Here is a 112498-nt window from a genome sequence, read left to right on the forward strand (position 1 = left end):
ACTCTCCGTAAAAAAATACAGACCCAACACCCGAAGGCATCAGACCGAGTTGATTCTGACTGTTGACTGTCTACTGACAATCTTCAATCCAAAAGGAATTGCTTCATGACCCAGTCAGCAAGCCGACCAGGCACGAGGTCAATCAATAAATTGGCATTGACAATGTGCACGCTGTTGAGTTCTCAAGGACCAGACGCACTTGCTCCTCGGCTCGAGTTCGAGCTTCAGCCACAAGGCTTGTGTTCTTGGCTTGCCACCGGTTGTTCGTCGGACCCGGAGGTCCAGTGGCTCATCCCGAGGGGAGAGAACCGGTGGGCTTGTCATCCTAGGCGTCGAAGCGATCCGGCGCAAGGCCCGATCTGAACTTCAGTGGAGGATGGTCCCGCTTGAGGGCCGACGTGCTCTGGGCTTTCGCTCCAGCCGCTCCGCCGCACCTTTGGGGTGACGAGTAAGAACTATACGCAGCCCTGAGCGAGTGCGCCAAGCCAGCTCCCATCCCGGGCGTGTCGCGTTGTGCAACACACGTCGCCCGGACGCAGCGATGCCCGGTTCCACAGGGGAACCGGGCATCGCAGGGGGTCGAGCAACCGGGATCAGGCGAGCGTCACTCCGGCGAGGGTCTTCTTGCCACGACGGAGGACGAGCACTCCCCCGGGCAGGGCGAGTCCGGACAGCGGTGCAGCGGCGTCCTCGGCTCGGACGTTGTTCACGGAGACGCCGCCCTGGTCGATCGCGCGGCGGGCCTCGCCGAGAGATTTCACGAGTCCGGTCTCCACGAGTGCCCGTGCGACGTCCGCTCCGGAGTCGAGCGTGACCGACCCCGGCAGCGCGGCGATCGCCGACCGCAGGGTCTCCGGGTCGAGCGCACCGAGGTCACCGTTGCCGAACAGTGCGGCCGCGGCATCGATCGCCGCCTGGGTCGCCGCGACTCCGTGCACGATCGAGGTGACCTCGAAGGCCAGGGTCCGCTGGGCCTCTCGTCGGAAGGGCTCGTCGGCGACGGCCTGCTCGAGTCGTTCGATCTCGGCGCGCGTCAGGAACGTGAACTGCCGCAGCCGGGCGATCACGTCGGCGTCCGTCGTGTTGAGCCAGAACTGGTACATGGCGTAGGGCGAGGTCATCTCGGCGTCGAGCCAGATCGCGTTGCCCTCGCTCTTGCCGAACTTCGTACCGTCGGAGTTCGTGATGAGCGGGGTCCCGAGGGCGTGCACCGTGGCACCTTCGGCACGACGGACGAGCTCCGTGCCCGAGGTCAGGTTGCCCCACTGGTCCGAGCCACCGGTCTGCAGCGTGCACCCGTACTGCCGGAAGAGTTCGCGGTAGTCGAGCCCCTGCAGGATCTGGTAGCTGAACTCGGTGTAGCTGATCCCCGCATCGGAGTTCAGGCGCGCGGCCACCGCGTCCTTCTTGAGCATCGAGTTGACGCGGAAGTACTTGCCGACGTCGCGCAGGAAGTCGATCGCGGACAACGGGGCGGTCCAGTCGAGGTTGTTCACCAGCCGGACGCCGTTGTCGCCGTCCGGACTGAGGAACCGGGACACCTGGGTCTGCAGCCGGGACACCCACTCGGCCACGGTCTCCGGCGTGTTCAGCGTGCGCTCGGCCGTGGGACGCGGATCGCCGATGAGACCGGTCGAACCACCCACCAACGCGAGCGGCTTGTGCCCCGCGAGCTGCAGCCGCCGCATGGTCAGGAGCTGCAGGAGGTTGCCGCAGTGCAGTGACGGCGCGGTCGGGTCGAACCCGCAGTAGTACGTGATCGGCTCACCGTCGAGGGCCTCTTGCAGCGCGGTCTCGTCGGTCGAGACCTGCACCAGACCGCGCCACTGCAGTTCGTCCCACACCGAGTCGAAGGCGGGGTCGTTCTGCTGGCGCGTCAGGACGTCTTGAGCGGTATCACTGGACACCCCGCCATCGTAGCGGCGACGGACGTCCGGCAGGCGCGGCGGCCGGGAGGCCCGTGGCCGGGTTCACGAGTCGAGGGCGCCCTTGTGCCGCCGGTACGTCGAGACCGTGGGGTCACCCGTCAGCCAGAAGCGCCAGGGGTACCCCAACCCGCCGGCGATGCCGCCGACGCCGGTGCGCGGCCCGCGGGAGATCCGTGGGACCGCAGCGCCCGCGGGCGGACCGGCAAGGGTCTCGGACAGGAGCTCGTCGATCACGTGGGCCGGTCCGGCGGAGGCGAGCCGGGCCTCCAGGCCGGGTGCCAGGGTGAGCACGAACGGACCGGACCCGTCGAGGAGCGACGTGCCGTCGTCCTGTCCGAGGACCGCTCCGAGCGCACCACCGAGGTTGCCGGGCCCGCGTGCCAGGGCGACGTCCGCGACCTTCGACCCGCGACGCGCTCGCGCGACGTCGAGTCCCTCGACGACCTGCGCACCGCGCAGCAGGGAGCCCGACGAGGTGCCGGCAGGCCCGCTCACGACGTTGACGCAGGTGTGGATGCCGTACGAGCGGTAGGCGTACAGCGTGCCGGGCGGCCCGAAGAGGTGGCGGTTGCGCTCCGTCATCCCCCGGTGACCGTGTGATCCGGGATCGGTGGGGCCGGAGTAGGCCTCGACCTCGGTGATGCGGAGCGCCACGCCGCGCCCAGCGATCGTCGCACCGAGCAGGGCCGGCGCGGCGATCGGGGCGGGCTCGGCGAGCAGCGCGGCGATCCCCTCGGTCATCGCGAGAAGGGCGCGCCCTCGGCCAGGTCGCGGACGCGACGGGTGACGGACGCGAGCTGCTCGGCGACCCGGTCGGGTGCAGTGCCCCCGACGCCGGAGCGCGATGCGACGCTGCCCTCGATGGTCAGGACGGCACGGACGTCGGGCGTGAGGTGCTCGGACACGGACCGGTACTCGTCGTCGGTCGGCTCGTCGAGCTCGATGCCGCGCTCCTCGCAGTACCGGACGAGCGCGCCGGAGACCTCGTGCGCGTCGCGGAACGGGACGCCCTGCCGGACCAGCCACTCGGCGACGTCCGTCGCGAGCGAGAAGCCCTGCGGCGCGAGCTCGGCCATCCGGTCGGTGTCGAAGGTCAGGGTCGCGATCATGCCGGTGAACGCGGGCAGCAGGACCTCGAGCGTGGCGACGGAGTCGAAGACCGGCTCCTTGTCCTCCTGCAGGTCGCGGTTGTACGCCAGCGGTAGTCCCTTGAGCGTCGCGAGCAGCCCGGTCAGGTTGCCGATCAGGCGCCCCGACTTGCCCCGGGCGAGCTCGGCGATGTCCGGGTTCTTCTTCTGCGGCATGATGCTCGAGCCGGTCGAGAAGGCGTCGTGGAGCCGGACGAAGCCGAACTCCTTCGTGTTCCAGAGGATGACCTCTTCCGACAGGCGCGAGACGTCGATGCCGATCTGCGCGAGGACGAACGCGAACTCGGCGACGACGTCCCGGGCGGCCGTGGCGTCGATCGAGTTGTCCGCCGGGCGGTCGAAGCCGAGCTCCGCGGCGATCGCGGCGGGGTCGAGGCCGAGCGAACTCCCTGCCAGCGCACCGGCACCGTACGGGCTGACGCTCGCGCGATTGGCCCAGTCGCGGAGGCGCTCGAGGTCGCGGACGAGCGGCCAGGCGTGCGCGAGCAGGTGGTGGGCCAGGAGCACGGGCTGCGCGTGCTGCAGGTGCGTGCGCCCCGGCATGATCGCGGCCGGGTGCTCGGTCGCCTGCTGGGTGATCGCGTCGACGAGGTCGATCACGAGCCGGCCGATGCGCCGCCCGTGGTCGAGCATGTGCATGCGGCCGAGGGTGGCGATCTGGTCGTTGCGGCTGCGACCCGCGCGGAGCTTGCCGCCGAGTTCGGGACCGAGGTCGGCGATGAGCAGGCGTTCGAGGGCGCCGTGGACGTCCTCGTCGGAGTCGTCGGGCTGCAGTGTGCCGTCGGCGTGCGCCGCTTCGAGCCGGTCGAGGCCGGCGAGCATCCGTTCGAGCTCATCGGCGGTCAGGTAGCCCGCGGTGTGCAGCGCTCGGGCGTGGGCACGGGACCCCGCGATGTCGTAGGGCGCGAGCTGCCAGTCGAAGTGCGTCGACTTCGAGAGCGCGGCGAGTGCCGCACTCGGGCCGTCGGCGAAGCGGCCGCCCCAGAGGGCACCGGTGTTGGTGGCGTCGGTCTTCTCGTCGGTCATGTCGTCCTGCGTCGTTTCGTCGGTGCTGGGTCGGGCCGGGGGCTGTTGGTCGGTGCGGGGTTGCTGTCGGTCAGTTCGCCGCGTCGCGGCGGGCGGAGATCTTGCTGGGCAGTGACCAGAGCTCGATGAACCCCCTGGACACGGACTGGTCGAACGCGTCGCCGGTGTCCGACGTCGCCAGGTCGAAGTCGTAGAGGCTCTGCTCCGACCGACGGCCCGTCACGGTGGCACGCCCGCCCTGCAGCCGCAACCGGACGTCGCCGGAGACGTGCTGCTGGGTGTGCTCCACGAACGCGTCGAGACTGCGCTTGAGTCCGCCGAACCACAGGCCGTCGTAGACCAGGTCGGCCCACTCGGACTCGACGCCGCGTTTGAACCGGGCGACGTCGCGCTCGAGGGTGAGGCTCTCGAGCTCCTCGTGCGCGGCGATGAGCGCGATCGCGGCCGGCGCCTCGTAGACCTCGCGCGACTTGATGCCGACCACCCGGTCCTCGACGACGTCGATCCGCCCGACGCCGTGCTTGCCGGCGACCGCGTTGAGCTCCTGCACCATGCGCAGCACGCTGAACCGCTGCCCGTCGAGGGCGACCGGGACACCGCGGTCGAAGGTGATCGTGACCTCGTCGGCCTGCTGCGGGAGCGCCGGGTCCTGCGTGGTCGCGTAGAGGTCGTCTGCGGGGGCGGTCCACGGGTCCTCGAGGAGCCCGGTCTCGACCGCTCGGCCCCACACGTTCTGGTCGACCGACCACGGCTCCCGCTCCGAATGCTGGATCGGCAGCCGGTGCTCCTGCGCGTAGGCGATGGCGCGGTCGCGGGTGAGGGCGAGGTCCCGCACCGGTGCGACGGTCCGCAGGTCCGGTGCGATCGCCGCGACGGCTGCCTCGAAGCGGACCTGGTCGTTGCCCTTGCCGGTGGAGCCGTGCGCGACGCTGTCGGCACCGAGTTGCTTCGCCGTCAGTGCGAGGTGCTTCGCGATGAGCGGGCGGCTCAGTGCCGAGACGAGCGGGTACCGCTTCTGGTAGAGCGCGTTGGCCCGGAGCGCCGGCACGATGTACTCGTCGGCGAACTCGTCCTTGGCGTCGACGACGAGCGACTCGACGGCGCCGCAGTCGAGCGCACGCTGCCGGACCGCCTCGAGGTCCTCGCCGCCCTGGCCGACGTCCACCACGAGTGCGACGACGTCCTTGCCGGTGGCGTCGCGCAGCCAACCGATCCCGACGGAGGTGTCGAGACCGCCGGAGTACGCGAGGACGACGCGGTCAGCCACTGGTGTTCGGTCCGTCGGCTAGTCGTTGGCGAGCAGCCAGGCCAGCAGCGCCTTCTGGGCGTGCAGACGGTTCTCCGCCTCGTCCCAGATGATGCTGCGCGGGCCGTCGATGACGTCGGCGGTCACTTCGAACCCCCGGTCGGCCGGCAGGCAGTGCATGAAGACGGCGTCGTCGGCGGCGTGCGCCATGAGCGCGTCGTCGACGCGGTACCCCGCGAAGGTGTCGAGGCGCGACTGCTTCTCGGACTCCTTGCCCATCGACACCCAGGTGTCGGTCACGACCACGTCGGCACCCGCGACCGCGGCAACCGGGTCGGTCACCACGAGGACGGAGCCGCCCGTCACGGCGGCGCGTTCCTCGGCGTCGGTGACGACCTGCGCCGACGGGGAGAACTCGGCGGGGGCGGCGACGCGGACGTGCATGCCCGCTGTCGCCCCGGCGAGCAGGTACGACTGCGCCATGTTGCTCGCACCGTCACCGATGAACGCCACGGTCTGCCCGGCGAGGGCGCCGCGGTGCTCACGGATGGTGAGCAGGTCGGCGAGGAGCTGGCAGGGGTGGAAGTCGTCGGACAGCGCGTTGACGACGGGGACCGTCGTGCCGGCGGCCATCTCCTCGAGCCCGGCCTGACCGTAGGTGCGCCACACGATCGCCGACACCATGCGCTCGAGCACGCGGGCCGTGTCCGACGGGGTCTCCTTGCCGCCGAGCTGGCTGTTCGCCGTCGAGATGATCAGCGGGCTGCCGCCGAGGTCGGAGATGCCGACGTGGAAGGACACCCGGGTGCGGGTCGACGACTTGTCGAAGATCACCGCGACGCTCTGCGGACCGGCCAGCGGCTTCTCCGCCCAGCGGTCGGCCTTCATGCGGTCGGCGATGTCGAGGATCGCGGACTGCTCGGCCTGGCTCAGGTCGTCGTCACGGAGGAAGTGGCGGGTCATGCGGTGGGCTCCTGCGCTGCGGCGACGGCCGCGAGGCTCTGGGCGAGGATCGACAGGAACTCGTCGATCTCGGCGTCGGACACGATGAGCGGCGGCGCGATGCGCAGGCTCGACTCGTTGGGTGCGTTGATGATGAGGCCGCGCTCGAGGGCGGCTGCGTTGACGGCCGGACCGATCGGACCGGTCAGACCGACGCCGATGAGCAGGCCGGTGCCACGGACCTCTTCCACCAGCGGGGAACCGATGGCGCGGATGCCGTCACGGATCCGCTCGCCCTTGACCACTGCGCCGGCGACGAGTTCCGCACGCTCGATCTCCTCGAGCACCGCGTTGGCGACGCGGGTGCCGAGCGGGTTGCCGCCGAAGGTCGACCCGTGCTGGCCGGCCGAGAACAGGTCGGACGCCCAGCCGAACGTGACGAGGGCGCCGATGGGGAAGCCACCGGCGATGCCCTTCGCGACGGTGATCGCGTCCGGCGTCACGCCGTGGCCCTGGAACGCGAACCAGTTGCCGGTCCGGCCGACACCCGTCTGGATCTCGTCGAGGATCAGCAGTGCGCCGTGCTCCGCGGTCAGTCGGCGTGCCGCCAGCAGGAAGCCCTCTGGCAGGTCGACCACGCCGGCCTCGCCCTTGATGGGTTCGAGGATCAGGGCGGCGACGGAGTCGTCGATCGACGCTTCGAGCGCCTCGATCGAGGTGTCGATGTGCTCGACACCCGGGATCATCGGCAGGAAGTCCTGCTGCAGCGCAGGCTTGCCGGTGAGCGCGAGGGCACCCATCGTGCGCCCGTGGAAGCCCTGCTTGAGCGCGAGGATCCGGGTCTTGGTGCCGTCCGCACCCTTGTTGAGGCGGGCCAGCTTGAACGCGGCCTCGTTCGCCTCGGCGCCGGAGTTGCCGAAGTACACGCGGCCCGGGTCACCCGCACCGGTGATGCGCTTCAGGCGCTCGGCGAGTTCGAGCTGCGGCGGGGTGGCGAAGTAGTTCGACACGTGCACGAGCTTCGCGGCCTGGTCGGCGATCGCCTCCACCAGGGCGGGGTGCGCGTGGCCGAGCGAGTTCACCGCGATGCCGGCGAGGAAGTCGAGGTACTCGTTGCCGTCGACGTCCCAGACGCGGCAGCCCTGGCCACGCTCGAGCATGATCTTGGGCGGGGTCAGGGATCGCATGAGCGACGCCCCGAACCGGTCGTTCCAGGTCTCGGTCTGCGTCTCGGTGCTCACTGCTGGTGTCCCTTCTCGTCCGTACCCGCCACGTGCTGGCCGGTACTGCTGTCGATCGACGGCGACGCCACGCGACGGCCGATCTCGGCGTGGGTCATCTGGTTCTCGGTTCGTCGGCTCGGGTCCGGGATCACCTCGGTGCCCGCACCCCGCAGGGTGAAGACCTCGAGCAGGATCGAGTGCGGGATCCGGCCGTCGATGATCGTCGCACCGCCGACCCCGCCGACCACGGCGTCGAGGCACGCGGTCATCTTCGGGATCATCCCCGACTCGAGGCTCGGCAGGAGTTCGCGGAGCTCGTCGACGGCGATGAGGTCGACGATCGAGTCACGGTCGGGCCAGTTGCGGTACAAGCCGGGGACGTCGGTGAGCATCATGAGCTTCGAGGCCCGCAGCGCGATCGCCAGGGCACCCGCCGCAGCGTCCGCGTTCACGTTGAGTGCCTGGTCGGGGTGCGCGTCGTCGATCGCGATGCTCGAGACGACCGGGATCCGGCCGGCCTCGATCGCGGCGAGCACACCGGACGGGTCGACGTGGGTGATGTCCCCGACGTGGCCGAGGTCGTACTCCTGTCCGTCGACGACGACGCCCTTCTTCTCGCCGGTGAACAGCGAGCCGCCGTCGCCGAACACGCCGACGGCCAGGCCCTCGCCGTGTTCGTTCACCAAGTCGACGATCTCGCGGTTGACCTCGCCGGCCAGGACGTCGCGGACGACGGTGATCGCCTCGGTCGTCGTGACGCGGTAGCCGCCGCGGAACTCGGACTCGATGCCCTGCTCCTTGAGGGCCGCGGAGATCTGCGGGCCGCCGCCGTGCACGACGACGGGGTGCAGACCGGCGTAGCGCAGGTAGACCATGTCCTCGGCGAAGGCGCGCTTCAGGTCCTCGTTCACCATGGCGTTGCCGCCGAACTTGACCACGACGACCTTGCCCGAGAAGCGCTTCAGCCAGGGCAGCGACTCGATGAGCGTCGCGGCCTTGACCGCGGCGAACTCGTGTTCTTCTTCCTTCGTGAGGGGCGTGCCGGCCCCGTTCGTGTCCGCCGCCATCAGCTGGAGTACGCGCTGTTCTCGTGCACGTAGTCGTGCGTGAGGTCGTTGGTCAGGATCGTGGCCGAGTGCCTGCCGACACCGAGGTCGATGCGCACGTGGGTGTCACGAGGGGTCAGGTCGACGGAGTCGCTCGGCTCGTCGGGTGCGCCCGCGTGGCAGACCCGGACGCCGTTCATGCTGACGTCCACCGCGTACGGGTCGAACTCGGCGTCGGTGGTGCCGATCGCTGCGAGCACCCGGCCCCAGTTCGGGTCGTTGCCGAAGACCGCAGCCTTGAACAGGTTGTTCCGGGCGACGCTCCGACCGACGGTCACGGCGTCGTCCTCGGTCGCGGCGTGCACGACCTCGATCGCGATGTCGTGGCTCGCGCCCTCGGCGTCCTGCTGCAGCTGGCGGGCCAGGTCGGCGCAGACCGCGGTCAGGGCCTCCTGGAAGTCACCGACCTCGGGCGTCACGCCGCTCGCACCCGACGACAGCAGGACGACGGTGTCGTTCGTGGACATGCAGCCGTCGGAGTCGACCCGGTCGAACGTGATGCGGGTGGCGGCGCGGAGCGCCTGGTCGAGCTGGTCCGGCGTCTGCACGGCGTCGGTCGTGATGACGACGAGCATCGTCGCGAGGCCCGGGGCGAGCATCCCGGCGCCCTTGGCCATGCCGCCGACGGTCCAGCCGTCCTCGGTCACGACGGACTGCTTGGCCTTCGTGTCCGTCGTCATGATCGCGGTCGCCGCGTCCGGGCCGCCGTCGCTGCTGAGTGCAGTGCTCGCCAGGTCGACGCCACGGAGCACGTTGTCGCGGAAGGTCTGGTCGCCGACACCGATGAGCCCGGTGGAGCAGACGACGACGTCGCCGGCTCCGATCCCGAGGGCGTCGCCCACGGCCTCGGCCGTCAGGTGCGTGGTCTGGAAGCCGAACGGGCCGGTGAAGCAGTTCGCGCCGCCGGAGTTCAGGACGACGGCACGGGCGACGCCGTCCCCGACGACCTGGCGGGACCAGATCACGGGGTGCGCCTGGGCTCGGTTGCTGGTGAAGACGGCGGCCACGGCTGCGTCGGGACCGTCGTTGACGACGAGGGCCACGTCCGGCTTGCCGCTCGTCTTGAGGCCTGCGGTGGCACCGGCGGCGCGGAAGCCCGCTGCCGCGGTGACGCCCTGGAGGCCCGGCTCGGTCTGGGTGGTCGTGCCTGCGTCGGTCACGGTGCGACTCCGTCCACGCTGAGGCCCGTGGTCTCGGGGAGACCGAGGGCGATGTTCGCCGACTGGACCGCGGCGCCGGCCGTGCCCTTGGCGAGGTTGTCGAGCGCGGTCACCGCGACGACGCGGCCTGCGGCCTCGTCGACGGCGATGCCGACGAGCGCGGTGTTCGCACCGATCGTGTCCGCGACCCGGGGGAACTCGCCCTCGGGCAGCAGGTGGACGAAGGGCTCGTCGGCGTACGCCTGCTCCCAGGCGAGCCGGACGTCGCGTGCGCTGACGCCGGGCGAGAGCTTCGCGGTGGTGGTCGCCAGGATCCCCCGCGACATCGGGACCAGGACCGGCGTGAACGAGATCGTCACGTCGGCGGCCCCCGCGACCTGCAGGTTCTGCTGGATCTCGGGGACGTGCCGGTGCGAGCCACCGACGGCGTAGGCGCTGGCGGACCCCATGATCTCGGAGGCCAGGTAGGTGGTGGCCAGCTTCTTGCCAGCGCCACTCGGGCCGACGCTGAGCACCGCGACGAGGTCGTCGGACTCGACGAGGCCGGCCTGGATGCCCGGCTGGATGCCGAGCGTCACCGCGGTGACGTTGCAGCCGGGGACCGCGATGCGCTTCGTGCCGACCAGGGCGGAACGCTGCTTGCCCTGCGACGCGATGTCGTCGACCTCGCGCCATTCATCGGCCGAACCCGGGGTGGGCGCCGCGAGCAGGAGCTCGGGCAGACCGTACGTCCACGCGCCGAAGTAGTCACCGCCGTAGAACCGTTCCCACGCCGCCGGGTCCGTCAGCCGGTGGTCCGCGCCGCAGTCGATGACGAGCGCGTCGTCGCCGAGTTCCGCGGTGATCGCTCCCGACTGCCCGTGCGGCAGCGCCAGGAACACCACGTCGTGCCCGCGCAGCGTCTCGGCCGTCGTCTCCGCCAGCGTCAGGTGCGACAGGGAACGGAGGTGCGGCTGCGTCGCGATCAGGGGCTGTCCGGCGTTCGAGAACGCCGTCACCGTCCTGACCTCGAACTCGGGGTGGGCGGAGAGCACGCGCAGGAGCTCACCACCCGCGTAGCCGGAGGCTCCCGCCACGGCGACGGATACGGACATGGGATTCCACCTTTGGTCGGACTGGTCGTCGAGAGAGTCGGAGGCGGCGACCCCGGGCGGTGCTGATCCCGTGTGGGTCAGTCGCGCAGGGTCGCCCCGAATCGCTCGCCGGCACGTCGGACAGCGCCGTCACGGGCCTCGGTGGCCTCGGCAGCGGTCAGCGTGCGGTCCGTGGCACGGAAGCGCAGGGCGAACGTCAGGGACTTCTGTCCCTCGTCCACGCCGGAGCCCCGGTAGTCATCCACGAGCCGAGCATACTCCAACAGGTCTCCGGCGCCAGAGCGCACCGCATCCAGCACGTCACCGGCCGGCACGCCGGCATCGACGACGAGCGAGAGGTCCTGCGTGGCCGCCGGGTAGGAGACGATCGGCGCGACCGCGACGAGTTCCGGGGCCGCGACGACCAGGGCGTCGAGATCGAGCTCGACGACCGCCACCACCCGGGGCAGGACGGCGGACTCGGCCAGTTCGGGCAGGAGCTCACCGGCGACGCCCACGACCGTGCCGTCGACGAGCAGCGACGCGGCACGGCCCGGGTGCAGGGACGGGTGGGTCGTCTGCGCGACGGTCAGTTCGACACCGACGGCCCAGGCGACCTGGCGGGCAGCGTCGATCGCGTCGGCGATGCCGAACGGTTCTGCCGTGGTGCCGGGCTGCTTGACGACCCGGTGGCCGGTGAGCAGTGCGGCGACGTGGAAGGGCTGGGCGGGCAGCGAGGCGTCCAGCGCCTCGAGCGTCGCACGGTCGGGCCGGGCGGCGCCCGCCGGGACCTCGTCGGTGCCGAGCGTCACGCCCGTCACCGGCAGGAACACCCGGGACGTCTCGTAGAGGGCGACGTCGACGAGCCCGCGCGACACGTTGCGACGGGCGGCGTCGACCAGGGCCGGAACGCCGCTCCGGCGCAGGAGGTTCTGCTCGCTGTCCAGGGCGTTCGCGAGCACGACGCTCGGTCCGCCCTGCGGGTCGATCCCCGGGTAGGCGTCCTGCGTGGCGGCTGACACGAACGGTGCCGTGACGACCTCGGTCAGGCCCGCCGCGGCCAGCGCCGAGGCGACCCGACGACGAGTCTGCTGGTGCCGGGTCAGGCCCCGACCGGGCGGCGCGACCGGCAGCACGCTGGGGATCCGGTCGTAGCCGACGATGCGCGCGACCTCTTCGACGAGGGTGGTGTCGTCGGTCAGGTCGGGACGCCAGGTGGGCGGGGTGACCGCGAGCTGCTCACCGTCGGTCTCGACCGTGGCGCCGATCGCACGGAGCGTGTCGATGACCTCGGCGTCGGTGTACTCGACGCCGACGAGCTCGGCCGGACGCGAGAGCCGCATCGTCACGGTCGCCCGCGGCTCGGTGTCGACGAGCGTGGATCCGAGGGCGTCAGCGGTACCGCCGGCGAGCTCGACGAGGAGCTCGACGGCACGGTTCGCCGCGGCCTCGGCCACCTGCGGGTCGACCCCGCGCTCGAAGCGACGGGATGCCTCGCTGGGGAGCTTGTGGCGACGAGCGGTGCGGGCGACGGAGACCTGGTCGAACCCGGCGGCCTCGATCAGGACGTCGGTGGTGCTCGCCGAGATCTCGGTGCGGGCTCCGCCCATGACGCCGGCGAGGCCGACGGGACCGTCGTCGTCGGTGATGACGAGGTCTTCGGGGTCGAGCTTCCGGACCGTGCCGTCGAGGGTCTCGAGCGTCTCGCCAGCGGTCGCCCGACGCACGCCGAGGCCGCCCGCGATGGTCTGCAGGTCGTAACCGTGCAGCGGCTGGCCGAGCTCGAACATGACGTAGTTCGTGATGTCGACGGGCAGGGAGATCGAGCGCACCCCTGCCAGCGACAGGCGCGACACCATCCAGGACGGTGTCTTGGCGGCCGGGTCGATCCCGCGCACGACGCGCGTGACGAACGTCGACGCTCCGACTCGACCCCGGATCGGGGCCTGGTCGTCGATCGTGACCGGGAAGCCCTCGGCCGCACGCGGCGCGACGCGGTCGACGGGGTCGTGGAAGCTGGCTCCGGTGGCGTGCGCGTACTCACGGGCGACCCCGCGCATGCTGAGGACGTAGCCGCGGTCCGGCGTGACGTTGATCTCGACCGCGGCGTCATCGAGGCCGAGGAGCGCGATGGCGTCGGCACCGACGGTGGGGTCCATGCCGAGGTCGGCGAAGCGCAGGATGCCGTCGTGCTCGTCGCCCAGCCCGAGCTCGCGGGCCGAGGCGATCATGCCGTCGGACACGTGCCCGTAGGTCTTGCGGGCGGCGATCGGGAACGGCCCCGGCAGGACCGCGCCGGGCAGCGTGACGACGACGAGGTCGCCGACGTCGAAGTTGTGCGCGCCGCAGACGATGCCGCGAGGCTCGGCTTCGCCGACGTCCACCTGGCACCAGTTGATGGTCTTGCCGTTCTTCTGCGGCTCGGGGACGCGCTCGAGGACCCGACCGACCACGATGGGGCCGGTCAGGTCGAAGGTGTGGACGTCCTCTTCCTCGAAGCCGACCGACACGAGCGCCGCGTGGACGTGCTCGAGGGTGACGTCCTCGGGGAGGTCGACGGACTCACCGAGCCAACGGAGTGGGACGCGCATCAGACCACCGTTCCGAACTGCTGCGAGAAGCGGATGTCGCCCTCGAGGAAGTCACGCATGTCGTTCAGGCCGTTGCGGAACTGCAGTGTCCGCTCGATGCCCATGCCGAACGCGAAGCCCTGGTACTCGTCGGGATCGATGCCGGCGGCACGCAGGACGTTGGGGTTCACCATGCCGCAGCCACCCCACTCGACCCACCGCGCGCCACCCTTGGCGTTCGGCTGCCAGACGTCCATCTCGGCGCTGGGCTCGGTGAACGGGAAGTAGTTCGGGCGGAGCCGGATCTGCGCCTCGGCGCCGAACATCTGCCGGGCGAAGTGCTCGAGCGTGCCGCGCAGGTGCGCCATCGTCAGGCCCTTGTCGATCGCGATGCCCTCGACCTGGGTGAAGACCGGCAGGTGCGTGGCGTCGAGCTCGTCGGCACGGTAGACGCGACCCGGCGCGATGACGTACAGCGGGAGGTCGCGCGACAGCAGCGACCGCACCTGCACCGGCGAGGTGTGGGTGCGCATGACCAGGTGCCGGTCGACGGGCTCGACGAAGATGGTGTCCGCCATGGCCCGGGCCGGGTGGTCCTGGTCGAAGTTGAGGGCGTCGAAGTTGAACCACTCGTGCTCGAGCTCGGGGCCTTCTGCCACTTCCCACCCCATGCCGACGAAGATGTCGGCGACGGCTTCGTTCAGCAGCGAGAGCGGGTGGCGGGAGCCGGTGGCGCGGTGGACCGGCAACGCGGTGACGTCGACGCGCTCGGCTTCGAGCCGTGCGCGTTCCTCGGCCACCGCGAGGACGGATTCCTGCTCGGCGATCGCCGCGTTCACCCGCCCACGGGCCTGCCCGACGAGCTTGCCCGCCGCGGCCTTCTGCTCCGGCGGCACACTGCGCATCGATGCGTTCATCCGCGCCAACGGTGACTGCTCACCGGTGTGCTCGGCCCTGGCCTGCTTCAGTTCGGCGACCGTCGTCGTGGCACGGACGGCGGCGAGGGCCGCGTCCACCGCGTCGGCGACGGCCGATTCGCTGATCTCGAGAGGTTCTGACACGAGACCCAAGCCTACCGGCCGTCGGGATACCACCCACCTGCACCGAGCGGACGGTGGATGACCGACGCCGACGACCGGCCTGGGGAGGGAGGAGCGTCAGCTCCGGAGCGCGAAGGCCGACTCGTACAGGCACACCGACGCAGCGGTGGCGAGGTTCATCGACTCCGCCTGCCCGTAGATCGGCACCTTGACGGCCCGGTCGACGAGCGCCAGGTCGTCGGCGGTGAGTCCGCGGGCCTCGTTGCCGAAGACCCACGCGGTCGGACCGTCGAGCATCCCCTCAGCGCGGACCACCGGCAGGTCGTCGCCCGAGACGTCCGCCGCGAGCACCGTGTAGCCGAGGGCCTTCGCCCGCTCGATCGTGTCGGCCAGGGTCACGCCGACGGACACCGGGACGTGGAACAGGGACCCGGTCGTCGACCGGACGACCTTCGGGTTGTACGGGTCGACCGAGCGTCCGGTCAGCACCACCGCGTCGGCGCCGGCCGCGTCGGCGGCCCGGATGATCGTGCCGGCGTTCCCCGGGTCCCGCACCTCTTCGAGGATGGCGACCAGTCCGGGCAACGCGGCCTGCTCGTCGGACGCATCACGGGCCTCCCGGTCGGCGGCGGCCGCAGCGCGGTCCGGGAAGACGTCCTTCACCGACGTCGGGAACTGCTGGCACACCGCCACCACGCCCTGCGGGGTGACCGTGTCGGCCATCGCGTCGAGCACCTGCTCGGTCACGAACCAGGTGTCCACCGGCGCGTCGTCCAGCCCGTAGCGGGCTGCGGCGGTCGGCGTCACGTAGAGCTCGCGCAGGAGCTCCGGGGCGTACTCCAGGGCTTCGCGGACGGCTTGGGGCCCTTCCAGCAGGAACAGGCCGGTCTCGGCCCGGACGTCCTTCTTGGCCAGGGCCGCAACGGCCTTCACGCGTCCGGCACGGGGGTTCTCGAGGAGATCGCTCACGACCCAAGTCTAGGAACGACGAAACCCCCGCCGTGCGGCGGGGGTTTCGCGAGCAGAAGAACTGACTACGCAGCCTTCGGGGCCGAGGTGTCGGCCGGGAGGGCCTTCTTCGCGGTCTCGACGAGCGCGGTGAAGGTCTCGGGGTTGTTCACCGCGAGGTCGGCGAGGATGCGACGGTCGACCTCGACGCCGGCCAGGTTGAGACCCTGGATGAGGCGGTTGTAGGTCAGGCCGTTCGCACGGGACGCAGCGTTGATGCGCTGGATCCACAGGCGACGGAACTCGCCCTTCTTCGCGTGACGGTCGCGGTACGCGTAGACGAGGGAGTGGGTGACCTGCTCCTTGGCCTTGCGGTACAGGCGCGAACGCTGGCCGCGGTAGCCCTCGGCGCGTTCGAGGATGACGCGGCGCTTCTTGGCGGCGTTGACCGCTCTCTTTACTCGTGCCATTGCACTATTCCTTTACGATCCGGGGGCTCAGTGGCCGAGGAGCTTCTTGACGTTCTTCGCGTCACCCTTGGAGAGGACCTGGTCCTCGTTCAGGCGGGCCTTGCGCTTGGAGCTCTTGACCTCGAGGTTGTGACGCATACCGGCCTGCTGCTTCATGATCTTGCCGGTACCGGTGACCTTGAAGCGCTTCTTCGACCCGGAGTGGGTCTTCTGCTTGGGCATGGTGGTGCCTTTCCGTGGGATGGATGGGGGGCCGCGTCGTTGCGGGTTCGGTCCGGGGACCTATTCGGCCGCGGCGTCCGTGGATTCCGCAGCTGCCTCGGACGTGGAACCGGCCTCGGCCTCGTCCTTGCCCTTCGCGGCGTGCTCGGTGGCACGACGCTCGGCCTTCTGTGCAGCACGCTTGGCGTTCTGCTCGCCCTTGACGTCGGACTTGTTCTTGAGCGGGGCGATGATCATCGTCATGTTGCGACCGTCCTGGGTCGGACGCGACTCGACGACACCGAACTCGGCGATCTCTTCCGCGAACTTCTGGAGGAGACGGACACCCTGCTCCGGACGCGACTGCTCGCGGCCACGGAAGAGGATCATCGCCTTCACCTTGTCGCCGCCGAGGAGGAACCCCTCGGCGCGCTTGCGCTTCGTCTCGTAGTCGTGCACGTCGATCTTCAGGCGGAAACGGACCTCTTTCAGGTCCGTGTTCACCTGGTTGCGACGGGCTTCCTTGGCCTTCTGAGCGGCTTCGTACTTGAACTTGCCGTAGTCCATGATCTTGGCCACGGGCGGCTTCGAGTTCGGCGCGACCTCGACCAGATCCAGTTCGGCTTCCTGCGCGAGACGCAGTGCCATGGCGATCGGGACAACGCCGACCTGCTCACCCTGCGGACCGACGAGTCGGACTTCGGGAACGCGGATTCGGTCGTTGGTACGGGGATCGGTGATGCGGAGCTCCTTCAATCAGGTGGTGGCCGTCCGGGGCGTTTGCCCTGGACGACAGCACGAGAGAGGAGATCTGACGCACGGGATGTCGACCCGTTCGGCAGCCGCCCTGCATCGGATCCGTGGGATCCGACCGACGGGTGCAACACGTGCACTCGCGGAGCGGTGGTGACCCGGTAGCCTGGTGGAACGCGGCCGCGGGTGGGAGAGACTCCTCTTTCGTGACACCGTCCGGGTGTTGTCGAGGATCTTGATCTCAGGAGAACTGATGTCAAGGGAACTGACGGCACACGGACAGCATCTGCCGCGAGCAAGCCTAGCAGAGGAGCACCGTGAGCGACACCCCGATCGACGACACCGGCATCGACGCCGCCAGGGACATCGCGGAGGTGCCGGCGGTCGAACTCATCAACACCGTTGCGGTGCACCTGCTCAGTGCCGCGGCCGTCAAGGTCGGCCTGGCAGACGACCCGCAGGAACAGACCGACCTGGACGAGGCGCGGAAGCTCATCACCGCGCTGGCCGGCCTCGTCACCGCAGCCGCGACCGAGATCGGCGACCACCACGCCCGTCCGCTCCGCGACGGACTCCGGTCGCTGCAGCTCGCCTTCCGCGAGGCGTCGGCGATCCCGGACCCGATCGGTGCCGGACCGGGCGAGAAGTACACGGGTCCCGTCAACTAGACGACGTCACCCGGTGACGGACAGGAGGCCCGTGGCGGTGTCGCCACGGGCCTCCCGTCCGTTCGTGGGTCGCGCTCAGGACCCGCTGTCACCGACCAGGCGCGCGACGGCCGCGAGCGGGATCCCGACCCAGTCGGGTCGGTTGCGGGTCTCGTAGACGACCTCGTAGACCGCCTTGTCGAGTTCGAAGGCGTCGAGCAGCGCGCCGTGGGCGGTGAGGTCCGCGCCGGTGCCCCGCTGGTAGCCCTCGAGGAAGCGTGCCCGCGCCTCGGCCGCCCAGGCGGCCGCGTCGACCGGTTCGGCGTCGTGCGCCAGCGCACCCGCGACGTAGTCGAACGAGCGGAGCATGCCCGCGACGTCGCGCAGGGTGACGTCCGGCAGCGAGCGTTCGTCGAGGGGGCGGAGCGGCTCGCCCTCGAAGTCCAGGAAGACCCACCCGCGGGGGTCCGGTGCCGACAGGACCTGTCCGAGGTGCAGGTCACCGTGGATGCGCTGCAGGTCCGGCCACGTCGCGTCGGCGGCACGGGCGTAGACCGCGCGGATGGCGTCGACGTGGTCGGCGACGGCCGGGGCCTCGCGGGCGGCGGTGTCGAGTCGGGCGTGCATCGTCGCGACGGCGGCGTCCCGTCGGGGCGCGTCGGCCGGTTCCGTCGGCAGCGCTCCGGCGAGGGTGCGGTGCACGTCGGCGAGCGCGGTGCCGAGCTGCTCGGCGCGGTCACCGAACGGCGTGCCGGCCTGCGCCTCCTGCAGGGCGACGCGCCAGGCGTCGTCGAGCCCGGGCAGGAACTCCTGGGCGAAGGCGAGGTGCCCCGTCGCCGTGCCGTCCGGGCGTCCGACGTCCGGCCAGTCGGCGCGGAGGGCGCCGTAGACCCGCGGCACGCGCGTGCTGCCCGCCGCCGTGAGCGCGAGCTGCGTGGCCACGTCGGGGTTGTCGCCGTGGTGCAGCACGCGGAAGAGCTTGATGATGACGCGGTCGCCGGACTCGGTGTCGCAGATGACCGACGTGTTGGACTGCTCACCCGTCAGGACGCGGGCGGCGGTGACCCGACCGATCGGGCTGAGGCTGTCCGGTGCCGCGTCGATGCGTGCGGCGAGTGCCGACACCCACGCGAGATCGGTGGTGGCGTCGACGACCGTGCCGTCGGGGCCGCTGGTGATCGGCGACTGGTAGAGGACGGGGACCGTGGGTGCCTCGTCGAGCACCAGCCGGGTCCCGTCGTCGGTCGAGATCGTCCGGAGGTGTGGCACGGACCCCTTCGAGGCGTACCAGCGGCGGTCGGCGATCCAGGACTCGAGGTCGCGGTCGCTCGGCGTGCTGGTGTCGGGGGCGCTGGTGTCTGCGCTCGTGTCTGCGCGGGTGTCGGGGGCGCTGGGTGCTCCGTCGCTCATGCAGCGGAACCTACGCGCCGGGGCCTGGCGAGGTGCCGAGTCCCCCACAGGACGCGCCGGGGAGCACTCCGTCCACAGAACCCCGCTGCCCCCGGTCTGACACGGGTCTGTCGGACGACACTTGCGGCATGCCCCGATCCGCTGCTGCTCCTCCCCCCGCCGCTGACGCTGCACGTGCGCTCCCCGACCCCCGCCGGACCTGGCGGATCCTCGACGACCGCAGGCTCCCCGCACTCGAGCCGTTCGCCGCCGACGTCCGCCGCCACGGAGCGGTGACGGTGCGCGAGACGGTGTGGGACTCCGACGACCGGGTGCTCGCCGCCGAGGGCATCGTGCTCACACGCTTGCCGGACGACACCTGGACGATCGACCGGGGTGCCCGCGGGGTCGGTCCGGAACCGCTCGACGGCGCGTTCGACGATCCCCCACGGGACGCGGTCGAGGTGTTCCTGCGTGGTCGTCCGCTTCGGACCGTCCTGGTCCGTGACACCACCACGACGCTCGTGACCCTCCGCGGCAGGGACGGCCGGGTGCGGGCCGAGGTCGCCGACGTGCGCGTGGACGACGGCGACCCGGACACCACCGTGCTGCGGTCGTCGCGGTGGTGGGCCCTGACGGACGACGGACGCGACGGCGCCACGGCACGAGCGGCCGAACGAGCGCTGCACGACGCGGCGACCGATCCCGTGGACGTCTCGTCGGTTCCGCTCACCCGCGGCCCCGAGCCCGCCCCGGAGCGCCGACGCGGCCGAGCGAAGCGCCCCCGGCCGGACACCGCAGCGGGGCTGGTCCTGCGGGTGCTCGATGCCCTGCGGCGCGACCTCGTCGCGGCGGACCCCCGGGTCCGAGCCGACGAGCCCGAGGCCGTGCACGACCTGCGGAAGGTGCTGCGCCGCCTGCGGAGCGTGCTCGCGGCGTTCCGCGGCGCGCTCGACCGTCAGGCGACCGAGGAACTCCGTGCCGCCCTGGCCGAGACCGGACGGATCGCCGGGACCGCTCGCGACGCCGAGGTGCTGCACGCCGGCCTGTCCCGATCGGCGGCACACGCCCCCGACGGGTACGTGGACGCCGAGACCCTCGACCGCATCGCTTCGGAGACCGCGGAACGTCGCAGAGTGGCTGCGGCCGAACTCCTGCGAGCGCTGCGTTCCGACGCCTGGTTCCGGACGCTCGACGCCCTCGACGACCTGCTGCTGCGGGCACCGGCCGGCCCGCACGCAGACGACGACGCGGCCACGTTCGCCACCAGGCGCATCCGGCACGAGCGGGCACGCGTCGGTCGGCTGCTGGGTGATCCCAGCGATGACCTCGACACCCTGCACGAGGTCCGGAAGGCCGCGCGCCGGTTGCGCTACGCCCTGCAGGCGGCCGGTGACGTGCCCGACGTCGGGAAGCGCCGGCTCGGTCGACTGCGACGGGTGCAGGAGACCCTCGGCGAGACGCTCGACGCCGCACACGCCGCCGATGCGTACCGACGGCTGGCAGCCGTGGCAGCGCAGCACGGCGAGGACACGTTCGGGTACGGCGTCCTGGCGACGACCGAGCAGACGGCCAGCACGCAGGGCCTGCACCGATCGCGGAAGCTGCTCGCGCGGCTCTGACCGGGTGCGAGAATCGGGCCGTGCCGCACTACTTCGAGGACCTCGCTGCCGGACAGACCTTCACCACGCCGGGGCGCACCATCACCGAGGCGGACGTGGTGTCGTTCGCCTCGTGGACGAACGACAACAACCAGGTGCACACGGACGTCGAGTTCGCGGGGAAGACCCGGTACGGCCAGCGGATCGTGCACGGGCTGCTCGGCACCTCGCTGTGCCTCGGGCTCATCGCGCGCACGGGCGTCTTCGAGGGGTCCGCGGTGGCACTGCTCGGGATCGACCAGTGGCGGTTCACCGAGCCCGTGTTCATCGGCGACACCGTGACCTGCACCGTCGAGGTCCTCGGCACCCGGCTGACGAGCTCGGGAACGACCGGGATCGTCGAACGAGCGGTGGCCCTGCGGAACCAGCACGGCGTTGTCGTCCAGCAGGGACGGATGGACGTCATGGTGCTCACGCGCGACGCCGCGATCGACTGCGCGACCGCTCGACGAGCGCCCGGCGGAACCTGCTCTGCGCAATCCCGACTCCCTCTTTACAACGATGTACCAGCACGGGAGCATGGACGCATGAGCACGCTCGACGGCATCGTGGCCGCACCTGACTCCGCTTCCGCCCCCGGCCTCCCCCTCGCTTCGCGGCAGGACGGCACGTACCCCCGGCCGCAGATGCTCCGCACCGCCTGGGCCGACCTCGACGGCACGTGGTCGTTCCGGAACGACGGCGACGACGACGCCTGGCGCACCGGCTTCACCGACGCCCGGGACATCGTCGTCCCGTTCCCGCCCGAGTCCCCGGCCTCGGGCATCGACGAGCCCGGGTTCCACCCGGTGGTCTGGTACTCCCGCGCGATCACCCGCTCGGAGCTCGACGCCGCCGGGTTCGGCACCGGCGCGCCCCGGCTCGTGCTGCACTTCGGTGCCGTCGACCACCGTGCCCGCGTCTGGATCGACGGGCAGTTCATCGGCGGGCACGAGGGCGGCCACACCCCGTTCTCCTTCGACGTCACGGAAGCGCTGGCCGCCGACCCCGACGCCGTGCACACCCTGGTGGTCCGCGCCGAGGACGACCCGCACGACCTGACCCAGCCGCGCGGCAAGCAGGACTGGCACGAGGACCCGCACGCGATCTGGTACCGCCGGACCACGGGGATCTGGCAGACGGTCTGGCTCGAGGCCGTGCCGACCGCCTCGATCGCGTCCCTGCGCTGGACGAACGTCGACCACGCGACCATGCGCCTGACGGTCCGGCTCGACGGTCACCGCACCGGCGGCGAGCGCCTGCGCGTCGAGGCCCGCTGGGACGACCGCGACGAGCACCTCGCCACGATCGAGACCACCGTCGGCGAGACCGGGGACGAGTTCGACGTGGTCGTGCCGATCGCGCGGCAGACGAACGGGCAGGCCGAGGACGAGCTGCACTGGACGCCGGACACGCCCCGGCTGATCGACGCCACGGTCACGCTGCTGCCACGCTCCGGCAACGGCACGACGGTGGGCACGGGCGCGCTCGACGCCGTCGCCAGCTACTTCGGGATCCGGACGGTCGGGGTCGATGGGGGCGCGTTCCTGCTCAACGGCCGACGCCATGACGTCCGCAGTGTCCTGAACCAGGGCTACTGGCCCGAGTCGCACATCGCCGCCCCGTCCCGCCAAGCACTCCGCCGCGAGGTCGAACTCATCAAGGAGCTCGGCTTCAACGCGGCCCGCAACCACCAGAAGATCGAGGACCCGCGGTTCCTGTACTGGGCCGACCGGCTCGGACTCATGGTGTGGGGCGAGGCCCCCGGCGCCTACGCGTTCTCCCCCCGCGCCGTGCAGCGTCTGATGCATGAGTGGATGGACGCTGTCGAGCGTGACGCCTCGCACCCGTCGATCGTCACGTGGGTGCCCGCCAACGAGAGCTGGGGTGTGCAGCACATCGCCACCGACCCGGCCCAGCAGGCCTACGCCCGGGCCCTCGCCGACGTCACGCGGGCGTTGGACCCGACGCGTCCGGTGATCTCCAACGACGGGTGGGAGCACACGAACTCCGACATCGTCACGATCCACGACTACGAGGGCGACGGACCCCGGCTCGCGGCCACCTACGCGGACGAGACCGCACGGACCCGACTCCTCGGTGGGATCGGCCCGGCGGACCGCCGCATCCTCGTCGGCGGCGCCGAGGACCTCGGCCAGCCGGTGATGCTCACCGAGTTCGGCGGCGTGAACTACCAGCCCGGCGTCCAGCGCGAGGACGGCTGGGGGTACACGTCGGCCACTGACGGCGACGACTGGGTCGCTCGGATCACCGCGCTGTACGACGCGATCCGCGCGAGCTCGTTCCTCGCCGGGTCCTGCTACACGCAGCTCACCGACACCATGCAGGAGACGAACGGCCTGCTCAACGCAGACCGCTCCCCGAAGGTCCCGATCGAGCAGATCCGTCGCGCGGTCACGGGGCGCTAGCCGGGAGGCCCGCACTTCGTGAGCAGGAATGGTCGGGTCCGGCAGGCGGACCCGACCATTCCTGCTCACGATGCACACGGGTTGCCTCGCGCCGGCGGGTGGCGGGTGGCGGCCCGCGATGCGGGGCGCGGCCTGCGATCTGGGAGGATCGGGCGGGTGACGAGCGTGGCGGAAGCGAGCCGGGCCTCCAGGCGGGGGTTCCGCAGCCTGCTGACCGGACGGCACAGCGCCTGGACCGCACCGCTGCTGATCTGGGCGGGCTCGCGGGTCGTCAGCACGGTGCTGCTGGCGACCGTGTACCTGCTGGCGACCGCGAACGGCTGGCCGTTCGCCTCGTACCGGCAGGATCCCTCGTTCTTCACGTTCTCGGGCTCGTGGGATGCCTCGTTCTACCGGATCATCGCCGAGCACGGGTACCCGGCAACGCTGCCGGTCGACGACTCCGGGCACGTCCTGCCGAACGCGTGGGCGTTCCTGCCGGTGTTCCCCGCGGTGGTGCGGGTCGTGATGACACTGACCGGCGCCTCGTTCTGGGTCGCCGGGGTCGTGGTGGCGTCGATCGCCGGAGCGGGCGCCTGCGTGCTGCTGTACCGGCTGGTGCTCGCCGTCGGGTGCTCGCACCGGGCCCGCTGGGCGACGGCCCTGTTCGCGTTCGCGCCGACGGGGTTCCTGCTGCAGGTCGCCTACGCGGAGAGCCTGCTGCTCGTGCTGCTGTTCGGTGCCCTGCTCGCCCTGGTCCGGCGACGGTACTGGCTGATCGCGCCGCTCGGTGTCGTGGCGGCGTTCACGAAGCCCGGGGTCCTCGCGCTGGCGCTGGCCCTGGCCGTGCACCTGGTCCTGCGGTGGGTGGCCTGGCGCCGGCAGCAGGACGCGTTCCCGTGGCGGGACCGGATCGCGATCGTGGTGACCGGCCTGGTCGTCGCGGCTGCGGGACTTGCGTGGCCCGTCATCGCGACGGCCGTGACGGGGCGGCCGAACGCGTACCTGGACACGGAGCTGTCGTGGTGGGTGGGGTTCGTCGGGCGGCAGCACTTCGCGCCGCTGACGCCGTGGTTCACGATGGCGTCGACGTGGCTCGGGCCGCTCGGCATCGGACTCGTCGTGGTGGTCCTCGCCGGCGCGGTGTGGTTCTTCTCACGCAGGAGCACCCGGGCCCTGGGGACCGACGTGCTCGCGTTCACGGCCTCCTACGGGCTGTACCTGGTGGCGGTGTTCCTGCCGCAGCAGTCGTTGCCGCGGTTGCTCATGCCGATGGCACCGTTGCTCGGGTCGGACGTCTTCGTGCGGACACGGGGGCGGGCGGTGGCGTGGCTAGTCGTCGGGGTGTGCCTGCAGCCGGTCGCGATCGTGCTGCTGTGGTTCCTCGGATACCCGTGAGCGGTGCTGTCCGTCGGCGCTGCAAGACACCGGTGTTCGCCGGTTGAACACGCGCAGACCGCGGTGCGACGCGCGAACACCGGTGTCTTGCGGGCCGCGACAGCGCTACGCGTCGAAGGTGTGGAACCAGGCCGATCCACCGGGGTGCTGCACCGTGATCATCTCGTCGAGGTCGCGGTAGGGGCCGTCCTGGTTGTGGCTCGCCGACTTGATGCGGATGGTGCCGTCGGGCTCGGTGAAGACCTCGGACACGATGGTCGTGTGGTCCGGTGAGCCGTTGGCGTTCCAGTCGAAGAACACGATGTCGCCGACCTGCACCTTGTCGCGCTCGTCCGACGAACGCCGGGTGAGTCCGAACTCGGCCGCGTTGGTCTCGAGCCACGGGTCCATCGTCGGGCAGTAGGTCCACGTCGCACTGTGCTCGGCACCGGCCGCGCGGTTGTACCAGTCGGACCGCTGCTCCCACCCGCGGGCGATGAGCGTCTGGCTGACGTAGTTCGCGCAGTCGCCGCCGATCGGGTTCATCGTGCCGTACTCGGCGAGGTTGTAGTCCTTCCAGTACCGCATCGCGTAGGCGAGCTGCCGGTCGACGTCGGTCAGTGCGGCGTAGGCCAGGGTGGTCGAAGCGACCGCGCTGCCTGCAGCGGGCGTCGCGGCGGCGGTCGGGGCGGGTGTGGCCGTCGCGGTGTCCTGGGTGGCGCCGCTCTGCCCGTCGTTCGCGGCGCTGCCGTTGCCGTCGGAGGACTGGTTCGCCGACGCGGTGGGCTCGATCACGGACGTGAAGAGTGCGACGTCGGCGTCACCGGCCGTGTACATCGCCTGGTGCGGGGCCGTGAAGGTCACCTTCGACGCGGTCGCCGTGACGTCGCGCGCAGCAACACCGCCGACGGTGACGCCCTTGACGGCGGCGAGTCCGGTCCCCGTCACGGTGATCGTGACACCACCGGCGAGCGGGACCTGCGCCGGAGTGACGGCCTTCGCGACGGGCGTCGCCGTCGGGGTGGACGATGCGTCCCCACCCCCGGAGCTCCCGCGCCCGCCGCCCGAGCCCTTGCCCGAGTCGCCGCCCTTGTCGCTGCCGGAAGAGCACGCCGCGACGGCGAGCCCGATCCCGGCGACGCCGGCGAGGGACAAGAGTGCGCGGCGGTTCATCGAGGCAGTCATGACACGACCAGCGTAAGCGACACCTCCGTCGTTCCGACACGGCATGATCGTCTTCGGGGGCGAGCGTCCTCCGTGTCCCAGCGGACCCGTTCGGAAGGAACACACATGCCCGAGAGCCACGACTTCTTCGTCGCCACCGACCCCGAGACCGCCCGTGCCCAGGTGCGTGAGGCGCTGTCACGCGAGGGCTACACCGTCGACGACGCCGAGCAGGGGGCACTCCGTGCGACCCGCGGCAGCCTCGGCCTGACGCTCCTCATCGGCGGCATGGCGAACGACCGCACGTTCCACACCCGCCTCGACGTGCAGATCATGATCGCCCCGGACGGCCGCACGGTCGCCCGACTGCTGCGCGGCTCGGGCAAGTCCGCGATCAAGGGTGGAGCGCTCGGCATCTCGCGCGGCAACCGTGCCTTCGAGCAGGCCGCGAACGCGATCCACACCACCTTCGCGCAGTCCGGCGTGCTGACGGAGAGCATCGCCGGCTGACACGTCGACGTCGGGGCCGGGTCCGACGCGACCCGCAGACGGGCGGGAGGCCCGGTGCCAGCTGGCACCGGGCCTCCCGCCCGTCTCCGACTCGCGCTCGCCGTCATGATGCGCGCCGATCCGCTCGCGAACCGTCGCATGTCGCGTGCCCCTGCGTCAGCTGCAGGACCAGTCGCGGTCGATCGCGGTCGAGCCGAACGGCGTGACGTACTGCGTCATCCTGATGGGTCCACCGAGCAGACGAGCGCCGGAGCAGGCCGCCTGAGCCTGGTCGAGTCGGGCTGCACCGAGCGCGATCCAGCTCGGCAGCGGCCGGAGCGGACTCGATGCCGGGACGGTCCCCATGATCTTGTTGAACTGGTACGAGGTCGAGTAGACCCCGATCTGGGTCACTCCCGCGTCCTGCAGGGCCTTCGTCATGCCCTCGAGCGCCGCACGGTTCTGCCCGGCGTCCGAGGTGACGTACGACAGCCCGGTCTCGACGTCGAGCCACCAGCGGTACTGACCAGGATTGGTGACTCCGCGGGTGTTGGCTGCTTCGTAGGCGCGGGCGTACCCGTACATGTACGAGCACGCTGCCGTCGTCTTCCAGGTCGACTGCGCACCGGACTGCGGTGTGCAGGTGCCGTACGCCGTGGGCACAGCGACTGTCTGGCCGTTCGGCGCGAGGTTCGACGTCGGCCACACCGAGGCTGCCCGTGCCCCGGGGTTCGTGAAGAGCGAGTAGACCTGCGTCGTCGGCTGGGCGGTGCCGCCGGCGGAGGCCTCGGCCCAGCCGAGCTGCTGTTGCAAGCAGGGGTTCGTCGTGTTGGCGCGTTCACCGTTCACCCCGACGATCCCGAACGACTGGTCGGTGGGGACGGTCTTGCCGCACTGCGGCCAGGAGATGTCCACGCCGGTCCCCGAACCCGTCGATCCATCGAGGAAGTACCCCACGACGTCGACGTAGACCGTCGAAGTCCCGCCGGACACCTTCGCCTGCACCTGCCCTCCGGCTGCGAGCGGCGCGATCAAGGCGTTCCCGATCGTCTGCCCCTTGGCGTAGACCTGCGTCGGCACGCTCGAGGCCAGCCCCGCACCGACGACGCGGAGTGATCCCCCGGTGCTTCCCTTGCCGACCTTCGCGTTGATGACCGCAGCGGTCGCATTGCGCGGGACACCTGCGGTGCCGGCGACGGTGACCTTCTTCGCGGTGGTCCCGGCAGCGACGGTCGCAGCTCGGACCGGGTGCGCGGGGACGAAGACCGAACCGTTGGCGTTCGGCGCGTAGTACCCGACCACGTCGGCGAGCACCCGTGCGGATCCGGAGGAGACTCGCGCTTGCACGGCGCCGCCGGAGAGCCTGACCGTGGTCGTGTTGGCGACGGTGATGCCCTTCTCGTACATCAACGAGACGACCCCGGCGTTGTTGCCGGACGGGGTGATCCGCAGCCGACCACTCGTTGCGGGGCGGGAGACGTCGGTCTGGAGCACCACTGCGGTGGCGTTCGCCGGGACACCCGCCTTCCCCGCGACCACGATCTTCTTCGCCGCGGTGGACACCGTCCCGTTCAGCACGTTCGTCGGCGGCAGCGGCGTGTACGTGGAACCGGATGTACTCGTGCCGTACCACCCCGCAACGTCGAGCGAAACGGTGGCCTTGCCCGCGGACACCTTCACCTGGGCCTTGCCCGAGGTGAGGGCGACCGTGGTCGTGCCGGAGATCGGCTGCGCCCGACGGAAGTTCTGGATCGCGGGGCTCGCCGTGCTGCCGGCAGGGGCAACACTGACGTACCCGGCGGCGCTCGGGGCGTTCACCGTCGCGGTGAGCACGACAGCCGTGGCCGAAGCGGGGATGCCGTTCCTGCCGCCGAGAGTGACCGTCGTCGCGGTGCTCGTCGCGGTGCCTGACCAGGCTCGTGCCGGTGCGACGGGGGTGAACCGGCCGGTCGTCGGGGCCGCTGCCGATGCCGGCGCGACCGGTCCGACGACAGCGAGGCCGGCGGCGACGGCGAGCACCGTGCCGATCGATGCGATGGCGGTCCTGAAGCGCACGTGTTCCCCCGTTTCCCGCGCCGGTCGGCGCACGGGGAGTCTAGGGCGGTGCGTTGGACAACACACCACCCCTGTCCGTGAACTGTGTCGAACGATCTACCTGAATCGGCCTGTGGAGGACGATCCCCTCGACACGACCGCCAACGACAGAACGGCCCGGAACCTGTGGGTTCCGGGCCGTTCTCGTGGTTGCTACCTGGTGGAGCTAAGGGGATTCGAACCCCTGACCTTCTCATTGCGAACGAGACGCGCTACCAACTGCGCCATAGCCCCAAGTGCTCGACCACACTAGCACCCTCGTTCGGCCCAGCCGAAATCGCAGGTGGTCCTTCGGGCGTGCCGCGGATCAGACCGCGCGGCGCCGTCGCATGATCGCGTCGAGGTCGGCCTGCTGGTAGGCGTCGTCGTCGAGGACACCCATGCCGGCCCACTTGCTCGGCGGCCCGGCGGGCTCGTCGGCGGGAGCAGGAGCGGCAGGAGCACGAGCGCCAGGAGCAACGCCGGCCGACGCAGCAGGGGCCGCGGGGGCCCGGAGCCCGAGCCGCTCGGCCAGACGTCCCTGGTCGTGCGCGGACAGCGACGCCGCAGCCTCTTCGAGTTCGGGTCGCATCCGCGACACCCGCGCCAGCGACGGGTCGGACTCCCCGGCGCGGAACGCGGCCGCTTCGGCCTCGGCTTCCGCCTTGGCCGCGGCGACGCGCTCCTTCAGGCGGGCAGCGAGTTCCGCCGACGACTCGGGCGACGCGGCCGGAGCGGCCGGCCGCTCCACGTAGAGGGGTTTCGGAACGTGGTTCGGGGTCCAGGAGCGGTCTGCTGCAGGCTCGGCGGGCTGCTCGGTCGACAGGGGCGGCGCCGGGTCCGTCCATGCGGTGGCCGGCCGGGAGGCGCGGGTCGCGCCCGTCTCGGCGGCCGCGAGACGCTGCTTCCGCGCCGTCGCCACCTGGTGCAGCTGGGCCAGGACCGCTGCGGACCCACCGGCGGCGACGAGTCCGGCGACACCGACGAGCCAGAGCGACGGTGCCGCGACGAAGACCACGAGGGCGATGACGACGCCGAGCGTGCCGAACAGGGTCGCCCCGAGCCGGGAACGACGCATGCGCATCGCGGTCAGGGCCGGCACGGCGGACGCCCGCTCGAGCACCGGGGTCTGCTCGGCCAGGCGGCGGGTGATCTCACGCTGCCGTGCGGCTTCGTGGGCTCGGACGATGGCGGTGCGCTTGGCCTCTTCGGAGCGGGCGACGCGCTGCGCCTGGGCGAGGGACTTCGCGTTCATCTCGATGCGGACCTCGTCCGGCAGCTCGGCGGTCTGCGCGAGGATCCGGAGGGTCTGCTGCAGCCGGATGGCGTTCCGCTCGGTGGCCAGGTACTGGCGGCGGGCGGCCCACGACGGCATCAGGTAGACGAGCCAGAGGACGGCCGCGACGAGCAGGACGATGCCACCACCCCACGAGCCGATTCCTGCCATGCGAACACGGTAGGGGTGGCGGTTCCCGCGCCGCGTCATTGCCGGACGCGTGTTGCGCGTGTCGGGGCGGAATCCGTGGGAGGCGACCCGCGCCTCCAGGCCCGTCAGACGTGGGACGTCAGATGCGGGGCGTCGTGTCCAGCGGCATCGCCGCCTCGTCGCGTGCGGCGAGCGGCACGGTCCCCACGCCGGGCGGCACCTGCCCCTGGACCCAGCGCTCGAGGACGCCCCCGCGGACTTCTTCGGCCACCAGCGCGAAGCAGAAGTGGTCGCGCCAGTCCCCGTTGATGTGGATGTACCGGCGACGGAGTCCCTCGTACCGGAAGCCGAGCTTCTCGACGACGCGCAGGCTCGGGGCGTTCTCCGGCCGGATGCAGATCTCGATCCGGTGCACGCCGAGCGAGCGGAAGCAGTGGTCGACGGCGAGGGCGACGGAGATCGGCGTCACGTTGTGGCCGGCGGCGTCCTCGACGACCCAGTAGCCGATGGAGGCGCTCGCGAGCGAGCCGTAGGAGATGCCGGAGACGTTGAGCTGCCCGACGAAGCGTCCGTCGAGCTCCATCGCGAACGGGAGTCCGAGTCCCGCGCGGGCGTTGGCCTGGAGCGCGCGGATGCTGCCCCGGACGTCGGTGGAGACGTGTCCGGAGGGGTTCGTGGCCTCCCAGGTGCGGAGCCACGAACGGTTCGTCGCGAGTGCCGCGTCGAGGTCGCGGGTGTCGCGGAGCCGGAGGGGCCGGATGGTGACCCGCCCGTGGGACAGGGTCGGGATCGTCGTCATCGCTGGGTTCCTCCGGGGTCCCGCCCCGGTGCGGGACGGGGTGTCCCGCCCGGGTCCGTGATCACCGGACCCGAGCGGGATGGCCGACTATTCGCCCGCGTTGAACTCCTTCAGCCACGACTTGAGGTCAGGGCCGAGGTCATCGCGGTCCGAGGCGAGCTGCACGATCGCCTTGATGTAGTCGAGTTTGTCACCCGTGTCGTACCGGCGTCCACGGAACACGACGCCGTACACGCCGCCGGTCCACTCTTCGGCGCTCGCCATCTTCATGAGCGCGTCGGTCAGCTGGATCTCGCCGCCCTTGCCCGGCTCCTGCTTCTCGAGGACGTCGAAGACCTCGGGACGGATGACGTAGCGGCCGATGATGGCCAGGTTCGAGGGCGCTTCGCCCTGCGGGGGCTTCTCGACGAGGCCGGTGATCTTCACCACGTCGTCGGTGTCGGTCGGCTCGACCGTGGCGATGCCGTACAGGTGCGTCTGCGACTCGGGGACCTCGAGCAGGGCGACGATCGTGGCGTTCTTCTCGCCCTGGACCTCGATCATGCGCTGGAGCAGCGGGTCACGAGCGTCGATGATGTCGTCACCGAGGAGCACGGCGAACGGCTCGCGGCCGACGTGCATCTTCGCGCGGAGCACCGCGTGGCCGAGGCCGAGCGGGTCACCCTGTCGCACGTAGTGCATGTCGGCGAGGTCCGTCGACTGGTTCACCTTCTGCAGCTTCTCGTGGTCGCCCTTCTTGCGGAGGGTCTCCTCGAGCTCCGACACGTGGTCGAAGTGGTTCTCGAGCGCGTTCTTGTTGCGCCCGGTGATCATCAGCACGTCGGTCAGCCCGGCACCGACAGCCTCTTCCACCACGTACTGGATGGCCGGCTTGTCGACGACGGGGAGCATCTCCTTCGGCATCGCCTTGGTCGCGGGGAGGAAGCGGGTACCCAGCCCTGCGGCCGGGATCACCGCCTTCGAAATCTGGAAGCCCATGCTCAGACCGTATCCGATCCCCCTTTCGAGGGCATGTCGTCGCTCCGGGGGACACGGGACCCCGCGTGTTCCCGGCGGGAAGCCGCAACCGTGCCCCTCGGTAGACTCCTGCGCATGATCGCCGATCTCGGGAACGAGAAGCGCGCCCTGCGAGCCGAACTCCGGCAGCGGCGGCGCACCCGGACCACGACCGAACGCGACGCGGACACCGAGACCCTGACCGCGACCCTGCAGCGCTTCGTCGAGGAGCGCCAGGTGACGTCCCTCGCCCTGTACCTGTCCGCACCGGACGAGCCGAACGTCCGGCCGTTCCTGAACTGGGCGTACGGGCAGGGCATCCGCGTGCTGCTGCCGATCACCCGCGAGGACGGGCTGCTCGACTGGGCCGTCGGCGACGGCGAGAGCGAGACCGAGAGCCTGCTCGGCCTGCCCGAGGTCGTCGGCGAGGTCCTGTCCCCGCTCGCGATCAACGACGTCGACGCGATCCTGGCCCCGGCGGCGGCGGTCGGGCACGACGGCGTCCGCATGGGCTGGGGGCGCGGCTACTACGACAAGACCCTCGGGTCCATGGCGAACCGTCCGCCCGTCTATGCTGTGATCTTCGACGCGGAGTACCTCGACGAGGTCCCGCGCGAACCCCACGACGAACCCGTTGACGGCATCATCACGCCGTCGCGCATCATCACGTTCCGGAGCTGACGTGCCCACCTACTCGTACCGTTGCACCGAGTGCGACAACGCGTTCGACATCAAGCAGTCCTTCTCCGACGCCACCCTGACGGAGTGCCCGGTCTGCGGCGGCGTCCTGCGCAAGGTGTTCTCCCCGGTCGGCGTGACCTTCAACGGCGGCGGCTTCTACCGCACCGACTCGCGCCCGGCCCCGAAGTCCGAGGGCTCGTCGAGCACCCCCGCGAAGTCCGAGCCGAAGAAGTCCGAGCCGGCGAAGAAGGCCGAGTCGAAGCCCAGCGGCTCGAAGCCCGCCGCGTCCTGACGCGGTCTTCGCTCTCCGGATAGGTTGGGGCGCGTCGCCACTCGGCGGCCGTCCTCGACCCGGAAGGAGACCCTCGCATGAAGGGCTTCAAGGAGTTCCTGCTCCGCGGCAACGTCATCGACCTGGCCGTCGCAGTCGTCATCGGTGCGGCGTTCACCGCGATCGTCAACAAGATCGTCCAGGCGCTGATCAACCCCCTCATCGGTGCGGTGTTCAACGCCTCGAGCCTCGACGACGCCCTGAAGGTCCGGATCCCCACGGTGTCCGGTGACCACGCCACGCTCTACTTCGGCGCCATCATCGGGGCGGTGCTGAACTTCGTCATCATCGCCGCGGTGGTGTACTTCGTGCTCGTGGTACCGGTCAACCGTCTGAAGAAGGTGGCGTTCGAGCGCGTCAAGAACGACGAGGAGCAGACCCCGCAGGACGTGCCCCCGACCGACGTCGAGGTGCTGCTCGAGATCCGCGACCTGCTCCGCCCGCAGAACGGCGGCGCGACCAGCACGGGCGCGCACATCGCCCCGTCGAACGCTCCCGAGGGGCCCGGCATCGGCGGCTCGACGAAGCTCTAGCCCAGGCGCCTTCGCAAGACACCGGTGTTCGCGCGCTGCACACCCGCAAACCGCGGTGCGCAGCGTGAACACCGGTGTTTTGCGCGGGGGCCCGTCAGGCGGCGGGGACCGCGCGGCGCTTCGCGAACATCGCGACGGCGTACTGCGCGCCGGCGAGCACGTGCCCCGCGGTGCCGAGGTACACGAACACCAGGGCCACGACCCGGACCCACGGCGCGTTCTCGTCGACGGTGTGCACCGCGGAGAACAGCAGCACCGGCAGCCCGACGAACAGCAGGGCCGAGCGGATCTTGCCCGTCCACGTGACGTCGAGGTCCGGGTTGCCGTGGAACAGCACGCTCGACAGGACGACGAGCACCAGGTCGACGAGCACGACGACGGCCACCACCCACCAGGGCAGCAGGCCGACGAGCACCAGGGACAGCACGATCGCGATGATCGCCAGGCGGTCGGCGACGGGGTCGATCGCCTTGCCGAGCTTGGATCCCTGGTCGAACTTGCGGGCGATGAAGCCGTCCGCCCAGTCGCTCACGCCGATCACGACGAGGGCGACGAGCGCCCACCCCGGGTGGCCGGCGACGACGAGGCCGATGAACACCGGGATCAGCACGAGGCGGAACAGCGTGATCAGGTTCGGCCAGGTCTGCCAGTCGGGGCGCTGCCGCGCGGTGTCAGTCATCACGGGCCAGGCTACCGGTTACCAGTGCGGGGGGACGTCGCGCCGGAGCTGGTCGTCGTTCTCACCGTCGCGGTGCCGCGCCGGTTCCGGCGGCGGCGTCGGGTCGTAGCCCGCCACCGGCTGGGTGGTGACGCGTCTGCGGCGCCGCACCGGGCCTCCCGGCTGGTCCGCCGTCTCGCCTCCGTCAGCGGCGGGACGGACGGGAGGCACGGCTGACGACACGTCGTCGACTCGCGTCCACGTGCCCACCAGCTGGTCCGTCTCCGGCGTCACCGGACCGGCGGGCCGCGAGGCCCGGCGGCTCATCGGCGGGCGGGGATCGGTGGGATCGAGATCTCCTGCGTGGCACCGCGGTCGACCCCGAGCACGGACGCGACGGTGTCGGCGACGCGGTCCGGGTCGGAGAACAGCTGGAACGCGTGCACGCGCACGTAGTGCCAGCCGAGACGACGGAGCACCTCGGGGCGCAGGCGCAGGGACTCGCGCAGCGATCCCTTCACCAGCGACGCGTCGGTCTCGATCGTGACGCACACCCCGCCATGCGCGGCGACGAGGCCGAGCTTGCCGCGGTGTCCGAGCGCGACCGGGATGCCGCGCATCTCGAGGCGCCGGGCCAGGTCGACGAGCAGCGGGTCGGAGTCGTCCGGCACGTACTCGGCGGTGGTGCGGGCACGCACCTCGGCCAGGATCTCGGCGAGGGCGACGGTGCCGTGGCCCATGCGCTCGGCTTCGATGTCCGACGGCTGGAAGCAGGTGACGATGACCATCGAGCGACGCGCACGGGTCATGGCGACCGCCAGCAGCCGCTCGCCGCCGGGCTTGCCGAGCGGACCGAAGTCGCGCAGCACGCGACCGTGCGGGGTGCGGCCGTAGCCGATGGAGAACACGACGCGGTCGCGGCTCTGCGCCACCGACTGCTCGAGCGTCGCCACGATGAACGGCTCGGCACGGTCGCCGATGACGAACTCGGTCAGGTCCTTGTGGCCCTGCGCGGCGGTCAGCACGGCCTGCTCGACGCGCACGGCGTGCTTCGCCGACGCGGTGATGACCATGAGCGACTCGGTCGGACGGGTGCGGGCGTGGTCGATGACGAGCCGGACCACGCGGTCGACCTCGGCATCGACGCTCTCGACGGCACCGGACTCCGGGTCCGGGACGGCCTTGCCGTCGCTGACGTAGTCGAGCGCGATCGAGCCGTGGCCAAGGAACGAGCCGGCCCACGGCAGGGACTCGATCTTGCCGCCGTAGAAGCGACGGTTCACGAGCTCGGCCAGGTCCTCGCCGCCGGCGCGGTACGACCGCGACAGCGACAGGGTCGGCAGCAGGGTGGACAGCTTCGCCAGGGCGGAGTCGGCGTGGAACGCGTCGAGCGTGCCCTCGTCGACCTGCAGCGCCCGGTGCTCGGGGTCCACGGCGATGCGGAACGGCGACGGCGTCTGGGTGACCGGGTCGCCGAACACGACGGTCTGGCGGGCACGACGGACGGCACCGACGGTCTCGGCGATCGTCACAGCGCCGGCGTCGACCAGGATCACCGTGTCGAAGGGCATCGTGTCGGCGATCTGCGGCACCTCGTACGGGCTGGCGAGCCAGACGGGTGCGATCGACCGGGACAGGTGCGGTGCGGAGTCCTGCAGCAGGCGCGAGGTGATCGCGCCGTCGCGGAGCTGGGTCTTGAGTGCGGTCGCTTCTTCGGGCCAGTCGACGAGACCGACCTTCCAGTTCTCGGCGAGCTGCCACGCCAGGCCCTGGGAGACCCCGGCCGCGTGGGCGTCGTCCACCAGGCGGAAGTCGGCCTCGACCCGGTCGAGCATGTCGGTGTTCGCGCCGAGCAGCGCCCGGTCGGACTCGAGCATGGTCTCGAGGGCGGACTGCCACCAGGCGAGCTCGAGCTCGGCCGGCACCTGCACGTCCGGCACGTGCCGGTTCGCCAGGTCGGTGATGAGCGGTTCGAGCTGCAGGTCGCGCAGGGTCTGCATGAGCTCGGTGCGCTCCTGCAGGTTGTGCAGGACGTCGGACTCGGCGGCGAGCTCGGCGATGGTGGGGACGAGCTGGTCGACCGGGGTGTTCGCGAGCTGGCGGTCACGCTCGGTCCGACCCAGCGGCTCGTCGAGGCGCGCGAGGTCCTCGGCGACGTTCGAGAACAGCACCTGGACGTCGGCGATGCCGGTGGGCACCTCGGGGTTCACGCCGGCGGCGACGTAGCGCTGCCAGAGCACCCGCTGCTGCTGGACGCGGGTCAGGGCCTCGTGCAGGTCGGACACGTGCACGCCCGGACGGACGTACTCGCGGGCGAGCTTCTTGAGCCGGCGACGGTTCGTCGACGACATCGGAGCGCCCTCGCCGCGGGGGGCGGTGGCGGCCACGAGCTCGGACACCGAGCGGTCGAAGACCACCGGCAGGAAGCGGTCGAGCGTGTCACGGATCTCCGTGAGCAGGCGCAGGTAGATGCCGAGCTCGTTGATGGTCGTGAACTGGCGCATGTGCGTCGAGCTCACCAGGTCGTGGGCGCGGCGGAGCAGGGTCGGCAGGCCATCGGCGTCGAGGTCCTTCGCGATGCGGTGCGCACGCTGGGCACCGTCGCTCGAACCGAACTTCGCGCCGTACCAGGGCGAGTCGTCGGGGCCGTAGCGGAACTCACCGAGGTTCGCGGCGCTGACCATCGTCTCGGCGACGCGCGAGCGGCCTTCGACCATCGAGGCGACGGACTGCTTCGACAGGCGCGCGGTGGTCGACGGGGCGACGGGCAGCAGCGACAGGCGCGACAGCTCCACCAGGCAGTCGAGCACCGAGACGCCGAAGTCGGGGTCCTTGCGGGTGAGCGAGCCGCGGTAGTCCTTGAGCACCTTGCGCAGGCGGACCAGGGCGTCGTCGACCTCGCGGAGGTTCGGACGCGCGGCCTTCTCGTTCCGGGCGATGGCACGGACGACGTCACGGCGCAGGGTCGACGGCGTGACCGCGACCCCGGGCAGCTGGACCTCGCCGAAGCGGGCGGCGATGCCCCGCAGTGTGGCGCGGCGCGGGCTCACGACGAGCACGCGCTTGTTCGCGGCGACCAGGCCGCCCAGGGCGTTCACGATCGTCTGGGTGCCACCGGTGCCGGGCAGGGTCTTCACGACGATGGAGTTGCCGGCCGTGATCTGCGCGATCACGTTCTCCTGCTCGTCGTCGGCGTCGAGCAGGAGCGTGTCGGTCTCCGGGCTGCGCTCGTCCGACGGGGTCTGCTCGACCGGGTGGTAGGACTGCTCGACCTGCCACTTCGCGCTCGGGTTGCCGGCGAGGGCGTCGAGCACGGGGTGCGACAGGTCGCCGGTGTCCTCGACCATGCCGGTCGCGACCTCGGCGAAGGTGGACACCACGAGGCGTGCGTGCACCGAGAAGCCGGGGATGTGCGCGGTCAGGCCACGCAGGCGGTCGATGACAGGGTTCGGCGTGAAGGAGCCGTCCTGCTGCGCGAGGGCCACGAAGGACTGCGCGTCGAGGATGACCCCGAACTGCTCGTGCAGCGCGTCGGCGAGGCCCGGGTTGAGCACCGGTTCGCCGAGCAGGCGCACCTCGAAGTCGCGTCCGTGCCGGCGGATCGCCAGGGGGCGCAGGAGCACCGGGCCGCGGAACTGCTCGTCGCCGTGCTTCCAGTCGGCCATGCCGATGCCGAGCTTCACGGCGTCGATGCCGCGCACGGTGGCGAGCTCGGTGCCCTTCGCCTCGACGTGTCCAGCGGCCACGCGGGCGGCACGGAGCGCCACCTCGTCGCGGATCAGGCTGGACAGCAGGGTCGTCTTGCCGGTGATGAACTGCGCGAGACCGCCCGGGTGGGTGGTCGAGAGCTCGATGCGGGCGCGCGGGTGGTCACTGAAGTGCGTGAGCGGGCTCGTGCCGCCGACACCGGTCAGCTGGGTGCGCCAGCCGTCCCACGTCGGTTCGGCCGCGTTGCCGGCCTGCAGCCGCGGGTCGCCGAGGCTGATCGCCTGCGGGCTCGTCATCTGCAGCTCCGGGCGGAGCGTGCGGTCCGGCTCGTCGTCGGTCCGTTCCTGGTCCACGTCCTGCTGCTCGTCTCGATCGTCGTCGGGGCGCGCGCGGGCACCCTCGACGGGGACGTCGTCGTTCACGTCGTCCTCACCGTCGGTCACCCTGTCCGCTCGCCACACATCCGACACTGTAGGCGGAACCGGACGGCCTCTCTGGCAATGAACCGAGGTTTCGGGGTTTCCGCACGGACGTGACCGCCGTCCGGCCCGCCGTGCGCCACCGTCCGACCCGACGTGCGGCGCGCCCGATCCGACGGCGGCCCCGTCCGGTGTGGTACCAACGGGGCATGGCCATCGACGACCGCACCGCTCCGTCCGCCCCCACGCCGAACCGGCGTCGATCGGTCCCCGCCGAGATCTCACGGTCGTGGCTGCTGGTGTCCGGCACCGCCACCGACCGGTTCGACAAGTCCCAGCGCTCCCGCGCCGACCAGATCATCCTGGACATCGAGGACGCCGTCGACCCCGCCGCGAAGCCCTCGGCCCGGCAGGGCGTCGCCGCCTGGCTGGCCGGCGGTGGCGAGGCCTGGGTGCGCATCAACGACGTCACGACGGACTTCTGGGCGGACGACGTCGAGGAGCTCCGCGGCCTGCCCGGGCTGCAGGGCGTCATGCTCGCCAAGACCGAGTCCCCCGCCCAGGTCACCGACACCTGGCACCGGCTCGGCGGCCAGACGCCGGTGATCGCCCTGGTCGAGTCGGCCCTGGGCATCGAGGAGTCCGTGTCGATCGCCAAGGCGCAGGGCGCGTTCCGCCTGGCCTTCGGTTCCGGCGACTACCGCCGCGACACCGGGACCAGCGCCGACACGCTCGCGATGGCGTACCCGCGGTCGAAGCTGGTCGTCGCCTCGCGCGTCGGCGACCTGCCGGGCCCGATCGACGGCCCCACGGTCGGGTCGTCGCACCCGATCCTCCGCGAGCAGTCGCAGGTGGCCGTGTCGCTCGGCCTCACCGGCAAGCTCTGCCTGGACACCGAGCAGCTCCCCGTCATCAACGAGGTCATCTCCCCCACGCCGACCGACGTCGCCTGGGCGCAGGACTTCCTCGACGACTTCGAGGCCCGCGGCCGGGTCATCCGCGACGGTTCCGACCTGCCGCGGCTCGGTCGGGCCCAGAAGATCCAGCGGCTCGCACAGGCGTTCGGGGTCGAGGCGCGGTAGGACTGCACGCATGACCTGGTCCAACGTCCCCGGCCCTCCGCCGCAGTCCTCCTCCGGCCCCACGAACGCGCAGCGCGCGGCGTGGGAGCGCGGTGGCACCACGCTGTTCCCGCCGGCGAAGCTCGCCGACCGGATCTCGACGGTGCTGCTCCTGGTGTTCGGTGCCGTCATGACCGCGATCACGGCGGTCGTCGGCATCGTCGCGATCGCCTCGGCCACGGCGGAGTGCGACGCCTCGTCGGGCTGCACGCCCGGCGGGTACTTCGGTGGCGCGGCCATCGCGGTCGGTGGTGCCTTCGTCATCGGGGTCGCCACGATCGTGCTGTCGATCGGCGCGTGGATCCGGCGGAAGCCGTCGTGGTGGATCGCCGCGATCGGCTTCGTGCTCGCGATCGTCGTCATCGTGTGGGGCGGGGTCGTCTTCGCGAACGCCGTCGACAGCGGTTCCGCCTCGTCGTCGGTGTCCGCCAGCGCCTGACCGACACCACGCTTCCGACAGGACACGCGTCGATCGACGCGTGTCCTGTCCGAGAACGCGTGTGCGTTCCGGCCTGGAGGCGCGAAGGCGGGGCCGCCACGCGCCTCCAGTCCGCCTGTCGGTCACGACCACGGCGTGACCACCTGGGCGTGCGAGCGCACCCCCGGCGCATGCTGGGCCGATGAAGCAACGAGTCATCGGAGACGTGTCCGTCAGTGCCATCGGTCTGGGCGGGATGCCCATGTCGATCGAGGGCCGACCGGACGAGCGTCAGTCCATCGCCACGATCCATGCAGCGCTCGAGAACGGTGTCACGCTCATCGACACCGCCGACGCGTACCACCTGGGCGGCCACGACGAGGTGGGGCACAACGAGGAGCTCATCGCGCGGGCCGTCCGGGAGTTCCACGACGACACCTCGGACGTCCTCATCGCGACGAAGGGCGGACACCTGCGCCCCGAAGCCGGCAACTGGGCACAGAACGGGCACCCGGAGTACCTGAAGGAGGCGGCGAAGGCCTCGGCGAAGCGGCTCGGCGTCGAGCAGATCGGCCTGTACCAGTTCCACCGCCCCGACCCGGCGGTGCCGTACGCCGACTCGATCGGGGCGCTCGCCGAGCTGCTCGACGAGGGGGTCATCCGGATGGCGGGCATCTCGAACGCCGACCCGGACCAGATCCGCACCGCGAACGAGGTGCTCGGCGGACGCCTGGCGTCGGTGCAGAACCAGTACTCGCCGAAGTTCCGGTCGAGCGAGCCGGAGCTCGAGCTGTGCGACGAGCTCGGCATCGCGTTCCTGCCGTGGAGCCCCCTCGGTGGCATCGGGAGCGCGGCGGACCTCGGCACGGCGTTCGAGGACTTCGCGTACATCGCCCGCGACCGTGGGGTCACCCCGCAGGTCATCGCCCTGGCGTGGGAGCTGCAGAAGAGCGACGTCGTCGTGCCGATCCCCGGTGCGTCGCGGCCGCAGTCGATCCTGAACTCGATCACGGCGCCGACCGTGCGGCTGCGGCCGGAGGACGTCGCACGCCTCGACGCCTCGCAGCCCGCGGCCGTCTGACGCCCGTTCCCCCGGACGGGGAAGCACGACGCCGCCGCTCCTGGTCCAGGAGCGGCGGGGCGTCGTCATGCGTGGCCGGGCGTGTGCCCGCTCAGCTCTTGGCGGGGCAGACCGCCGAGACCTGGTCGAGCGTGGTCTGCACCTCGGACTGGGCCTTCGTGACCTCGGTGGAGTCCTCGGCCGCGCCGGAGCGGATGGCCGAGCTGTAGCCCTTGGCCGCGCCGGAGAAGTCCTCGAACGTGTCGTGCACCTGGTCGTTCGAGACCTTCGTCAGCGCCGAGTCGATGCGCTGGACGAACTCGTCGACGAGCGCCGCACGGGCCTTCGGCTCGGCCGGGGCAGAGCTGGAACCCTGCTCCTTGAGGAACGACGCGAGTTCGTTCTCGAGCAGCGAGCAGGCTTCCTGCTTGGTCTGGGCGGGTGCCGCGGCGGCGGTCTTCGAGGCCGACGGGGCGCTGGACGAGCCCGAGTCACCGCCGGAGCAACCGGCGAGCAGCGTGAGTGCGAGGCCGGCGGTGGCGAGCGCGGTGAGGGTACGGCGCATCAGGAGTTGCACTCCTTCTGGAACGCGTTGCCGGCGTCCTGCACCTTGGTGCTGGACTTCGTCAGGGCCGAGACGTCGGCCGACTGCGGGTCGTCGGCGATGTCCTCGATGTCGTCGACCAGGTCGCCGTACGCCTCTTCGAAGGCGTCGCCCTTGGCCTTCAGGTCGTCGTCCGACAGGTCGTCGACGCCGTCGGAGATCTTCTCGTCGAGCTCCTTGAGCTTCGTGACGGCGGCGTCCGGGTCGGACTGCAGGTTCGCGGCCTCCGACTGGACGCCCTGGGCGGCGGACTTGACCGTCTTCTCGAACTGCGTGCACTGCTCGGCCTTGGACGGCCCGGTCGAGCAACCGGCGAGCAGCGTGAGTGCGAGGCCGGCGGTGGCCAGCGCGATGAGCTTCTTGGGCATGGTGGAGAGTCCCCCTCGATCTGTCCGCACTCCCCCGGATGAGGTGCAGATCCGTCATCGAGCGTACAGGGAACATCCACAGGGAGACCGGCCGGGTTGTGGGCGATCGGCACCCGGCCGGAGGCACGTGGCGCGTACCGTCGAGGGCATGCGAGCCATCACGTTCGACGACGCTTCCATGTCCGTCACCGACCTGCCCGACCCGGAACCCGGTACGGACGAGGTCCTGATCGAGGTCGCCGCTGCCGGCGTCAACAACGCCGACCTGCAGCAGCGCGCCGGGAACTACCCCCCGCCGCCCGGGGCCTCGCAGATCCTCGGGCTCGAGGTCTCCGGCACGGTGCGGGCCGTCGGTGCGGGCGTCACGACCGTGGCGGTGGGCGACCGGGTGTGCGCGCTGCTCTCCGGCGGCGGGTACGCGGCACTCGTGGTCGCGCCGGTCACGCAGGTGCTGCCGGTCCCCGATGGCGTCGACCTGGTCGAGGCGGCCGGGCTGCCCGAGGCCGCCTGCACCGTCTATTCCAACATCGGCATGCTCGCCGGGCTCCGACCGGGGCAGACGCTCCTGGTGCACGGCGGTACCGGCGGCATGGGATCGCACGCGGTGCTGTGGGCGAAGGCCCTCGGTGCGACGGTGATCGCGACGAGCGGCGGCGACCGCAAGGTCGCCGCGTCCCGTGAGCTCGGCGCCGACCTGGTGGTCGACCACCGCACCGAGGACTTCGTGGAGCGCGTCATGGCGTTCACCGACGGTGTCGGCGTCGACGTGGTGCTCGACGTCGTCGGACCGTCCTACCTGGAGCGGAACCTGCAGGCCCTCGCCCCGAACGGGCACATCGCGGTCATCGCCTCGGGCAGCGGCCGCACCGCCGAGCTCGACTTCGGGGTGCTGATGCGGAAGCGCGCGACGATCAGCGGCACGACCCTGCGCGCACGGCCGCTCGCCGAGAAGGCCGCCATCGTCGAGGCGGTCCGCTACAACGTCTGGCCGCTGGTCGCCGACGGCCGGGTGCGCCCGGTCATCGACTCGGTGCTGCCCCTGGCCGAGGTCGAGGAGGCCCACCGCCGCGTGCGCGACGGCGAGGTGATCGGCAAGGTGCTGCTGACGCCCTAGGCGTGCACGCGGGCGAGGAACTCGACGAGCGCCGGGTGCTGCGGGTGGTCGAGGACGTCGGCGGGGGATCCCTGCTCGACGACCTCGCCGCGGTGCAGGAACACGATCCGGTCGGCGACGTTCCGCGCGAAGTGCATCTCGTGCGTCGTCATCAGGATCGTCGAACCCTGCCGCTTCAGCTCGGTGACCAGGTCGAGCACCTCGCCGACGAGCTGCGGGTCGAGGGCACTCGTGACCTCGTCGAGCAGCAGGAGTTCCGGGTCCGACGCGATCGCCCGGACGATGGCGACGCGCTGCTGCTGCCCGCCGGACAGGCGGTCGGGGTAGGCATCGGCGAAGGAAGCGAGACCGATCCGGTCGAGCAGCCGGCGCGCGGTGTCCTCGGCCTGGGCCCGTCCGATGCCGTGCACCTGGCGGGAGGCGAGCGTGACGTTGTCGAGCACGCTCATGTGCGGGAACAGGTTGAACTGCTGGAACACCACGCCGATGCGCGCCCGCACGGCGTCGACGGCGACGCGCGGGTCGGCGATGTCCGTGCCCTGCAGCAGGATCTCGCCGTCGTCGATGCCCTCGAGCAGGTTGACCGTCTTGAGCAGCGTCGACTTGCCGGAGCCCGAGGCCCCGATGACGCAGATGACCTGGTGGCGGTGGACCGTCAGGTCGATCCCGCGCAGGACCTCGTGCTCGCCGAAGGCCTTGCGCAACCCGCGCAGTTCGAGGACCGCGGCGTCCGTACCGGACGCACCACGGGCCTCCTGGTCGGCCTCGCTCATACGGTCCCTCCGATCTGTTCGCGCCGCTGCTGGCGACGCGCGATCGCGTCCGTGACGCGGATCAGCGGCAGGCTGATCACCACGAACAGCAGCCCGGCGACGAAGTACGGCGTGAAGTTGTAGGTCTCGGCCTGCGCGATCTGGGCGGAGCGGACCGCGTCGACGGCCCCGAGGATCGACACCAGACCGACGTCCTTCTGCATCGACACGAAGTCGTTCATGAGCGCCGGGGTGACCTTGCGGATCGCCTGCGGCAGCACCACGAGCCGCAGGGTCTTGGCGTGCGAGAGCCCGAGCGACCGGGCGGCCAGGCGCTGGGAGGGGTGCACGGCCTCCATGCCGGCCCGGAGCACCTCGGCGATGTAGGACGAGTAGGTCAGGGTGATCGCGATCGTGCCCCAGACCTCGGCGGGGAGCCGCGGGAACACCCCGAGCCCGGGGATGCCGTAGCCCACCAGGTAGAGCACGATGATGAGCGGCAGGCCGCGGAACAGGTCCGTGTAGCCGGTCGCGAGCATCCGCAGCGGGAAGAACACCGGGTTGCGCAGGCCGCGGACGACCGCGAGCAGCGTGCCGAACACGGCGACGCCGATGGCGCTGAAGAACAGGATCCGGACGTTCAGCCAGAGGCCCAGCAGGATGTCGGGGAACGTGTCGACCGCGGTCTTCGGGTCGAAGAACGACTGCTGCACCGCCGCCCACCCGGGGGTGTTCACGACGCCGAAGTACACGACGGCGAGCACGACCAGGGTGGAGACGACCGACACCACGACGGAGCGACGGCCACGCTGGCGACGGTAGAGCCGACGCTCGAGCTCGACCTGGCTCGGCGCGGGTGCGGCGACCGGGGTGCCGGCCCCTGCTGGCAGGGTCATCCGGTTACTTCAGGACCGGCGTACCGGTCTCCGACGAGAGCCACTTGGTCTGCAGGTCCTGCAGGGTGCCGTCGTCGTCGAGGGTCTTCAGGGCCTTGTCGACCTTGCTCGTCAGCGCCGAGTCCTTCGGCAGGACGAAGCCGAACTGGTCGCCCTTGCCGTCGTCGGGGAACTGCGCGGACACGGTGCCGTCGCCGACCTGGGCTGAGGCCATGTAGAACGCCGTCGGCAGGTCGGTGACGATCGCGTCGATCTGCCCGGACTTGAGCGCGAGCACGGCGTCGTCGTTGGAGTTGAACACCTGCGGCGTGACCCCGAGGACGTCCTTGACGCTCGCGATGCTCGTCGAACCGGTCGCGACGCCGATCGCATCCTGCTTGAGCGCGGCGATCGTGGTGTCGCCGGCGGCCTTCGACCCGGACGTCGTCACGACCGCCTGGGTCGTCGTGTAGTAGGCGCTCGACATGTCGACGGCCTTCTTGCGCTTCGCGTCGATCGAGAACTGCTGGACGTTGAGGTCCCAGTCCTTCGGGCCCGGCGCGATGGCACTGTCGAAGGTGCTGCGCTTCCACACGACGTCGGACTTGCTGTAGCCCATCTCCTTCGCGACCGCGTAGGCCACGGCGGACTCGAAGCCCTTGCCGGACTGCGGCTTGTTGTCCTCGACCCAGGGCGAGTACGCCGGGTCACCGGTGGCGATCGTGAGCTTGCCGTCGGTCACGGTGCCGTCGGCGTTGCTGCTGCCCCCGGCGGAGCAGGCCGACAGGGCGAGGGAGGCGACCGCGGCGGTGGCGACGGCGAGGGTGAAGCGGAGGGGACGGGTCACGGTCGGGCCTTCGTGCGAGAGGGGGGGGTGGGGGCAGGTCGAAGTGTACTTCGCAGTGGGATACCAACGCGAAACCGTGTCGCGGTGCTACTCGGCGGCAGAGTCCCCGTCGTCGGCCATCGTGAAGTCGTCGAACGAGAAGCCCGGCGACACCAGGCAGCTCAGCAGCACCTCGCCGTCGCCCGGGATCGTCCGCTGCCACACCCCGCCGCGTACGAACGCCTGCGCGTCGTTCACCCGGTCGCGCCCGGCGTCCGGGCCGAGGGTGATCGTCGCGCCGGGCTCGGGGACGTCGCCGTCACCGCCGAGCTGCAGGTCGACGGTGTCCGGCCCGTGCCACATCCAGATCTCGTCGCTCGTGACCCGGTGCCAGGCGGAGGCCTCGCCCGGGGGCAGCAGGAAGTGGATCAGGGTGGCGGCGGGACGCTCCCCCGCGGGGGTGGTGACCGTCGCCGGCGAGGTCCAGGTGCGGACGTACCAGCCGCCCTCGGGGTGCGGTTCCATGCCGAGGGCGATCGCGCGCTTCGGCACGTCGAGCCACTCGATCAGCTCACCGGTGACGGTTCGGCGTGCGGCCATGCCGGGGTGGGGTGCGGACTCGGTCATCGTTCCTCCTGGTGCGGTGCGGGGGTGTCCGTGTGCGGGGAAGCCGGCTCGGTGACGACGCCCGCTGCGGCGCGGACGACCCCGCGGATCACGGTGGCGGCCGCCCGCCCGGCGCCGTCCTCGACGAGCTCGGCGAGCGCGTCCGGCACGGTCCGGGCGTCGACGTCGAAGACCGCCAGGTCGGCGCGCGCCCCGACGGCGAGGTGCCCGATGCGGTCCGGTCCGACGGCCAGCCCCATCGCGTGCGCACCGCCGAGGGTCGCCGCTGCGAGCAGCCGCTCGTGCAGGTCGCGGTGCCCGTAGCCCTGGGCACGAGCGATGCGGTGGAGCGCGGTGACGTCGGCCATCAGGTCGAGGGACGGCGACGACGACAGGGAGTCGGTGCCGATGGCGATCGGGCTGCCCTCGCGCAGGTAGTCCGCGACGGGCGGCGGGTCGAGGCCGATGACGGCGTTGGAGCGGGGGCACAGCGCCACCGCCGTGCCGCGGGCGCGCAGGAGCGCCCGGTCGGCGGCGGTCATGTACACGCCGTGGGCGATGTGGCAGTCCGGACCGAGCACGCCGAGGCGGTCGACGAACGCGGTCGCGCTCGCACCGAAGCCCAGGGCTCGCAGCGCCCGGAACGACGGCACGTTCGCCAGGTGCCAGTCGTTCCCGTGGCCGACGCCGTCGACCCCGTCGAGCCCGGGAACCGGACCGAGGGCGGTGCGCTCCCCCTCGAACGCCGCCTCACCGAGGTGCAGGTGCAGCCGCAGGCCGCGCTGCCGCACGATGTCGGGGAGCTCGAGCAGCGGGGCGACCTCGAGCGAGTACGGCGCGTGCGGGGACAGGCCGGCTCCGGGCGTCGTGGGGATCCGGTCGAGTTCGTCGAGCACCTGGTCGCGACCGTGCGACTGCCAGGCGTCGTTCTCCCAGTCCATCACCTCCCAGTACGCGATGCCGCCGAGCCCGGCGTCCTGCAGCGCGGTCGAGGCCTCGATGTCGGTGACGATGTCCGCGATGCTCGTGACGCCGGCCAGGATCGACGCCCGTGCACCGTCCGCGGCTTCGGCCCGCCAGTCGTGCGGTTCGGCGTAGTCGACGTTGAACGCTGCGGCCCAGTCCTCGAATCCGCTGTACTGCTGTTGGCCGACACTGGCCATGCCGGTGTACTGGAGGTGCGAGTGCGCGTTCACGAGTCCGGGCAGGAGCGCGCCACGCCACTGCCGCTCGGTGAAGGTCGCGTCGGACCCGGTGAGCTGGTCGATGACCCACGACCGGTCGCCGACGTGCAGGATCCGGCCGTCCTGCACGGCGACCGCGCCGTCCGCGATCGGTGGCGCCGTCATCGGGACGACGACGCGCGCCGAGTGCACCGTGACCGGGTGCTGTCGGGCGCTCACGCCGGGTCTCCGAAACGGTGCGTCCGGACGTCCGGCTCGCGGTCCGCCGGGTGTTCAGGGGGAAGGCCGGGAGGGCCGACGTGCGTTCCGAAGGCGGCGAGCGCCGTGCGGGCGGTCACCTCGTCGACCGCGGGGTCGATCGGCACGACGGCACGCTCCAGTTCGTCGCCGCGTTCCAGGAGCATCCGGACGGCGCCGAGCTGCACGGCGAACGACAGGTCCATGATCTCGACCGGGTTGCCCTCGGCCGCGGTGATGTTGATGCAGCCCCCGTCGTCGAGCACGATCGGCCCACCGTCGGACCCGGGGAACACGAACCGCTCGGCCTTCGGGCCCACGTCCTGGCGCTCGGCCCCGGCGGCGAGCGCGTCGTCCACGGCGATCTCCTGGTCGACCCCGCCGGCGACGGCGAGGACCGCACCGTCCGCGCAGGCACGGAGCACCTCGAGGTCGATGGTGTCCGGCACCCCGGTGGCGCTCATCACGAGGTCGGCGTCGCGCACCGCCTCGACGAGCGGGGCCACGGCGTACCCGGCGAACCGCGCCTGCAGGGCGCGGACCGGGTCGGTCTCGGCGACCGTCACCCGGAACCCGAGGGCGGTGAGCACCAGGGCGACCCCCTCGCCGACGTGCCCGAACCCGGCGACGACCGCCGCGCCTCCCGGCATCACCCGGTGGGTGCCGGACGCGAGCCCGTCGACCAGGTCGAGCACCGCGAACACCGTCGACTGCCCGGTGCCGTACCGGTTGTCGAAGAACGTCTTGGTGCGGGCGTCGTTCACCGCGATCACCGGGATGCCGAGCTCGCCGCGCGCTGCCAGCACACGCAGGGGCCGCAGGCCGCTCGTGGTCTCCTCGGCGGCGCCGAGCATCGTCGGCAGTAGGTCGGGGCGTTCCTGGTGGGCGAGCCGGATGACGTGCGAGCCGTCGTCGAGCAGGATGTGCGGCGCGGTGTCGAGCATCGCGAGGGCCAGCTGCTTCTGCTCGGGGAGCGTCGCCGTGCTGCTCGCGAACACCGTCAGGCCGGCGGACCGCAGTGCGTCGGCGACGGCGTCGTCGGTCTCGTCGGCGTGGGCGTAGACGACGACCTCGGCGCCGGCGTCACGGAGGAGCAGGCTCAGTACCGCCGTCTTGGGCTCGAGGAACATCGCGACGCCGATGCGGGTGCCGCGCAGGAGTCCACCGTCGCGGAGTTCCGCGGCGACCGACCGGGCGACCGGCATGGAACGCCGTGCCCATCGCAGGCGGGCGTCCGCTGCGGGGTCGTCCTCGGGGTCGCGGCCGGTGGAGACGAGGAAGACGTCGTCGGAGAGCATCGGGACTGCGAGGACGCCGGGGCGGGCGGGTGTGACGGGACCGAAGGCGTCCTCGTCGACGGCGGGCAGGTACCGGCCGGCGTCGATGACGACCAGCGTGGTGCCGCGCGGGCGGTCGGCGGCCTGCTCGACCGCGGGGGTCGACTCCTCGGGCGTGCCGAGGCACCAGAGCTGGTCGACGAGGTCGGACGGGTGCTGCTGATCCGACTGATCGGCCTCGTGCGCGCCGAGTGCGGTCAGCAGGTGCCGCAGCGCCGCCGCGTCACGGGCGTCACCGCCGACGATGCGGAACCGGCGGGCGGCGACGAGCAAGTTGGTCGCGGCGGCGAAGCGCCGGACGGCCGCCGAGGCCCAGGCCAGCGTCGCGGGATCGGGTGCTGGCGGCATGTGCCAATCGTAGGGCGAGCGGGGCGCGGGTCCGGCGGCGCTCCGGGAATGCCCGGGGGCACTCCGACGTACTCTCTGCACATGAGCGATGCGACGACTGCCCCCGACCACGTGACCATGTTCGGTGCCGACTGGTGCCGCGACTGCCGTCGGTCCAAGGCGCTGCTCGACACCCTCGGCGTGGACTACGAGTACGTCGACGTGGAGCAGGACCTGTCCGCGGCCGACCGTGCCGAGGCGATCAGCGGCCGGAAGAACATCCCCGTCGTGGTGCTGCCCAACGGCAAGCACTTCGTCGAGCCGTCGGACGCCGAGCTGCGGGCCGAGCTCGAGGCCTCCGGCGTCGTCTGATCGGCGTTGGCGGTTGCGACTCCACGCGCCCAGCGCCACCTCACGGGCACTGTGGCGCGTGAGGTGTCGCTGAGCGCGAGCGGTCGCCGCACCGGCACCCCCGGGCGGACATCGGATGAATCAGGCATCATGAGCGCGTGATCATCGACGCTCACCACCACCTGTGGGATCCCGCCGACCGGCCGTACCCCTGGATGGACGACTCGGTCGCTCCGATCCGCCGCCGGTTCGACGTGGACGACCTCCGCGCCGCCGCCCGGAGCACCGACGTCACCCGGACGATCGTCGTGCAGGCCGTGCACGACCCCGGCGAGACCGCCTGGCTCCTCGAGCAGCCCGAGCCGGTCGCCGGGGTCGTCGGCTGGGTGGACCTGACCGCCCCGGACGTCGTCGACCGGATCGCCGCACTGATCGCGGGGTCCGGCGGGGACCGGCCGGCCAGCACCCGCCTGGTCGGCATCCGCCACCAGGCGCACGACGAACCGGACCCGGACTGGCTCGCCCGGCCCGAGGTCGTTCGCGGGGTCCGTGCGGTGGCCGCCGCCGGCCTGGTGTTCGACGTGCTCGTCCGAGCGCGTGAGCACCGCGCCGCCCTCGCGCTGCTCGACGCCGTGCCCGAGGGATCGTTCGTCCTCGACCACGCCGGCAAACCCGACATCGCGGGCGGGGACCCCGGGTGGGCGGCCCGGATCGACGACTTCGCTACGCGTCCGAACGTGGCCTGCAAGGTGTCCGGACTGTTCACCGAGGCCGGACCGGAGTGGCGACGGCAGCCCGTCGACCGGTACGTCCGTGCGGTGGTCGAGCGGTTCGGCCCGGACCGGTCGCTGTTCGGGTCGGACTGGCCCGTCTCGACGCTCGCCACGACCTACGACGACGTGGTGCGGCGGACCACCGACGCACTGGCCGACCTGACCCCGGACGAACGGCAGTCGGTGCTGAGCGGGACGGCGGAGCGCACGTACCTGCATGGGAGGACCCTCAGCACCAGCGACCTTGTCGGCAACCCGGAGCAGACATAGGATGTCTCTGGTTGCACCGGTGCAGCCGGAGAGCGAGGAACGATGCAGTTCGCACGACTCGGCCCCGCGGGCGGCGAGATCCCCGTCGCGGTCGACACCGACGGCGAGGTCCTCGACCTCCGCCCGATCACGGCCGACATCGGCGGGGCCTTCCTGGCGTCCGACCCGGTCGCCCGCGTCCGGCACGCGCGGAGCGCCGGGGACCTCCGAGCGCTGCCCGACGCCGAGGGCCTCCGCCGCGGTGCACCGGTGGCCCGCCCCGGCAAGGTCGTCTGCATCGGCCTGAACTACCGCGACCACGCCGCCGAGACCGGCGCCGAGATCCCGACCGAGCCGATCGTGTTCATGAAGGACCCGATGACGGTGATCGGCCCGGACGACGAGGTCCTGATCCCCCGCGGCAGCGAGAAGACCGACTGGGAGATCGAACTCGCCGTCGTCATCGGGCAGACCGCCCGCTACTGCGACTCCGACGAGGCCGCGAGCGCCTGCATCGCCGGCTACGCCATCGCCAACGACGTCTCCGAACGGGCATTCCAGCTCGAGCGCGGCGGGCAGTGGGACAAGGGGAAGTCCTGCGAGACGTTCAACCCGCTCGGCCCGTGGCTGGTCACCCCCGACCAGGTCGACCCGGCGGCGCTCGCACTCCGGCTCACCGTCAACGGCGAGGTGCGGCAGGACGGCACCACGGCGGACATGATCTTCCGACCCGTCGAGATCGTCCGGTACCTGTCGCAGTTCATGGTGCTGTACCCGGGCGACGTCATCAGCACCGGCACCCCGGCCGGGGTCGCCCTGGCCGGACACGCGCCGTACCTGCAGCCCGGCGACGTGGTCGAGCTCACCGCCGACGGGCTCGGCTCGCAGCGCCAGACAGTGGGAGCAGCCTGATGACCGACACCACCGCGACCGGAATGCTCAGCACCCACGCGGGTCTCCGCGCGATCGTCACCGGCGGCGCCTCCGGCATCGGCGCGGCCATCGCGGCCGCACTGCAGGAGCGCGGCGCAGCGGTCGCCGTGCTCGACCTGCAGCCGTCCGCCGCCGAGGGACTCGTCTCCGTCACCTGCGACGTGTCGTCCGACGAGTCCGTCCGTGCCGCCGTCGCGTCGGCCGTCGACCAGCTCGGCGGTCTCGACGTGCTCGTGAACAACGCCGGCATCGGCGCCCAGGGGACGGTCGAGGACAACACCGACGACGAGTGGCGCCGCGTGTACGAGGTCAACGTCCTCGGCGCCGTGCGCCTGTCCCGCGCCGCACTCCCCCACCTCCGAGCGTCGGACAGCGCGAGCATCGTCAACACGTGCTCCGTCGCGGCCACCGCCGGGCTGCCCCAGCGGGCGCTCTACTCCGCCACGAAGGGGGCGATCTCCGCACTCACCCGCGCGATGGCCGCCGACCACGTCCGCGAGGGCATCCGCGTCAACGCCATCAACCCCGGCACCGCCGACACCCCGTGGATCGCGCGACTCCTGTCGTCCGCGGACGACCCGGCCGCCGAACGCGCCGCGCTCGAGGCACGCCAGCCGCACGGACGCCTGGTGCAGGCGGCAGAGGTCGCCGAGGCGGTCGCCTACCTGACGAGCCCGCTCGCCCGGTCGACGACGGGCGTCGAGCTGGCGGTCGACGGCGGGATGCAGGCACTCCGGCTGCGGCCGGCCTGATGGTCGCCCCGCGGCTCCGCCGCACCGGCCTGGAGGCCCGTCCCGGGTATCGTCGGGACGTCCCGTCGCGCACGCGGCCGGGTCCACAGGAGGTGGTGACGTGGCGTCGTTGACCGACGATGCGATCGCACGCATCCAGCAGATGATCGTGAGCGGCGAGCTCCAACCCGGCCAGCGCCTCCCGCCCGAGAAGGAACTGAGCGAGTCGCTCGGGCTGTCCCGAAACAGCCTCCGTGAAGCGGTGAAGGCGCTCGAGCTGATCCGCGTGCTCGACGTCCGACGCGGCGACGGCACCTACGTGACGTCGCTCGAACCGGGCGTCCTGCTCGAGGCGGTGTCGTTCGTCGTCGACATGCACCACGACCGGTCGCTCGTCGACCTGCTCGAGGTGCGCCGCATCCTGGAACCGGCGTCCGCCGTCCTGGCGACGGCCCGTGCCACGGCGCAGCAGATCGACGAACTCGCGACCCTGATGCAGTCCGTCGGCGAGGACACCGGCGTCGAGGACCTCGTCGCCCACGACCTGCTGTTCCACTCGACCATCGCGGGCATCGGCGGCAACCAGTACCTGTCCGGGCTGCTCGACGCCCTGTCGAGCAAGACGGTGCGGGTGCGGGTGTGGCGCGGACTGACGCAGAACGGGTCGGTGCAGCGCACGCTCGACGAGCACGCGGCCATCGTCGACGCCATCCGGCGCCGGGATCCGCAGCTCGTGCAGGCCCTCGTCGTGTCCCACGTCGAAGGTGTCGAGCGCTGGTTGCGGCGCTCCCTCGACTGAACCCGACAATCCTCCCAGGAACCTCGGAGTTGTGTCGGTCCTCGGCCCTGACTCCGGCAACCATGCCGCGGCAACCGCACCCACGAGGAGGACACCGTGCTCGGTCTCATCATCAGCTTGATCATCATCGGACTCATCGCCGGCGCTCTCGCCCGGCTCATCATCCCCGGCAAGCAGAACATCGGCATCCTCATGACGATCGTCCTGGGCATCGTCGGCTCGTTCGTCGGCGGGTTCCTCGGCTACCTGATCTTCAACCACGACGGGAACGACGGCTTCTTCCAGCCCGCCGGCATCATCGGCTCGATCATCGGCGCCATCATCGTGCTGTTCATCTACACGCGCGTCGCCGGCCGCGGTTCGCGCCGCTAGGCACCACGTGTTGCCGGTCCGACCGGCGCACCACCGAAGTCACCCCGAACCACGCAGTTGCGTGGTTCGGGGTGACTTTCGTCGTACGTGGCGTCACATCGCGAGCAGGCCCGCTGCACGCAGGTCGTCCCAGAGCGCCTCGGGCACGACGGCGGCGGCCCGGGCGACGTTCGAGCGCACCTGGTCGGCAGACTGCACCCCGAGCGCGATCGCCGCGACCGCCGGGGCCCGACGCGGGAACGCCAGCGCGGCCTCGGGCAGCGTGACCCCGTGGCGCTCGCAGACGTCGGCGATGGAATTCGCCCGCGCGAGCAGCTGCTCGGAGGCCTCGGCGTAGTCGTAGGTCGCACCCGCCGAAGGGCGCTCCTGCCCGAGCAGCCCCGAGTTGTAGACGCCGACCGCCACGACCGCGACGCCCAGCGACGCGCACCGGTCGACGAGCGCCGCCGCCGGTTGCTCGAGCAGGGTGTACCGCCCGGCGAGCATGACGACGTCGCAGAGCCCGGTGTCGACGGCCGCCGACAGCGCCTCGACGGAGTTCGACCCGACGCCGACCGCCCGCACGACGCCCTCGTCGCGGAGCTCGGCGAGCGTCGGCAGCGCCTGGGTCAGACCGTCGGTGAGTGAGTACACGTCCGGGTCGTGCAGGTAGGCGACGTCGACGTGGTCGAGCCCGAGGCGGCCGAGCGACTCGTCGAGCGAGCGCCGCACACCCGACGGCGACGGGTCCCACTGCCGCACGGTGTCGTCCGGCACCGCGAACCCCCCGGACGCCAGGTCGTCGCCGTCACCGCGCCCGGGCACGAGCACCCGCCCGACCTTCGTCGACACGAGGAACTCCTGCCGGGGCCGTCCGGCGAGCGCCGCCCCGAGCCGCCGTTCGGACAGGCCCAGGCCGTAGTGCGGGGCGGTGTCGAACCCGCGCACCCCGGCGTCCCACGCGGCGTCGACCGTGGCGCGGGCGTCGTCGTCGGACACCGGACGGAGCAGGTTGCCGATGCCGGCCCCGCCGAACCAGAACGGGCCACGGTCCAGGTCGAGATCGGTCACGGGTCCACCTGATCCGCGTGGTGCACCTGGTCCGCCAGCGACCAGACCCGTGGGACCCCGTCGTCGTCGCCCGAGTAGTCGTCGTCCGCCTCGAGCAGCGGGTTGATCGTCTCCTGCCACTCGGCGTTGACCGGGTCGTCGGCGAGCGCCCGGCGCATCGCCCGGTGGTCCTCGACCTCGATCAGGTGGACCAGGTCGAGCCCGTCCCGCCAGATCGTCCAGTCGTGCACGCCGGCCTCGCGCAGTCGCGCCGCGAGCGCGGGCGGGACCGAGGCGTGCACGGTGTCGTACGCCGCCTCGTTCCCGGCCCGCAGTCGTGTCCGCGTCAGGATCCGCTGCATCAGTCGCGCAGGAACAGCTCGACGACGGGCACGGCGACGTCGGGCCGCACGATCGGCAGCGTCAGGGTGAGCGTGCCGGCGGGCTGGCCGCCGAGCCCGGTGTTCTGCGCCCGGGTGCCCGGCGGGATCTCGCGGAAGTGGATCTCCGAGGCGTCGTTGAGCAGCTGCGCGTACGCCACCCGGCCGGCGAGGTCGGGCAGGTGCACGTGCTCGAACGGCCACGCGAACAGGTGCAGGTACAGGCGGTTGCCGTTCTGCGTGTAGACGGTGTTCCGCGGGGCGACGAACCGCGACGGCCCCGCCCCGTACACCGAGCGAGCGTGCTGGTGCATCCACGTCCCGATGCCGTCGAGTGTCTGCCGCGAGACCCCGTCGAACTCGCCGCGACCGGTCGGGCCGATGTTGAGCAGCATGTTCCCGTTGTTCGAGACGCCGTCGACGAGCATGCGGACGAGCAGGTCGACCGGCTTCAGGTTCAGGTTGTCGCGGTCGTAGCCCCACGAGCCGTTCAGCGTCTGGCAGGCCTCCCACGGCACCGGGACGCCGTCGACCTCCATCGGCTTGTCGGGCTGGTACTGCTCGGGGGTGACCAGGTCACCGGGGATGTCGAGCCGGTCGTTCACGATGATGCCGGGCTGCAGCCGCTTCGTCAGCGCCATGAGCTCCTCGGACCCCCACTCGTCCCGGCCCTTGCCGCCCCAGATGTCCTCGTGGTCGTTGTCCCGGTACGAGAAGTCGTAGAACAGGTAGTCGATCTGCCCGTAGTCGGTGAGCAGCTCCTCGACCTGACCGTGGAGGTACTCGCGGTAGCGCGACATGTCGCGGCCCTCGTTGAACGCCTCGATCTCCTCCGGCGAGTCGTCGCGCCGGGGGTGCACGCCGTCGACGGTGAAGTCCGGGTGGTGCCAGTCGATGAGCGAGTGGTAGAAGCCGACCCGCAGCCCTTCGGCACGGACGGCGTCGACGAACTCGCGCACGATGTCGCGACCGAACGGGGTGTTCGTGGACTTGTAGTCGGTCAGGGCGGTGTCCCACAGGCAGAAGCCCTCGTGGTGCTTCGTGGTGAGGACGACGTACTTCATCCCCGCCTGCCGTGCCCGTCGTGCCCAGTCCGCGGCGTCGAACAGGTCCGGGTCGAAGTGGTCGAAGTACTTCTGGTAGTCCTCGTCGGTGATCCGTTCGCGGTTCTTCACCCACTCGTGCCGTGCGGGCAGGGCGTACAGCCCCCAGTGGATGAACATGCCGAACCGGTCGTGGGAGAACCACGCGGGGAACCCCGCGGAGTCGGTCGCGGTCTGCGGCTCGGCAGGTGCGGTGATGGTCATGAGGCCAGTGTTCCTTTCAGTGGAGGGCGAGGGGGGACGGTCGGCGGTGTCACCGGCCGCCGAGACCGCTGGTGACGATCCCCTTGACGAGGTGCTTCTGGAGCAGGATCAGCAGGACCACCGTGGGCAGCATCGAGATCACCGAGGCCGCCATCACGAGGTTCCACTCGGAGCCCTGCTGCCCGAAGAACTGCTGCAGGCCGAGCGGGATGGTGCCACGGGCCTCGACGTCGTTGACGATGACGAGCGGCCAGAGGAACGAGTTCCAGTACGCGATGAACGAGAACACGGCGAGGACCGCCATCGTCGGTCGGGCCAGCGGGAGCATCACCGAGAAGAACGTCCGGATCGCTCCGGCACCGTCCACCCGGGCGGCGTCGTCGAGCTCCTGTGGCACGGTGAGGAAGAACTGCCGCACCAGGAACGCGCCGAGTGCCGTGAACGCCCACGGGATGATGAGCGCCTGGAACGTGTCGACCCACCCGAAGCCCTGCATCATCACGTACATCGGGATGACGAGGACGTCCTGCGGGATCATCAGCGTCGCCAGGAACAGGACGAACACCGTGTTCCGGCCGCGCCACCGCAGTCGCGAGAACGCGTAGCCGGACAGCACCGCGACGGCGACGTTGATCGCCGTGCCGGCCGCGGCGACGAAGACACCGTTCAGGATGAACCGGGCGAACGGCAGGTACGTGAACGCCTGTGCGTAGTTGCCCCACTCGATGGACGAGCCCCAGAGCGTCGGCGGGGTCGTGAACACGTCGGCCGACGGCTTCAGACTCGTCGCCACCATGTAGATGAGCGGCGAGACGAACAGCAGGGCCACCAGGCAGAGCAGCACGTAGCCCACCGCGTGGCGCACCCGGCCGGTTTGCCGGTGCGTGCGGGGCAGCGCCCGCGGGTTGATCGTCCGGTTGGACGAGGTCAGCTCACTCATAGTGCACCCACCGCTTCTGTCCGAGGAACTGGATGGCCGTGATGCCGAGGATGATGACGAACAGCACCCACGCCCCGGCCGATGCGAGTCCGAGCTGCTGGGTCTGGAACCCCGTGTTGTAGATGTACTGCACCAGGGTCTCGGTGGCGGTGCCGGGTCCGCCCTTCGTCAGCACGAACGGCTGCACGAACACCTGGAACGAGGTGATCAGGGTCATCATCGTCGCGAAGAAGATCGACGGCGAGATGAGCGGGAACTTGATCCGCCAGAACATCTGCCAGGCGTTCGCCCCGTCGAGCTGCGCAGCCTCGATCTGGTTCTCCGGCACCGAGTCGAGCGCCGCCGAGAAGATCAGCATGTTGTAGCCGAACCCCTGCCAGACGCTCATCGCGACGACGGCGAGCATGGCCCAGTTGTCGTCGGCCAGGAAGTTCGGGGCGTTCACGCCGACGGTCGACTGCAGCGTCGCGTCGATGGCACCGCCCGGCTGGTACAGCATCCGCCAGACGACGACGTTCGCGACGATCGGCGTGATGGTCGGGATGAAGAACAACACGCGGAAGACGTGCCGGTGGCGGATCTTCGGCGTGAGCCAGGCCGCGAGCCCGAGGGACACGACCAGGTTGAGCGGCACGTAGAGCACGACGAACAGCACGGTGTTCAGCGTCACGGTGCGGAAGATCGGGTCGGAGAACAGCTGCGCGTAGTTCGACAGGCCGGCCCACGAGCGTTCGCCGAGCATCGGCCAGTTCATGAAGCTCACGACGAGCGACGCGAGGATCGGGAACGCCGTGAACACGACGAGGCCGATCGAGTGCGGAGCGGCGAAGGCGGCGCCCCACCAGGAGCGGCGGCCGAGCTCGGCGTCGGCGCCGCTGTCCTTCCGGCGCGGGGCCGCGCCGGTCGCGACCGCGACCGCGGGGGCGGGCAGCGCCGCCTCGGCGGGTGGGTCCTGGATGGTGGTCATGCGACGACCTCCTCGTCGTTCGCGCGGTCCTGGTCAGGGTGGGGATCGGACGGGAGGCCCGTGGCGGGGTCGACCTCCGACTCCGCAGGCTCCGTCGGCGCGGCCCGCGCAACGCTTCGCGTCGCTCGAAGCGGGCCGCGCCCGTCCGTCAGGGGGTGACGCCCGTCACTGCGAGCCGAGCTGGCTCGCGATGGACGACATCGTCTCCTTGCCGGAGGTCTGTCCGTTCACCGCCTGCAGGGCGTACTGCGCGAAGAGCTGGTTGAGCTGGTCGCTCTGCTTGTTGCCGGGCAACGGGGTGGCGTTCTCGAGCCCGGTCTTCAGGGCGTCCTCGACCCCGTCGATGCCGGCGTTGTCGTACCAGGCCTGCTGCGCCGCGGTGCGTGCCGGGAAGGCGCGACCCTGCTCGGCGAGCGAGGTGAGCGTGGCCTCGTTCGTCATCGTGGTGATGGCCTTGAACGCCTGCTCGGGGTACTTGCACTGCTTCGAGATGCCGAAGCCCGACCCGGCGGCGAACGAGCTGGGGCCGTCCGTGCCCGAGGGGATCGTCGTGATGCCGAGGTCGAACTTGACCTTGGCCTTCTGGCTGATGATCGACCAGGGGCCGTCGCTGTACATCGCGACGTCACCGGACACGAACGCGTTGTCGTCGGTGGAACCGTCGGTGCTCGCCTGTGTGGCGTAGCCGTCCTTGACGAGGCCGCCGATCCAGTCGAGCCCCTCGGCGAACTCCGCGTTCGAGGCGTCGAGCGTGCCGTCGGCATCGATCACCCGGCCGCCGTTGTAGCCGAGGATCATCGACTCCAGGGGGATGTCCTCCACGCTCGTGCCCCAGATCGGCGTGCCCGCGGCCTTGAGCTCCTTCGCAGCGTCCTCGAACTCGTCGACCGTCCAGCCCGGCTTCGGCTCGTCGACGCCCGCCTTCTCGAAGATGTCCTTGTTGTAGAACATGACCATGGGGCCGGTGTCGTACGGCAGCCCGTAGAGCTTGCCGTCGACCTTCATGCCGTCGAGCCCGGTCTGGTCGTACTCACCCAGGTCGAGGTCGGCCTGCTTCGCCATGTCGTCGATCGGCACGAGCACGTCCGTGTAGTTCGCGGCGCGGAGCGACTGGATGCTCACGATGCAGGGTGCGGTGCCGGTGGACAGCTGGGTGCGGAGCTTGGTCCAGTAGTCGTTGAAGGGTGAGCCCTGGATCGAGACGTCCACGTCGTCGTCGGTCTTGACCGTGTCGGCGACCTTCTGCCACGCGGCCTTGTCCTCCTTCCCGGCGATCCACATGGCCCAGGTGAGGGAGTCCTTCGACTGGCCGTCGCTGGCGTTGCTGCCAGCGGAACAGCCGGTGAGCACGAGCACGGCAGCTGCTGCTGCCGCCAGCCCGGCGGTGCGTCGTCGTTGCATCGGTGTCTCCACTTCGTCGTGGTGATGGGGTGTGCGGGGAGGGGGAGTCAGGCGACCCGGACGGCGTCCGGGACGTGCGCTGCGTCGGACTCGGCCCAGACCGGGCCGTCCGGGAACGCGTGGGTGGTCAGGGTGTCGGCGAGCATCTCGGTGCCGGCGCCGGGCGTGGTCGGCGGCCAGTAGCGGCCGTCGTGGACGTCGACCGGTGTCACGAAGTGCTCGTGCAGGTGGTCGACGAACTCGATGCACCGGGTGTCGAGGTCGCCGGTCAGGGCGACCGCGTCGAACATCGACAGGTGCTGCACCGCCTCGCACAGGCCGACACCGCCGGCGTGTGGGCACACACGGACGCCGTGCTTGGCGGCGAGGAGCAGGATCGCCAGGTTCTCGTTCACCCCGGCGACCCGGGTGGCGTCGATCTGCAGCACCGACATCGACCCGGCCTGGATCAGCTGCTTCGCGATCACTCGGTTCGCCATGTGCTCCCCCGTCGCGACCGGGATCGGGGCGATGCGCCGGGCGATCTCGGCGTGGGCGAGGATGTCGTCCGGGCTCGTCGGCTCCTCGACCCACGCGACGTCGAAGGGGCGGAGCCGGTCGATCCACGCCACGGCCTCGTCGACGTCCCAGCGCTGGTTCGCGTCGATCGCGATCCGGACGTCCGGGCCGACGGTGGCGCGGGCGATGCCCATCCGTCGGACGTCCTCGTCGACGTCGCCGCCGACCTTCAGCTTGATCTGGGTGAACCCGTCGTCCACGGCTTCCCGGCACAGCCGCGCGAGCTTCTCGTCGTCGTAGCCGAGCCAGCCCGGGGTCGTCGTGTAGGCACGGTAGCCCTCACGCTCCAGGCGCGCTCGACGTTCGGCACGCATCGGTTCGGCGGCGCGGAACAGTTCGAGCGCCTCGGCCGGGGTGATCGCGTCGGTCAGGTACCGGAAGTCCACCAGGTCGACGAGCTCCTCGGGGCGCAGGTCGGCGAGCAGGGCCCACAGCGGCTGCCCCGCACGCTTCGCCCGGAGGTCCCACAGGGCGTTGACGACGGCGCCGATCGCCATGTGCATGACGCCCTTCTCCGGCCCGAGCCACCGCAGCTGCGAGTCGTGCACCATCGCGCGCCAGGTACCGCCCATGTCGGCCAGGACCGCCTCGGCATCGGCGCCGACGACGTGCCCACGGAGGGCTGCGATCGCCGACTCCTGCACCTCGTTGCCGCGGCCGATGGTGAAGACGAAGCCGGTGCCCACCAGGCCGTCGAGCGCGTCGGTGGTGAGTTCGACGTAGGCGGCGGAGTAGTCGGGTGCGGGGTTCATGGCGTCGGACCCGTCGTGCTCCCGCGAGGTCGGGAACCGGATGTCGTGCACGTGCAGACCGGTGATGCGGCTCATCTGTGTCTCCTGCCGTCCGGTCTCCGTCGACCGAACGGTGCAATCAAAACATCCGATGTCTCGTGCGTCAAGAGCCTTGTTCTTGCGGTTCTGGCGAAAGCGGTCGCCCAACCGTCCGATGACTGCGCGACCGACGGCGTGGACGCGACCACGGCCTGGAGGCGCGGTGCGGGTCCGACCCGCACCGCGCCTCCAGGCCGTGGTCGCCCCGCGCCGGGGGCGACGCGATGGTCACGCCGGTCAGGCGGTGGCGAGCCGCCCCATCTCGGCGACGACCGCGCGCAGCCGCGCAGCGAGCTCGTCGCGGGAGCCGTCCGCCGATCGGTGGGCGGACTCGATCACGGCGGCCATCACGAGGGTGGTCGCGGTCCGCGCGGTGTCCTCGTCGACGCGCTCGGCGGCGACCGCCAGCACGGTCTGCCGCGCGTGCGCCATCCACTGCATCATCGCCGGGACCATCTCGGGGCGCGCTCGGACGAGCTCCTTCATGCACCGGCGGTCCTGCGGCAGGGTGACCGTGTGCGCGACGAGGTGGCAGAGGTCGGCCACGAGCGGACCAGTAGAACCGAGGAACGCTGCGCGCGCCGTGTCCGGGACCGTCGTCGCCGGCAGTCCGAGGGCGGCCTCGGCCTTCGACGGGAAGTAGTTGAAGAACGTCCGCGGGGAGACCCCGGCGTCCGCGCAGATCTGCTCGACGGTCACCCCGGCGAGCCCGTGGTCGGTGACCAGGGCGAGTGCCGACCGGTGGATGGCGGACCGGGTCTGCTGCTTCTTGCGTTCCCGCAGGCCGCAGTCGCTCGCGACGAGGTCCTCGGTGGTGGTGGGCTGGTGCACGTGCTGCGCTCCGTCCTGCTCTCGGGTCCGTGCGACGCCGGGCCTCCGCGTCGTGTGACGGGGAGGCCCGGCGTGGTTCAGACCTGCGACCGACCGCCCTGGACGGGGATCGAACCGGTGACCGGGGCGGTGGGCGAGCCCATCGTGTCCGCGGCCCGCACGGCCTGCGCCTCGAGGTCGTCGGCGGTGCCGGCGTCGTCCGCCTGCTCCTGCAGGGCCGAGCTCTTGCGGAGCGGCGGCGCCTTGAAGAAGAAGCTCAGGACGAACGCGAGCAGGATCACCGCGAAGCCGACCCAGTAGACGGTCACGGCCGAGGCGTTGAACCCGGACATGAACGGCCGGGTCAGGGCCGAGTCCGCACCGTTGAGGTACGACGTGTCGCTCGTCTCGGCGTTCGAGTCGCTCGAGTCGTTCGCGCCCTTGTCGATCTGCTTCGACAGCTCCGGTGCGAGCTGGTCCACCCAGTAGGTGCGCTGCCCCGAGTCCGACCAGTCGACGACGAGCCGGCCGTCCTGCACGCTCGCGTGCGCCTTGTCGGCGGCGGCGGTGAGCGCCTGCTGCTGCACGGCGTCGGGAGCCCCGGCGGTGGCCTGGGTCACCTGGTCGGTGGCGGTGTCGAGGCCGGACTGCACCTGCTGCTGGAGCGGGGTGACGATCGGGTTCCAGATCTGGTCCATGACGCCCTGGTTCGCCTTCGCGCTGGCGATCTCCGGGTCGAGCGCCGCACTGAGGGCGGGCTTCAGGTTCGACTCGTCCGCTGTGGCGTGCAGGATGTTCGTCGGCATGAGCGAGAACAGGACGGACAGCAGGACGGCGGTGCCGAGCGTGCCACCGATCTGGCGGAAGAACGTGGCGGACGACGTCGCCACACCCATGTCACGCGGCTCCACCGAGTTCTGGGAGGCCAGGGTGATGCTCTGCATGAGCTGGCCGAGCCCGAGGCCGATCAGGAACATGCCGATCATCAGGAACCACAGCGGCTTGTCGATCGTCATGAACGTCAGGACGACGTAGCCGAGCGACACCAGGGCCGTGCCGATGACCGGGAAGATCCGGTAGCGGCCGGTGCGCGCCACGATCTGCCCCGAGGCGATCGAGGCGATCATCAGGCCACCGATCATCGGCAGCGTCGCGAAGCCGGACTCGGTCGGCGTCAGGCCGGTGACGATCTGCAGGTACAGCGGGATGGTGAGCATCGCGCCGAACATCGCGAAGCCGACCAGGAAGCCCAGGATGGTCGCCATCGAGAACGTGCTCGAGCGGAAGAGCTTGAGCGGGATGATCGCGTCGTCCTGCATGCGGGTCTCGATCACCAGGAAGGCGACGAGGCCGAGCGCACCGATGACGTAGCAGGCGATCGCGCTGGCCGAACCCCAGCCCCACGTGCGGCCCTGCTCCGCGACGAGGAGCAGCGGCGCGAGCGTGACGATGACCGAGGTCGCGCCCCACCAGTCGATGCGCGGCTTGGCCTTGGCCTCGCCGAACTTCGGCAGGTGCAGGAACGCGATCACCATGAGGAGCGCGGCGACGCCGATCGGCACGTTGATCAGGAAGACCCAGCGCCACCCGGTGATGCCGACGATCGAGCTCGCACCGGCGAACAGGCCGCCGATCAGCGGGCCGATCACGGACGAGATGCCGAAGACCGCCAGGAAGTACCCCTGGTACTTCGCACGCTCACGGGGCGCGAGGATGTCGCCCATGATCGCCAGCGGCAGCGACATCAGCGCACCGGCACCGATGCCCTGGAACGCGCGGAAGGCGGCGAGCATGGTCATCGACGTCGACAGGGTCGAGAGCAGCGATCCGAGGATGAAGACGGCGATGCCGAAGATGTAGAGCGGGCGACGGCCGAAGACGTCGGAGAGCTTGCCGTAGATCGGCGTCGTGATGGTCGACGCGATCAGGTAGGCCGTCGTGACCCACGCCTGCTGGTCGAGGCCGTGCAGGTCATCACCGATCGTGCGGATCGCGGTGCCGACGATGGTCTGGTCGAGGGACGACAGGAACATGCCCGCCATCAGGCCGTAGATGACGAGCAGGATCTGGCGGTGCGACATGATCGGCTTGCCCGGCGTGCTCGCCGGGGAGTCCTGTCGTCCGCGCGACACCTCGACGGGTGCGGTGGCAGTGGACATGCGGAGTTCCTCACAGGGGATGTGGCGTGGTGGTCGTCGGCCTGGTCGGGACCCCGAACGGGTGTCAACCTTGCAGGCTCTGCAACTTTACACCGCCAGCACCTTTGCTGCCAACGCAAAGTTGCCGAGCGTGCACGTTCGTGTACGGGTTCTCAGGTAACGTCGGCGCATGGGGCGAACCACCTGGACCGATGTACCGACGACGCTGCGGCAGCAGGTGGAGGGGGTGCTGGGCGGCCCGGTCGTGACCGCCGAGTCCCAGGCGAGCGGGTGGTCTCCCGGCAGCGCCGACCGGGTGACGACCGCGGCGGGACGACGGGCGTTCGTGAAGACCGTGTCACGCTCGCGCAACGAGGCAGCCCTCGAGCTGCACCGCCGCGAGGCCGCGGTCATGGCCCAGCTGCCGACCACCGTGCAGGCGCCACGGCTGCTCGACGCGCTGCACGCCACGGTCGACGGCGACGACTGGGTCGCGCTCGTGCTCGACGACGTCGCGGGCCAGCACCCGGGCCGGCACCTCGACGGCTCGGACACGCCGGCCGTGCTCGACGCACTCCACACGCTGCCGCCCGCGACCGGTGGACTGGCGACGCTCCCCCGCATCGCCGAGGACCTGCGCGGTGAGTTCGGCGCCTGGGACCGGATGCTGGCCGACGACGCGGTCGCCGCCCGCGTCGCCGAGGTCGTCCCCTCGCACGTCCTCGACGCCGGCCCCGCGATCGCCCGCGCGGCATCCGGGGCAGCGGCACTCGTCGACGGCGAACACCTCGTGCACGCCGACTGCCGCGCGGACAACCTGCTCGTCGACGACGCCGGGCTCGTCTGGGTGGTCGACTGGCCCTGGGCGAGCGTGGGCGCGCACTGGCTCGACCCGCTGACCTACCTGCTCGACACGCTCGTCCGCGGCGAGGACGCCGACGTCGAACACCACCTCGCCACGCACCCGGTCTTCGCCGGGGTGTCCGCCACCACGATCGACGCCGTGCTGGCCGGGCTCGCCGGGCTGTTCTTCGAGCACGCCCTGCCTCCGGCGCCGCCGAACATGCCCACGATCCGCGACTTCCAGCGGCGCGAGGGCGTGGCCGCCGCCGAGTGGCTGCTCCGCCGCTGGGCCACCTGACAGCGCGCCCGCCCGAGCGGGGGACGCGTCTGTCCAGGGAGCGCAGCGCACCGGAGCGTACGGTCCACCGCATGACTGATGAGCACCGCACCCCGCGTCCCGAAGACGACGCCGCGCGCCTCGGTCTCGTCGTCGTCGGAGAAGCAGCAGCCCTGCAGTCCGGCGACGAGGCGGCACTGGACGCGAGCGAGCAGAACATCCGCGACACGATCGACGAACTGGTCGACGAGCCCCTGACCCCGCGGCAGGAGGAGGTCGTCGAGCGACTCGCCGCGGCCGGCGGCACCCTGACCGCCGGGCTCAGCGGCGCCCTCGCCGCCCAGAGCGGTCGCAGCGTCGACGACGTGCTCTCGGGCGCGGCCCGCAGTGTCGTCTGGCAGCAGCGGCTCGCCGACGAACGTGAGGACGCCGGCGCACAGCAGCGCGACCCGCAGAACGAGAACGGGCACGACGAGAGCTGATCCCCCGTCGCGCCCGCTGCAGGCACCCGCTCGGTTACTCGGCCGGTTCGACCTGCGGCACCGACTGCTCGCGCACGACGGCACGAGCAGCGGCCTGACCCGTCGTGGTGCTCTTCACGATGTCGCTCAGGGTGAACCCCGCGGTGGCACCGAGCAGCGCATCGACCTCGCTGAACTGGCTGACGACGCTCTTCGACAGTGCACCGGCGCCGTCGGAGGACACCACGGTGAGTGTGTCGATGTTGCTCATCGGAGCAGCGAGTTCGCGGGCGATGCTCGGCAGTGTCTCGATGGCCTTGACCCGCAGGACGGCCTCGGAGTGCTGTGCGAGCGCGTCGGCCTGCGCCTTGGTCGCATCGGCCTCGGCCTGGCCCTTCGCACGGATCGCGTCGGCGGCGGCTTCGCCCTCGGCGCGCGAGGCGTCGGCGGCGAGCTTGCGGGCGTCCGCCTCGGCCTTCGCCTCGGCCGCGACGGCCTCGGCGGAGATCCGGCGGGCCTCGGCCTGGGCGCGGGCGGTCTCGACCTGGGCCCCAGCAGCGGCTTCGGCCTCGACGCGGGTCTTGCGCGCCTGGGCCTCGGCGACGGCGGAGACCTCGGACTCGAGCTCGGCACGGCGCAGCTCGGCACGCTTCTGCGCGGTGATCTGCTCCTGCTCGACGACGCCCTGGGACGCACGCGCCTGGGCGAGCGGGCCGGCGGCAGCGGCTTCGGCGGACGCACGGTCGGCATCGAGCTGCAGCGCGGCACGGCGGATGGCCAGGGTGTTCTCGGCCTCGGCGATCGCCTGGTCGGCGGTGGCGCGGGCTTCTCGCGCTTCGCGGTCGGCCTGGGCCTCGGCGTTCTCGGCCTCGAGTCGCACGCGTGCACGCTCGGCACGACCGAGGTCGCTGATGTACTCGTTGCGGTCCGAGATGCCCTTGATCTCGAACGAGTCGACGTCGAGCCCCTGGCTGTGCAGGGCGTCCTGCGCGACGGTGAGGACCGCGACGGTGAGCTGGTCGCGGTTCCGGATGATCGTCGAGACGTCGGTCGCGCCGATCGAGGCACGGAGCGAGCCGGACAGGACCTCGCGCGCGAAGTCGTCGATCTTCTTCTCCTGGCCGAGGAACCGCTGCGCTGCCGCCCGGATGGACGCGTCGGCCTCGCCGACCTTGACGAGCGCCACGGCCTCGACGTCGATGGTGACGCCGCGGGAGTCCTGCGCGTTGACGTTGATGTCGATCGCACGCGAGCTGAGCGACAGCTTCGCCACCTTCTCGAAGAAGGGGCGGACGAGCACACCGGCGCCGAGCACGACCTTGATGCCGGACTCGACGGTCTCGGTGCCGTCGGCGTTCTTGACCTTGCGGGAGCGCTTGCCCGTGATGATGAGCGCTTCGTCGGCACCGGCGTTGCGGTACACGACCTTGGCGTAGATCAGCGCGATCACGGCGAGGACGATGATCCCCACGATGATCAGCGGGACGGCTCCGAGCGCGAACAGGACTTCCATGACTCCCCCTCCGGACCAGGCGTCAGCCTGGATTCCGCATCTGTTGTTCCGTTGGCTCCCATCCTAGGAGCGCACGCGGACAGCCGGGGCGCGCTGGGAAGGGTTGGGGACAACAGACGGGAGGCGCGGTGCAGGATCACCTGCACCGCGCCTCCCGGCCGGGGTTGCGTCAGCGCCTACGCGCCCGCACGCCACCAGTCGTCGAAGGGCGTCGCCGGCACCTGGCGCTTGTGCTCCGTCGCGCGGTAGCGCGACTCGATCGCCTCGGCGACCTCGACCGGCACGTCGTGGCCCTGCAGGTACGCGTCGATCTCGGCGTAGGTGAGTCCGAGGTTCGCCTCGTCGGTCTGCCCGGGCAGCTCGTCGAGCAGGTCGGCGGTGGGCGCCTTCTCGTACAGGCGGGCGGGTGCGCCGAGGTGCTCGAGCAGCTGCCGCCCCTGGCTCTTCGACAGCCCGGTGAGCGGGGTGAGGTCGACGCCGCCGTCGCCGTACTTGGTGAAGAAGCCCGTGACGGCCTCGGCCGCGTGGTCCGTGCCGACCACCAGCAGGCCGCGCTGCCCGGCGATCGCGTACTGGGCGACCATGCGCATGCGCGCCTTGACGTTGCCCTTGACGAAGTCGCTCAGCTCGACGCCCGAGGCCGCGGTGTCCTGCATGACCCCGTCGACCCCGTGCTCGATGTTCACGGTGACGCCCGGGTCGGCCGCGATGAACTGCAGGGCGAGCTGGGCGTCGTCCTCGTCGGCCTGCACGCGGTAGGGCATGCGCACGGTCTTGAACTCGGCGGGGTGCCCCTCGGCGCGGAGCGACTCGACCGCGAGCTGGGTCAGGCGGCCGGCCAGGGTGGAGTCCTGCCCGCCGCTGATGGCGAGGAGGTACCCCTTTGCCCCGGTCGTCAGCAGGTAGTCGCGCAGGAACCCGACACGACGGGCGACCTCCTGCTCCGGGTCGATGGTCGGCTGGACGTTGAGGTCCGCTGCGATGGCGGCTTGGAGTTCACGCACCAACCCAGTATCACGCCGATCCGGCTCCGTGGACCGGCGGGTTCCCGAAGACGTCGATCGGATCGACCGGGAGGTCCCGGGGCAGCGGTGACCCGATCACCACCGCCCCGGGGATCCGCGACGACCCGAACGCGTCGCGGACCCGGTGAGGCGGACGCCGGTACCCGCCGGCGCCCGTCCTGGTCAGGCGCGACGAACTCGTCGCGCCGGGATCGCGGTGGGTGGTCCGTGGTGTGGCACGGTGCCTCCTCCCCCGACGGGGTCTCCGCCGCTGATCCTCCCCCGGTGGTGAGCCGGGGGATGTGGGGCCCGTCGAACGGGCCGAGGGCGGCTGGTGAGACCGCTTCCTGTGGAAGGTATCAGGGTCCGGGCAGGGCTCGACACCCCCGTTGTGGGGTCATGACCGGGACTGCCTTCGTTGACAGTTCGATGGCTAACAGTTAGAGTCCTGATCATGCAGGCACCGGACTTCACGACACCGCTCCAGCTCATGCGGTGGATCGGATGGGCACAGCGCAAGGGCGCCGAGGAGTGGGTCCGTGAACGCGACCTCACCCACGAGCAGTCCTTCGTGCTCGGGTACCTGCAGGAACACCCCGGCGCCATCCAGCGGGACGTCGCCGAGGCCACCCGGACCAGCGCGGCCAGCGTCTCGAGTCTCCTGCAGGGGCTCGAGCGGCGTGGCCTGATCGAACGACGACCGGACGCCACGAACGGGCGGACGAAGACGGTGCACGCCACCCAGGCGGGCATCGACCTCATCGCCGGGTTCACCGACGCGATGGTCGCCCTCGACGACTCCCTGCTCGCACCCCTCGACGAGGACGAACGCGAAACCCTGCGGCGACTGCTGCAGAAGGTGACCGCGGAACTCGCGCCGCCGACCCGCTAGCCGAACCACCGCACCAGCGCACCACCCGCGCCACCGCACCGACCCGCTCACGCTCCACGCGCCTCCCGGCCGGATCCGCCGTCGCGCCCTCGCGACCCCGCGATCCCGCGCCTTCCCGACCCGCGACCCTGCGATCCCGCGACCCCACCGGTCGCGCGCTCCCCCCTGCCGTGCCGGCGTCCGTCGGCGCGCCCACCGTCATGCCCGGAAGGGAACCGTCATGTCCTCCACCACCGCTGCGGCGACGAACCGCTGGTACCTCTCCGCTGCCCCGATCGCCCGAGCCCTGGTGCACCTGTGCGTGCCGATGGCCGCCGCGATGGTCGTCAGCGCCCTGTACAACGTCATCAACGCGGGCTTCATCGGCGCCCAGCACGACACGTCCCTGCTCGCCGCGATCACCTTCGGCACGCCGCTGCTCGGCCTCGTGATGGCCGTGGGCGGGGTGTTCGGCGTCGGCGGCAGCGCGTTGATGTCCCGGTTGCTCGGCGCCTCGGAACACGACCCCGACAAGGCGCGGGACATCAAGCACGTCGCCTCGTTCGCCCTCTGGGGAGCCGTCGTGACCGGAGCCGTGCTCGGCGTCGTCGGACTCCTGCTGCTCCGCCCGCTCGTCGCCGTCCTCGGTGCCGACGCGGCAGCGGTCCCCGCCACGAGCGAGTACGTCGCCGTGATGCTCGCGTTCGTCCCCGTCCTCGCCGCGTCCTTCGCGCTCGAGCAGATCGTCCGCTCGGAGGGCGCCGCGAGGCAGGCGATGATCGGCCTGGTCCTGTCCACGGTCGGCAACCTGGTGTTCGACGTCCTGTTCATCCTGGGGCTGCACTGGGGTGTCGGCGGCGCCGCACTCGCGGTGGGCCTGGCCAACGTGGTCTCGATCGCCTACTGGGTGACGTGGCTGCAGCGGAACAGCGAGAACGTCAGCTTCGCGCCGAAGTGGTTCACCCTGCGTACCGACATCCTGAAGCCCGTGTTCGGCATCGGCGTCGGCGAACTGCTGCAGTCCGCGTTCCTCATCGTCACGACACTCGTCCTCAACAACCTCGCCGCCGCCTACGGTGACGACCCGCTGGCAGCGATGGGCGTCGCGGTCCGCATCGCCCAGGTGCCGGAGTTCCTGGTGATGGGGGTGACCATCGGTGTGCTGCCGCTGCTCGCCTACGCGTTCGGAGCGGGTGACGCAGCTCGGCTGCGTTCCGGCCTGCGCGCCGCGGCCCTGACCGTCGGCGGCATCGTGCTCGTCTTCTCCGGCACCGTGTTCGTGTTCCGCGAGCAGGTCTTCACGATCTTCTCCGGTGACCACTCCGTGCTCGCGATCGGCATGACGATCCTGACGGCACAGCTCGTCGCCGCCGTCGTCAACGGGTTCACGGGACTGCTCACCTCGCTGTTCCAGGCGACCGGCATGGTCATGCCCGCGATGGTGCTGTCGATGGCGCAGGGCGTGCTGTTCATCCCGATCGTGATCGCCGGCAACGTGTGGTTCGGGCTCGCCGGGATCATCTGGGCACTCACCGTCACCGAGGGCATCGTGTTCGTCGCCGCGGTCGTCCTCTGGCTGGCGACGCGGGGCCGCATCGCCCGAGGCCTGGCCGAGGGCAGCGCGGCACGCGCCGACGCCGCGCTGGAGGCCGCCCCGGTGGCGTGAGGCGCGTCGCCCCCGGCGTCACGCCACCACGTGCGGACGGGAGGCCCGGTGCCGGTCCGGCACCGGGCCTCCCGTCCGTCCCGTGGTCGCGTTCCGTGCGCCGCGTGCGCTTGGTGAGCAGGAACGGTCGGGTGCGCGCATGCGACCCGACCGCTTCTGCTCACGAAGCGCGCGTCGCGGCGACGCGCGCGCTACGCGCTGCGGCCGCGCCGCAGCAACAGCACGACGACCGCACCGGCCACCAGGACGGCTCCGGCACCGAGGCCGATCCACACGCCCGGCGCGATGCCCGGCGACGAGGACGGAGCACCGTCCGAGGCTCCGGTGGCCGTCGCGGTGGCACTCGACGTCGGAGCGGTGCTCGCCGTCGGGGTCCGGGTGGCACTCGTGCTCGGGGTCGACACGGGCGCTGCGGCCCGGTACTCGAACGCGAGCGTGCCCTCGATCGGGTGGCCGTCCGGCGACACGTACCGCCAGAGCACCGTGTAGCGGCCCTGGTCGAGGTCGACCGCGCGGCGCATGGTCGTTCCGGAGACCGTCACGTCACCCCTGGCGACGTCGGCACCGGAGGCGTCCGTCACCTGGATCCGGAGTCCGGCGTCGAGGCCGGCGAGCGGTGCCTCGGAGAAGGTCAGGTCGACGGACTCGAGCGGTTCGGTGACGACCGCCCCGTCCGCCGGGGTACTGCTGGTCAGGGCCGAGTGGGCCGACGCGGGCTGGACACCGACGAGCGTCAGCAGTCCCGCCGCGACGATCGCCAGTGCCGCCGCCGTGGTTCGAGCTGTGCGCATGCGCAGACTCTACCGACGGTCGAGCGGCAGCCCGCTGGGGGTCAGAGCTGCTCGCCGAGGAAGTCCGCGTAGGTGGGCTCGTAGCGCGCTTCGCTGACGCTGACGAGCTGGTGGCCGGTTCCTTCGAGGCGTTCGGCGACGAGGGCGGCGAGGTCTTCGGGCGAGCGGAGGCCGTGGCGGTGCCAGGCGTTCTGGATGGTGGCGGTCATGGCGACCAGCCCTTCGTCGAGATGATGCGCATCTCGGATCCGTCCGGGTCGACCCGCTGTGCCAGACCTCACAGATCGTGAGGAGCATCGTGACGACGAGTCCCTGATGACTGACCCGGTACCGCAACGATACGGTCGGGCCCGAGCGGCGTCGAGGCGGATGCGTTTCGCGGCTGACCGACGCGACGGAGCGGCGAGGCGGGTGCGCTGTAGCGTCGGCCCATGGAGATCCTCTTCGTCCACGGCGCGCTCGTCCGCGACGGCGACTGGTGGTGGCAACCCACCGCCGACCTGTTGTTCGACCGCACCGGTGTCCGCAGTCGATCGGTGACACTGCCGTCCTGCGGCGAGGGCCCGTCCGGGCACCCCGAAGGTGGTCTCGTCGAGGACGCGGCAGCGCTCCGGGCCGCGCTCGACCGCAGCGACGGCGCGATCGTCGTCGGGCACTCGTACGGCGGCACGGTGATCCCCGAGGCCGGCCAGCACGATGCCGTCGAGCACCTGGTGTACGCGTCGTCCTACCTGCCCGAGGTCGGATCGGCCCAGGCCGGGATCATGTCGGACGAGCCCGATCCGGTGGCGATCGGTGATGCCGGGGACGGAGCCCTGGCAGTGGTCGGGTACGACGCCTCGTCGTTCGGCGCGCGGTTCCTGCAGGATGCCGACCCGGAGGTGCAGCGAGCTGCGTGGGACCGCGTCACCGCCCAGTCCGCTGCCGCGTTCGTCACGCCGACCACCGCGGCGGGCTGGCAGGGCGTCGACTCGACCTACCTGGTCTGCATCGAGGACCGGAGCACCACCGTCGGCCTCCAGCGAGCGCACGCGGCACGGGCGACGCGGAGCGTCGACGTCCCCAGCGGGCACCATCCCTTCATCACCCGGCCCGACCTGGTCGTCGAGCAGCTCGAGCTGCTGCTCGCGAGCAGCGCGGCTTGAGACGTCACGACGACGGACGGGAGGCCCGGTGCCAGCTGGCACCGGGCCTCCCGTCATCAGGGGGTCGCGCCCAGGGCGCGGGTCCGCTCGATCAGTCGGTGCCGGAGTCGAAGGCCGCGCCCTCGGACGCGAGGTCCGTGCGACGACCCATCGCGTCCTCGGCGTCGGAGGCGACGATCGCACCGCCGAGGATCTCCTCGGCCTCGCCCGCCTCGAGCTCGCCGACGAGCTCGGCCGTCGCGCCACCGATGAGGCCCGCGGCCGCGTACTGCTCGAGCCGCGAACGGGAGTCCGCGATGTCGAGGTTGCGCATGGTGAGCTGGCCGATGCGGTCGTCCGGTCCGAAGGCGGCGTCGCCGACGCGCTCCATCGACAGCTTGTCCGGGTGGTACGACAGCGCGGGGCCCGTGGTGTCGAGGATCGTGTAGTCGTCACCGCGACGCAGGCGCAGCGTGACCTCGCCGGTGACGGCGGAGGCGACCCAGCGCTGCAGCGACTCGCGGAGCATGAGGGACTGCGGGTCGAGCCAGCGGCCCTCGTACATCAGGCGACCGAGACGGCGACCCTCGTTGTGGTAGGACGCGACCGTGTCCTCGTTGTGGATCGCGTTGAGCAGGCGCTCGTAGGCGATGTGCAGCAGCGCCATGCCCGGAGCCTCGTAGATGCCGCGGCTCTTCGCTTCGATGATGCGGTTCTCGATCTGGTCGGACGCACCCAGGCCGTGGCGGCCACCGATGGCGTTCGCCTCGTAGACCAGGGCGACCGCGTCGGTGTACTCGACGCCGTTGATCGCGACGGGGCGACCGGCCTCGAACCGGACGCTGACGATCTCGGTCGCGACCTCGACGTCGTCACGCCACGCGGCGACACCCATGATCGGCTCGACGATGTCCAGGCCGCTCGACAGCTCTTCGAGGCTCTTCGCCTCGTGCGTCGCGCCCCAGATGTTCGCGTCGGTCGAGTACGCCTTCTCGGTGGAGTCGCGGTACGGGAAACCGCGGGCGACGAGCCACTCGCTCATCTCCTTGCGGCCGCCGAGCTCCTCGACGAACTCGGAGTCGAGCCACGGCTTGTAGACGCGCAGGCGCGGGTTGGCCATCAGGCCGTAGCGGTAGAACCGCTCGATGTCGTTGCCCTTGTAGGTGGAGCCGTCGCCCCAGATGTCGACGCCGTCTTCCTTCATCGCGCGGACGAGCATCGTGCCCGTCACCGCGCGGCCGAGCGGCGTCGTGTTGAAGTACGTCTTGCCACCGGAGCGGATGTGGAACGCACCGGTCTGCAGGGCGACCAGGCCTTCTTCGACCAGGGCGCTCTTCGCGTCGACCAGTCGGGCGATCTCCGCGCCGTACTCGTGGGCGCGGCTCGGGACGGCGTCGATGTCCGGCTCGTCGTACTGGCCGATGTCGGCCGTGTACGTGCAGGGGATCGCTCCCTTCTCGCGCATCCAGGCAACGGCGCAGGAGGTGTCGAGACCCCCTGAGAACGCGATGCCGACTCGTTCGCCGACGGGGAGACTGCTCAGGACCTTGGACACGGGGTCAATCGTACGGGGCCAGCGGGCTCGACTACCGTCCGGGGCGACGGTTGTGGAGAACTGACCTGCCACAACCCGGAACCGATCCAGGGCGACCGGACAATACAGGGCATGAACCAGATCACGGGGGACCGGTCCGACTGGGCCCTGGGCGTCGCCGGGGACGGCCGTGCGGTCGGTCGGCTCTTCGACCGGCACGCGGCGCGACTGCGTCGTCACGTCCGAGCACTCGTCCCGACGCCGGACGACGCCGACGACGTGGTCGCCGTGGTGTTCCTCGAGGCCTGGAGGAAGCGGGACCACGTCCGTTTCGTCGACGACTCGATGCTGCCGTGGCTCCTCGTCACGGCGACCAACACGGCGCACAACCTGACGCGGTCGTCTCGGCGCCACCGCTCGTTCCTCGGCAGGTTCCCGGTCGACGATCCGGCGCCCGACCCAGCGGACTCCTTCACCGACGCAGAGGCCGTGACCGCGCTCCGTGGTCTCCCGATCGCAGACCAGCGGGTCCTGTCCCTCTGCGTGCTCGAGGGGCTGAGCGAGCGTGAGGCCGCGACCGTCCTCGGCGTCCCGCCCGGCACCGTCAAGTCCCGGCTCCACCGTGCGAAGGCGCGGCTCCACAAGCAGTACTCGGCGACAGCGGAACCCCTCGGAGGCACACTGTGAACCACGACCAGATCTCCCCTCGTCTCGCAGCGATGCGCGACGCACTCGTCGCAAAGGTCGACGCCACCAGCGCCACCAGCGCCACCGGAGCGCCGCTCCGTCGACGTCGCCGACCGACCCGCGGCACGGTCCTCACGATCGCGGCGGCGTTCCTGGCGGGATCGGCCGTCACGGGCGGGATCACCGCGGCTGCCCTCCCGTCGAACGACCCGGACGCCGCGCTGGAGAGCACCCTTGCGACCTCGACGCGCTACATGGTCGAGGAAGCGAACCACGCCACGATCCTCGGGACTCCGGCCTTCGCGGCCACGCAGGGCGATGGTTCGTTCTCGCTCGGCACCCGCCCCGCGGACGCCGACCGGGTGACGCTCACGTGGAAGTGCCTCGACCCGGGGACCTTCACCGTGGCCATCGACGGGACGACCATCGACGGGCCCACCCGCTGCACCCCGGGCACGACCGGCGGGGTGAGCGGTGAGCACTGGAGCCTGTCCCCAGCGCCCGGTTCCGGACACTCGGCGGCGACCATCAGCGTGTCGGGCGGCGGCTCCGCTCGCTACGCCGTCTGGGCCTCGTGGGTCGAGTCCGCGCCGATCGCGGAACCCTCTGCCCAGCAGCGAGCCGAGATCCGGGACAACCGGATCACCCTCGACGAGTACCGCGCCGCCTTCAACCGGCTCGAGGCCTGTCTGACCCAGGCGGGACACCCGATGGACGACGTGCCGCTCTCGTGGTTCGCGAACGGGTCCTGGACGAGCCGACCGGTGGGCACGGGCCCCTGGTACCTGTACTCCACGCCTGTCGAGGGCCTCGAGGTGTTCGACACCCAGTGCTACCCGCGGGAGTTCGGCCAGGTCGACGCGCTCTGGCAGGCGGAACACCCGATGCCGGAGGACCCGCCGGCCCAGCCCGCTGGCTGATGCACCATGGTGCAGAGACTCATGCGACCGAGGAAGGGAACGAGATGACTGCCGAAGCCCTCGACGTGCGGGCGGAAATCCGCGCGCTGATCGAGCACCGTTCCGTCGCGCTCGACGCGATCGCCCAGATGACCGGGATCTCGGAGTCCACGCTCTCCGCGTACCTGGACGGCCCAGGGATCGAGCACCAGGGTCTGACCGCCCTCGGGACCGGGCTGACTCCCGACGAATCGCAGCGGCTCGCCGTCCTCGCAGCGATGCTGGCCGCAGCTCCGAGCGTGCCCGACGACGACCGTGTCCGGGGCATCCTCGAGGGGCTCACGCAGGTCTCCGGGCTGACGGTCGCGAATATCGCGTCGCTCACCGGGATCGCGGAGTCCGACCTCGACGCGTTCTCGATCGATCCGACCGGGGTGAACGCTGCGGTGAAGTACACGATCGCGACCCGGACCTCGTTCCTCGTGAACGCCGTCAACCTCGCGACACCGAGGCACTGAGCGACACCGAGACACTGAATCCTGCTGGTGCCCCTGGACGGCACTGCAGGGACTCGAACCCCTTCGACCTGCTGGTGTGCCCCTGGAGGGACTCGAACCCCCAACCGTTTCCTTAGGACGGAACTGCTCTTCCATTGAGCTACAGAGGCTGGCCCGACCACTCTAGCGGCGGAAGCCCTGCAGGAACGCGTGCAGTTCGTCGACGAACAGGTCGGGCTGCTCGAACGGCGCGAAGTGCCCGCCGCGGTCGAGTTCGTGGTGGAACACGAGGTTCGTGGTGCGCTCGAGCCACTCCCGCGGCGCCCGCACGATGTCGCCGGGGAAGATCGAGAACCCGGACGGCACCTCGACCCGTCGTTCCAGCTGCTCCGCCGGGATCGCCGCGTTGGCGTGGTACATCCGCATTGCCGACCCGATCGTGGCGGTGGCCCAGTACTCGGTCAGCAGCGCCAGGACCTCGTCGTGCGTGTAGACCGACCACAGGTCCCCGTCACAGTCGCTCCACGCCCGGAGCTTCTCGACGATCCAGGCCGCGAGACCCGCGGGTGAGTCGTTCAGCCCGACGGCCGCGGTCTGCGGCTTCGTCCGGTGCAGCATCGCGTAGGCGCCCTCGGCGGTGCGCCACCGATCGGTCGCGGCGACGAACTCCTGCTCGGCGGCGGACAGCGTCGACGCATCGAGCCCCGGCCAGGCGAGCCCGCCGTCGATGCGGTGCACGGCGACGACCCGGTCGGGGTGGTCGAGCGCCAGGTAGCGGGCGACGTGTGTGCCGATGTCGCCGCCGGACACCGCGAACCGCTCGTACCCGAGGTCCGTCATCAGCGTCGCCCACATGCCGGCCACCTGCCGGGCGTCGAGCACCTGGGGCGGCGCATCCGAGAAACCGTACCCGGGCATGTCCGGCACGACGACGTCGTACCCGGCGGCGACGAGCATCGGCAGCACCTTGCGGTACCGCCAGCCGGAGTCCGGCCAGCCGTGCGCGAGCAGGACCGGCAGGGCGTCGGGCTGCGGAGCACGGGCGTGCAGGACGTGGATGCCGATGCCGTCGACGACGACGCGGCGCGAGGGCAGCGCGGCGAGCTCGGCGCGGTGCGCGTCGAAGTCGAACCCGTCGGCCCAGTACTCGACGAGCGGGCGCAGGACGTCGAGGTCCACGCCGAGCGACCAGCCGACCCCGGCGGGTGCGTCCGGCCAGCGCGTGGCGCGCAGCCGCGCGCGCAGGTCGTCGATGGTCGCGTCGTCGATGTGCGGTGTCTCGCCCATGCGGCCGACGCTACTCAGCGCCACCGACGCAGATCGGCGAGCGCGGACTGGAGCCGCTCCCCCTGGCGGACCGACTGCATGTCCGCACAGGCCGTGACGAGCCTCCCGGCGGCGTTCACCTGGCGGACACCCGCGCATCCTCTGCCCGCAACGGGGTGCGTCGACGCTGGTCGGACCGCGCCGGTCCCGGCGTGACGGCACGTACCCAGGAGTCCCATGATCTCGCTCGTCTGCCTCGACATGGCAGGAACCACCGTCGACGACGGTGGCGTCGTCCTCGACGCCTTCCGCACCGCGCTCACCGACGTCGGCCTCGAGCGCGGGAGCACGGAGCACGACCGCGCCGTGCAGTACGCGGTCGACACCATGGGCCAGTCGAAGATCGCCGTCTTCACGGCACTGTTCGACGGTGACTGTGTCCGCGCCGAGGCCGCGAACACCGCCTTCGAGCGCGCCTACGCACGAACCCTCGACCGCGGCGTGCGGCCGGTGGACGGCGCCGTCGAGACGCTCGTCGCCCTCCGCGCAGCGGGGCGACGGATCGCGCTGACCACCGGTTTCTCGCCGGCGACGCGCGACGCGGTGCTCGACCTGCTCGGCTGGCGGCCGCTGGTCGACCTCGCGCTCTCGCCCGCCGACGCCGGGCGCGGGCGCCCGTACCCGGACATGGTGCTCACCGCCGTGCTCCGGACCGGCACGGACGACGTCCGTGACGTGGCAGTCGTCGGGGACACCGTCGCCGACCTGCTCACGGGACACCGCGCCGGCGCCTCCGTCGTGGCGGGCGTGCGGACCGGCACGCATCAGGACGCCGACTTCGCGACCGTCCAGCACACCCACGTCCTCGACTCGGTCGCCGAGCTGCCGTCGGTGCTCGCCGGGGTCGACGCAGCCGCCAAGGTGTGACGACCACGTGACGACCTCACCGGTGCCGGAAGCCGCCGGGGTCGCACCGTTCGCCGCGTGGCCGGGGCTCCGCGACTGACGGTCTCCCTCAGCCGAGGACCGCCGGCGCGATGCCGAGGCCGGTCGTCATGCCGATGCCCGTGGTGACCGTCACGACGTCGACGCCCGGGACCGGCTGGTCGATGAGGAACTCCCGCCCCGGGGCCGAGGCGTACACGCCCTGCCATCGGTCGACCACGGAGACCGGCGCACCGAACAGCCGCTCGGTCTCGGTGACGAGCAGCCGGAAGCCGTCCTCGTCCTGGAACGGCGGCGCATCGACCCCGCGCTCGTGGGTGTCGCCGACGATGACGCTGCCGTCCGGCGGCGACGTGTACATCTGGTTGAGGTCCCAGCGGATCCCCTCGGGCAGGTCGGCGGCGAGCCCGTCCCGCAGGGCTCCCGCTCCGGGCATCGCGGCGAACCCCGAGTAGCGCAGCAGCGACCACCCCGTCAGCAGCGGTGTGGCGAGCGGGAAGGCGAGGGGGATCCTCGCACGCAGCATGTGGAGCCGGCAGCGGACCAGGCCGATCGACTCGGCCAACTCCGGGAAGAGCTGGTCGAGGTCATGGTTCGTGCAGACGACGATCCGGGTCCCCTCCACGATGCCGCGACCGGTGCGGACGGCACCGGTGGTGACCTCGAGCGCGGGGGAGCGCCAGTGGAAGGTGACCCCCTGCTCGGCGAGCCAGCGCGCGATCGCGGGTGCCGCCTCCCGGGGGTCGACCTGCAGGTCGTGCGCGAGGTGCGCGCCGCCGAGGGCCGAGCCGGGGGCGACCGGCACCGCCGCTGCGATCTCGGCCGCGTCGGCCAGCCGCAGGTCCGCGCCGGAGTCGCGGTACTCCTCGAGCACCGCCAGCTCCTCGGGACGACGGGCGACGACGTGGGCACCGCGTTCGCGGGCCGTGAACCCGGCGAGCTGCGCGAGTGCGAGCCAGCGGCGGCGTGCTTCCTGGGCGTACCCGGCCGCCTCGCCGGTCTGCGGGGTGACGCAGGCGTGACCGAAGTTCCGGACGCTCGCCCCCACGACCGCGCCTGCACGATCGACCACCGCGACCCGGGCGCCCTGCAGGAGCGCCTCGTAGGCCATGCCGAGCCCGACGATGCCCGCGCCGACCACGACGACGTCGTACCGTTCGGTCAGCGGCTGGTGGTCCGTCTCGGTGTCGAGTGCGGTGCGTGCGGAGCGGGGCATGAAGACCTTTCGGGCGGCGCGGAGTGCCGGTCCGGTGCGGATGCCGCAACTGTCGCAGGTCAGCGGTGGGCCGGGGTTCCGTCCCGGTGCACGCGGCGTGGACGGCGCGTGAACTCGGCGGGCACCTGCCCGGACAGGCGAGGACGCCCGCGGCGGTGCCGGGAGTCGCGGTGCGACCGTCGGACTGACGGCCGCTACGCGGCCACGAGGTACTCGTCCCACTCCGCCTGCGGACGCTCGATGCCGCGCACGACCCACGAGGACCCGTGCGGCACCTTCGGCGGGAACCGGAGGCGCCACCCCATCTCCTGCGGGGTGCGGTCGCCCTTGGTGTTGTTGCAGGCCAGGCAGCAGGCGACGAGGTTCTCCCACGAGTCCTGCCCACCGCGCGACCGCGGCTGCACGTGGTCGATGGTGGTGGCGTGCCGACCGCAGTAGGCACAGTGGTTGCCGTCCCGACGCAGCACACCGCGACGGGACACCGGCACGAGTCTGGAGTGCGGGATGCGCACGTAGCGGGTGAGGATGATGACGGACGGACGGTCGTAGCTCGACGTCGACCCGGTGACCGGGTGTTCGACGTCGGCGGCGACGATGGCGGCCTTCTGGTTCATGACCAGCACGAGGGCTCGTCGGAACGAGATCACCGCGAGGGGCTCGTAACCGGCGTTGAGGACGAGAGTGCGCATGGGTTCCCTTCCGACGTGCCTGGACGGCTTCCAGGCGCTGCGGGTGCGTCGGACCGACGACGCGAACGGGTGAGGACGACCTGTTCACACCCCTGGAACCACGAAGAGCACCACCCGGATGGGCAGTGCTCTCGTCATGCAGGGGCGTGCTCGTGCACGCAGGCTGTACTCGACCATATGTCGACGCGCGCGCGCCGACCCATGGTGCGGGTCGTGCGGAACATCGACATGAGGGTCTCCTGTTCGCGCCGGTGCGGACCGGTGCAGCGTCAGGTTAACCCAGAAACCGGTCCGGCACGAGGGTGCGCGGGCCGGTTCCGGTGAAGTTCACACGCCGGAGGGGCAGTGGTCGCTAGATGCCGAAACGGACGATGTGGTAGTCGCTGGTCCAGATCGGACGGATCTGCACGGTGCCACCGGGCTTCGGGGCGTCCATGATCATGCCGTTCCCCATGTAGAAGCCGTCGTGCGCCTCGTTGTTGAAGATGACGACGTCACCGGGCTGCGCCTCGGACTCGGGGATCGTCGTGCCGGCCTGGTCCTGCAGCGGCACGGAGTGCGCGAGGTTGATGCCGTACTGGGCGTACACGAACATGATGAAGCCGGAGCAGTCGAAGCCCGACGGGTCCGCGCCACCGAAGACGTACGGGGTGCCGATGTACTGCTTGCCCGTGGCGACCACGGCCGGCAGCGAGAACGGGGTGTCGGCGGCGGACGAGCTGGCCGCGTACTCGGCGGCGGTGGGCCCGGTGTACGAGGAGTACTGCTTCGCGGTCGCGGCACGGGCGGTCTGGGTCTGCTCGGCCTGCTCGGCGGCTTCCTTCGCTGCGGCGGCCTGGTCGGCGGCGGCCTGCTTCGCGGCCTTCTCGGCGTCGAGCGTCGCGGTGGAGGTCGCGCCGAAGCCGTCACGGCTCGTGTCGGCCAGAGCCACGGCGTCGGAGACCGACAGCTCCTGGCTCTGCGTGGCACGGACCTGACGCTGGGCGTCGGCGGCGGCGGTCGAGTTGCTGGAGGTCGTCGCGGCGAAGGCCGGGGCGACCGCGACCGTGCCGAACATGCCGGCGGCCACGGTGAGGACGACCGGCGCGAGGAACTTGCGCTTGCGCGACGAGGAGCTGGCCTTCGCGGTGTTCGCTGCGGCCGCGGCCTGCGCGGCACGACGACCACCGGGCAGCGGTGCGGAGCGCACCGGCACGACCTTGCGGACCGGGCGGCCCTCGGTCTCGCGCACGGCCCGCCGGGTGAGCGGGGCGGTGGTGGCGTTCTCGGTGTTCGTCGGGTTCGCGGGCGTCTGGTCGTCCGCGGCGGTACCGGTCTGCGTCAAGAGGTGTGTCTCCAACGTCTCGTCATCACGCCGCCGTGGGTGTCCGGCGGTGTGCAACCCCATCCGTTCGTCATCGTTTCCGATCGAGGCAGGAGACGGGTTCGAGACGTCCTGCCACGGGTCTCCGGCTCAGGGGCAGCGCGGCGACTCGGACGAGTGTACGGAAGCGTCGTTACCGAGTCGAGACCAAACGCCCCGTGGGTAACGAAACGGTAAAGACTCTCAGGAACGACCAGGAACGGTCAGCCGCGTTCGATGTAGACGTGCTGCGCGACCTCGATCGGGAGCTCGATGCCCGAGTCCTCGCCCTCGACGCGGACCGCGACGTAGGCGCCCGCACGCTGCACGCTCGCCATGCGCCCGGGCATGACCCCGGCGGTGCGGAGCTGGTGCAGGAGTTCCGGTTCGAACTGCACGGGCTCGCCCAGGCGTCGGACGACCCCGGTCGTGACGGCGTCGGTGCCCTCGGTCGCGGCGACGATGTTCTGGACGCCGTCGAGGAACCCGGCGGCCGCGGGGCCACCGATCTCGGCGAGCCCGGGAATGGGGTTGCCGTAGGGGGATTCCGTCGGGTTGCCGAGCATCTCGAGCAGGCGGACCTCGACCTGCTCGCTCATGACGTGCTCCCAACGGCAGGCCTCGTCGTGCACGAAGGCCCAGTCGAGTCCGATGACGTCGGCCAGCAGGCGTTCGGCCAGACGGTGCTTGCGCATCACGTGCGTGGCGCGGGAACGGCCCTCGTCGGTGAGCTCCAGGTGCCGGTCGCCGGAGACGACGACCAGGCCGTCGCGCTCCATGCGGGCGATGGTCTGCGAGACCGTCGGGCCCGAGTGTCCGAGGCGCTCGGAGATGCGCGCGCGCAGCGGCACGATCGCCTCTTCCTCGAGGTCGAGGATGGTGCGAAGGTACATCTCCGTGGTGTCGACGAGATCGGTCACGGTCCGCCTCTCATGTCTGGGCCCAGCGCCGACCACACTACTTGTTCGCACCGACGAACACCGACCGGCGCCCGGGTGCACGTGAGAAAGGGTCATCCGACGCGGTGGACAGGTGGGCCGAACCCTCCCCGTCCGGCCGGTACACGGGCTCGGGCAGGCGGATCGTCGTCGGTAGGATCGGTGCATGGCAGACATCGTCATCCCGGCCGAACTCCTCCCCACCGACGGTCGCTTCGGCTGCGGTCCGTCGAAGATCCGCGGCGCCCAGCTCGAGTCCCTCGTGACGCGCGGTGCCACGATCCTCGGCACCTCGCACCGCCAGAAGCCCGTGAAGGACCTGGTCGGCAGCGTCCGCTCCGGTCTCGCCGACCTGTTCCAGATCCCCGAGGGCTACGAGGTTGTCCTCGGCAACGGTGGCTCGACCGCGTTCTGGGACGCCGCCGCGTTCGGCCTCATCGAGCGCCGTGCCGAGAACCTGTCCTTCGGCGAGTTCGGGTCGAAGTTCGCCAAGGCCGCAGCGGCCCCGTGGCTTGAGGCTCCGCACGTCGTCGAGGCGCCGGGTGGCTCCCTCGCCGCACTCGAGCCGGTGGAGGGCGTGGACGTCTACGCCTATCCGCACAACGAGACCTCGACGGGCGTCATGGCCCCGGTCGTCCGCGCGACCGGTGACGCCGGCGCCCTCACCGTCGTCGACGCGACCAGCGCCGCCGGTGGTGCCCTGTTCGACGTCAGCGCCACCGACGTCTACTACTTCGCCCCGCAGAAGAACTTCGCCTCGGACGGCGGGCTCTGGCTCGCGCTGCTCTCCCCCGCCGCGATCGAGCGGATCGAGCGCATTGCCGCCTCCGACCGGTACATCCCGGAGTTCCTGTCGCTCAAGAACGCCGTCGACAACTCGCGCCTGAACCAGACCCTGAACACCCCGGCGATCTCCACGCTGCTGCTCCTCGACGAGCAGGTGCGGTGGATGAACGAGTCCGGCGGCCTGGCGTGGGCGGACCTCCGCACGAAGACCTCGTCGTCGACGATCTACGACTGGGCCGAGGCCAGCGACTCCGCGACCCCGTTCGTCTCCGACCCCGCCGCTCGCTCCCAGGTCGTCGCCACGATCGACCTCGACGACTCGATCGACGCCAAGGCCGTGGCCGCGACCCTGCGTGCGAACGGCATCGTCGACACCGAGCCGTACCGGAAGCTCGGCCGCAACCAGCTGCGCGTCGCGACGTTCACCGCGATCGACCCGGACGACGTCGCAAAGCTCGTGCGCGCGATCGACTTCACGATCGACGCCCTGCGCTGACGTCGGGGACACCCGCCGGAACGAGGACGGGCCCGGCACCACCGGATCGGTGGTGCCGGGCCCGTTCGTCGGTCCGGGTGGGTCAGGCGCGGTGGAAGCCCGGGTCGGCCTCGCCGGCGTCGAGCTGGTCGACCTCGAGATCGGCGTCGGGCTCGAACGGCTGGACGCGGCGGGCACGGCGGCGACGGGGCGGCTGCGGGGCCTCGTCCTCGGTGTCGGTGTCGGTGTCGGTGTCGCTCACATCGGCGAGCGCATCGACGTCCACGCCCTCGATGTCGTCGTCGTCCGACTCGTCGAGGTCGTCCTCGTCGGCGTCGAACTCGTCGTCATCGTCGTCGTCCGACTCGTCGTCGTCCTCGTCGTCATCCGAGTCGTCGTAGTCGTCGTCCTCGTCCGAGTCCTCGTCGTCGTCCTCATCCGACTCGTCGTCGTAGTCCTCGTCGTCCGAGTCCTCGTCCGCCGCGTCCTCGCCCTCGTGCTCCTGCGCGGCCCGGTACTCGGCCAGCCGCTCGGACCACGGCACCCACTCCGGCGCGACGAGCGAGCCGTCCCCGGGCATCAGCTCGACCTCGAGCACGGTGGGTTCGTCGTCGCCGATCTTCGCAACGCTGACGGTCCAGCGCCACCCGGGGTACCCGGGCAGGCGGTTGGCGAACAGGACGGACACGACGCCGTCCCCTTCGTCCACCGTGCCGACGGGTGCGCCGACGGTCGACTCGGGGGTGACCTCGAGCAACGCCTCGCGCGCCAGGTCGGTGTAGTCAACGGACGCTGCGTCGGTGGACACGGCGTCAGTGGACACGGCGTCAGTCGACGCTGCGTCGGGAGCCGTCTCGGCCCCTGCTGTCTCGGACTCGGTCATGGGGTCACGCCTCCAACTGGTCTGCGACGTGCCGCAGGATGGCGGCGATGCGATCGCCGTTCTTCGGGTAGCGGCCGTGGCGGAGGTCTCCGCTGATCCGGTCGAGTTCCTTCACCAGGTCCTCGACGATCACGGCCATGTCGTCCGCGGAGCGACGGGTCATCCGCGACAGCGACGGCTGGGGCTCGAGCAGCCGCACGGACAACGCCTGCGACCCCTTCTTGCCCTGGACGACGCCGTACTCCAGGCGCGTGCCGGCCTTGACGGTCACGACGCCGTCGGGCAGCGAGGACGCGTGCAGGAACACCTGGTCGCCGTCGTCTCCGGTGATGAAGCCGAAGCCCTTGTCGTCGTCGTAGAACTTGACCTTGCCGGTGGGCATGCGTGGACTCCTCGAGGTCGTGGTACGGCCGTGGTGCGTCGGATATCCTGGGTCGATGGCCAAGCCGACCCGATCAACCGGGAACCCGCAGGACTCCGCAGAACCCCCGGTGACGTTCAATCGTACCGAACGCGCTCTCGCGTTCATGATCGGTGGGATCATCATCCTCGGCCTGCTCTGCTTCGTCGCGATGATCATCATGTGGCTCACCGCTCCCAGCGCCCAGGGTGCGATGCCGTGGCCGGTGGTCATGGCGATCCCGCTCTACGGCTTCCCGATCGCCATGGTGCTGGTCTTCACGCTCCTCGGCATCACCTGGACACGTCGCGCACGAGCGAACCGGACGGCTCGCTGACGTCCGCCCCGGACGCTGGCACCGGACGATGACGACCACCGCCGACCTCGCCGCCCGACTCCGGGCGATGCCGGACGATGCGCTCGAGCGCCTCGTCGCGGCGAGGCGACTCCCCACCGCTGCACTCGCCGAGACCGGCCCGCAGCGCATCACCGACTTCTTCGACCTCGCCGAGGCGCTCCGCAGCGACGACGCCGTGGACGCCGCCGTCGAGCACCTGCCGCGCGCCACGATCCTGGCGCTTCGCGACGGCGGAGCCGTCGACGCGCTCGGCCCCGCGATCGAGCTCGGCCTCGCCGACGAGGACGGCGCGGTCGACGACGCGGTCGCCGCTCGCGTGGCCGCCCACCCCGACCTCACCTCGCTCGACGAGCAGCCTGGAGGCCCGGAGCAGGTCCGCCCCGCTGCTCCCGCCCTCGACGCCGCGGCACTCGAGCGTGCGCGCACCACGGGTGCGGAGCAGGCGTTCGCGACGATGACCGTGCTCGCCGAGCTGCTGCGGGCGGTCGACGCCGGCGCGGTCCGCGAACTCGTCAAGGGCGGGATCGGCATGCCGCTCGCCCGCACCCTCGCCGAGCGCATCGGCACCGATGCCGAGCTCGTCGCCGGTCGCCTGGCGCTGCTCGACGGCATCGGGTTCGCCGACCCCGACACCGGGCGGTGGATCGTCACCGACCCCGGGCACGCGTGGTTGCTCGCGAGCTGGCCGGAGCGCTGGGTGTCGCTGGTGGCCGCGTGGTCGGACACGCTCCCGCCCGCCGTGCACCAGGTGCTCGAGCTGGCCGACGGGGACCTGCGCGACCTCGTGCCGCTCGGGCGCTGGGCGTACCCGGCGGGGTCCCGCTGGCTCGACGCCCTGCTGCTCGACGTCGCCGGCACCGCGGCGTCGCTCGGCCTGGCGGTCGACGGCATCGTGACGAGCACCGGTCGGGCGCTCCTCGACGGCGACGCCGAGCAGGCCGCCGACGACCTGCCGGGCACCGTCGAGCGGGTCTACCTGCAGCACGACCTCACCGTCATCGCACCGGGGCCGCTCGCGCCGGTGGACGACGACGCCCTGCGCACCGTCGCCGTGCTCGAGGCACCGGGACTCGCGGCGCGCTACCGCATCTCCGAGGACACCCTGCGCGCGGCGTTCCGGGCCGGACACTCCCGCGACGACCTGCTGTCCCTGCTCGGACGGCTGTCGGCCACCGGGATCCCGCAGCCCCTCGCCTACCTGATCGACCAGGTGGCCGGACGCGACGGCAGCATCGTCGTCGACCGGGGGCCGGGCGGCGTCGGGACCGAGGTCCGCGGCACCGCCGACCAGCTCGACCTCGTCGGGGTGGACGCCGAGCTCCGGCAGCTCGCGTGGGAGCGGCCCGACCTGACGACGCTGACCACTCGCTACCCGCCGCACGTCGTGCACACCGCGCTCGAGGACCAGCGCTACCCGGCCGTCCTGACGACCGCAGCCCGCCCCGAGGCGCACCACGGGCCTCCCGGCCGGCGCAGCCCCACCGGACGCTCGCCGGAGCAGTCGGCGCACGCACTCGTCGAACGGCTCCGCCTGACGACGCAGCGCGGCGACGCGGAGCCGGAGCAGGAGTGGCTGGGTCGGCAGATCGACCTGGCCGTGCGCGGACGCACGCCGATCCGTGTGACCGTCCGGATGCCGGACGGCTCGGAGCGGCCGTTCTCGATCGTGCCGACCTCGGTCGCGGCCGGACGCGTCCGCGGGCGGGACACGGCCGTCGACGTCGAGCGCACCCTGCCGCTGTCACTCGTCGTGTCGGTCGAGAGCGACGCCTGAGCCGCGCGGTCACCCGCACGCAGGTGCCGACGGCTAGGCTGGCAGGTCATGAACGGACCGCTGATCGTGCAGAGCGACCGCACCGTGCTCCTCGAGGTCGCGCACCCCGATGCCGAGGACGCACGCCACGAGCTCGCGGCCTTCGCCGAGCTCGAACGCGCTCCCGAGCACGTGCACACCTACCGGATCACCCGCCTCGGACTCTGGAACGCGCGCGCCGCGGGCCACGACGCCGAGGCGATGATCGACACCCTGGAACGCTTCGCGAAGTTCCCCGTGCCGCAGAGCGTCACGGTCGACATCCGCGACACGGTCTCGCGCTACGGCCGGCTCGTGATCCGTCGCGAGGAACGGCCCGACGCGCCCGTGATCGCGAACTCCCCGACCGAGGAACTCGAGCGCCTGCCGCTCCTGCTCCTCACCGCCGAGGACCCGTCAGTGCTGGCCGAGGTCATCCGGTCGAAGCGCATCAAGCCGTTGCTCGGTGACATGCGGTCCTCGACCGAGGTCGAGCTGCAGCCGTGGGCGCGGGGGCAGATCAAGCAGGAGCTCGTGAAGCTCGGCTGGCCGGCGGAGGACCTGGCGGGCTACACCCCGGGCCAGCCGCACCCGATCGACCTGGACACCGCCGAGTGGCACATGCGGCCGTACCAGGAGCAGGCGGTCGACACGTTCTTCGCCCAGGGCTCCGGCGTCGTCGTGCTGCCCTGTGGCGCGGGCAAGACACTCGTCGGCGCGGGCGCGATGGCGACCGTCAAGGCGACCACGCTCATCCTCGTGACGAACACCGTGTCGGCGCGGCAGTGGCGCACCGAGCTCCTCAAGCGCACGACCCTGACGCCGGAGGACATCGGCGAGTACTCGGGCAGCGTCAAGGAGATCCGGCCGGTCACGATCGCGACCTACCAGATCCTCACCGCCCGCCGGAAGGGCGAGTACACGCACCTGTCGCTCCTCGACGCCCTCGACTGGGGGCTCATCGTCTACGACGAGGTGCACCTGCTGCCCGCGCCGGTGTTCAAGCTGACCGCCGACCTGCAGGCCCGCCGACGCCTTGGCCTCACCGCGACGCTCGTGCGCGAGGACGGCCGCGAGGGCGACGTCTTCTCGCTCATCGGGCCGAAGCGGTACGACGCCCCGTGGAAGGAGATCGAGGCGCAGGGGTACATCTCCCCGGCCTCCTGCTACGAGGTCCGCATCGACCTGCCGCACCAGGACCGCCTGGAGTACGCGGCGTCGAGCGACGACGAGCGCTACCGGCTCGCCGCGACGTCCCCGGCCAAGACCCCGGTGGTGCGGGAACTCATCGAGAAGCACCGTGGTGAGCAGATCCTGGTGATCGGGCAGTACATCGACCAGCTCGACGAACTGGCCGCGTCGCTCGACGCCGCGGAGATCACGGGGGCGACCCCGGTCGACGAACGGGAGCGGCTGTACGACGCGTTCCGGTCCGGCGAGGTCGACGTGCTCGTCGTCTCGAAGGTCGCGAACTTCTCGATCGACCTGCCCGACGCGACCGTCGCCATCCAGGTCTCCGGCTCGTTCGGATCCCGGCAGGAAGAGGCGCAGCGGCTCGGCCGGCTCCTCCGCCCGAACAAGGACGGCCTGCCCGCGTCGTTCTACACGCTCGTGGCCCGGGACACCGTCGACCAGGACTTCGCGCAGAACCGGCAGCGGTTCCTGGCGGAGCAGGGGTACTCGTACACGATCCTCGATGCTGACCAGGTCCAGACGCCCGTGGGCTGACGTACGAACCGCTCTCAGGAAACCCCGAGGGAACAGTCAGAAGATAAGACCATGAGCGATGGCCCCAAGATCCTGATCGTCGACGACGAGCCGAACATCCGCGACCTCCTGACGACCTCGTTGCGCTTCGCCGGCTTCGCCGTGCGTGCGGTGGGCAACGGAGCACAGGCGATCTCCGCCGTGCTGGAAGAAGAGCCGGACCTCATCATCCTCGACGTGATGCTGCCCGACATGAACGGCTTCGGTGTCACCAAGCGCCTGCGTTCCTCGGGCTACACCTCGCCGATCCTGTTCCTGACGGCGAAGGACGACACCGAGGACAAGATCACCGGCCTCACCGTCGGCGGCGACGACTACGTCACCAAGCCGTTCTCGCTCGACGAGATCGTCGCCCGCATCAAGGCCATCCTCCGTCGCACCATGAACGACGAGGAAGACGCGATCATCCGCGCCGGCGAGCTCACGATGGACCAGGACACGCACGAGGTCACGATCGGCGATGCCCAGATCGAGCTCTCGCCCACCGAGTTCAAGCTGCTCCGGTACCTCATGCTCAACCCGAACCGCGTGCTGTCGAAGGCGCAGATCCTCGACCACGTGTGGGAGTACGACTTCAACGGCGACGCCGGCATCGTCGAGAGCTACATCTCGTACCTGCGCCGCAAGCTCGACCAGTACTCCGCCGAGCCGATCATCCAGACCAAGCGCGGCTTCGGCTACATGCTGAAGGCGTCCAAGGCTTCGTAGGAGCAGGAGTCCCGCGGGGCTCGACTTCACGGCGGTCGTCCGGTTTCACCGGGCGGCCGCTGTCTATCGTTGGGGCAGCATGCACACGCGAATGAACCACTGGTGGGACGGGATCTCCCTGCGCACCAAGATCACCGGGATCACGGTGCTGCTCGTCGCGCTCGGATTGCTCGTCGCCGGACTCGGCACGATGACCGTGCTGTCCACCTACCTCATGCAGCAGCTCGACAACACGGTCAAGCAGACGACCGAACAGCTCGAGGGCCAGAACATCAGCGACGGCGAGCAGTACTGCAAGCTGTCCGTCGTGGTGTCGCAGAGCGCCTACGTCGCCGCGTACGATGCCGACGGCGACCGGATCTGCCAGACGAAGGCGTCGAGCCGGCCCGACGTCCGTGAGGCCACCCTGGTCGAGGCCTCGCAGGCGAACCAGCGCATCTCGCTCTACGACAGCCAGCACAACCACGAGTGGCGTGCGCAGATCATCCCGGCGTCGCTGCAGAACCAGTCCGACGGCACCACCGAGACCGGATACGTCCTCATCGCGGTCTCCAGTGCCGGTACCGACGAGACGATCGGCAAGTTCACCGCGATCTTCCTCGGGTTCGGTGCCTCGGTCATCCTGCTCGGCGCCATGCTCACCCGGCTGCTCGTCACCGCGACGTTCGACCCGCTGCGCGACGTCGAGGACACCGCCGCACGGTTCGCCGCGGGCGACTTCAACCAGCGCCTCGAGGCCGACACCCCGAACACCGAGGTCGGCCGACTCAACCGCTCCCTCAACGTCATGCTCGAGCGGATCGACTCCGCGTTCGAGGACCGTGAGCGCACCATCGCCCAGATGCGCCGGTTCGTCGGGGACGCCTCGCACGAGCTCCGCACGCCACTGGTGTCCCTGCGCGGGTACGCCGAGCTGTACCGGATGGGTGCCCTGCGCAAGGAAGAGGACGTCGCCCAGGCGATGGAGCGCATCGAGAAGGAAGCGCAGCGGATGGGCCTGCTCGTGCAGGACCTGCTGCAGCTCGCCCGCATCGACGAGTCGAAGCCGCTCGAGCTCGGCCCGGTCGACCTCGTCGCCATCGCCCGCGACTCGGCGCTCGACACGATGGCCTCCAACCCCGACCGCGAGATCCAGGTCCTCGTCGAGGACTCCCTCACCGGCGAGAGCGTGCCCCAGGCCGTCCGCCCGTCGGCGTCGGCGTCGTCGTCCATCGGCTCTCCGGACTCCGGCGAAGCACCGCCCGTGTCGCCCACCTCGGCGAACACCACCGGGCCGATCGCGTTCTCGCGCCAGACCATCGCGCGTCTGCGGGCCCGTCGGACCCGCGCCATGAACATCGACGCCGGCGCCGCACCGACCGACGAGACCACCCCGCTGCCCACGGTCGTGCTGCCGAAGCGCCCGCCGATCGTCCTGGCGGAGGAGAACAAGATCCGCCAGATCGTCACGAACCTGATGGGCAACGCCATGCGGTTCACGGCGAACGACGACCCGATCGAGATCGGCATCGGCGTGGACGACGAGCGCGGCATGGCACACCTCGATGTGATCGACCACGGTGAGGGCATCCCGCCGCAGCTGCGCGAGAAGATCTTCCAGCGCTTCTGGCGTGCGGACACCTCCCGCGCCCGGGACACCGGCGGCTCGGGCCTCGGGCTCGCCATCGTGTCCGGCATCGTCGCGGCGCACCACGGCTCCGTAGAGGTCTTCGACACCGAGGGCGGCGGCGCCACCTTCCGCGTCTGGCTCCCCCTGCTCCCCCGCGACTTCGCCGCCTGACCCGCGCGGGCCGCTGACCGAGGTAGCGCTAACTGCCGCCCATCCCGCGCTCTCACGGCGCAACGTGCGACCTGGGTGACGAACGCACGGCGTGTTGTGCGACCGTCGCAAGCAAGCGTCGGACCCTTCGGAGGGACAACCCGCCGACGTCACGACGAGCGCGAGACGAAGGCCTGGCGCAGACGCTCGAACAGCACAGCAGGGCGAGCGGCATCAGCCCGCGTTGCATGCAGGACGAGCCAGCCGTTGACCGCCATACCGTTGTCACGCCGCTGGTCGTACTGGAAGACATCCTGCTCGCGGTGGTGATCGCCGTCGTACTCCAACGCGATCCGACGTTCCGGCCAGGCCATGTCCACGCGTCCGAGGAACCGGCCGTGGTGATCCGTCACCTCGACCTGCAGTTCCGGCTCGGCGAAGCCCGCGTCCACCACGGCGAGCCGAAGCCAGGTCTCCATCGGTGACTCGGCACCGACGCGCACCCGCGCGATCGCGGCACGAGCGACCGCGATCCACCGAGATCCACCGAGATCCGGGCACGATGCTCTTGGCGAGCGTGTCGATCGTGCAGAGTCCGCTCTTGCCCACCAGGAAATCGCCCACCGCGACGAGTTGCTGCACGCTGAGCAGACCGGCGCACTCCCGCCACGCAAGCTCTGGAGTGCTGAGCCGCATCCCCTGCCGCTCGCAGCTGGTAGCTCCGGACCGGCGACGGTGTCCTTTGACCTGTGGACGTCGCATCACCGGGCCGGTTCCGTCGGTCGTGACGTGGACGGGGACTTCGGCACCGTGCGGGAGCGGTGCTCCCCACAGCGCGGCGGCCGTCGTGTGGCTCAGGTACTGGTCCGGACGGAGCACCAGGCCGACTGCCGCGACGATCGACATCGTGGCGTCGGTCGACCGGACGCCATGCACGGGACGGACGAGATCACGTCGACGGAGACGACCCGGATCGACGCCGAACCCGATGGCGTCACGGACCAGGAAGCCGGCGGAGTCGAGCGTCTCAGGGAGCGGACGAGGCTTCGGCATGTCCCGAGTGTCGCGACCCGGCTGCCCGCGCGACCCCCTCGGGAGCGCATCTGTGGAGAACGACCGGTGCCGGGCCTCCTGTGCGCTTCATGCTGATCGCGCAACATGCCGTCTCCAGAACGCCGTGGTCGCACAAACTGCCGGGGCGGCATCCGCGAAGCGGCAGTTCGTGCGATCTCGGCCCAACCGGCCCCGCTCACACAGAAGGGCCCCACACGCGCAGCGTGCGGGGCCCTTCCGTCAGGCGGACTTAGAAGTCCATGCCACCCGTCGGGTCGCCAGCCGGAGCAGCAGGGGTGCGCTCGGGCTTCTCGGCGACGACGACCTCGGTGGTCAGGAACAGACCGGCGATCGACGCAGCGTTCTGCAGCGCCGAACGCGTGACCTTGGCGGGGTCGATGATGCCGGCAGCGATCAGGTCGACGTACTCGCCGGTCGCGGCGTTGAGGCCCCAACCCGACTCGAGCTCGCGGACCTTGGCGGCGACGACGCCCGGCTCGAGACCGGCGTTCAGCGCGATCTGCTTGAGCGGCGCGTCGATGGCCACGCGGACGATGTTCGCACCGGTCGCCTCGTCACCCTCGAGCTCGAGGGCCTCGAGTGCGACGGCACCGGCCTGGATGAGGGCGACGCCACCACCGGCGACGATGCCCTCTTCGACGGCAGCCTTCGCGTTGCGGACGGCGTCCTCGATGCGGTGCTTGCGCTCCTTGAGCTCGACCTCGGTCGCGGCACCCGCCTTGATGACGGCGACGCCACCGGCGAGCTTCGCGAGGCGCTCCTGGAGCTTCTCGCGGTCGTAGTCGGAGTCGGTCGCCTCGATCTCGGCACGGATCTGGCGGACACGGCCGGCGATCTGCTCGGCGTCGCCGGCACCCTCGACGATCGTGGTCTCGTCCTTGGTGATGACGACCTTGCGGGCACGACCGAGCAGGTCGAGCGTCGCGTTCTCGAGCTTGAGGCCGACCTCTTCCGAGATGACCTGGCCACCGGTCAGGATCGCGATGTCCTGCAGCATGGCCTTGCGGCGGTCGCCGAAGCCCGGAGCCTTGACGGCGACGGACTTGAAGATGCCGCGGATCTTGTTCACGACGAGCGTGGCCAGGGCCTCGCCGTCGACGTCCTCGGCGATGATCAGGAGCTGCTTGCCAGCCTGGATCACCTTGTCGACGACCGGCAGGAGGTCCTTGATGTTCGAGATCTTCGAGTTGACGATCAGGATGTAGGCGTCCTCGAAGACGGCTTCCTGACGCTCGGGGTCGGTGACGAAGTACTGCGACAGGTAGCCCTTGTCGAAGCGCATGCCCTCGGTGAGCTCGAGCTCGGTGCCGAAGGTGTTCGACTCCTCGACGGTGACGACGCCTTCCTTGCCGACCTTATCGATGGCCTCGGCGATGAGCGCGCCGATGGTCGGGTCAGCGGCCGAGATCGACGCGGTCGCGGCGATCTGGTCCTTGGTCTCGATGTCCTTCGCGTTGGCGAGGAGCTGGTCGGAGACGGCGGCGACGGCCTTCTCGATGCCGCGCTTGAGCGACACGGGGTCGGCACCGGCGGCGACGTTGCGCAGGCCTTCGCGGACGAGCGCCTGGGCGAGGACGGTCGCGGTGGTCGTTCCGTCACCGGCGACGTCGTCGGTCTTCTTGGCGACCTCCTTGACGAGCTCCGCACCGATCTTCTCGTACGGGTCGTCGAGCTCGATCTCCTTGGCGATGGAGACACCGTCGTTCGTGATCGTGGGGGCGCCCCACTTCTTCTCGAGGACGACGTTGCGGCCGCGCGGGCCGAGCGTCACCTTCACGGCGTCGGCCAGCTGGTTCAGGCCGCGCTCGAGGCCACGGCGGGCCTCCTCGTCGAAAGCAATGATCTTAGCCATGTGGTTTTTCGTCCCTCCCGGACGTCGTCTTGGGGGTCGTGCTGGCACTCAGCGTGAGCGAGTGCCAACGCCGATTCTGGCACTCGCCGGGTGTGAGTGCAACACAGTCGGGAGGCTCGTGACGACTTCCCAGGACACGTCGCGTCCGGTGGACCCCGCACCACCGCCGCGGTCGCGCTCCCCGCGCCGGTCACCGTCCCCGCACACGACGAACGCGCCGCCCCTGACGGGACGGCGCGTTCTGGAAGTGGTGCTGCTCAGGCGGGGCGGACGGACTCTGCCTGCGGGCCCTTCGACCCGGTGCCGACGTCGAAGACGACGGCCTGGCCCTCCTCGAGGACCTTGTAACCCGACATGTCGATGGCCGAGTAGTGCACGAACACGTCCTGGCCCCCTCCATCCACGGTGATGAAGCCGAAGCCCTTTTCAGCGTTGAACCACTTCACGGTTCCGTTGGCCATGATCTCTTGCTCCCTGGTACTGCAGTGCGGAACGACGTGATCGTCGTCTGCATGGGACTCTGACCGAACCCGTCCGATCAGGCAAGAGGTGTGACGTTGTTTCACGTCGATTCCGTCAGAAATCAACGTGCTCGAAACACGGCCGTCACACAATGCGCGGAAAACGCGGCGCGACGACCCGCAGAACGACCGATCAGCCGGTGTAGTCGGCGCCGAGGACGACGCTCACGTCGGCGTTCGGGAACGCCGCCGACTGCTGCACGGCCGTGACGCCGAGCTGCTTCGCGATGCCCTGCGCGACCGCCGCCTGCGAAGCCTGCTGGTAGTAGACGATCGTCGACGTGGAGCCCGTCGTGCCGGCGTCACCGGTGGAGGCGACCTGCCAGCCGGCGCCGGTCAGCGCCGCGCTCGCTCGGCTGGCGAGGCCCGTGGTGGTCGTGCCGTTCAGGACGACGACGGTGGTGGTGCCCTGCTGCGCCGGCGTCGCGGCCGCAGCACTGCCCGACCCCGACCCTGCGGAGCCCGAACCGGCCGACGAGGACGCGGACGGCTTGGACGTCGCCGAGGGCTTCGCGGTGGCGGACGCCGACGTGGAGGCCGAGGGGGAATCCGAGCTGTTGAACGAGTAGCTGCCGTTCAGCAGCGCGAGGACGAGCACGCCGATGCCGACGAGCACGCCGGTGGCGAGCGCCGCCCAGGCGAAGGCGATCCAGCCACGGCCGCGACGCTGGGCACCGCGGTGCGCACCGACCCGCGGGCCGTCGGCGACGTCGTCGAACCGGTCTCGGGGGAATCTCGTGCTCATCGTTCCTCTTCACGTCCTTCGGGAGCCGCACCGGGCGCGACGAAGCTGCGCGTCGCCCGGGCGCTGGTGCGCGCGTGACGGAGCCGCTGCAGCCGGCTGACGAGCTGCGGGTCGTACGCGAGTGCCGCGGGCGAGTCGATCACGCGGTTCAGCACCTGGTAGTAGCGCGCCGCCGACATCTCGAACTCCACCCGGATCTCCGCTTCCTTCGTGCGGTCGTGCCGTGCCCGGTCCTGCTCGAACGACAGCACGTGCTTCGCGAGCTCGCTGAGCTGGTCAGCACCGAGCTGGTCAGCACGCAGCTCGTCAGCACTGAGCTCGTCGACGCTGCGTTCGTCGGTGGGGCTGGTCACTGCGGTTCCGATCACGGTCGGGTAACGGGTCTCGCACATCGTAGGGGTGGAGTCGATCCGGACCCTGGCACGGCGCTGGACTGTCGCGAACACCGGTCACAGGTTCGGCGCGCGGAACCAGCGCACACGTGTCCCGAACGGGTCGGAGACGGCCACCGCGACCCCGTCGAGCGAGACCGTCGCGAACGAGTCCGGATCCGCCGCGTCGACGTCGTCGGGCAGCGTCGCCGCCACCCCGCGCAGGATCCCGGTGCGTTCGAGGGCGATCCAGTGCACGCCTCGCGCTCGGATCCCGTCGACGAACCGCTGCCGGTCCGCGCCCGGCACGTAGACCAGGGTCCCGGTGGTCAGGACGACCGGTTCGACGTCGTCCGGCAGGGCGTCCAGTGCACGGTCGAGGTCGCCGGGCAGCGCGCCCCGGATCCGGACTGGAGGCACGGTGAGCGTCGCGGACGCCGCCGCGCGCATCAGGGCGGTCCGGTCCGACGCCTCGGGCGGGACGGCCTCGACCAGCCGGTCGAACGCACCGGGGACCGACAGGTCGATCGGGTTCGGGTCGAGGGCCACCTGGGCGCCGACCCTGATCGGGACGGTCGCGGGAGTGGGAACGGCCCCGGTTGCGTCCGCGACGAGCCGGACCGAGGGCTCGGCGACCGCCGTGTGCATCCGGAGGACTGCGGCCCCGGAACCGACGCGGTAGTCCAGGGTCACCCGGTCCGGGATCGAGCACAGCCCGGCGGCGGCCCCGGCGTCGACCAGGCCGAGCGGACGCGCGGACCGTTCGGCGAGCGCCGCGAACAGCGGAACGACCGGGGCGAGCCGCTGCGGGTCGTTGGCCTGCACCGTGGCGGAGGCGAGGGCCGTGACCAGCGCGGGGCGGGCCTCCAGGCCGAGCGCGCGCAGCGCACCCGGGTCCGACGGGTCCGCGCCCAGCTGCCGCGCGACCGCGAAGAACAGTTCCGGCTGCCGCTGCTGCTCGGGGACCTCGGCGAGGAGCGCGACGAGGGAGTCGTCGAGCGACCGTGCCCAGGCGGCGTACGACGGCGAGACCCTCTGGATGCGGTCGGCGTACGCGTCGTACCGGGCGCGGGTGTCCATCAGCGTCCGGGCCGGTGCATGCCGACGTGGCGGATGCCGGCCTCGTCGTACGGCTCCCCGAACCGCACGAAGCCGTACCGCTCGTACAGGGCGGCGACGTACTCCTGGGCGTGCAGGACGAACGGGTCGTGTCCGTGTTCGTCGAGGACGGCGGCGACGAGCCGGCCGGCGATCCCCTGCCCGCGGTGTCCGGGATCGGTGGCGACCCGGCCGATCACCCACGCCGGCGGTGCCGCGCCGTCGGGGTGGACCTCGTCGGCCGCCGGGCGGATGAGCCGCAGGTACCCAACCGCATCGGTGTCCGTGCCGAACCACCAGTGCTCGGTGTCGGGCTCGCGGTCACGGCCGTCGAAGTCCTCGGCGGTGACCCGCTGCTCGAGCGCGAACACGCGGTTGCGCAGGACGACGATGCCGTACAGTTCGTCCGTCGTCAGACGGGTCCAGCGGGCGTGGTGCACGGAATGCTCGGACATCGTGGCGAGTTTAGTGAAGTGGTCGGGAGTGCCCGGAAGAGCCCGGCCGGAAGCAGGAGGAACCAATGGCATACAACGTCGACAAGTCCGACGCCCAGTGGCGCGAGGAGCTCTCCCCGGACCAGTACGCCGTCCTCCGCCAGGCGGGGACCGAACGACCGTGGACCGGTGAACTCCTCGACGAGGAGCGCGCCGGCGTCTACACCTGTGCGGCCTGCAACGCGGAGCTGTTCAAGAGCGGCACGAAGTTCGACTCCGGCTGCGGCTGGCCGTCGTTCTACGAGTCGGTGAACCCGGACGCCGTGCAGCTCATCGAGGACAACTCCCTCGGCATGGCCCGCACCGAGGTCCGGTGCGCGAACTGCGGTTCGCACCTGGGCCACGTGTTCCCGGACGGGTTCGGCACCCCCACGGGTGACCGGTACTGCATGAACTCGATCTCGCTGAACTTCTCGGAGAAGTCGGGCGAGTGAGCCTCGGACGCCCTCACCGGTAAGATGAGCGGCGTCAGCCGGCATGGCGCAATTGGTAGCGCACCGTACTTGTAATACGGGGGTTGCGGGTTCAAGTCCCGCTGCCGGCCCCAGATGAAGCGATGCCCCGGGCGAAGTCTCGCCCGGGGCATCGGCACACGGAACGCGGATCAGGGGGCGTTCCGGGCGCTGGACGCGGTAACCAGCCGGTCGTGCGACGAGGATGACACCTCACCGACCCGCGCGTCCACACCCTGACCCCACATCCGCGGAAATCCGCACGATGTGCACGAACGCGCAGGGGTCCTGTCCGCTCAGCGCCCGCCGGCTCAGCGCCCGCCGGTGATCTTCCGCTCCCGCTGCGCGACGCCGGCCGTGCCGTAGGGGTAGTCGTCGATGCGGGGAGCGCTGGCGTCGGTCAGCCGGGCGAGCTCGTCGTCGGTGAGCACCAGGTCCGCGGCACCGAGGTTGTCCTCGAGCTGCGACAGGGTGCGGACGCCGAGGATCACGCTCGTGACCGCGGGCCGGGCCAGCAGCCAGGCGAGTGCGACCTGCGACTTCGACGCGTCGTGGGCGTCGGCCACCTCGGAAACGGCGTCGAGCACCTCCCACGTGCGCTCGTCACCGTTGCGGGCTTCCCAGGCCTCCATGCCGCGCTGCGGGTTCTCGCCCAGGCGGGTGGCACCGGACGGGGCCTCGTCGCGCTGGTACTTGCCGGAGAGCCAGCCGCCGGCCAGCGGCGACCAGGGCAGCAGGCCGATGCCGGCGTCGAGGCAGGCGGGCACGACCTCGTGCTCGATGTCGCGGACGAGCAGGTTGTACTGCGGCTGCAGGGTGACGGGCGGCGCCCAGCCGTGGGCCTTCGCCTCGTAGACGGCCTTGGTGACCTGGTAGCCGAGGTAGTTCGAGAACCCGTAGGAGCCGATCTTCCCGGCGGACACGGCGTCGTCGAGGAACCGCAGGGTCTCGTCGATGGGGGTCAGGGCGTCCCACGCGTGCATCTGGTACAGGTCGATGTGGTCGACACCGAGCCGCTCGAGCGAGGCGTCGAGGGCCACGCGCAGATGCCGTCGGGACAAACCGAGGTCGTTCGGGCCGTCGCCCTGCGGGAACCGGCCCTTGGTGGCGAGGACGACCTGTGCGGCCTCGGTGGGGTGTGCTGCGAGCCAGCGGCCGATGATCCGCTCGGACTCGTTGCCGGAGTAGACGTCCGCCGTGTCGACGAGCGTGCCACCGGCGGCCACGAAGGCGTCGAGGATGGCGTGTGAGGTGGGTTCGTCGGCTTCGCTGCCGAACGTCATGGTGCCGAGGGTCAGCGTCGACACCGATGTCCCGCTGTTGCCGAGGAGTCTGTAGTCCATGGCGGGGACGGTACGCCCGGTGCCGGCCGACCGAGGGGACCCACGAGTACCCCTCAGCGCGGGGCGGACAGGAACCGCAGTGCTGCTTCGCGGAACGGCCGCGAGGTCGGGGCGTTGAAGTGGTTGCGCCCGGGGATCCCGAAGAAGGTGGCGTCCGGTGCGGCTTCGGCGAGCCGGACCGCGCTGTCGCGGATGCCGTCCTCGCTGCCGGCGGCGATCAGGAGCGGCTGCGCCGGGGCGTTCTCCGGGGTCGGCTCGATGCTGTTCCGCATCCCCTCGACCATGGCCACGAGCGCGCCGAGGTCGTTGCCCTCGACGTTGCCCGCCATCGTCAGGTAGCCGTTGGTGACGCGGTCCTCGATGGGGGTGCCGTCGGCGATGTACGCCTTCGCCTGGTCGACGCGGACGCGACGCATCGGGTCGGCGTCCGGGATCCCGCCGAACACCGCACGTGAGATCCGGCCGGGCAGCCGTTCGGCGGTGTGCCAGCCGACCCGTGCGCCGAGCGAGTACCCGAGGTACGCGACGTCGTCGAGCAGGTACGTGTCGATGACCGTGGTGACGTCGGCGACGAGCAGGTCCATCGAGTAGGCACCGGGGTCGTGCGGCTTCGCGCTCGCGCCGTGCCCGCGCTGGTCGAGCGCCAGGACCCGGTACCCGGCACGGACCAGGTGCCGCGTCCAGCCCGAGGCGTGCCAGTTGAGCACCGCACCGGAGGCGAAGCCGTGCACCGCGATGACGGCCGGGGCGTCGGGGTCGCCGAAGTCGTAGGTCGCGAGTCGCAGCCCGTCGGGCGACATCACGAACCGGGGGCGGGGCGCTTCGGGGACGAGTGACATGTCCTCTCAAGCGTATCGGGGCAGTGTGGTGGCCATGGACGGCTACGGCGGCGATCAGATCCGGGCGGCGGAACGCCCCCACCTCGACGCGGGGGAACCCCTGATGCAACGGGCCGCCGACGGGCTCGCGCGCATCGTGGGCGACCTGCTGGACGACCCGGCCGTGCGGCCGGTCGACGGGCCGGGATCCGTCCTCGTGCTCGCCGGCAGCGGCGACAACGGCGGTGACGCCCTGTTCGCGGGCGCTCGCCTGGCAGCGGCCGGGAGGCACGTGACGGTCCTGCGCGTCGGCTCCCGTGTCCACGAGGCCGGCCTGGCAGCGGCGCTGGACGCTGGCGCGCGTCTGCTGGACGGCCCGTCCGGCACCTCGGGACCGAACTCGGGCGGAGCGGCCGACATCCTGCGGGCCGCCGGCCGGAGTGACGGCGAACGCCTGGCGGACGTCGCGACCGAGGCGGCACTCGAGGCCGACCTGGTGCTCGACGGCATCCTCGGCATCGGGGTGCACGGCGCGAACGCACTGCGGTCCCCCGCGCGGGACGTCGTGGACGCCATCCGTGAGCTCGCCCGCGACCAGCGCGCGCCGTTCGTCGTCGCGGTGGACGTGCCGAGCGGCATCGACGTGGACACCGGCGGCGTCGCGGACGACCACGTCCTGCACGCCGACGTCACCGTCACCTTCGGCGGCGTGAAGGCCGGCCTGTTGACCGGACCCGCCGCCACCCTCGCCGGGCGGATCGAACTCGTCGACGTCGGGATCGGTGCGGACCTGGCGCCGATGGAGCCGCTGATCCGCACCTGACCCCTCGCCCGTCAGTGCTGCTCGAACGTCAGTGCTGCTCGTACAGCACGGGCTCCGGCAGACCGTGCTCGGCGCGGACGCTGCGTGCGATGCCCTCGATCGCGACCAGGGCGTCGACCACGAGCTCCGGCGTCACCGGGAACGGCATGTTGTGGATGGTCTCGCCCTCCACCGTCGCGGCCTCGGCCACGGCGCGCAGCACGTCGCGGTCGTCGACCGTCAGGCCGATCTCGGTCAGGGTGTTCGGCAGGCCGACCTTCGTGGTGAAGACGACGAAGTCCTCGATCTCCTCGGCCGGGGCACCCTCGAGCACCAGCTGGGCGATCGTCCCGATGTTCACCTTCTGCCCGTGGGCCAGGCCGTGCGCCTGCGGAGCCGCGGTCAGCCCGTTGTGGATCGCGTGGGCGGCGGCGAGCCCACCGGACTCGAAGCCCAGGCCGGACAGCAGCGTGTTCGCCTCGACGACCTTCTCGAGCGCCGGGGTGACGACCTTGGCCTTGACGGCCTCGATGGCCTGCAGGGCGTTCTCGTGCAGGAGCTTCCACGACAGCTCGGCGAGCGCGACGCCGGTCTGGGTCTGCAGGCCGCCGGCCATGGTGTCGGCGTTGGCGCGCTTCGCGGCACGGGCCTCGACCCAGGTCGCCAGCGCGTCGCCGATGCCCGCGACCAGGAACTGCACCGGCGCGTTGGCGACGAGCCTGGTGTCGATGAGCACCAGGTCCGGGTTGTGCGGGAAGAAGCGGTACTCGATGAACTCGCCCTCGGCGGTGTAGATGACGGCGAGCGCCGAGGTCGGGGCGTCGGTGGACGCAGCCGTCGGCACGCTGGCCCACCGGATGCCGGCGAGGTGCCCAGCGGCCTTCGCGGCGTCGATCGCGGAGCCTCCACCGAGCCCCACGATGACGTCGGCGTCCGTCGCGCGGATCTGCTCGACGAGCTCGTCCACGGCCTCGGGGGTGGCGAAGCGGCCGAACCCGACACGCTCCACGGCCAGGTCGGCGGACCGGAAGCTCTCGGAGACGGCGGTCTCCACGATGCCCCAGACCACGTCGTCGGCGACGATCAGGGGCCGCTTGCCGATCGGGGCGATGAACTCGCCGACGCGGGTGATCGCGTCCTTGCCCTGGACGTAGCGGGCGGGGCTCATCACGGTGCTGATGGGAGTGGCCATCGTGCGGTTCCTTCCGGTTGTACGACAGGTGTACGACAGGTGTCGGGGTGGCCGACGCCGCCGACGGTACGCGGGGCCGCTGATCGGGAGGTGCTGATCGGTAGGTTCGGGACCATGACGTTCAACGACGACTCGCAACTCCGGGGCGGCAAGGTCAAGCGGCGGGGTCGCACCACGGCGATCGGCGGAGGCGCCGTGGGCGTCGGCGCCATCGTGGTGTTCCTGATCCTGCAGTTCACCGGCGTCGACGTGAGCGGGATCGTCGGCGGCGGCAACGGCCTGACGACGATCCAGCAGGGGGGCGAGTCCGTCGACGCCGCCCCCGAGTGCCGGACCGGGCGCGACGCCAACCTGCGCGTCGAGTGCCGGATGGAGGGCGCGGCCGAGTCGCTCGACGCCTACTGGACGTCCGAGGCGCGGTCGCTCGGCATCTCGTACACGGCACCGGAGTTCTTCCTGTTCCAGGACTCCACCGACACCTCGTGCGGGCAGGCCTCGGCCGCGACCGGCCCGTTCTACTGCCCACCGGACCGTGCGGTCTTCCTGGACACCGCGTTCTACGACGACCTGCAGTCGCAGTACGGCTCGTCCGGCGGTCCGCTCGCGCAGATGTACGTCGTCGCGCACGAGTGGGCGCACCACATCCAGCAGCTGCAGGGGTCGTTCGCGAACACCGACCGCTCCGGCACAGGGGCGTCGTCGGGCAGCGTCCGCGTCGAGCTGCAGGCTGACTGCTACGCCGGGGCCTGGGTCGGCGACGCCGCCACGACGAAGGACGCGAACGGCGAGACGTTCTTCGAACCGATCACCCGCTCCCAGATCACCGACGCCCTGTCGGCGGCGAGCGCCGTGGGCGACGACAGCATCCAGGAGCGCGCGACCGGCCGCGTCGACCCGGACTCGTTCACGCACGGGTCGAGCGAGCAGCGACAGCGCTGGTTCCTGCGGGGCTACCAGCAGGGCGCGACGAGCTGCGACACCCTGAGCATCCCGGGTTCGGCCCTGTAGCCGCACCGTCGAACCACGGGAGGCCCGGTGCCAGCTGGCACCGGGCCTCCCGTCCGTGGTCAGCGCGTCAGCGCTCGTTGAGACGTCAGCGCTCGTTCAGACGTCAGCGCTCGTCCGGCCGTCAGCGCTTGGTCGGCGTGGGCGTGGGGGTCGCGCTCGGCGTGGGCGTCGGGGTGGCGTCGGTCGCCCCGGCGGCCGTCACCACGAAGGTGCGGAAGTCGTCGTTCGTGACCGGGGAGGTCAGCTCGTACCGCTGCCCGTTCACGAGCACGAGCGGCGTGCCGGGGAACTCCTTGAGCGTCGACCCGGGGATCGTGCCGTCCGACACCGCCGTCGTCTGCTCGTCCACCCACTTGGCGTAGTCCTGGTCGGCGATGCAGCTCCGGACGGCGCTCCGTTCCTGCAGCCCCTGCACGCCCGTGACGACGTCGGTGAGCTCCGCGTCGGTCAGACCAGGGGTGCCCTCGTCCGGCTGCTTCGCGAAGAGCGCCTGGTTCACCGCGTAGAACTGGTTCGGGGAGTGCTCGGCGACGCAGGCGGCGGCGTTCGCGGCGCGGAGCGAGTACTTCGTGCCCTGCGAGCGGTTCGACAGGACCGCGACCGGGTGGATGTCGACCGTGGCCGCACCGGAGTCGACGAGGTCCTTGATGTAGTCGCCGTTCGCCTGCTCGAACTGGCCGCAGCCCGGGCAGAGGTAGTCGACGTACAGGGTGATCCGGACGGTACCGGCGCCGTCGGTCGCGGCGCTGCTCGGCGACACGGAGGCCGATCCGGACGCCGACGCCTCGACGGGCTTCAGGTCCTGCCCGATGGTGATGCCGCCCTGCGACATGGTCGACGGGCCGGGGCCGGCGGGCTTCACGGAGTCGACCAGCACGAGCGTGACGATCGTCGCGGCGGCGAGGAGCACGACCCCGAGCCCGATCTGCAGGCCGAGCCGGACACCACGCTGGCGTCGCTTCTGCTGGGTCCGGGCACGCTGGGCTCGCTGGCGGGCGGCTTCACGGCGCTCGTTCCGCGCGGCGCGGGCGGCACCCTCGGGGCGGTTGTTCATCGGTGCGTCGTCCTCCTGATCGGTGTCCGCTCGGCGTTCCCCTGCTCGGCGGACGGACCCGGCGATTGTAGTGGGGCGCTCTGGGAAGCCGCCGACCAAGGGGGAAAACACTGGCGCACCCGGGTGAACTCGTGTTGTATGAACCTCGACAGTCGACGGCGACTGTCCGGGGCCCGTACGGGCACACCGCTTCACTCGGATCGTCCGGCACGTACCTGCCGGTGAAGGAAGGACCGAACGCTCATGGCGTCCGTCACCTATGACAAGGCAACCCGTCTCTACCCCGGAGGCAACCGTCCCGCGGTCGACTCCCTCGACCTGGACGTCGCCGACGGCGAGTTCCTCGTCCTCGTCGGCCCCTCGGGTTGCGGCAAGTCCACCTCGCTCCGCATGCTGGCCGGCCTCGAAGAGGTCAACTCCGGTCAGATCCGCATCGGCGACCGCGACGTCACGGACGTCCCGCCGAAGGACCGCGACATCGCGATGGTGTTCCAGAACTACGCGCTGTACCCGCACATGACCGTCGCCGAGAACATGGGCTTCGCGCTCAAGATCGCCGGCGTCGGCAAGGAAGAGCGCGCCACCCGCGTGCAGGAAGCCGCCAAGCTCCTCGACCTCGAGGACTACCTGGGCCGCAAGCCGAAGGCGCTCTCCGGTGGTCAGCGTCAGCGCGTCGCGATGGGCCGTGCGATCGTCCGTCAGCCGCAGGTGTTCCTCATGGACGAGCCGCTGTCGAACCTCGACGCCAAGCTCCGCGTCCAGACCCGCACGCAGATCGCGTCGCTGCAGCGTCGTCTCGGCGTCACCACGGTCTACGTCACGCACGACCAGACCGAGGCCCTCACCATGGGTGACCGCATCGCGGTGCTCAAGGACGGCATCCTGCAGCAGGTCGGCACCCCGCGTGACCTGTACGAGAAGCCGAACAACGTGTTCGTCGCCGGCTTCATCGGTTCGCCGGCCATGAACCTGCTGCCCGCCGACGTCATCGAGGGCGGGATCAAGTTCGGCACGCTCAACCACGCGATCGACCGCGACACGCTGTCGAACGCCCGTGCCGCACAGATCACGGTCGGCATCCGCCCCGAGGACGTCATCGTGTCGCAGACCGGCGAGGGCCTGCCCGTCACGGTCGACGTCGTCGAGGAGCTCGGCGCCGACGGCTACCTCTACGGTCACGCCGACGTGAACGGCCAGCGCGCCGACATCGTCGCCCGTGTCGACGGTCGTGCGCACCCGTCGATCGGTGACACGATCGTCATCACGCCGAAGCAGGGCCACGTCCACGCCTTCGACACCGAGTCGGGCGACCGCCTCGACGACAAGGCCGTCGTCAGCGCGTAACCAGCGCACTCCCCCGAGAGCCCGCGCCCGCCTCACAAGGGCGGACGCGGGCTCTCGGCTGTCCCCGACACCAGAGGAACCACCGTGCCCGACTCGATGTCCATCACCGCCGCCACCGTCGACCCCGGCCTGCTCGACCTGCCGTGGGACCTGCCGCTCGCCGACTGGCCAGACGACACGATCGTCGCGCTGCCGAAGGGCATCTCGCGGCACCTCGTGCGGTTCGTGCACCTGAGCGGGTACGTCGCCGCGGTGAAGGAGACCGGCGAAGAGGTCGCCCGGTCCGAGTACGAGATGCTCCGGACCCTGCAGCGGATGGACGTGCCGTGCGTGGACCCCGTCGCGGTCATCACGAACCGCGTCGACGCCGACGGTGAACCACTGCACCCCGTGCTGGTGACCCGCCACCTGCGGTTCTCGCTGCCCTACCGCGCGCTGTACTCGCAGACGCTGCGCCCGGAGACCGCCACCCGTCTGGTCGACGCCCTCGCGCTGCTGCTCGTCCGCCTGCACGTCATCGGCTTCTACTGGGGCGACGTGTCCCTGTCGAACACGCTGTTCCGTCGCGACGCCGGCGCCTTCGCCGCGTACCTGGTCGACGCCGAGACCGGCAAGCTCTACCCCGGCGGGCTGTCGAACGGTCAGCGCGAGAACGACCTCGAGGTCGCCCGGGTGAACATCGCCGGCGAGCTGCTCGACCTCGAGGCCGGCGGGCGACTCGACGAGAACGCCGACCCCGTCGACGTCTCGAACCGCATCGTCGCCCAGTACCGGACGCTCTGGACCGAGCTCACCGGCACCGAGCAGTTCGACATCAAGGAACGCTGGCGCATCAACGACCGCGTGGAGCGCCTGAACGAGCTCGGCTTCGACATCGAAGAACTGTCGATCCACACGACCGAGGGCGGCTCGCAGGTCCGGATCCAGCCGAAGGTCGTCGACGCCGGGCACCACCAGCGCCGACTGCTGCGCCTCACCGGGCTCGACGCCGGCGAGAACCAGGCCCGGCGCCTGCTCAACGACCTCGACTCGTACCGCGCCCGCAACGGCCGTGACGAACTCGACGAGGAGATGGTGGCGCACGAGTGGGTCTCACGGGTCTTCGAGCCCGTCGTCCGCTCGATCCCCCGTGACCTGCGCGGTCGGCTCGAACCCGCCGAGGTGTTCCACGAGCTGCTCGAGCACCGCTGGTTCATGTCCCAGCAAGAGGAGCGTTCCGTCTCCCTGCCCGAGGCCACGACCGCCTACATCAACGACGTGCTCCGGCACCGTCGCGACGAGCGCCTGCTCATCAACCCGCCGACCTCGTCGATCACCGTGCCGATCCCGGTGCTGGACGACGACGCCGACGAGTCCGACGAGTCCGACGACGTCGACGACTGGCGCGCCACGGTCTGACGCGGTCTCCGCTCGGTCACGACACCCCACCGGGTGGGCGCCGACCGGTCGGAGACCGTCGTCTGCGGCGTCGCGCAGCGACGACTCGTGACCACACGGCGGGCACCAGCCGACGTGTCCTGACCGTTCGGGGGTCGGCAACGCGACGGCCTGGAGGCCCGGCACGGGTCCCGGGGACCGGCGCCGGGCCTCCAGGCCGTCACGCCCAGCCCCGCCTGCCACCGTGAGCAGGAATGGTCGCCTCCCGCTCGGGGAGGCGACCATTCCTGCACACGAAGTGCTGGGGCTACGCGGTGCGACGACGCCGCGCGACCTCCCACAGAGTGACGCTCGCGGCGATGCCGGCGTTCAGGGACTCGGTGGCGCTCGAGATCGGGATCGACACGATGGCGTCACAGGTCTCGGTGACCAGGCGCGACAGGCCCTTGCCCTCGGAACCGACGACGATCACGATCGGGCGGTCCGCGAGCTCGAGGCCGTCGAGCTCCACGTCACCGTCGCCGTCCAGGCCGAGGACGAACAGGCCCATCGACTTGAGCGACTTCAGGGTCTGCGTGAGGTTCGGGGCCATCGCGACGGGGGTGCGTGCCGCGGCACCGGCCGAGGTCTTCCACGCCGACGCCGTCACGCCGACCGAACGACGCTGCGGCACGATGACACCGTGTCCGCCGAACGCCGCGGTCGAGCGGATGATCGCGCCGAGGTTGCGGGGGTCCGTGATGCCGTCGAGTGCGACGAGCAGCGGGACCTGGTCACGCGAGAACGCCTGCTCGACGATGTCCTCGGACACGGCGTACTGGTACGCCGGCACCTTCAGGGCGACGCCCTGGTGCACGCTGTCGTGTCCGGTGATGCGGTCGAGCTCGGGACGCATGAGCTCGATGATCGGCACGCCGCGGTGGTTGGCGAGCGCGAGGATCTCCTTCACGCGGTCGTCGACCTCGATGCGCGACGCGATGTAGAGCGTCGACGACGGGGTCTTCGTGCGCAGGGCCTCGAGCACGGAGTTGCGCCCGGTCACCAGCTCGGAGTCGTCGGTCTTGCGTGCCGGCGGACGGCCCGTGCGACCCTGCGGGGTGCTCGAGGAACCGTGACGGCCCTTGGCCGCCTCGAAGCGGTCCTTCGCGGCCTTGCGCTTGCCGGCGGGGTGGTACGGGCGGTCCTCGGCCTTCGGGGTCGGCTTGCGACCCTCGAGCGCCTGGGCGCCCTGTCCGCCGGAGCCGACCTGCTTGTTGCCCTTGCGACCGGTGCGGACGGCGCCGGGCCGACCCTTCTTGCTTCCCGAGACGTTCTTCATGCGTAGCTCCTGTTCGGCACTGCCGTGTTCAGGCGATGCTCCAGCGTGTTCCGGACGGCGTGTCCTCGATCGTGATGCCCGCGGCGGCGAGGTCGTCGCGCACGCGGTCGGCCGCGGTGAAGTCCCGTGCTGCCCTGGCGTCCGCGCGCTCCTGCACGAGGCGTTCGACGAGGGCGGCGAGCGGGCCTGCCGAGGTGTCGTGGCCGCCGCCCGACCAGTGGGCGGCTCGCGGGTCGATGCCGAGCACCTCCACCATCGCAGCCACCTGATGGTACGCGGTCCCGAGCGTTTCCGCATCGTCGGCGTCCAGGGCAGCGTTGCCGGTGCGCACGGTCTCGTGCAGCACGGCCAGGGCCTGGGGCACGGAGAGGTCGTCGTCCATCGCCGCGGCGAAGGCCTCGGGCACGGCCGGGGCGTCGGCGAGGTGGACACCCTCGAGCCGGGTCTCGGCGCGCTCGAGGAACCCGGCGATGCGGTCGTACGCCGCCTCGGCCTCGGCCAGGGATCCCTCGTGGTGGTCGATCGACGAGCGGTAGTGGGCGGCACCGAGGAAGTAGCGGACGACGGCGGGACGAGCGGATCCGAGGAAGTCCGCCGCGAAGATCGAGTTGCCGAGCGACTTCGACATCTTCTGGCCCTCGACCGTCACCAGGCCGTTGTGCAGCCAGTACGACGCGAACGGGTCCCCGGCGGCCGTGGACTGCGCCAGCTCGTTCTCGTGGTGCGGGAAGCGCAGGTCGAGCCCGCCGCCGTGGATGTCGAACGCGGGGCCGAGGTACCGACGGGACATCGCCGAGCACTCGATGTGCCAGCCCGGGCGGCCGGCGCCCCACGGGGAGTCCCAGTTGGCGGTCGAGGGCTCGCCGGGCTTCGCACCCTTCCAGAGCGCGAAGTCACGGGCGTCGCGCTTGCCACGCGGATCGGCGTCGGCGGCCTCGACCATGTCCTCGCGCCGCTGCCGGGTGAGCACCCCGTAGTCGGCCCAGCTGCCGGTGTCGAAGTAGACGTCACCCGAGCCGTCGTCGGCGGCGTAGGCGTGCCCGCGGTCGATCAGGCGCTGGATGATCTCGTGCATCTGCGGCACGCTCGCGGTGGCGCGGGGCTCGTACGTCGGGGGCAGGATGCCGAGGGCGTTGTACGCGGCCGTGAACTCGAGCTCGACCCGGTAGGCGCGGGCGAACCACTCCTCGTCGGTGCCTGCCGCCAGGTCGAGGACCTTGTCGTCGATGTCGGTGACGTTGCGCACCAGGGTCACCCGGTACCCGCGGTGGGTGAGCCACCGACGCCAGATGTCGTAGACGAGCGCGGACCGCAGGTGCCCGATGTGCGGCGACGACTGCACCGTCGGACCACAGACGTAGACGCTCACGTGTCCGTCGACCAGGGGCACGAGGTCGACGACGGCTGCGGCGCGGGAGTCGTAGAGGCGAACGGTCACGCCTCAACCCTAATCGGCGCGCGGCCGCGGTTTCAGGAGGGACGCACGAGTGCCGTGGCGATCGCCGCGAGCCCCTCGCCACGGCCGGTGAACCCGAGCCCGTCGGTCGTCGTGCCGGACACGGCGACGGGCGCACCGACGACCGCGGACAGGGCGTCCTGCATCTCGTCGCGGCGGCGGCCGATGCGCGGCCGGTTGCCGATGACCTGCACGGTGACGGACACCGGCACGAGCCCGGCGTCGGCGAGCAGCGCGACCGCGCCGCGCACGAACACGTCGCCCGTGGCGCCGGCGTACTGCGGGTCAGCGGTGCCGAAGCGTCCGCCGATGTCGCCGAGGCCCCCGGCGGAGAGCAGGGCGTCGCACACCGCGTGCGCCACAGCGTCACCGTCGCTGTGCCCGGAGAGGCCGGGTTCGCCGGGGAAGTCGAGCAGCCCGACGCGGCAGGGCGAGGCGTCGTCGAAGGCGTGCACGTCGACCCCGAGCCCGAGTCGGACCACGACGGCGTCAGCCTGGCTGGCACCCGCCGCACCGGCACCAGCCGCAGCACCAGCACCAGCACCAGCACCAGCACCAGCACCAGCACCAGCTTCGGTCCGCGCCCGCACGATCGACTCGGCCCGGCCGAGGTCCCACGGCGTCGTGATCTTGAAGGCGTCGGCGTCCCCCGGCACGAACCGGACGGTGCCCCCGACGGCCTGGAACACCCCGGCGTCGTCCGTCTCGGACTGCGACGACACCGCGTACGCACGCCGCAGTGCCGCGAGCGGGAAGCCCTGCGGCGTCTGCACCCCGACGAGCGCCGCACGGTCGACGGTCTCGACGACGACGTCGCCGTCGACCCGCTTGACCGTGTCCGTGACGGGGAGTGCCGGCACGACGCCCGCACCGTCACCGGCGGCGACGGCGTCGAACACCCGCGAGAACTGTGCCGCGGGCGTGAGGCACCGCGCCGCGTCGTGCACCAGCACCGTGGTGACGGAGTCCGGCAGGACGGCCAGGCCGGCCTCGACCGAACCGTGGCGATCCGTGCCTCCGGCCACGACGGCCGTGTACGCGACCGCAGCACCCGCGACCGAACCGACCACCTGCCGGCACTCGTCCAGGTGCGACGCCGGTGCGACCACGACGACGAGCGTCGGTGACGGCAAGGCGAACAGGGGTTCGAGCGCTCGCGCGAGCATGAGCGAACCGGCCACGGGCACGAACGCCTTCGCGGTCCCGATGCCGAGCCGGGTGCCGGAGCCGGCCGCAACGACGACGACCGCCCGGTCCACCCCTTCGGGGAACCGTGCGGTCGTCGTTCGTGCTGTCGCGTTCAGTGCGCTGTCGTCAGGCTCAGGAAGCCAGGACCTCGTCGAGGACGGTCGATGCCTTGTCCTCGTCGGTCTTCTCGGCCAGCGCGAGCTCGGAGATCAGGATCTGCCGGGCCTTGGCCAGCATCCGCTTCTCACCCGCGGAGAGCCCGCGGTCCTGATCGCGCCGCCAGAGGTCGCGGACGACCTCGGACACCTTGATGACGTCACCGGAAGCGAGCTTCTCGAGGTTCGCCTTGTAGCGGCGTGACCAGTTGGTGGGCTCTTCCGTGAACGGCGCCCGGAGGACCTCGAACACCTTGTCGAGTCCTTCCTTGCCGATCACGTCGCGGACGCCGACCAGGTCGACGTTGTCCGCCGGGACCTCGATCGTCAGGTCACCCTGCGTCACCCGCAGTTTCAGGTAGACCTTTTCCTCGCCCTTGATGACGCGAGTCTTGACTTCAGAGATGGTTGCCGCCCCGTGATGGGGGTAGACGACGGTCTCGCCGACCTCGAATTGCATGTATCAGGCTCCGTTCCCAGACATCCAGTTTACCACAAGGGCCGTTCCGGTAAGGGGACCCTCAACGCTCACCCCTCCCGGTGATCGCTAGGATGGGCGCGGGGACCGCCCGGTCTCCATCGTGACTTACGGAGGAATCTCTTGCGACCTCGGGTACTCGTGTCCGTCGCCGTTGCGGCAACCATCGCGCTCGGCGCCACCGGGTGCGAGTTCATGTCGCCGGCCCACACCGTCGACATCAAGCAGATCACCGACGGCGTGGACGTCTCGACCGGCAAGGTCGACGTGCGGAACGCCCTCCTGATCTCGGACGACGGTGAGAGCGCCCGCTTCATCGGCACGCTCGTGAACAACGACGACCAGGACGACTACACCGTCTCGATCGAGATCGGCGGCGACACCCAGACCGTCGACGTGCCGGCGAACACCCACGTCGACCTCGCCATGGCCGCGGGTGCGGGCAGCGACGACGAGTCGAGCGTGCAAGAGGGCGACACCACGCAGGGCACCACCGCCGGTGACGCCGAGCCGATCGTGTTCGACAACGCGGACGCCAAGCCCGGTTCGCTCGTGAAGGTCTACTTCAGCTACCCCGACGCCGAGGGCACCTCGGCCAACGTGCCGGTGCTGACGAGCTCGCAGGAGGAGTACCAGACCCTCGCGCCGAGCCCGACCCCGACGCCCACCTCGACGTCCCCGTCCGAGAGCGGCGCACAGTCGACCGGCGAGGCCGTGCCCGGCACGCAGCCGACCGACTCGCAGACGGATTCGTCCGAGGGCGACAACGGCACCAACTGACGCCGACGGGCGCGGCTGACACCGCGCCCGGACCGTTCGCACAGGAGGCCCGGTGCGAGTCCCAGGGACTCGCACCGGGCCTCCTGTCCGTCCGTCTCAGGCCTCGATGCGGTACCCGAGACCGCGGACCGTCACCAGGATCTCGGGGGTCGACGGGACCCGCTCGATCTTCGAGCGGATGCGCTTGATGTGCACGTCGAGGGTCTTGGTGTCGCCGAAGTAGTCGGAACCCCACACCCGGTCGATGAGCTGCCCGCGGGTCAGCACACGGCCGGCGTTCCGGAGCAGCAGTTCGAGGAGCTCGAACTCCTTGAGCGGCATCGGGGTCTCGGACCCGTCGACCGACACCGTGTGCCGCTCGACGTCCATCCGGATGCCGCCGACCTGCAGGATGCCGCTGTCCGCCGGGTCGTCCTCGGTGCGGCGACGGAGCACGGCACGGATCCGGGCCAGGAGCTCCCGGGTCGAGTACGGCTTCGTCACGTAGTCGTCGGCGCCGAGCTCGAGCCCGACGACGATGTCCACCTCCGAGTCCTTCGCGGTCAGCATGATGATCGGCGCGTTCGACCGGGTCCGGATCTGCCGGCACACCTCGGTGCCGCTCAGGCCCGGCAGCATGAGGTCGAGGAGCACCAGGTCGGGGTTCTCCGCGTCGAACTTCGACAGCGCGGTCACGCCGTCGGCAGCGACGGAGGTCTCGTACCCCTCGCGCTGCAGCAGGAACTCCAGGGGCTCGCTCAGGGCCGGCTCGTCGTCGACGATGAGGATCTTGGTCACGATGGCTGCTCTTCCAGTTGCTCTTCGAGTGCTGTGGTCAGTTCGGGATCTGCCTCGGGCAGACGGATGGTGAAGGTCGAGCCCTTGCCGGGCTGCGACCAGACGCGCACGTCACCACCGTGGTTGCTGACGACGTGCTTGACGATCGCGAGCCCGAGGCCGGTGCCCCCGGTGGCGCGCGACCGTGCGGGATCGACACGGTAGAACCGTTCGAAGACGCGGTCGAGGTCGGCCTCGGGGATGCCGACGCCCTGGTCGGTGATGGCGATCTCGACGAAGCCCTTCGAGGACCGGACGCCCACGCCGACGCGGGTGTTGTCCGGCGAGTACTTCACCGCGTT

Annotated in this window: 108 protein-coding genes and 3 tRNA genes (1 of these 111 cut by a window edge); 40 read left to right on the forward strand and 71 right to left on the reverse strand. The window is 71.0% G+C overall.

Annotated elements, in window-relative coordinates:
• Positions 1 to 593 precede the first annotated feature (593 nt).
• The 15 genes from tyrS to infC all read right to left on the reverse strand — a co-directional run bounded on the left by tyrS (position 594) and on the right by infC (position 16837).
• Complete coding sequence (tyrS, locus tag DEJ01_RS08820) at positions 594 to 1907, reverse strand: tyrosine--tRNA ligase (protein WP_111092755.1); 1314 nt, start codon at positions 1905 to 1907, stop codon at positions 594 to 596.
• 63 nt (positions 1908 to 1970) lie between these two features.
• Positions 1971 to 2669 carry a DNA-3-methyladenine glycosylase gene (locus tag DEJ01_RS08825; RefSeq protein ID WP_111092756.1) on the reverse strand — a complete coding sequence of 233 codons (699 nt, stop codon included), beginning with the start codon at positions 2667 to 2669 and terminating at the stop codon, positions 1971 to 1973.
• A complete protein-coding gene (gene argH / locus DEJ01_RS08830; protein ID WP_111092757.1) occupies positions 2666 to 4102 on the reverse strand; it encodes an argininosuccinate lyase in 1437 nt (478 codons plus the stop codon). Before argH ends, DEJ01_RS08825 begins: the two co-directional genes overlap by 4 nt.
• Before the next feature lie 70 nt (positions 4103 to 4172).
• Positions 4173 to 5369, reverse strand: a complete 1197-nt coding sequence (locus DEJ01_RS08835; protein WP_110865445.1) for an argininosuccinate synthase — start codon at positions 5367 to 5369, stop codon at positions 4173 to 4175.
• A gap of 18 nt (positions 5370 to 5387) precedes the next feature.
• Entirely contained in the window at positions 5388 to 6311 is a 924-nt protein-coding gene (argF, locus tag DEJ01_RS08840) for an ornithine carbamoyltransferase (protein ID WP_071405139.1), read from the reverse strand.
• On the reverse strand, positions 6308 to 7531 hold the full coding sequence (locus tag DEJ01_RS08845; RefSeq protein ID WP_111054038.1) for an acetylornithine transaminase: 1224 nt from the start codon (positions 7529 to 7531) through the stop codon (positions 6308 to 6310). The genes argF and DEJ01_RS08845 overlap by 4 nt, the downstream gene beginning before the upstream one ends.
• Complete coding sequence (gene argB / locus DEJ01_RS08850) at positions 7528 to 8580, reverse strand: acetylglutamate kinase (protein WP_071405141.1); 1053 nt, start codon at positions 8578 to 8580, stop codon at positions 7528 to 7530. Before argB ends, DEJ01_RS08845 begins: the two co-directional genes overlap by 4 nt.
• Positions 8580 to 9779, reverse strand: coding sequence for a bifunctional glutamate N-acetyltransferase/amino-acid acetyltransferase ArgJ (argJ, locus tag DEJ01_RS08855; RefSeq protein WP_111092758.1), 1200 nt, complete (start codon positions 9777 to 9779; stop codon positions 8580 to 8582). Before argJ ends, argB begins: the two co-directional genes overlap by 1 nt.
• Positions 9776 to 10873 (reverse strand): N-acetyl-gamma-glutamyl-phosphate reductase, encoded by a 1098-nt coding sequence (locus DEJ01_RS08860; protein WP_111025015.1) that lies wholly within the window; start codon positions 10871 to 10873, stop codon positions 9776 to 9778. The genes argJ and DEJ01_RS08860 overlap by 4 nt, the downstream gene beginning before the upstream one ends.
• A 77-nt stretch (positions 10874 to 10950) precedes the next feature.
• Complete coding sequence (pheT, locus tag DEJ01_RS08865) at positions 10951 to 13443, reverse strand: phenylalanine--tRNA ligase subunit beta (RefSeq protein WP_111092759.1); 2493 nt, start codon at positions 13441 to 13443, stop codon at positions 10951 to 10953.
• Entirely contained in the window at positions 13443 to 14483 is a 1041-nt protein-coding gene (gene pheS, locus DEJ01_RS08870; protein WP_027466550.1) for a phenylalanine--tRNA ligase subunit alpha, read from the reverse strand. The genes pheT and pheS overlap by 1 nt, the downstream gene beginning before the upstream one ends.
• A gap of 96 nt (positions 14484 to 14579) precedes the next feature.
• The gene (locus DEJ01_RS08875; protein WP_071405146.1) at positions 14580 to 15431 is read right to left on the reverse strand and encodes an RNA methyltransferase; all 852 of its coding nucleotides are present in this window, start codon (positions 15429 to 15431) and stop codon (positions 14580 to 14582) included.
• A 65-nt stretch (positions 15432 to 15496) separates the two neighbouring features.
• A complete protein-coding gene (rplT, locus tag DEJ01_RS08880; protein WP_017887975.1) occupies positions 15497 to 15880 on the reverse strand; it encodes a 50S ribosomal protein L20 in 384 nt (127 codons plus the stop codon).
• Positions 15881 to 15907: 27 nt separating this feature from the next.
• Positions 15908 to 16102 carry a 50S ribosomal protein L35 gene (rpmI, locus tag DEJ01_RS08885; protein ID WP_017887976.1) on the reverse strand — a complete coding sequence of 65 codons (195 nt, stop codon included), beginning with the start codon at positions 16100 to 16102 and terminating at the stop codon, positions 15908 to 15910.
• Between the two features lie 60 nt (positions 16103 to 16162).
• Positions 16163 to 16837 carry a translation initiation factor IF-3 gene (infC, locus tag DEJ01_RS08890; protein ID WP_081827403.1) on the reverse strand — a complete coding sequence of 225 codons (675 nt, stop codon included), beginning with the start codon at positions 16835 to 16837 and terminating at the stop codon, positions 16163 to 16165.
• A 314-nt stretch (positions 16838 to 17151) separates the two neighbouring features.
• On the opposite strand from infC, the gene DEJ01_RS08895 reads away from it, so the two are divergent.
• Positions 17152 to 17502, forward strand: a complete 351-nt coding sequence (locus tag DEJ01_RS08895) for a DUF1844 domain-containing protein (protein WP_027466553.1) — start codon at positions 17152 to 17154, stop codon at positions 17500 to 17502.
• Between the two features lie 75 nt (positions 17503 to 17577).
• Here the strand turns inward: DEJ01_RS08895 and DEJ01_RS08900 are convergent, their stop codons facing one another.
• On the reverse strand, positions 17578 to 18891 hold the full coding sequence (locus DEJ01_RS08900; RefSeq protein ID WP_258375668.1) for a phosphotransferase: 1314 nt from the start codon (positions 18889 to 18891) through the stop codon (positions 17578 to 17580).
• 128 nt (positions 18892 to 19019) lie between these two features.
• Here DEJ01_RS08900 and DEJ01_RS08905 point away from each other — a divergent pair, with 128 nt between their 5' ends.
• The 3 genes from DEJ01_RS08905 to DEJ01_RS08915 all read left to right on the forward strand — a co-directional run bounded on the left by DEJ01_RS08905 (position 19020) and on the right by DEJ01_RS08915 (position 24316).
• Positions 19020 to 20492, forward strand: a complete 1473-nt coding sequence (locus tag DEJ01_RS08905; RefSeq protein ID WP_111092760.1) for a CHAD domain-containing protein — start codon at positions 19020 to 19022, stop codon at positions 20490 to 20492.
• Between the two features lie 20 nt (positions 20493 to 20512).
• Positions 20513 to 22939, forward strand: coding sequence for a MaoC/PaaZ C-terminal domain-containing protein (locus DEJ01_RS08910; RefSeq protein ID WP_111092761.1), 2427 nt, complete (start codon positions 20513 to 20515; stop codon positions 22937 to 22939).
• A gap of 156 nt (positions 22940 to 23095) precedes the next feature.
• The gene (locus DEJ01_RS08915) at positions 23096 to 24316 is read left to right on the forward strand and encodes a hypothetical protein (RefSeq protein ID WP_181438401.1); all 1221 of its coding nucleotides are present in this window, start codon (positions 23096 to 23098) and stop codon (positions 24314 to 24316) included.
• A 105-nt stretch (positions 24317 to 24421) separates the two neighbouring features.
• Here the strand turns inward: DEJ01_RS08915 and DEJ01_RS08920 are convergent, their stop codons facing one another.
• Complete coding sequence (locus DEJ01_RS08920) at positions 24422 to 25480, reverse strand: amidase domain-containing protein (RefSeq protein ID WP_181438402.1); 1059 nt, start codon at positions 25478 to 25480, stop codon at positions 24422 to 24424.
• A 105-nt stretch (positions 25481 to 25585) separates the two neighbouring features.
• Between DEJ01_RS08920 and DEJ01_RS08925 the strand changes: the two genes are divergently transcribed.
• Positions 25586 to 25969: a hypothetical protein gene (locus tag DEJ01_RS08925; RefSeq protein WP_071405149.1), complete on the forward strand. Its 384-nt coding sequence runs from the start codon at positions 25586 to 25588 to the stop codon at positions 25967 to 25969.
• A 156-nt stretch (positions 25970 to 26125) separates the two neighbouring features.
• Here DEJ01_RS08925 and DEJ01_RS08930 read toward each other — a convergent pair whose 3' ends face one another.
• The 5 genes from DEJ01_RS08930 to galU all read right to left on the reverse strand — a co-directional run bounded on the left by DEJ01_RS08930 (position 26126) and on the right by galU (position 31224).
• On the reverse strand, positions 26126 to 28003 hold the full coding sequence (locus DEJ01_RS08930; protein WP_111092763.1) for a hypothetical protein: 1878 nt from the start codon (positions 28001 to 28003) through the stop codon (positions 26126 to 26128).
• Positions 28004 to 28200: 197 nt separating this feature from the next.
• Positions 28201 to 28276 (reverse strand) — tRNA-Ala (locus DEJ01_RS08935).
• A gap of 73 nt (positions 28277 to 28349) precedes the next feature.
• A complete protein-coding gene (locus DEJ01_RS08940) occupies positions 28350 to 29468 on the reverse strand; it encodes a hypothetical protein (RefSeq protein ID WP_111092764.1) in 1119 nt (372 codons plus the stop codon).
• Positions 29469 to 29586: 118 nt separating this feature from the next.
• Positions 29587 to 30246 carry a GNAT family N-acetyltransferase gene (locus tag DEJ01_RS08945; RefSeq protein WP_017887986.1) on the reverse strand — a complete coding sequence of 220 codons (660 nt, stop codon included), beginning with the start codon at positions 30244 to 30246 and terminating at the stop codon, positions 29587 to 29589.
• An 87-nt stretch (positions 30247 to 30333) separates the two neighbouring features.
• Positions 30334 to 31224 carry a UTP--glucose-1-phosphate uridylyltransferase GalU gene (gene galU, locus DEJ01_RS08950; protein ID WP_027466560.1) on the reverse strand — a complete coding sequence of 297 codons (891 nt, stop codon included), beginning with the start codon at positions 31222 to 31224 and terminating at the stop codon, positions 30334 to 30336.
• 114 nt (positions 31225 to 31338) lie between these two features.
• Here galU and DEJ01_RS08955 point away from each other — a divergent pair, with 114 nt between their 5' ends.
• From DEJ01_RS08955 to mscL, 3 genes are all read left to right on the forward strand, one after another.
• Positions 31339 to 31923 (forward strand): 5-formyltetrahydrofolate cyclo-ligase, encoded by a 585-nt coding sequence (locus DEJ01_RS08955; protein WP_111092765.1) that lies wholly within the window; start codon positions 31339 to 31341, stop codon positions 31921 to 31923.
• 1 nt (position 31924) lies between these two features.
• The gene (locus DEJ01_RS08960) at positions 31925 to 32215 is read left to right on the forward strand and encodes an FmdB family zinc ribbon protein (protein WP_027466562.1); all 291 of its coding nucleotides are present in this window, start codon (positions 31925 to 31927) and stop codon (positions 32213 to 32215) included.
• Positions 32216 to 32292: 77 nt separating this feature from the next.
• Positions 32293 to 32787: a large conductance mechanosensitive channel protein MscL gene (mscL, locus tag DEJ01_RS08965; RefSeq protein ID WP_111092766.1), complete on the forward strand. Its 495-nt coding sequence runs from the start codon at positions 32293 to 32295 to the stop codon at positions 32785 to 32787.
• 94 nt (positions 32788 to 32881) lie between these two features.
• Here the strand turns inward: mscL and DEJ01_RS08970 are convergent, their stop codons facing one another.
• Together DEJ01_RS08970 and DEJ01_RS08980 are read right to left on the reverse strand one after the other, a co-directional pair.
• Entirely contained in the window at positions 32882 to 33466 is a 585-nt protein-coding gene (locus DEJ01_RS08970) for a CDP-alcohol phosphatidyltransferase family protein (protein WP_051596961.1), read from the reverse strand.
• A 302-nt stretch (positions 33467 to 33768) separates the two neighbouring features.
• Positions 33769 to 37596 (reverse strand): ATP-binding protein, encoded by a 3828-nt coding sequence (locus tag DEJ01_RS08980; RefSeq protein WP_111038986.1) that lies wholly within the window; start codon positions 37594 to 37596, stop codon positions 33769 to 33771.
• 185 nt (positions 37597 to 37781) lie between these two features.
• Here DEJ01_RS08980 and DEJ01_RS08985 point away from each other — a divergent pair, with 185 nt between their 5' ends.
• The 3 genes from DEJ01_RS08985 to DEJ01_RS08995 all read left to right on the forward strand — a co-directional run bounded on the left by DEJ01_RS08985 (position 37782) and on the right by DEJ01_RS08995 (position 40192).
• The gene (locus tag DEJ01_RS08985; RefSeq protein ID WP_017887994.1) at positions 37782 to 38654 is read left to right on the forward strand and encodes a CoA ester lyase; all 873 of its coding nucleotides are present in this window, start codon (positions 37782 to 37784) and stop codon (positions 38652 to 38654) included.
• A gap of 10 nt (positions 38655 to 38664) precedes the next feature.
• Positions 38665 to 39132, forward strand: coding sequence for a DUF6264 family protein (locus tag DEJ01_RS08990; RefSeq protein ID WP_111092768.1), 468 nt, complete (start codon positions 38665 to 38667; stop codon positions 39130 to 39132).
• Positions 39133 to 39313: 181 nt separating this feature from the next.
• Entirely contained in the window at positions 39314 to 40192 is an 879-nt protein-coding gene (locus DEJ01_RS08995; RefSeq protein ID WP_071244093.1) for an aldo/keto reductase, read from the forward strand.
• Positions 40193 to 40283: 91 nt separating this feature from the next.
• On the opposite strand, the gene DEJ01_RS09000 is transcribed toward DEJ01_RS08995, so the two are convergent.
• Together DEJ01_RS09000 and DEJ01_RS09005 are read right to left on the reverse strand one after the other, a co-directional pair.
• Complete coding sequence (locus DEJ01_RS09000) at positions 40284 to 40736, reverse strand: hypothetical protein (RefSeq protein ID WP_111092769.1); 453 nt, start codon at positions 40734 to 40736, stop codon at positions 40284 to 40286.
• Entirely contained in the window at positions 40736 to 41143 is a 408-nt protein-coding gene (locus DEJ01_RS09005; RefSeq protein WP_071404030.1) for a hypothetical protein, read from the reverse strand. Before DEJ01_RS09005 ends, DEJ01_RS09000 begins: the two co-directional genes overlap by 1 nt.
• Positions 41144 to 41291: 148 nt before the next feature.
• On the opposite strand from DEJ01_RS09005, the gene DEJ01_RS09010 reads away from it, so the two are divergent.
• Entirely contained in the window at positions 41292 to 42257 is a 966-nt protein-coding gene (locus DEJ01_RS09010; RefSeq protein ID WP_111092770.1) for an NAD(P)H-quinone oxidoreductase, read from the forward strand.
• On the opposite strand, the gene DEJ01_RS09015 is transcribed toward DEJ01_RS09010, so the two are convergent.
• The 6 genes from DEJ01_RS09015 to DEJ01_RS09040 form a co-directional block, all read right to left on the reverse strand.
• Positions 42254 to 43030, reverse strand: coding sequence for an amino acid ABC transporter ATP-binding protein (locus tag DEJ01_RS09015; RefSeq protein ID WP_111089057.1), 777 nt, complete (start codon positions 43028 to 43030; stop codon positions 42254 to 42256). The two genes, DEJ01_RS09010 and DEJ01_RS09015, sit on opposite strands and share 4 nt — an antisense overlap.
• Positions 43027 to 43905: an amino acid ABC transporter permease gene (locus DEJ01_RS09020; protein ID WP_111092771.1), complete on the reverse strand. Its 879-nt coding sequence runs from the start codon at positions 43903 to 43905 to the stop codon at positions 43027 to 43029. Before DEJ01_RS09020 ends, DEJ01_RS09015 begins: the two co-directional genes overlap by 4 nt.
• A 4-nt stretch (positions 43906 to 43909) precedes the next feature.
• A complete protein-coding gene (locus tag DEJ01_RS09025) occupies positions 43910 to 44731 on the reverse strand; it encodes an ABC transporter substrate-binding protein (protein WP_111092772.1) in 822 nt (273 codons plus the stop codon).
• An 87-nt stretch (positions 44732 to 44818) separates the two neighbouring features.
• Positions 44819 to 45337, reverse strand: a complete 519-nt coding sequence (locus tag DEJ01_RS09030) for a cupin domain-containing protein (protein ID WP_258375669.1) — start codon at positions 45335 to 45337, stop codon at positions 44819 to 44821.
• Positions 45334 to 46719: an amidohydrolase family protein gene (locus DEJ01_RS09035; RefSeq protein WP_258375670.1), complete on the reverse strand. Its 1386-nt coding sequence runs from the start codon at positions 46717 to 46719 to the stop codon at positions 45334 to 45336. The genes DEJ01_RS09030 and DEJ01_RS09035 overlap by 4 nt, the downstream gene beginning before the upstream one ends.
• Complete coding sequence (locus tag DEJ01_RS09040) at positions 46716 to 48422, reverse strand: adenosylhomocysteinase (protein WP_111092773.1); 1707 nt, start codon at positions 48420 to 48422, stop codon at positions 46716 to 46718. The genes DEJ01_RS09035 and DEJ01_RS09040 overlap by 4 nt, the downstream gene beginning before the upstream one ends.
• Before the next feature lie 81 nt (positions 48423 to 48503).
• Here DEJ01_RS09040 and DEJ01_RS09045 point away from each other — a divergent pair, with 81 nt between their 5' ends.
• From DEJ01_RS09045 to DEJ01_RS09070, 6 genes are all read left to right on the forward strand, one after another.
• A complete protein-coding gene (locus tag DEJ01_RS09045; RefSeq protein WP_111092774.1) occupies positions 48504 to 48773 on the forward strand; it encodes a glutaredoxin domain-containing protein in 270 nt (89 codons plus the stop codon).
• 137 nt (positions 48774 to 48910) lie between these two features.
• A complete protein-coding gene (locus DEJ01_RS09050) occupies positions 48911 to 49795 on the forward strand; it encodes an amidohydrolase (protein ID WP_111092775.1) in 885 nt (294 codons plus the stop codon).
• 42 nt (positions 49796 to 49837) lie between these two features.
• On the forward strand, positions 49838 to 50686 hold the full coding sequence (locus tag DEJ01_RS09055) for a fumarylacetoacetate hydrolase family protein (RefSeq protein WP_111092776.1): 849 nt from the start codon (positions 49838 to 49840) through the stop codon (positions 50684 to 50686).
• Positions 50686 to 51459 (forward strand): SDR family NAD(P)-dependent oxidoreductase, encoded by a 774-nt coding sequence (locus DEJ01_RS09060; RefSeq protein ID WP_258375671.1) that lies wholly within the window; start codon positions 50686 to 50688, stop codon positions 51457 to 51459. Before DEJ01_RS09055 ends, DEJ01_RS09060 begins: the two co-directional genes overlap by 1 nt.
• 100 nt (positions 51460 to 51559) lie before the next feature.
• The gene (locus tag DEJ01_RS09065; protein ID WP_111092777.1) at positions 51560 to 52237 is read left to right on the forward strand and encodes a FadR/GntR family transcriptional regulator; all 678 of its coding nucleotides are present in this window, start codon (positions 51560 to 51562) and stop codon (positions 52235 to 52237) included.
• A gap of 96 nt (positions 52238 to 52333) precedes the next feature.
• A complete protein-coding gene (locus DEJ01_RS09070) occupies positions 52334 to 52609 on the forward strand; it encodes a GlsB/YeaQ/YmgE family stress response membrane protein (RefSeq protein ID WP_110865416.1) in 276 nt (91 codons plus the stop codon).
• Positions 52610 to 52702: 93 nt separating this feature from the next.
• Here the strand turns inward: DEJ01_RS09070 and DEJ01_RS09075 are convergent, their stop codons facing one another.
• From DEJ01_RS09075 to DEJ01_RS09115, 9 genes are all read right to left on the reverse strand, one after another.
• A complete protein-coding gene (locus tag DEJ01_RS09075; protein WP_111092778.1) occupies positions 52703 to 53659 on the reverse strand; it encodes an aldo/keto reductase in 957 nt (318 codons plus the stop codon).
• Complete coding sequence (locus DEJ01_RS09080; RefSeq protein WP_110865414.1) at positions 53656 to 54000, reverse strand: L-rhamnose mutarotase; 345 nt, start codon at positions 53998 to 54000, stop codon at positions 53656 to 53658. Before DEJ01_RS09080 ends, DEJ01_RS09075 begins: the two co-directional genes overlap by 4 nt.
• Complete coding sequence (locus DEJ01_RS09085; RefSeq protein ID WP_111030695.1) at positions 54000 to 55325, reverse strand: alpha-L-fucosidase; 1326 nt, start codon at positions 55323 to 55325, stop codon at positions 54000 to 54002. Before DEJ01_RS09085 ends, DEJ01_RS09080 begins: the two co-directional genes overlap by 1 nt.
• Positions 55326 to 55374: 49 nt before the next feature.
• Positions 55375 to 56265 carry a carbohydrate ABC transporter permease gene (locus tag DEJ01_RS09090; RefSeq protein ID WP_111092779.1) on the reverse strand — a complete coding sequence of 297 codons (891 nt, stop codon included), beginning with the start codon at positions 56263 to 56265 and terminating at the stop codon, positions 55375 to 55377.
• Positions 56258 to 57232, reverse strand: coding sequence for a carbohydrate ABC transporter permease (locus DEJ01_RS09095; protein ID WP_111032368.1), 975 nt, complete (start codon positions 57230 to 57232; stop codon positions 56258 to 56260). Before DEJ01_RS09095 ends, DEJ01_RS09090 begins: the two co-directional genes overlap by 8 nt.
• 165 nt (positions 57233 to 57397) lie before the next feature.
• Complete coding sequence (locus tag DEJ01_RS09100) at positions 57398 to 58633, reverse strand: sugar ABC transporter substrate-binding protein (protein WP_258373916.1); 1236 nt, start codon at positions 58631 to 58633, stop codon at positions 57398 to 57400.
• A gap of 47 nt (positions 58634 to 58680) precedes the next feature.
• Positions 58681 to 60018, reverse strand: coding sequence for an enolase C-terminal domain-like protein (locus tag DEJ01_RS09105; protein WP_111046988.1), 1338 nt, complete (start codon positions 60016 to 60018; stop codon positions 58681 to 58683).
• Between the two features lie 240 nt (positions 60019 to 60258).
• Positions 60259 to 60852 (reverse strand): TetR/AcrR family transcriptional regulator, encoded by a 594-nt coding sequence (locus DEJ01_RS09110; RefSeq protein WP_111092780.1) that lies wholly within the window; start codon positions 60850 to 60852, stop codon positions 60259 to 60261.
• Between the two features lie 77 nt (positions 60853 to 60929).
• Positions 60930 to 62990 carry an MDR family MFS transporter gene (locus tag DEJ01_RS09115; RefSeq protein ID WP_111092781.1) on the reverse strand — a complete coding sequence of 687 codons (2061 nt, stop codon included), beginning with the start codon at positions 62988 to 62990 and terminating at the stop codon, positions 60930 to 60932.
• Positions 62991 to 63159: 169 nt separating this feature from the next.
• On the opposite strand from DEJ01_RS09115, the gene DEJ01_RS09120 reads away from it, so the two are divergent.
• Positions 63160 to 64110, forward strand: a complete 951-nt coding sequence (locus tag DEJ01_RS09120) for a phosphotransferase family protein (protein WP_111092782.1) — start codon at positions 63160 to 63162, stop codon at positions 64108 to 64110.
• A 71-nt stretch (positions 64111 to 64181) separates the two neighbouring features.
• The gene (locus tag DEJ01_RS09125) at positions 64182 to 64571 is read left to right on the forward strand and encodes a hypothetical protein (protein ID WP_111092783.1); all 390 of its coding nucleotides are present in this window, start codon (positions 64182 to 64184) and stop codon (positions 64569 to 64571) included.
• A gap of 34 nt (positions 64572 to 64605) precedes the next feature.
• Here the strand turns inward: DEJ01_RS09125 and DEJ01_RS09130 are convergent, their stop codons facing one another.
• Positions 64606 to 66063, reverse strand: coding sequence for an SPFH domain-containing protein (locus tag DEJ01_RS09130; protein ID WP_111030687.1), 1458 nt, complete (start codon positions 66061 to 66063; stop codon positions 64606 to 64608).
• Between the two features lie 176 nt (positions 66064 to 66239).
• A complete protein-coding gene (gene nadE, locus DEJ01_RS09135; protein ID WP_111092784.1) occupies positions 66240 to 67067 on the reverse strand; it encodes an ammonia-dependent NAD(+) synthetase in 828 nt (275 codons plus the stop codon).
• A gap of 454 nt (positions 67068 to 67521) precedes the next feature.
• Here nadE and DEJ01_RS09140 point away from each other — a divergent pair, with 454 nt between their 5' ends.
• Together DEJ01_RS09140 and DEJ01_RS09145 are read left to right on the forward strand one after the other, a co-directional pair.
• Positions 67522 to 67959, forward strand: coding sequence for a MarR family winged helix-turn-helix transcriptional regulator (locus tag DEJ01_RS09140; RefSeq protein ID WP_111030686.1), 438 nt, complete (start codon positions 67522 to 67524; stop codon positions 67957 to 67959).
• Between the two features lie 220 nt (positions 67960 to 68179).
• Positions 68180 to 69604: an MATE family efflux transporter gene (locus DEJ01_RS09145; protein ID WP_111092785.1), complete on the forward strand. Its 1425-nt coding sequence runs from the start codon at positions 68180 to 68182 to the stop codon at positions 69602 to 69604.
• A gap of 191 nt (positions 69605 to 69795) precedes the next feature.
• On the opposite strand, the gene DEJ01_RS09150 is transcribed toward DEJ01_RS09145, so the two are convergent.
• Both DEJ01_RS09150 and DEJ01_RS18120 read right to left on the reverse strand, forming a co-directional pair.
• Positions 69796 to 70395: a copper resistance CopC family protein gene (locus DEJ01_RS09150; RefSeq protein ID WP_111092786.1), complete on the reverse strand. Its 600-nt coding sequence runs from the start codon at positions 70393 to 70395 to the stop codon at positions 69796 to 69798.
• A gap of 41 nt (positions 70396 to 70436) precedes the next feature.
• Positions 70437 to 70604: a hypothetical protein gene (locus tag DEJ01_RS18120; protein ID WP_155896891.1), complete on the reverse strand. Its 168-nt coding sequence runs from the start codon at positions 70602 to 70604 to the stop codon at positions 70437 to 70439.
• Between the two features lie 222 nt (positions 70605 to 70826).
• On the opposite strand from DEJ01_RS18120, the gene DEJ01_RS09155 reads away from it, so the two are divergent.
• Positions 70827 to 71540: an alpha/beta hydrolase gene (locus DEJ01_RS09155; RefSeq protein WP_111092787.1), complete on the forward strand. Its 714-nt coding sequence runs from the start codon at positions 70827 to 70829 to the stop codon at positions 71538 to 71540.
• 91 nt (positions 71541 to 71631) lie between these two features.
• Here DEJ01_RS09155 and argG read toward each other — a convergent pair whose 3' ends face one another.
• Entirely contained in the window at positions 71632 to 73074 is a 1443-nt protein-coding gene (gene argG, locus DEJ01_RS09160) for an argininosuccinate synthase (protein WP_042540079.1), read from the reverse strand.
• Between the two features lie 111 nt (positions 73075 to 73185).
• Here argG and DEJ01_RS09165 point away from each other — a divergent pair, with 111 nt between their 5' ends.
• The 3 genes from DEJ01_RS09165 to DEJ01_RS09175 are packed head-to-tail and all read left to right on the forward strand — an operon-like array spanning position 73186 to position 75157.
• Positions 73186 to 73740: an RNA polymerase sigma factor gene (locus DEJ01_RS09165; RefSeq protein ID WP_111032360.1), complete on the forward strand. Its 555-nt coding sequence runs from the start codon at positions 73186 to 73188 to the stop codon at positions 73738 to 73740.
• Entirely contained in the window at positions 73737 to 74660 is a 924-nt protein-coding gene (locus tag DEJ01_RS09170) for a hypothetical protein (protein WP_146247577.1), read from the forward strand. Before DEJ01_RS09165 ends, DEJ01_RS09170 begins: the two co-directional genes overlap by 4 nt.
• A 44-nt stretch (positions 74661 to 74704) precedes the next feature.
• On the forward strand, positions 74705 to 75157 hold the full coding sequence (locus DEJ01_RS09175) for an HTH domain-containing protein (RefSeq protein WP_111092789.1): 453 nt from the start codon (positions 74705 to 74707) through the stop codon (positions 75155 to 75157).
• 77 nt (positions 75158 to 75234) lie between these two features.
• Here the strand turns inward: DEJ01_RS09175 and DEJ01_RS09180 are convergent.
• Together DEJ01_RS09180 and DEJ01_RS09185 are read right to left on the reverse strand one after the other, a co-directional pair.
• Positions 75235 to 75306: transfer RNA gene (locus DEJ01_RS09180), tRNA-Arg, on the reverse strand.
• 13 nt (positions 75307 to 75319) lie between these two features.
• Entirely contained in the window at positions 75320 to 76423 is a 1104-nt protein-coding gene (locus tag DEJ01_RS09185; protein ID WP_111092790.1) for an epoxide hydrolase family protein, read from the reverse strand.
• Positions 76424 to 76639: 216 nt separating this feature from the next.
• Between DEJ01_RS09185 and DEJ01_RS09190 the strand changes: the two genes are divergently transcribed.
• Positions 76640 to 77329 carry an HAD family hydrolase gene (locus DEJ01_RS09190; RefSeq protein ID WP_111092791.1) on the forward strand — a complete coding sequence of 230 codons (690 nt, stop codon included), beginning with the start codon at positions 76640 to 76642 and terminating at the stop codon, positions 77327 to 77329.
• Positions 77330 to 77417: 88 nt separating this feature from the next.
• Here the strand turns inward: DEJ01_RS09190 and DEJ01_RS09195 are convergent, their stop codons facing one another.
• From DEJ01_RS09195 to DEJ01_RS09210, 4 genes are all read right to left on the reverse strand, one after another.
• A complete protein-coding gene (locus DEJ01_RS09195) occupies positions 77418 to 78563 on the reverse strand; it encodes a TIGR03364 family FAD-dependent oxidoreductase (protein ID WP_111092792.1) in 1146 nt (381 codons plus the stop codon).
• 194 nt (positions 78564 to 78757) lie between these two features.
• Positions 78758 to 79252 (reverse strand): HNH endonuclease, encoded by a 495-nt coding sequence (locus DEJ01_RS09200; RefSeq protein ID WP_027466591.1) that lies wholly within the window; start codon positions 79250 to 79252, stop codon positions 78758 to 78760.
• Between the two features lie 352 nt (positions 79253 to 79604).
• A complete protein-coding gene (locus DEJ01_RS18520) occupies positions 79605 to 80576 on the reverse strand; it encodes a C40 family peptidase (RefSeq protein ID WP_111089036.1) in 972 nt (323 codons plus the stop codon).
• Positions 80577 to 80818: 242 nt separating this feature from the next.
• A complete protein-coding gene (locus DEJ01_RS09210; protein ID WP_110863077.1) occupies positions 80819 to 81514 on the reverse strand; it encodes a metal-dependent transcriptional regulator in 696 nt (231 codons plus the stop codon).
• Positions 81515 to 81698: 184 nt separating this feature from the next.
• On the opposite strand from DEJ01_RS09210, the gene serC reads away from it, so the two are divergent.
• Positions 81699 to 82814, forward strand: coding sequence for a phosphoserine transaminase (gene serC / locus DEJ01_RS09215; protein WP_071404063.1), 1116 nt, complete (start codon positions 81699 to 81701; stop codon positions 82812 to 82814).
• A gap of 82 nt (positions 82815 to 82896) precedes the next feature.
• Here the strand turns inward: serC and DEJ01_RS09220 are convergent, their stop codons facing one another.
• On the reverse strand, positions 82897 to 83676 hold the full coding sequence (locus DEJ01_RS09220) for a DUF3027 domain-containing protein (protein WP_111092793.1): 780 nt from the start codon (positions 83674 to 83676) through the stop codon (positions 82897 to 82899).
• Between the two features lie 4 nt (positions 83677 to 83680).
• Positions 83681 to 84058 (reverse strand): cold-shock protein, encoded by a 378-nt coding sequence (locus DEJ01_RS09225; protein WP_017888041.1) that lies wholly within the window; start codon positions 84056 to 84058, stop codon positions 83681 to 83683.
• A 55-nt stretch (positions 84059 to 84113) separates the two neighbouring features.
• Here DEJ01_RS09225 and DEJ01_RS09230 point away from each other — a divergent pair, with 55 nt between their 5' ends.
• The 5 genes from DEJ01_RS09230 to DEJ01_RS09250 all read left to right on the forward strand — a co-directional run bounded on the left by DEJ01_RS09230 (position 84114) and on the right by DEJ01_RS09250 (position 90481).
• A complete protein-coding gene (locus DEJ01_RS09230; RefSeq protein ID WP_128780559.1) occupies positions 84114 to 84413 on the forward strand; it encodes a hypothetical protein in 300 nt (99 codons plus the stop codon).
• A gap of 28 nt (positions 84414 to 84441) precedes the next feature.
• Positions 84442 to 86208: a helicase-associated domain-containing protein gene (locus tag DEJ01_RS09235; protein ID WP_111089033.1), complete on the forward strand. Its 1767-nt coding sequence runs from the start codon at positions 84442 to 84444 to the stop codon at positions 86206 to 86208.
• A gap of 48 nt (positions 86209 to 86256) precedes the next feature.
• The gene (locus DEJ01_RS09240; RefSeq protein WP_027466594.1) at positions 86257 to 87954 is read left to right on the forward strand and encodes a DNA repair helicase XPB; all 1698 of its coding nucleotides are present in this window, start codon (positions 86257 to 86259) and stop codon (positions 87952 to 87954) included.
• Between the two features lie 51 nt (positions 87955 to 88005).
• A complete protein-coding gene (locus DEJ01_RS09245; RefSeq protein WP_017888045.1) occupies positions 88006 to 88701 on the forward strand; it encodes a response regulator transcription factor in 696 nt (231 codons plus the stop codon).
• 79 nt (positions 88702 to 88780) lie between these two features.
• The gene (locus DEJ01_RS09250; protein ID WP_111047004.1) at positions 88781 to 90481 is read left to right on the forward strand and encodes a cell wall metabolism sensor histidine kinase WalK; all 1701 of its coding nucleotides are present in this window, start codon (positions 88781 to 88783) and stop codon (positions 90479 to 90481) included.
• A 149-nt stretch (positions 90482 to 90630) separates the two neighbouring features.
• Here the strand turns inward: DEJ01_RS09250 and DEJ01_RS09255 are convergent, their stop codons facing one another.
• From DEJ01_RS09255 to DEJ01_RS09285, 7 genes are all read right to left on the reverse strand, one after another.
• On the reverse strand, positions 90631 to 90963 hold the full coding sequence (locus tag DEJ01_RS09255) for a hypothetical protein (RefSeq protein ID WP_146247578.1): 333 nt from the start codon (positions 90961 to 90963) through the stop codon (positions 90631 to 90633).
• An 800-nt stretch (positions 90964 to 91763) separates the two neighbouring features.
• Positions 91764 to 93386: a chaperonin GroEL gene (gene groL / locus DEJ01_RS09260; RefSeq protein ID WP_017888048.1), complete on the reverse strand. Its 1623-nt coding sequence runs from the start codon at positions 93384 to 93386 to the stop codon at positions 91764 to 91766.
• Positions 93387 to 93643: 257 nt separating this feature from the next.
• Entirely contained in the window at positions 93644 to 93847 is a 204-nt protein-coding gene (locus tag DEJ01_RS09265; protein ID WP_017888049.1) for a cold-shock protein, read from the reverse strand.
• A 193-nt stretch (positions 93848 to 94040) separates the two neighbouring features.
• On the reverse strand, positions 94041 to 94652 hold the full coding sequence (locus DEJ01_RS09270) for a LytR C-terminal domain-containing protein (protein WP_071404071.1): 612 nt from the start codon (positions 94650 to 94652) through the stop codon (positions 94041 to 94043).
• Positions 94649 to 95005 (reverse strand): DUF3263 domain-containing protein, encoded by a 357-nt coding sequence (locus DEJ01_RS09275; RefSeq protein ID WP_258375672.1) that lies wholly within the window; start codon positions 95003 to 95005, stop codon positions 94649 to 94651. Before DEJ01_RS09275 ends, DEJ01_RS09270 begins: the two co-directional genes overlap by 4 nt.
• A 96-nt stretch (positions 95006 to 95101) precedes the next feature.
• On the reverse strand, positions 95102 to 96103 hold the full coding sequence (locus DEJ01_RS09280) for a DUF2332 family protein (RefSeq protein WP_111092796.1): 1002 nt from the start codon (positions 96101 to 96103) through the stop codon (positions 95102 to 95104).
• Positions 96103 to 96576, reverse strand: a complete 474-nt coding sequence (locus tag DEJ01_RS09285) for a GNAT family N-acetyltransferase (RefSeq protein WP_111032336.1) — start codon at positions 96574 to 96576, stop codon at positions 96103 to 96105. Before DEJ01_RS09285 ends, DEJ01_RS09280 begins: the two co-directional genes overlap by 1 nt.
• Positions 96577 to 96641: 65 nt before the next feature.
• On the opposite strand from DEJ01_RS09285, the gene msrB reads away from it, so the two are divergent.
• Together msrB and DEJ01_RS09295 are read left to right on the forward strand one after the other, a co-directional pair.
• On the forward strand, positions 96642 to 97049 hold the full coding sequence (msrB, locus tag DEJ01_RS09290) for a peptide-methionine (R)-S-oxide reductase MsrB (RefSeq protein ID WP_027466599.1): 408 nt from the start codon (positions 96642 to 96644) through the stop codon (positions 97047 to 97049).
• 37 nt (positions 97050 to 97086) lie between these two features.
• Positions 97087 to 97162 (forward strand) — tRNA-Thr (locus tag DEJ01_RS09295).
• A gap of 216 nt (positions 97163 to 97378) precedes the next feature.
• Here the strand turns inward: DEJ01_RS09295 and DEJ01_RS09300 are convergent.
• The gene (locus tag DEJ01_RS09300; RefSeq protein WP_111032335.1) at positions 97379 to 98410 is read right to left on the reverse strand and encodes an aldo/keto reductase; all 1032 of its coding nucleotides are present in this window, start codon (positions 98408 to 98410) and stop codon (positions 97379 to 97381) included.
• A 53-nt stretch (positions 98411 to 98463) separates the two neighbouring features.
• On the reverse strand, positions 98464 to 99249 hold the full coding sequence (locus DEJ01_RS09305) for an alpha/beta fold hydrolase (protein ID WP_111092797.1): 786 nt from the start codon (positions 99247 to 99249) through the stop codon (positions 98464 to 98466).
• A 34-nt stretch (positions 99250 to 99283) separates the two neighbouring features.
• Between DEJ01_RS09305 and DEJ01_RS09310 the strand changes: the two genes are divergently transcribed.
• The gene (locus DEJ01_RS09310) at positions 99284 to 100051 is read left to right on the forward strand and encodes an NAD(P)H-hydrate epimerase (protein WP_111092824.1); all 768 of its coding nucleotides are present in this window, start codon (positions 99284 to 99286) and stop codon (positions 100049 to 100051) included.
• Between the two features lie 28 nt (positions 100052 to 100079).
• Here the strand turns inward: DEJ01_RS09310 and DEJ01_RS09315 are convergent, their stop codons facing one another.
• Positions 100080 to 101222: a glycerol dehydrogenase gene (locus DEJ01_RS09315; RefSeq protein WP_111092798.1), complete on the reverse strand. Its 1143-nt coding sequence runs from the start codon at positions 101220 to 101222 to the stop codon at positions 100080 to 100082.
• Between the two features lie 114 nt (positions 101223 to 101336).
• Between DEJ01_RS09315 and DEJ01_RS09320 the strand changes: the two genes are divergently transcribed.
• Positions 101337 to 102230, forward strand: a complete 894-nt coding sequence (locus DEJ01_RS09320; RefSeq protein WP_111054085.1) for a neutral zinc metallopeptidase — start codon at positions 101337 to 101339, stop codon at positions 102228 to 102230.
• A gap of 121 nt (positions 102231 to 102351) precedes the next feature.
• Here the strand turns inward: DEJ01_RS09320 and DEJ01_RS09325 are convergent, their stop codons facing one another.
• Entirely contained in the window at positions 102352 to 103284 is a 933-nt protein-coding gene (locus DEJ01_RS09325) for a thioredoxin domain-containing protein (protein ID WP_111092799.1), read from the reverse strand.
• Positions 103285 to 103527: 243 nt separating this feature from the next.
• Between DEJ01_RS09325 and DEJ01_RS09330 the strand changes: the two genes are divergently transcribed.
• Positions 103528 to 104628, forward strand: a complete 1101-nt coding sequence (locus DEJ01_RS09330) for an ABC transporter ATP-binding protein (RefSeq protein ID WP_071404078.1) — start codon at positions 103528 to 103530, stop codon at positions 104626 to 104628.
• Positions 104629 to 104712: 84 nt separating this feature from the next.
• Positions 104713 to 106026, forward strand: coding sequence for a DUF4032 domain-containing protein (locus DEJ01_RS09335; RefSeq protein ID WP_027466606.1), 1314 nt, complete (start codon positions 104713 to 104715; stop codon positions 106024 to 106026).
• Positions 106027 to 106312: 286 nt separating this feature from the next.
• On the opposite strand, the gene rlmB is transcribed toward DEJ01_RS09335, so the two are convergent.
• Genes rlmB through DEJ01_RS09355 form a run of 4 tightly spaced genes read right to left on the reverse strand, consistent with a single transcriptional unit; the run spans position 106313 to position 110582 of the window.
• Positions 106313 to 107323 carry a 23S rRNA (guanosine(2251)-2'-O)-methyltransferase RlmB gene (gene rlmB, locus DEJ01_RS09340; protein ID WP_027466607.1) on the reverse strand — a complete coding sequence of 337 codons (1011 nt, stop codon included), beginning with the start codon at positions 107321 to 107323 and terminating at the stop codon, positions 106313 to 106315.
• A 28-nt stretch (positions 107324 to 107351) separates the two neighbouring features.
• Positions 107352 to 108761 (reverse strand): cysteine--tRNA ligase, encoded by a 1410-nt coding sequence (gene cysS, locus DEJ01_RS09345; RefSeq protein WP_111029061.1) that lies wholly within the window; start codon positions 108759 to 108761, stop codon positions 107352 to 107354.
• A gap of 32 nt (positions 108762 to 108793) precedes the next feature.
• On the reverse strand, positions 108794 to 110083 hold the full coding sequence (ispD, locus tag DEJ01_RS09350; protein WP_375342379.1) for a 2-C-methyl-D-erythritol 4-phosphate cytidylyltransferase: 1290 nt from the start codon (positions 110081 to 110083) through the stop codon (positions 108794 to 108796).
• A 16-nt stretch (positions 110084 to 110099) separates the two neighbouring features.
• On the reverse strand, positions 110100 to 110582 hold the full coding sequence (locus DEJ01_RS09355; RefSeq protein WP_017888066.1) for a CarD family transcriptional regulator: 483 nt from the start codon (positions 110580 to 110582) through the stop codon (positions 110100 to 110102).
• A 141-nt stretch (positions 110583 to 110723) separates the two neighbouring features.
• Here DEJ01_RS09355 and DEJ01_RS18125 point away from each other — a divergent pair, with 141 nt between their 5' ends.
• Complete coding sequence (locus DEJ01_RS18125; RefSeq protein ID WP_128780543.1) at positions 110724 to 111380, forward strand: hypothetical protein; 657 nt, start codon at positions 110724 to 110726, stop codon at positions 111378 to 111380.
• A gap of 96 nt (positions 111381 to 111476) precedes the next feature.
• Here the strand turns inward: DEJ01_RS18125 and DEJ01_RS09365 are convergent, their stop codons facing one another.
• The gene (locus tag DEJ01_RS09365) at positions 111477 to 112157 is read right to left on the reverse strand and encodes a response regulator transcription factor (protein ID WP_027466611.1); all 681 of its coding nucleotides are present in this window, start codon (positions 112155 to 112157) and stop codon (positions 111477 to 111479) included.
• Positions 112154 to 112498, reverse strand: the 3' end of a protein-coding gene (locus tag DEJ01_RS09370) for a cell wall metabolism sensor histidine kinase WalK (protein WP_071404724.1). It continues 822 nt past the right edge of the window; only the last 345 of its 1167 coding nucleotides appear in the window; its start codon lies off the right edge, out of view — the gene reads right to left on this strand; its stop codon occupies positions 112154 to 112156. Before DEJ01_RS09370 ends, DEJ01_RS09365 begins: the two co-directional genes overlap by 4 nt.

Source organism: Curtobacterium sp. MCLR17_040, from assembly GCF_003234735.1.
GTDB classification, from domain to species: domain Bacteria; phylum Actinomycetota; class Actinomycetes; order Actinomycetales; family Microbacteriaceae; genus Curtobacterium; species Curtobacterium flaccumfaciens.

Bases quoted from the DNA above. Each gene is read 5' to 3' on its own strand.
- DEJ01_RS08825 (WP_111092756.1), bottom strand. From the start codon at position 2,669: ATGACCGAGGGGATCGCCGCGCTGCTCGCCGAGCCCGCCCCGATCGCC.
- argH (WP_111092757.1), bottom strand. From the start codon at position 4,102: ATGACCGACGAGAAGACCGACGCCACCAACACCGGTGCCCTCTGGGGC.
- argF (WP_071405139.1), bottom strand. From the start codon at position 6,311: ATGACCCGCCACTTCCTCCGTGACGACGACCTGAGCCAGGCCGAGCAG.
- argB (WP_071405141.1), bottom strand. From the start codon at position 8,580: ATGGCGGCGGACACGAACGGGGCCGGCACGCCCCTCACGAAGGAAGAA.
- DEJ01_RS08860 (WP_111025015.1), bottom strand. From the start codon at position 10,873: ATGTCCGTATCCGTCGCCGTGGCGGGAGCCTCCGGCTACGCGGGTGGT.
- pheT (WP_111092759.1), bottom strand. From the start codon at position 13,443: ATGCGCGTCCCACTCCGTTGGCTCGGTGAGTCCGTCGACCTCCCCGAG.
- rplT (WP_017887975.1), bottom strand. From the start codon at position 15,880: ATGGCACGAGTAAAGAGAGCGGTCAACGCCGCCAAGAAGCGCCGCGTC.
- rpmI (WP_017887976.1), bottom strand. From the start codon at position 16,102: ATGCCCAAGCAGAAGACCCACTCCGGGTCGAAGAAGCGCTTCAAGGTC.
- DEJ01_RS08900 (WP_258375668.1), bottom strand. From the start codon at position 18,891: ATGAGCGACGGAGCACCCAGCGCCCCCGACACCCGCGCAGACACGAGC.
- DEJ01_RS08905 (WP_111092760.1), top strand. From the start codon at position 19,020: ATGCCCCGATCCGCTGCTGCTCCTCCCCCCGCCGCTGACGCTGCACGT.
- DEJ01_RS08920 (WP_181438402.1), bottom strand. From the start codon at position 25,480: ATGACTGCCTCGATGAACCGCCGCGCACTCTTGTCCCTCGCCGGCGTC.
- DEJ01_RS08925 (WP_071405149.1), top strand. From the start codon at position 25,586: ATGCCCGAGAGCCACGACTTCTTCGTCGCCACCGACCCCGAGACCGCC.
- DEJ01_RS08940 (WP_111092764.1), bottom strand. From the start codon at position 29,468: ATGGCAGGAATCGGCTCGTGGGGTGGTGGCATCGTCCTGCTCGTCGCG.
- DEJ01_RS08945 (WP_017887986.1), bottom strand. From the start codon at position 30,246: ATGACGACGATCCCGACCCTGTCCCACGGGCGGGTCACCATCCGGCCC.
- galU (WP_027466560.1), bottom strand. From the start codon at position 31,224: ATGGGCTTCCAGATTTCGAAGGCGGTGATCCCGGCCGCAGGGCTGGGT.
- DEJ01_RS08955 (WP_111092765.1), top strand. From the start codon at position 31,339: ATGATCGCCGATCTCGGGAACGAGAAGCGCGCCCTGCGAGCCGAACTC.
- mscL (WP_111092766.1), top strand. From the start codon at position 32,293: ATGAAGGGCTTCAAGGAGTTCCTGCTCCGCGGCAACGTCATCGACCTG.
- DEJ01_RS08970 (WP_051596961.1), bottom strand. From the start codon at position 33,466: ATGACTGACACCGCGCGGCAGCGCCCCGACTGGCAGACCTGGCCGAAC.
- DEJ01_RS08985 (WP_017887994.1), top strand. From the start codon at position 37,782: ATGGCCATCGACGACCGCACCGCTCCGTCCGCCCCCACGCCGAACCGG.
- DEJ01_RS08990 (WP_111092768.1), top strand. From the start codon at position 38,665: ATGACCTGGTCCAACGTCCCCGGCCCTCCGCCGCAGTCCTCCTCCGGC.
- DEJ01_RS08995 (WP_071244093.1), top strand. From the start codon at position 39,314: ATGAAGCAACGAGTCATCGGAGACGTGTCCGTCAGTGCCATCGGTCTG.
- DEJ01_RS09000 (WP_111092769.1), bottom strand. From the start codon at position 40,736: ATGCGCCGTACCCTCACCGCGCTCGCCACCGCCGGCCTCGCACTCACG.
- DEJ01_RS09005 (WP_071404030.1), bottom strand. From the start codon at position 41,143: ATGCCCAAGAAGCTCATCGCGCTGGCCACCGCCGGCCTCGCACTCACG.
- DEJ01_RS09010 (WP_111092770.1), top strand. From the start codon at position 41,292: ATGCGAGCCATCACGTTCGACGACGCTTCCATGTCCGTCACCGACCTG.
- DEJ01_RS09015 (WP_111089057.1), bottom strand. From the start codon at position 43,030: ATGAGCGAGGCCGACCAGGAGGCCCGTGGTGCGTCCGGTACGGACGCC.
- DEJ01_RS09020 (WP_111092771.1), bottom strand. From the start codon at position 43,905: ATGACCCTGCCAGCAGGGGCCGGCACCCCGGTCGCCGCACCCGCGCCG.
- DEJ01_RS09030 (WP_258375669.1), bottom strand. From the start codon at position 45,337: ATGACCGAGTCCGCACCCCACCCCGGCATGGCCGCACGCCGAACCGTC.
- DEJ01_RS09040 (WP_111092773.1), bottom strand. From the start codon at position 48,422: ATGCCGCCAGCACCCGATCCCGCGACGCTGGCCTGGGCCTCGGCGGCC.
- DEJ01_RS09045 (WP_111092774.1), top strand. From the start codon at position 48,504: ATGAGCGATGCGACGACTGCCCCCGACCACGTGACCATGTTCGGTGCC.
- DEJ01_RS09055 (WP_111092776.1), top strand. From the start codon at position 49,838: ATGCAGTTCGCACGACTCGGCCCCGCGGGCGGCGAGATCCCCGTCGCG.
- DEJ01_RS09060 (WP_258375671.1), top strand. From the start codon at position 50,686: ATGACCGACACCACCGCGACCGGAATGCTCAGCACCCACGCGGGTCTC.
- DEJ01_RS09080 (WP_110865414.1), bottom strand. From the start codon at position 54,000: ATGCAGCGGATCCTGACGCGGACACGACTGCGGGCCGGGAACGAGGCG.
- DEJ01_RS09085 (WP_111030695.1), bottom strand. From the start codon at position 55,325: ATGACCATCACCGCACCTGCCGAGCCGCAGACCGCGACCGACTCCGCG.
- DEJ01_RS09090 (WP_111092779.1), bottom strand. From the start codon at position 56,265: ATGAGTGAGCTGACCTCGTCCAACCGGACGATCAACCCGCGGGCGCTG.
- DEJ01_RS09095 (WP_111032368.1), bottom strand. From the start codon at position 57,232: ATGACCACCATCCAGGACCCACCCGCCGAGGCGGCGCTGCCCGCCCCC.
- DEJ01_RS09100 (WP_258373916.1), bottom strand. From the start codon at position 58,633: ATGCAACGACGACGCACCGCCGGGCTGGCGGCAGCAGCAGCTGCCGTG.
- DEJ01_RS09105 (WP_111046988.1), bottom strand. From the start codon at position 60,018: ATGAGCCGCATCACCGGTCTGCACGTGCACGACATCCGGTTCCCGACC.
- DEJ01_RS09115 (WP_111092781.1), bottom strand. From the start codon at position 62,990: ATGTCCACTGCCACCGCACCCGTCGAGGTGTCGCGCGGACGACAGGAC.
- DEJ01_RS09120 (WP_111092782.1), top strand. From the start codon at position 63,160: ATGGGGCGAACCACCTGGACCGATGTACCGACGACGCTGCGGCAGCAG.
- DEJ01_RS09125 (WP_111092783.1), top strand. From the start codon at position 64,182: ATGACTGATGAGCACCGCACCCCGCGTCCCGAAGACGACGCCGCGCGC.
- DEJ01_RS09130 (WP_111030687.1), bottom strand. From the start codon at position 66,063: ATGGAAGTCCTGTTCGCGCTCGGAGCCGTCCCGCTGATCATCGTGGGG.
- DEJ01_RS09140 (WP_111030686.1), top strand. From the start codon at position 67,522: ATGCAGGCACCGGACTTCACGACACCGCTCCAGCTCATGCGGTGGATC.
- DEJ01_RS09145 (WP_111092785.1), top strand. From the start codon at position 68,180: ATGTCCTCCACCACCGCTGCGGCGACGAACCGCTGGTACCTCTCCGCT.
- DEJ01_RS09150 (WP_111092786.1), bottom strand. From the start codon at position 70,395: ATGCGCACAGCTCGAACCACGGCGGCGGCACTGGCGATCGTCGCGGCG.
- DEJ01_RS18120 (WP_155896891.1), bottom strand. From the start codon at position 70,604: ATGACCGCCACCATCCAGAACGCCTGGCACCGCCACGGCCTCCGCTCG.
- DEJ01_RS09155 (WP_111092787.1), top strand. From the start codon at position 70,827: ATGGAGATCCTCTTCGTCCACGGCGCGCTCGTCCGCGACGGCGACTGG.
- DEJ01_RS09165 (WP_111032360.1), top strand. From the start codon at position 73,186: ATGAACCAGATCACGGGGGACCGGTCCGACTGGGCCCTGGGCGTCGCC.
- DEJ01_RS09175 (WP_111092789.1), top strand. From the start codon at position 74,705: ATGACTGCCGAAGCCCTCGACGTGCGGGCGGAAATCCGCGCGCTGATC.
- DEJ01_RS09185 (WP_111092790.1), bottom strand. From the start codon at position 76,423: ATGGGCGAGACACCGCACATCGACGACGCGACCATCGACGACCTGCGC.
- DEJ01_RS09190 (WP_111092791.1), top strand. From the start codon at position 76,640: ATGATCTCGCTCGTCTGCCTCGACATGGCAGGAACCACCGTCGACGAC.
- DEJ01_RS09195 (WP_111092792.1), bottom strand. From the start codon at position 78,563: ATGCCCCGCTCCGCACGCACCGCACTCGACACCGAGACGGACCACCAG.
- DEJ01_RS09200 (WP_027466591.1), bottom strand. From the start codon at position 79,252: ATGCGCACTCTCGTCCTCAACGCCGGTTACGAGCCCCTCGCGGTGATC.
- serC (WP_071404063.1), top strand. From the start codon at position 81,699: ATGGCAGACATCGTCATCCCGGCCGAACTCCTCCCCACCGACGGTCGC.
- DEJ01_RS09220 (WP_111092793.1), bottom strand. From the start codon at position 83,676: ATGACCGAGTCCGAGACAGCAGGGGCCGAGACGGCTCCCGACGCAGCG.
- DEJ01_RS09225 (WP_017888041.1), bottom strand. From the start codon at position 84,058: ATGCCCACCGGCAAGGTCAAGTTCTACGACGACGACAAGGGCTTCGGC.
- DEJ01_RS09230 (WP_128780559.1), top strand. From the start codon at position 84,114: ATGGCCAAGCCGACCCGATCAACCGGGAACCCGCAGGACTCCGCAGAA.
- DEJ01_RS09235 (WP_111089033.1), top strand. From the start codon at position 84,442: ATGACGACCACCGCCGACCTCGCCGCCCGACTCCGGGCGATGCCGGAC.
- DEJ01_RS09240 (WP_027466594.1), top strand. From the start codon at position 86,257: ATGAACGGACCGCTGATCGTGCAGAGCGACCGCACCGTGCTCCTCGAG.
- DEJ01_RS09245 (WP_017888045.1), top strand. From the start codon at position 88,006: ATGAGCGATGGCCCCAAGATCCTGATCGTCGACGACGAGCCGAACATC.
- DEJ01_RS09250 (WP_111047004.1), top strand. From the start codon at position 88,781: ATGCACACGCGAATGAACCACTGGTGGGACGGGATCTCCCTGCGCACC.
- groL (WP_017888048.1), bottom strand. From the start codon at position 93,386: ATGGCTAAGATCATTGCTTTCGACGAGGAGGCCCGCCGTGGCCTCGAG.
- DEJ01_RS09265 (WP_017888049.1), bottom strand. From the start codon at position 93,847: ATGGCCAACGGAACCGTGAAGTGGTTCAACGCTGAAAAGGGCTTCGGC.
- DEJ01_RS09270 (WP_071404071.1), bottom strand. From the start codon at position 94,652: ATGAGCACGAGATTCCCCCGAGACCGGTTCGACGACGTCGCCGACGGC.
- DEJ01_RS09280 (WP_111092796.1), bottom strand. From the start codon at position 96,103: ATGGACACCCGCGCCCGGTACGACGCGTACGCCGACCGCATCCAGAGG.
- DEJ01_RS09285 (WP_111032336.1), bottom strand. From the start codon at position 96,576: ATGTCCGAGCATTCCGTGCACCACGCCCGCTGGACCCGTCTGACGACG.
- msrB (WP_027466599.1), top strand. From the start codon at position 96,642: ATGGCATACAACGTCGACAAGTCCGACGCCCAGTGGCGCGAGGAGCTC.
- DEJ01_RS09300 (WP_111032335.1), bottom strand. From the start codon at position 98,410: ATGGACTACAGACTCCTCGGCAACAGCGGGACATCGGTGTCGACGCTG.
- DEJ01_RS09305 (WP_111092797.1), bottom strand. From the start codon at position 99,249: ATGTCACTCGTCCCCGAAGCGCCCCGCCCCCGGTTCGTGATGTCGCCC.
- DEJ01_RS09310 (WP_111092824.1), top strand. From the start codon at position 99,284: ATGGACGGCTACGGCGGCGATCAGATCCGGGCGGCGGAACGCCCCCAC.
- DEJ01_RS09315 (WP_111092798.1), bottom strand. From the start codon at position 101,222: ATGGCCACTCCCATCAGCACCGTGATGAGCCCCGCCCGCTACGTCCAG.
- DEJ01_RS09320 (WP_111054085.1), top strand. From the start codon at position 101,337: ATGACGTTCAACGACGACTCGCAACTCCGGGGCGGCAAGGTCAAGCGG.
- DEJ01_RS09325 (WP_111092799.1), bottom strand. From the start codon at position 103,284: ATGAACAACCGCCCCGAGGGTGCCGCCCGCGCCGCGCGGAACGAGCGC.
- DEJ01_RS09330 (WP_071404078.1), top strand. From the start codon at position 103,528: ATGGCGTCCGTCACCTATGACAAGGCAACCCGTCTCTACCCCGGAGGC.
- rlmB (WP_027466607.1), bottom strand. From the start codon at position 107,323: ATGAAGAACGTCTCGGGAAGCAAGAAGGGTCGGCCCGGCGCCGTCCGC.
- DEJ01_RS09355 (WP_017888066.1), bottom strand. From the start codon at position 110,582: ATGCAATTCGAGGTCGGCGAGACCGTCGTCTACCCCCATCACGGGGCG.